This is a genomic window from Streptomyces sp. NPDC020747 (genome assembly GCF_044334695.1).
Classification (GTDB): domain Bacteria; phylum Actinomycetota; class Actinomycetes; order Streptomycetales; family Streptomycetaceae; genus Streptomyces.
In genome coordinates this window covers 1-110,878 of record NZ_JBIRTJ010000024.1, presented here as the reverse complement: position 1 = coordinate 110,878, position 110,878 = coordinate 1, and the positions used below count along the sequence as shown (strand labels likewise).

The 110,878-nt window shown below is 67.9% G+C and carries 99 protein-coding genes, 1 tRNA gene and 1 pseudogene; 44 read left to right on the top strand and 57 right to left on the bottom strand.

Features of this window, described 5'->3' with window-relative positions:
* Positions 1–822: 822 nt before the first annotated feature.
* The 3 genes from ACH4YP_RS43780 to ACH4YP_RS43770 all read right to left on the bottom strand — a co-directional run bounded on the left by ACH4YP_RS43780 (position 823) and on the right by ACH4YP_RS43770 (position 1,984).
* Positions 823–1,113 carry a hypothetical protein gene (locus tag ACH4YP_RS43780; protein ID WP_398496895.1) on the bottom strand — a complete coding sequence of 97 codons (291 nt, stop codon included), beginning with the start codon at positions 1,111–1,113 and terminating at the stop codon, positions 823–825.
* A gap of 409 nt (positions 1,114–1,522) precedes the next feature.
* The gene (locus tag ACH4YP_RS43775; protein WP_398496893.1) at positions 1,523–1,693 is read right to left on the bottom strand and encodes a hypothetical protein; all 171 of its coding nucleotides are present in this window, start codon (positions 1,691–1,693) and stop codon (positions 1,523–1,525) included.
* 81 nt (positions 1,694–1,774) lie between these two features.
* The gene (locus ACH4YP_RS43770; RefSeq protein WP_398496891.1) at positions 1,775–1,984 is read right to left on the bottom strand and encodes a hypothetical protein; all 210 of its coding nucleotides are present in this window, start codon (positions 1,982–1,984) and stop codon (positions 1,775–1,777) included.
* Between the two features lie 246 nt (positions 1,985–2,230).
* Here ACH4YP_RS43770 and ACH4YP_RS43765 point away from each other — a divergent pair, with 246 nt between their 5' ends.
* From ACH4YP_RS43765 to ACH4YP_RS43755, 3 genes are all read left to right on the top strand, one after another.
* Positions 2,231–3,595: a hypothetical protein gene (locus ACH4YP_RS43765; protein WP_398496890.1), complete on the top strand. Its 1,365-nt coding sequence runs from the start codon at positions 2,231–2,233 to the stop codon at positions 3,593–3,595.
* A gap of 74 nt (positions 3,596–3,669) precedes the next feature.
* Positions 3,670–4,743: a hypothetical protein gene (locus ACH4YP_RS43760; RefSeq protein WP_398496889.1), complete on the top strand. Its 1,074-nt coding sequence runs from the start codon at positions 3,670–3,672 to the stop codon at positions 4,741–4,743.
* Between the two features lie 689 nt (positions 4,744–5,432).
* On the top strand, positions 5,433–5,735 hold the full coding sequence (locus tag ACH4YP_RS43755; RefSeq protein ID WP_398496888.1) for a DUF6404 family protein: 303 nt from the start codon (positions 5,433–5,435) through the stop codon (positions 5,733–5,735).
* A gap of 60 nt (positions 5,736–5,795) precedes the next feature.
* Here ACH4YP_RS43755 and ACH4YP_RS43750 read toward each other — a convergent pair whose 3' ends face one another.
* Positions 5,796–6,080 carry a hypothetical protein gene (locus ACH4YP_RS43750; RefSeq protein WP_398496887.1) on the bottom strand — a complete coding sequence of 95 codons (285 nt, stop codon included), beginning with the start codon at positions 6,078–6,080 and terminating at the stop codon, positions 5,796–5,798.
* 266 nt (positions 6,081–6,346) lie between these two features.
* Between ACH4YP_RS43750 and ACH4YP_RS43745 the strand changes: the two genes are divergently transcribed.
* Together ACH4YP_RS43745 and ACH4YP_RS43740 are read left to right on the top strand one after the other, a co-directional pair.
* On the top strand, positions 6,347–7,840 hold the full coding sequence (locus ACH4YP_RS43745) for a hypothetical protein (RefSeq protein WP_398496886.1): 1,494 nt from the start codon (positions 6,347–6,349) through the stop codon (positions 7,838–7,840).
* A gap of 9 nt (positions 7,841–7,849) precedes the next feature.
* A complete protein-coding gene (locus ACH4YP_RS43740; RefSeq protein WP_398496885.1) occupies positions 7,850–8,962 on the top strand; it encodes a DUF4238 domain-containing protein in 1,113 nt (370 codons plus the stop codon).
* 312 nt (positions 8,963–9,274) lie between these two features.
* On the opposite strand, the gene ACH4YP_RS43735 is transcribed toward ACH4YP_RS43740, so the two are convergent.
* From ACH4YP_RS43735 to ACH4YP_RS43720, 4 genes are all read right to left on the bottom strand, one after another.
* On the bottom strand, positions 9,275–9,748 hold the full coding sequence (locus ACH4YP_RS43735) for a DsbA family protein (RefSeq protein ID WP_398496883.1): 474 nt from the start codon (positions 9,746–9,748) through the stop codon (positions 9,275–9,277).
* 205 nt (positions 9,749–9,953) lie between these two features.
* Complete coding sequence (locus ACH4YP_RS43730; RefSeq protein ID WP_398496881.1) at positions 9,954–10,139, bottom strand: hypothetical protein; 186 nt, start codon at positions 10,137–10,139, stop codon at positions 9,954–9,956.
* 192 nt (positions 10,140–10,331) lie between these two features.
* Complete coding sequence (locus ACH4YP_RS43725) at positions 10,332–10,610, bottom strand: hypothetical protein (RefSeq protein WP_398496880.1); 279 nt, start codon at positions 10,608–10,610, stop codon at positions 10,332–10,334.
* A gap of 179 nt (positions 10,611–10,789) precedes the next feature.
* Complete coding sequence (locus tag ACH4YP_RS43720) at positions 10,790–12,130, bottom strand: IS256 family transposase (protein WP_398496904.1); 1,341 nt, start codon at positions 12,128–12,130, stop codon at positions 10,790–10,792.
* 202 nt (positions 12,131–12,332) lie between these two features.
* Here ACH4YP_RS43720 and ACH4YP_RS43715 point away from each other — a divergent pair, with 202 nt between their 5' ends.
* The gene (locus ACH4YP_RS43715) at positions 12,333–14,015 is read left to right on the top strand and encodes a hypothetical protein (RefSeq protein ID WP_398496878.1); all 1,683 of its coding nucleotides are present in this window, start codon (positions 12,333–12,335) and stop codon (positions 14,013–14,015) included.
* Positions 14,016–14,297: 282 nt separating this feature from the next.
* On the opposite strand, the gene ACH4YP_RS43710 is transcribed toward ACH4YP_RS43715, so the two are convergent.
* From ACH4YP_RS43710 to ACH4YP_RS43700, 3 genes are all read right to left on the bottom strand, one after another.
* The gene (locus ACH4YP_RS43710) at positions 14,298–15,344 is read right to left on the bottom strand and encodes a hypothetical protein (protein ID WP_398496877.1); all 1,047 of its coding nucleotides are present in this window, start codon (positions 15,342–15,344) and stop codon (positions 14,298–14,300) included.
* Entirely contained in the window at positions 15,341–15,511 is a 171-nt protein-coding gene (locus ACH4YP_RS43705; RefSeq protein ID WP_398496875.1) for a hypothetical protein, read from the bottom strand. The genes ACH4YP_RS43710 and ACH4YP_RS43705 overlap by 4 nt, the downstream gene beginning before the upstream one ends.
* A 193-nt stretch (positions 15,512–15,704) precedes the next feature.
* Positions 15,705–17,153 carry a hypothetical protein gene (locus ACH4YP_RS43700; protein WP_398496873.1) on the bottom strand — a complete coding sequence of 483 codons (1,449 nt, stop codon included), beginning with the start codon at positions 17,151–17,153 and terminating at the stop codon, positions 15,705–15,707.
* Between the two features lie 204 nt (positions 17,154–17,357).
* Between ACH4YP_RS43700 and ACH4YP_RS43695 the strand changes: the two genes are divergently transcribed.
* From ACH4YP_RS43695 to ACH4YP_RS43685, 3 genes are all read left to right on the top strand, one after another.
* A tRNA-Met gene (locus tag ACH4YP_RS43695) sits at positions 17,358–17,435 on the top strand.
* A gap of 470 nt (positions 17,436–17,905) precedes the next feature.
* A complete protein-coding gene (locus ACH4YP_RS43690) occupies positions 17,906–19,660 on the top strand; it encodes a hypothetical protein (protein ID WP_398496871.1) in 1,755 nt (584 codons plus the stop codon).
* A gap of 77 nt (positions 19,661–19,737) precedes the next feature.
* Complete coding sequence (locus ACH4YP_RS43685) at positions 19,738–20,049, top strand: DUF6233 domain-containing protein (RefSeq protein WP_398496870.1); 312 nt, start codon at positions 19,738–19,740, stop codon at positions 20,047–20,049.
* 274 nt (positions 20,050–20,323) lie between these two features.
* On the opposite strand, the gene ACH4YP_RS43680 is transcribed toward ACH4YP_RS43685, so the two are convergent.
* The 8 genes from ACH4YP_RS43680 to ACH4YP_RS43645 all read right to left on the bottom strand — a co-directional run bounded on the left by ACH4YP_RS43680 (position 20,324) and on the right by ACH4YP_RS43645 (position 34,104).
* Positions 20,324–22,732, bottom strand: a complete 2,409-nt coding sequence (locus ACH4YP_RS43680; protein WP_398496868.1) for a Helicase associated domain protein — start codon at positions 22,730–22,732, stop codon at positions 20,324–20,326.
* 55 nt (positions 22,733–22,787) lie between these two features.
* Positions 22,788–23,429, bottom strand: a complete 642-nt coding sequence (locus ACH4YP_RS43675) for a hypothetical protein (RefSeq protein ID WP_398496866.1) — start codon at positions 23,427–23,429, stop codon at positions 22,788–22,790.
* Entirely contained in the window at positions 23,426–24,418 is a 993-nt protein-coding gene (locus ACH4YP_RS43670) for a hypothetical protein (RefSeq protein WP_398496864.1), read from the bottom strand. Before ACH4YP_RS43670 ends, ACH4YP_RS43675 begins: the two co-directional genes overlap by 4 nt.
* Complete coding sequence (locus tag ACH4YP_RS43665; protein WP_398496862.1) at positions 24,393–25,523, bottom strand: nucleoid-associated protein; 1,131 nt, start codon at positions 25,521–25,523, stop codon at positions 24,393–24,395. The genes ACH4YP_RS43670 and ACH4YP_RS43665 overlap by 26 nt, the downstream gene beginning before the upstream one ends.
* Positions 25,524–26,093: 570 nt before the next feature.
* Positions 26,094–27,191: a hypothetical protein gene (locus ACH4YP_RS43660; RefSeq protein ID WP_398496860.1), complete on the bottom strand. Its 1,098-nt coding sequence runs from the start codon at positions 27,189–27,191 to the stop codon at positions 26,094–26,096.
* Entirely contained in the window at positions 27,188–31,801 is a 4,614-nt protein-coding gene (locus tag ACH4YP_RS43655; protein ID WP_398496859.1) for a hypothetical protein, read from the bottom strand. The genes ACH4YP_RS43660 and ACH4YP_RS43655 overlap by 4 nt, the downstream gene beginning before the upstream one ends.
* Positions 31,802–31,804: 3 nt before the next feature.
* Complete coding sequence (locus ACH4YP_RS43650; protein ID WP_398496857.1) at positions 31,805–32,578, bottom strand: hypothetical protein; 774 nt, start codon at positions 32,576–32,578, stop codon at positions 31,805–31,807.
* Positions 32,551–34,104: a hypothetical protein gene (locus tag ACH4YP_RS43645; protein WP_398496855.1), complete on the bottom strand. Its 1,554-nt coding sequence runs from the start codon at positions 34,102–34,104 to the stop codon at positions 32,551–32,553. Before ACH4YP_RS43645 ends, ACH4YP_RS43650 begins: the two co-directional genes overlap by 28 nt.
* Positions 34,105–34,969: 865 nt before the next feature.
* Between ACH4YP_RS43645 and tap the strand changes: the two genes are divergently transcribed.
* From tap to ACH4YP_RS43630, 3 genes are all read left to right on the top strand, one after another.
* Positions 34,970–37,219: a telomere-associated protein Tap gene (gene tap / locus ACH4YP_RS43640; RefSeq protein WP_398496854.1), complete on the top strand. Its 2,250-nt coding sequence runs from the start codon at positions 34,970–34,972 to the stop codon at positions 37,217–37,219.
* Positions 37,220–37,231: 12 nt separating this feature from the next.
* On the top strand, positions 37,232–37,789 hold the full coding sequence (gene tpg / locus ACH4YP_RS43635) for a telomere-protecting terminal protein Tpg (protein ID WP_398496853.1): 558 nt from the start codon (positions 37,232–37,234) through the stop codon (positions 37,787–37,789).
* Positions 37,790–37,875: 86 nt separating this feature from the next.
* Positions 37,876–38,400, top strand: coding sequence for a hypothetical protein (locus ACH4YP_RS43630; RefSeq protein WP_398496851.1), 525 nt, complete (start codon positions 37,876–37,878; stop codon positions 38,398–38,400).
* Positions 38,401–38,449: 49 nt separating this feature from the next.
* Here the strand turns inward: ACH4YP_RS43630 and ACH4YP_RS43625 are convergent, their stop codons facing one another.
* Positions 38,450–39,655 (bottom strand): IS110 family transposase, encoded by a 1,206-nt coding sequence (locus ACH4YP_RS43625; RefSeq protein WP_398496849.1) that lies wholly within the window; start codon positions 39,653–39,655, stop codon positions 38,450–38,452.
* 400 nt (positions 39,656–40,055) lie between these two features.
* On the opposite strand from ACH4YP_RS43625, the gene ACH4YP_RS43620 reads away from it, so the two are divergent.
* On the top strand, positions 40,056–40,934 hold the full coding sequence (locus tag ACH4YP_RS43620; protein ID WP_398496848.1) for a hypothetical protein: 879 nt from the start codon (positions 40,056–40,058) through the stop codon (positions 40,932–40,934).
* 113 nt (positions 40,935–41,047) lie between these two features.
* Here ACH4YP_RS43620 and ACH4YP_RS43615 read toward each other — a convergent pair whose 3' ends face one another.
* A complete protein-coding gene (locus ACH4YP_RS43615; RefSeq protein ID WP_398496846.1) occupies positions 41,048–41,281 on the bottom strand; it encodes a hypothetical protein in 234 nt (77 codons plus the stop codon).
* On the bottom strand, positions 41,278–41,586 hold the full coding sequence (gene tpg, locus ACH4YP_RS43610; protein ID WP_398496844.1) for a telomere-protecting terminal protein Tpg: 309 nt from the start codon (positions 41,584–41,586) through the stop codon (positions 41,278–41,280). Before tpg (ACH4YP_RS43610) ends, ACH4YP_RS43615 begins: the two co-directional genes overlap by 4 nt.
* Before the next feature lie 494 nt (positions 41,587–42,080).
* Between tpg (ACH4YP_RS43610) and ACH4YP_RS43605 the strand changes: the two genes are divergently transcribed.
* Both ACH4YP_RS43605 and ACH4YP_RS43600 read left to right on the top strand, forming a co-directional pair.
* Positions 42,081–42,977 (top strand): hypothetical protein, encoded by an 897-nt coding sequence (locus tag ACH4YP_RS43605; RefSeq protein WP_398496842.1) that lies wholly within the window; start codon positions 42,081–42,083, stop codon positions 42,975–42,977.
* 166 nt (positions 42,978–43,143) lie between these two features.
* Entirely contained in the window at positions 43,144–43,386 is a 243-nt protein-coding gene (locus ACH4YP_RS43600; protein ID WP_398496841.1) for a hypothetical protein, read from the top strand.
* A gap of 348 nt (positions 43,387–43,734) precedes the next feature.
* Here ACH4YP_RS43600 and ACH4YP_RS43595 read toward each other — a convergent pair whose 3' ends face one another.
* Positions 43,735–44,043, bottom strand: coding sequence for a hypothetical protein (locus ACH4YP_RS43595; RefSeq protein WP_398496839.1), 309 nt, complete (start codon positions 44,041–44,043; stop codon positions 43,735–43,737).
* A gap of 130 nt (positions 44,044–44,173) precedes the next feature.
* Positions 44,174–44,680 (bottom strand): hypothetical protein, encoded by a 507-nt coding sequence (locus ACH4YP_RS43590; protein ID WP_398496838.1) that lies wholly within the window; start codon positions 44,678–44,680, stop codon positions 44,174–44,176.
* A 165-nt stretch (positions 44,681–44,845) separates the two neighbouring features.
* Here ACH4YP_RS43590 and ACH4YP_RS43585 point away from each other — a divergent pair, with 165 nt between their 5' ends.
* The gene (locus ACH4YP_RS43585; protein ID WP_398496836.1) at positions 44,846–45,670 is read left to right on the top strand and encodes a hypothetical protein; all 825 of its coding nucleotides are present in this window, start codon (positions 44,846–44,848) and stop codon (positions 45,668–45,670) included.
* A gap of 144 nt (positions 45,671–45,814) precedes the next feature.
* On the opposite strand, the gene ACH4YP_RS43580 is transcribed toward ACH4YP_RS43585, so the two are convergent.
* A complete protein-coding gene (locus ACH4YP_RS43580) occupies positions 45,815–46,747 on the bottom strand; it encodes a hypothetical protein (protein WP_398496834.1) in 933 nt (310 codons plus the stop codon).
* 39 nt (positions 46,748–46,786) lie between these two features.
* On the bottom strand, positions 46,787–47,671 hold the full coding sequence (locus tag ACH4YP_RS43575; protein WP_398496833.1) for a PIN domain-containing protein: 885 nt from the start codon (positions 47,669–47,671) through the stop codon (positions 46,787–46,789).
* A 323-nt stretch (positions 47,672–47,994) separates the two neighbouring features.
* Here ACH4YP_RS43575 and ACH4YP_RS43570 point away from each other — a divergent pair, with 323 nt between their 5' ends.
* The 5 genes from ACH4YP_RS43570 to ACH4YP_RS43550 all read left to right on the top strand — a co-directional run bounded on the left by ACH4YP_RS43570 (position 47,995) and on the right by ACH4YP_RS43550 (position 49,628).
* Positions 47,995–48,183, top strand: coding sequence for a hypothetical protein (locus tag ACH4YP_RS43570; RefSeq protein WP_398496831.1), 189 nt, complete (start codon positions 47,995–47,997; stop codon positions 48,181–48,183).
* A gap of 3 nt (positions 48,184–48,186) precedes the next feature.
* Positions 48,187–48,426 carry a replication-relaxation family protein gene (locus tag ACH4YP_RS43565; protein WP_398496829.1) on the top strand — a complete coding sequence of 80 codons (240 nt, stop codon included), beginning with the start codon at positions 48,187–48,189 and terminating at the stop codon, positions 48,424–48,426.
* Positions 48,345–48,659: a hypothetical protein gene (locus ACH4YP_RS43560; protein WP_398496905.1), complete on the top strand. Its 315-nt coding sequence runs from the start codon at positions 48,345–48,347 to the stop codon at positions 48,657–48,659. The genes ACH4YP_RS43565 and ACH4YP_RS43560 overlap by 82 nt, the downstream gene beginning before the upstream one ends.
* Entirely contained in the window at positions 48,593–48,994 is a 402-nt protein-coding gene (locus ACH4YP_RS43555) for a hypothetical protein (protein ID WP_398496827.1), read from the top strand. Before ACH4YP_RS43560 ends, ACH4YP_RS43555 begins: the two co-directional genes overlap by 67 nt.
* Positions 48,995–49,331: 337 nt before the next feature.
* Positions 49,332–49,628: a transposase gene (locus tag ACH4YP_RS43550; protein WP_398496826.1), complete on the top strand. Its 297-nt coding sequence runs from the start codon at positions 49,332–49,334 to the stop codon at positions 49,626–49,628.
* Between the two features lie 45 nt (positions 49,629–49,673).
* On the opposite strand, the gene ACH4YP_RS43545 is transcribed toward ACH4YP_RS43550, so the two are convergent.
* The 4 genes from ACH4YP_RS43545 to ACH4YP_RS43530 all read right to left on the bottom strand — a co-directional run bounded on the left by ACH4YP_RS43545 (position 49,674) and on the right by ACH4YP_RS43530 (position 62,025).
* Positions 49,674–50,093: a hypothetical protein gene (locus ACH4YP_RS43545; RefSeq protein WP_398496824.1), complete on the bottom strand. Its 420-nt coding sequence runs from the start codon at positions 50,091–50,093 to the stop codon at positions 49,674–49,676.
* Positions 50,094–50,218: 125 nt separating this feature from the next.
* The gene (locus tag ACH4YP_RS43540; RefSeq protein WP_398496903.1) at positions 50,219–56,533 is read right to left on the bottom strand and encodes an RHS repeat domain-containing protein; all 6,315 of its coding nucleotides are present in this window, start codon (positions 56,531–56,533) and stop codon (positions 50,219–50,221) included.
* 236 nt (positions 56,534–56,769) lie between these two features.
* Entirely contained in the window at positions 56,770–60,378 is a 3,609-nt protein-coding gene (locus ACH4YP_RS43535; protein ID WP_398496822.1) for a LamG domain-containing protein, read from the bottom strand.
* A gap of 1,455 nt (positions 60,379–61,833) precedes the next feature.
* A complete protein-coding gene (locus ACH4YP_RS43530; RefSeq protein WP_398496820.1) occupies positions 61,834–62,025 on the bottom strand; it encodes a hypothetical protein in 192 nt (63 codons plus the stop codon).
* Between ACH4YP_RS43530 and ACH4YP_RS43525 the strand changes: the two genes are divergently transcribed.
* The 4 genes from ACH4YP_RS43525 to ACH4YP_RS43510 all read left to right on the top strand — a co-directional run bounded on the left by ACH4YP_RS43525 (position 62,012) and on the right by ACH4YP_RS43510 (position 68,663).
* Entirely contained in the window at positions 62,012–65,191 is a 3,180-nt protein-coding gene (locus ACH4YP_RS43525) for an RHS repeat-associated core domain-containing protein (protein ID WP_398496818.1), read from the top strand. The genes ACH4YP_RS43530 and ACH4YP_RS43525 overlap by 14 nt on opposite strands.
* Positions 65,192–65,867: 676 nt before the next feature.
* Positions 65,868–66,083 carry a hypothetical protein gene (locus ACH4YP_RS43520; RefSeq protein ID WP_398496816.1) on the top strand — a complete coding sequence of 72 codons (216 nt, stop codon included), beginning with the start codon at positions 65,868–65,870 and terminating at the stop codon, positions 66,081–66,083.
* Between the two features lie 263 nt (positions 66,084–66,346).
* Entirely contained in the window at positions 66,347–66,883 is a 537-nt protein-coding gene (locus tag ACH4YP_RS43515; RefSeq protein ID WP_398496815.1) for a hypothetical protein, read from the top strand.
* 547 nt (positions 66,884–67,430) lie between these two features.
* Entirely contained in the window at positions 67,431–68,663 is a 1,233-nt protein-coding gene (locus ACH4YP_RS43510) for a malic enzyme-like protein (protein WP_398496813.1), read from the top strand.
* Positions 68,664–68,808: 145 nt separating this feature from the next.
* Here ACH4YP_RS43510 and ACH4YP_RS43505 read toward each other — a convergent pair whose 3' ends face one another.
* Positions 68,809–69,030, bottom strand: coding sequence for an IS3 family transposase (locus tag ACH4YP_RS43505; RefSeq protein WP_398496811.1), 222 nt, complete (start codon positions 69,028–69,030; stop codon positions 68,809–68,811).
* 95 nt (positions 69,031–69,125) lie between these two features.
* On the opposite strand from ACH4YP_RS43505, the gene ACH4YP_RS43500 reads away from it, so the two are divergent.
* Both ACH4YP_RS43500 and ACH4YP_RS43495 read left to right on the top strand, forming a co-directional pair.
* Positions 69,126–69,347: a hypothetical protein gene (locus ACH4YP_RS43500; RefSeq protein ID WP_398496809.1), complete on the top strand. Its 222-nt coding sequence runs from the start codon at positions 69,126–69,128 to the stop codon at positions 69,345–69,347.
* A gap of 614 nt (positions 69,348–69,961) precedes the next feature.
* Positions 69,962–70,504: a TetR/AcrR family transcriptional regulator gene (locus tag ACH4YP_RS43495; RefSeq protein WP_398496807.1), complete on the top strand. Its 543-nt coding sequence runs from the start codon at positions 69,962–69,964 to the stop codon at positions 70,502–70,504.
* An 82-nt stretch (positions 70,505–70,586) separates the two neighbouring features.
* On the opposite strand, the gene ACH4YP_RS43490 is transcribed toward ACH4YP_RS43495, so the two are convergent.
* The gene (locus tag ACH4YP_RS43490; RefSeq protein ID WP_398496805.1) at positions 70,587–71,183 is read right to left on the bottom strand and encodes a TetR/AcrR family transcriptional regulator; all 597 of its coding nucleotides are present in this window, start codon (positions 71,181–71,183) and stop codon (positions 70,587–70,589) included.
* 270 nt (positions 71,184–71,453) lie between these two features.
* Here ACH4YP_RS43490 and ACH4YP_RS43485 point away from each other — a divergent pair, with 270 nt between their 5' ends.
* Positions 71,454–72,947, top strand: a complete 1,494-nt coding sequence (locus ACH4YP_RS43485; protein ID WP_398496803.1) for an MFS transporter — start codon at positions 71,454–71,456, stop codon at positions 72,945–72,947.
* A gap of 704 nt (positions 72,948–73,651) precedes the next feature.
* On the opposite strand, the gene ACH4YP_RS43480 is transcribed toward ACH4YP_RS43485, so the two are convergent.
* The 5 genes from ACH4YP_RS43480 to ACH4YP_RS43460 all read right to left on the bottom strand — a co-directional run bounded on the left by ACH4YP_RS43480 (position 73,652) and on the right by ACH4YP_RS43460 (position 78,195).
* Complete coding sequence (locus tag ACH4YP_RS43480; RefSeq protein WP_398496801.1) at positions 73,652–74,539, bottom strand: slipin family protein; 888 nt, start codon at positions 74,537–74,539, stop codon at positions 73,652–73,654.
* A 380-nt stretch (positions 74,540–74,919) separates the two neighbouring features.
* Positions 74,920–75,651, bottom strand: a complete 732-nt coding sequence (locus ACH4YP_RS43475; protein WP_398496800.1) for a CBS domain-containing protein — start codon at positions 75,649–75,651, stop codon at positions 74,920–74,922.
* Positions 75,652–76,188: 537 nt separating this feature from the next.
* Positions 76,189–76,461, bottom strand: coding sequence for a hypothetical protein (locus ACH4YP_RS43470; RefSeq protein ID WP_398496798.1), 273 nt, complete (start codon positions 76,459–76,461; stop codon positions 76,189–76,191).
* A gap of 10 nt (positions 76,462–76,471) precedes the next feature.
* Positions 76,472–77,719 carry a cation:proton antiporter gene (locus ACH4YP_RS43465; protein WP_398496901.1) on the bottom strand — a complete coding sequence of 416 codons (1,248 nt, stop codon included), beginning with the start codon at positions 77,717–77,719 and terminating at the stop codon, positions 76,472–76,474.
* Positions 77,720–77,724: 5 nt separating this feature from the next.
* Positions 77,725–78,195, bottom strand: coding sequence for a cation:proton antiporter regulatory subunit (locus ACH4YP_RS43460; RefSeq protein ID WP_398496797.1), 471 nt, complete (start codon positions 78,193–78,195; stop codon positions 77,725–77,727).
* A gap of 266 nt (positions 78,196–78,461) precedes the next feature.
* Between ACH4YP_RS43460 and ACH4YP_RS43455 the strand changes: the two genes are divergently transcribed.
* The 3 genes from ACH4YP_RS43455 to ACH4YP_RS43445 are packed head-to-tail and all read left to right on the top strand — an operon-like array spanning position 78,462 to position 80,397.
* Entirely contained in the window at positions 78,462–79,433 is a 972-nt protein-coding gene (locus ACH4YP_RS43455; RefSeq protein ID WP_398496795.1) for a HAMP domain-containing sensor histidine kinase, read from the top strand.
* The gene (locus tag ACH4YP_RS43450) at positions 79,430–80,083 is read left to right on the top strand and encodes a response regulator (RefSeq protein ID WP_398496793.1); all 654 of its coding nucleotides are present in this window, start codon (positions 79,430–79,432) and stop codon (positions 80,081–80,083) included. The genes ACH4YP_RS43455 and ACH4YP_RS43450 overlap by 4 nt, the downstream gene beginning before the upstream one ends.
* 47 nt (positions 80,084–80,130) lie before the next feature.
* Complete coding sequence (locus ACH4YP_RS43445) at positions 80,131–80,397, top strand: hypothetical protein (protein WP_398496791.1); 267 nt, start codon at positions 80,131–80,133, stop codon at positions 80,395–80,397.
* Positions 80,398–80,672: 275 nt separating this feature from the next.
* Here ACH4YP_RS43445 and ACH4YP_RS43440 read toward each other — a convergent pair whose 3' ends face one another.
* The 3 genes from ACH4YP_RS43440 to ACH4YP_RS43430 all read right to left on the bottom strand — a co-directional run bounded on the left by ACH4YP_RS43440 (position 80,673) and on the right by ACH4YP_RS43430 (position 83,918).
* Positions 80,673–82,181, bottom strand: a complete 1,509-nt coding sequence (locus ACH4YP_RS43440; RefSeq protein WP_398496789.1) for a potassium/proton antiporter — start codon at positions 82,179–82,181, stop codon at positions 80,673–80,675.
* A gap of 42 nt (positions 82,182–82,223) precedes the next feature.
* Entirely contained in the window at positions 82,224–82,514 is a 291-nt protein-coding gene (locus ACH4YP_RS43435) for a DUF3040 domain-containing protein (RefSeq protein WP_328687701.1), read from the bottom strand.
* Between the two features lie 105 nt (positions 82,515–82,619).
* Positions 82,620–83,918, bottom strand: coding sequence for an SLC13 family permease (locus tag ACH4YP_RS43430; protein ID WP_398496787.1), 1,299 nt, complete (start codon positions 83,916–83,918; stop codon positions 82,620–82,622).
* A 379-nt stretch (positions 83,919–84,297) separates the two neighbouring features.
* Here ACH4YP_RS43430 and ACH4YP_RS43425 point away from each other — a divergent pair, with 379 nt between their 5' ends.
* Both ACH4YP_RS43425 and ACH4YP_RS43420 read left to right on the top strand, forming a co-directional pair.
* On the top strand, positions 84,298–85,251 hold the full coding sequence (locus ACH4YP_RS43425) for a HAMP domain-containing sensor histidine kinase (protein WP_398496785.1): 954 nt from the start codon (positions 84,298–84,300) through the stop codon (positions 85,249–85,251).
* 2 nt (positions 85,252–85,253) lie between these two features.
* The gene (locus ACH4YP_RS43420) at positions 85,254–85,913 is read left to right on the top strand and encodes a response regulator (RefSeq protein ID WP_398496784.1); all 660 of its coding nucleotides are present in this window, start codon (positions 85,254–85,256) and stop codon (positions 85,911–85,913) included.
* 219 nt (positions 85,914–86,132) lie between these two features.
* Here ACH4YP_RS43420 and ACH4YP_RS43415 read toward each other — a convergent pair.
* Positions 86,133–86,228: pseudogene (locus tag ACH4YP_RS43415) on the bottom strand (peptidase M55); the annotation flags it as partial.
* Between the two features lie 71 nt (positions 86,229–86,299).
* On the opposite strand from ACH4YP_RS43415, the gene ACH4YP_RS43410 reads away from it, so the two are divergent.
* Complete coding sequence (locus ACH4YP_RS43410) at positions 86,300–86,431, top strand: hypothetical protein (protein ID WP_398496782.1); 132 nt, start codon at positions 86,300–86,302, stop codon at positions 86,429–86,431.
* A 113-nt stretch (positions 86,432–86,544) separates the two neighbouring features.
* Here ACH4YP_RS43410 and ACH4YP_RS43405 read toward each other — a convergent pair whose 3' ends face one another.
* Positions 86,545–87,582, bottom strand: a complete 1,038-nt coding sequence (locus ACH4YP_RS43405; RefSeq protein WP_398496781.1) for an SPFH domain-containing protein — start codon at positions 87,580–87,582, stop codon at positions 86,545–86,547.
* Positions 87,583–87,586: 4 nt separating this feature from the next.
* A complete protein-coding gene (locus ACH4YP_RS43400) occupies positions 87,587–88,018 on the bottom strand; it encodes an NfeD family protein (RefSeq protein ID WP_398496779.1) in 432 nt (143 codons plus the stop codon).
* 669 nt (positions 88,019–88,687) lie between these two features.
* Here ACH4YP_RS43400 and ACH4YP_RS43395 point away from each other — a divergent pair.
* Positions 88,688–89,620, top strand: coding sequence for a hypothetical protein (locus ACH4YP_RS43395; protein ID WP_398496777.1), 933 nt, complete (start codon positions 88,688–88,690; stop codon positions 89,618–89,620).
* Between the two features lie 232 nt (positions 89,621–89,852).
* Here the strand turns inward: ACH4YP_RS43395 and ACH4YP_RS43390 are convergent, their stop codons facing one another.
* The 4 genes from ACH4YP_RS43390 to ACH4YP_RS43375 form a co-directional block, all read right to left on the bottom strand.
* Positions 89,853–91,313, bottom strand: a complete 1,461-nt coding sequence (locus tag ACH4YP_RS43390; RefSeq protein WP_398496899.1) for a UvrD-helicase domain-containing protein — start codon at positions 91,311–91,313, stop codon at positions 89,853–89,855.
* A complete protein-coding gene (locus tag ACH4YP_RS43385) occupies positions 91,310–91,786 on the bottom strand; it encodes a hypothetical protein (protein WP_398496776.1) in 477 nt (158 codons plus the stop codon). The genes ACH4YP_RS43390 and ACH4YP_RS43385 overlap by 4 nt, the downstream gene beginning before the upstream one ends.
* A gap of 2 nt (positions 91,787–91,788) precedes the next feature.
* The gene (locus ACH4YP_RS43380; protein WP_398496774.1) at positions 91,789–92,637 is read right to left on the bottom strand and encodes a DUF6083 domain-containing protein; all 849 of its coding nucleotides are present in this window, start codon (positions 92,635–92,637) and stop codon (positions 91,789–91,791) included.
* A 168-nt stretch (positions 92,638–92,805) separates the two neighbouring features.
* Entirely contained in the window at positions 92,806–93,069 is a 264-nt protein-coding gene (locus ACH4YP_RS43375) for a helix-turn-helix transcriptional regulator (RefSeq protein ID WP_398496772.1), read from the bottom strand.
* A gap of 179 nt (positions 93,070–93,248) precedes the next feature.
* Here ACH4YP_RS43375 and ACH4YP_RS43370 point away from each other — a divergent pair, with 179 nt between their 5' ends.
* Together ACH4YP_RS43370 and ACH4YP_RS43365 are read left to right on the top strand one after the other, a co-directional pair.
* The gene (locus ACH4YP_RS43370; RefSeq protein WP_398496771.1) at positions 93,249–94,277 is read left to right on the top strand and encodes a hypothetical protein; all 1,029 of its coding nucleotides are present in this window, start codon (positions 93,249–93,251) and stop codon (positions 94,275–94,277) included.
* A gap of 249 nt (positions 94,278–94,526) precedes the next feature.
* On the top strand, positions 94,527–95,144 hold the full coding sequence (locus ACH4YP_RS43365) for a hypothetical protein (RefSeq protein ID WP_398496769.1): 618 nt from the start codon (positions 94,527–94,529) through the stop codon (positions 95,142–95,144).
* Between the two features lie 314 nt (positions 95,145–95,458).
* Here ACH4YP_RS43365 and ACH4YP_RS43360 read toward each other — a convergent pair whose 3' ends face one another.
* The 3 genes from ACH4YP_RS43360 to ACH4YP_RS43350 form a co-directional block, all read right to left on the bottom strand.
* On the bottom strand, positions 95,459–96,139 hold the full coding sequence (locus ACH4YP_RS43360; protein WP_398496897.1) for a two-component system response regulator: 681 nt from the start codon (positions 96,137–96,139) through the stop codon (positions 95,459–95,461).
* A gap of 211 nt (positions 96,140–96,350) precedes the next feature.
* Positions 96,351–96,893: an RNA polymerase sigma factor gene (locus tag ACH4YP_RS43355; protein WP_398496767.1), complete on the bottom strand. Its 543-nt coding sequence runs from the start codon at positions 96,891–96,893 to the stop codon at positions 96,351–96,353.
* Positions 96,877–97,119 carry a hypothetical protein gene (locus ACH4YP_RS43350; RefSeq protein WP_398496765.1) on the bottom strand — a complete coding sequence of 81 codons (243 nt, stop codon included), beginning with the start codon at positions 97,117–97,119 and terminating at the stop codon, positions 96,877–96,879. Before ACH4YP_RS43350 ends, ACH4YP_RS43355 begins: the two co-directional genes overlap by 17 nt.
* A gap of 294 nt (positions 97,120–97,413) precedes the next feature.
* Here ACH4YP_RS43350 and ACH4YP_RS43345 point away from each other — a divergent pair, with 294 nt between their 5' ends.
* Together ACH4YP_RS43345 and ACH4YP_RS43340 are read left to right on the top strand one after the other, a co-directional pair.
* The gene (locus ACH4YP_RS43345; protein WP_398496763.1) at positions 97,414–97,629 is read left to right on the top strand and encodes a DUF6417 family protein; all 216 of its coding nucleotides are present in this window, start codon (positions 97,414–97,416) and stop codon (positions 97,627–97,629) included.
* 205 nt (positions 97,630–97,834) lie between these two features.
* The gene (locus tag ACH4YP_RS43340) at positions 97,835–98,332 is read left to right on the top strand and encodes a hypothetical protein (protein WP_398496761.1); all 498 of its coding nucleotides are present in this window, start codon (positions 97,835–97,837) and stop codon (positions 98,330–98,332) included.
* 79 nt (positions 98,333–98,411) lie between these two features.
* On the opposite strand, the gene ACH4YP_RS43335 is transcribed toward ACH4YP_RS43340, so the two are convergent.
* The 4 genes from ACH4YP_RS43335 to ACH4YP_RS43320 form a co-directional block, all read right to left on the bottom strand.
* Positions 98,412–99,083: an HNH endonuclease family protein gene (locus ACH4YP_RS43335; RefSeq protein ID WP_398496760.1), complete on the bottom strand. Its 672-nt coding sequence runs from the start codon at positions 99,081–99,083 to the stop codon at positions 98,412–98,414.
* 463 nt (positions 99,084–99,546) lie between these two features.
* Positions 99,547–99,876 carry a hypothetical protein gene (locus ACH4YP_RS43330; RefSeq protein ID WP_398496758.1) on the bottom strand — a complete coding sequence of 110 codons (330 nt, stop codon included), beginning with the start codon at positions 99,874–99,876 and terminating at the stop codon, positions 99,547–99,549.
* On the bottom strand, positions 99,873–100,085 hold the full coding sequence (locus ACH4YP_RS43325) for a hypothetical protein (RefSeq protein WP_398496757.1): 213 nt from the start codon (positions 100,083–100,085) through the stop codon (positions 99,873–99,875). The genes ACH4YP_RS43330 and ACH4YP_RS43325 overlap by 4 nt, the downstream gene beginning before the upstream one ends.
* A gap of 139 nt (positions 100,086–100,224) precedes the next feature.
* Positions 100,225–100,443 (bottom strand): hypothetical protein, encoded by a 219-nt coding sequence (locus ACH4YP_RS43320; protein ID WP_398496755.1) that lies wholly within the window; start codon positions 100,441–100,443, stop codon positions 100,225–100,227.
* A 167-nt stretch (positions 100,444–100,610) separates the two neighbouring features.
* Between ACH4YP_RS43320 and ACH4YP_RS43315 the strand changes: the two genes are divergently transcribed.
* Both ACH4YP_RS43315 and ACH4YP_RS43310 read left to right on the top strand, forming a co-directional pair.
* Entirely contained in the window at positions 100,611–104,267 is a 3,657-nt protein-coding gene (locus tag ACH4YP_RS43315; RefSeq protein WP_398496753.1) for a helix-turn-helix domain-containing protein, read from the top strand.
* A gap of 268 nt (positions 104,268–104,535) precedes the next feature.
* On the top strand, positions 104,536–104,838 hold the full coding sequence (locus ACH4YP_RS43310; protein ID WP_398496751.1) for a hypothetical protein: 303 nt from the start codon (positions 104,536–104,538) through the stop codon (positions 104,836–104,838).
* 64 nt (positions 104,839–104,902) lie between these two features.
* Here the strand turns inward: ACH4YP_RS43310 and ACH4YP_RS43305 are convergent, their stop codons facing one another.
* The 3 genes from ACH4YP_RS43305 to ACH4YP_RS43295 all read right to left on the bottom strand — a co-directional run bounded on the left by ACH4YP_RS43305 (position 104,903) and on the right by ACH4YP_RS43295 (position 106,985).
* Entirely contained in the window at positions 104,903–105,205 is a 303-nt protein-coding gene (locus ACH4YP_RS43305) for a hypothetical protein (RefSeq protein ID WP_398496750.1), read from the bottom strand.
* A gap of 209 nt (positions 105,206–105,414) precedes the next feature.
* Positions 105,415–106,527, bottom strand: a complete 1,113-nt coding sequence (locus tag ACH4YP_RS43300; RefSeq protein ID WP_398496748.1) for a helix-turn-helix domain-containing protein — start codon at positions 106,525–106,527, stop codon at positions 105,415–105,417.
* A 179-nt stretch (positions 106,528–106,706) separates the two neighbouring features.
* A complete protein-coding gene (locus ACH4YP_RS43295) occupies positions 106,707–106,985 on the bottom strand; it encodes a hypothetical protein (protein WP_398496747.1) in 279 nt (92 codons plus the stop codon).
* Positions 106,986–107,466: 481 nt separating this feature from the next.
* Here ACH4YP_RS43295 and ACH4YP_RS43290 point away from each other — a divergent pair, with 481 nt between their 5' ends.
* From ACH4YP_RS43290 to ACH4YP_RS43280, 3 genes are all read left to right on the top strand, one after another.
* On the top strand, positions 107,467–107,694 hold the full coding sequence (locus ACH4YP_RS43290) for a DUF6417 family protein (protein ID WP_398496745.1): 228 nt from the start codon (positions 107,467–107,469) through the stop codon (positions 107,692–107,694).
* 700 nt (positions 107,695–108,394) lie between these two features.
* Positions 108,395–109,690: a DNA/RNA non-specific endonuclease gene (locus ACH4YP_RS43285; RefSeq protein ID WP_398496743.1), complete on the top strand. Its 1,296-nt coding sequence runs from the start codon at positions 108,395–108,397 to the stop codon at positions 109,688–109,690.
* Between the two features lie 40 nt (positions 109,691–109,730).
* Positions 109,731–110,708, top strand: a complete 978-nt coding sequence (locus ACH4YP_RS43280; protein ID WP_398496742.1) for a hypothetical protein — start codon at positions 109,731–109,733, stop codon at positions 110,706–110,708.
* Positions 110,709–110,878: the final 170 nt, after the last annotated feature.

Below are 110,878 nucleotides of genomic sequence, written 5' to 3'. Positions count from 1 at the left end.
CCCGCGGAGCGGGTAAGAGCTTGCTCCGCAAGCTCCCAGGGAACTCCCGTGCTGCGCACGGGAGTTGAAGCGAAGCCCCGCGCTGCGCGCGGGTGACGGAGTGAAACTCCTCGCGTTGCGAGGAGTTGGCTCTGCGCTGCGCTTCGAGCCTGTGTTTCCTTCCGTCAGAACTTTTACTGTATCCGAAGGTTGGGTGGGTGTCCTTCCGGCTCTCCGCTTACGCTACGAGCCGGCGGCTTCTTCCGTCGCTGCGCTCCTGGAAGAAGCCTTGAGGGTCCGTTCGCTGCGCTCCCGGACCCGGCCCGCGTTCGCGGGCGGCTGGCTACAGAGATCGGGTAGCGAGGTGGGGCGGCCGTTTCCTTCGAGTGAAAATTTTGGTGGATCCGGATTCGGGGCTGGTGCCTCCCGGCTTGGAGATCACGGTCGTTGCGCTGCGAGGTGCCGGGCAGGTGTCGTGATGTCAGTTCCGCTTCGCTGCACAGACATCCAGGTTGTTTCTGCCGCTCGTGTCGTCAGCTTCGGGGTGTGTGGGCAGGGTACGAGGCGCAGCAGGAGGTTGAGGGTGTGGCGGGCCGCTGTGCGGGTGGCGGTGGTCGCGCCGAGTGCGGCCGTGAGGATGAGCAAGAGGCTGCTCAGGTGGCCGGGGTGGTGGAGGGCGCTGGCGATGAGGAGGGTGAGGAGCACGGTGGTGAGGCCGGCAGCGGTCCGGGTTCGGATGCGGTTTCGGTGGTCGGGGGTCATCCGTCGTGGCGCTCATGGCGATGATCGCCACGGAAGCGGCGCAGATCAGCCCCGCTATCGTGGCGAGCCCTGTACGGCGGCTCACCGGTCGCCGCTGAAGTGGTCGAGAAGTGCATCATGGCAGTCGTCCGCGCCGACCCGGGTTCGCGAGAAGGCCAGCACGCCGTCGTCGTTGCTTTCCACCTTGGCCTTGGCCAACTGCGCCTCGATGTCCGCGATGTACTCGGCGCACTCGGCGCTGACGGGCTTCTCGGGCTGCGGGTCAGGCTCCGGAAAGGCGTTCAGCGCGGCGGTGGCAGCGATACCGGCCACGCACAGCACCACCCACGCCGTAACCCACGTGCGGCGGCTCATCCGTAACGGCTTGGGCATTCAGGCATCCTACGAGCGTCGCAGCGGGCTGTCGCCGAGTGGAACGTTGTATCAGCGGCCGGCCACCCAGCGCGCCCTGGACTACCTGCTCCCAGGCGGCCGTCACACTGGTACGCGACGCAGCCTCGAGAGCGCTCGCCGTCGCCCGGATCTCCTGGCAACAGCGCGACCGGACTGCCGCCTGACCCATGCCGCGTGACAGCGTTTCACCGCGCGGGCCGACCTTGTTGCTGCCGCGCCCCTCCGAGAAGCACCCGTCGAGCGCGTTCGTACGTCGTCGGGGCACCGACGAATCTGGAGCGACCTGCGAATACACCGGCCGAGCCGGGGCCACCGGCACCGGTCCCGCGGTGGTCGGGTTGCTGCCCCGTGCCGGGTGGGGCGCGGGGCAGCAGGCCCGTGGGCAGTGTCAGGCGGCCGGGCGGACAGCGAGGTCGGCGGCGATACGCGCGAAGCGGACCGCCTCCTCCAGCAGGTACCAGGTGCCGTGCGGCTGGGCGCGCAGCGCCGGGCGACGATCGTGGCGGTGTGCCCGGTAAGGGTGCGCAGCCCGTCCTTGATCACGTTCCGTGGCGCCCACCGGTCCCAGCGGCCTTCCCAGTCGCACATGCCCTGGACTGCCGCCAGCTGTGCAACCTTCCGGGTCGTGGTCGCCTCAGGCCTATTCGGCGCTGTCCGTCTCGTCGGGCGGAGAGGTGTGTTGGCGCAACCGCCGCCAGGCGGTGGTGACGATGGCGATCACCAGCCCGGCGCCGAGCGCTCCGAGGAATTCGGGCATCGCGGCCATCAGCAGGGATTCCGCAGCCTGGCCCAGTTCGGTGGAGGCGGATACCTCGGCGGCCGCAGGAGGGAAAGGGAAACAGCTGGACACGGTGTTGTTCTCTGCTCTCGTCAGGCCAGGCGCTTGAATCGGCCCGGCGGGGCGAGACAGACCATGAGCTGACGTCGTCGTGTCCCCAACTACGCTTGGGACTTGCTGGGACAGGCCGGGACACGGCGGGACGGTGCGGCAACATGAGGGGGAGGTCCCAGAGGACTGGGTGATCGCAGTGCGGATTCTTCTGTTGTGGGACACTGCGGGCGGTCCTGGGACGAACTGCACAGGGACGGGGCGGGGATGACGGTCGTTCAGGCGCAGGGAGGCGAAGGCGGAACGCCGCGGGAGCGGTACGCCCGCTTTCTCGCGTGGCAGGCGGCCGAAGCCGGACTCGGAGCACGTGCCATCGCCGAGCGCTTCGCCGAGGAGGCGAGAAAGCAAGAGGAGGACGCTGCCGCAGGCAAGTCCCTTCGGTATCCGATCAGCGGTATGAGTTACAAGAAGTCGACCATCGACCGCCTCCTCAAAGCCGAGGCTTTCCCTCGTCCCCCCAAGGCCTTCACTCGTCAGTTCCTGCGCATCACCTGTAAGGCAGCTGGCCTGACCCAAGATGACTTCGAGCGGCGGTACACCGAAGCCTGCCGCCTCCTCGACGAGATCATCACCAGCCAGTGGGAGGAGCCTGCGCAGCGTCGGCCCGAGGCACCGGCATCCGTCCCTCGTACCGAAGAAGTCGCCCGGCTCGGGGGATGGCTGGTGCGCGAGCTCCGTGATCCATTCGATCTGGGGGTCCAGCGGGCGATCGACGTCTCCGGCGGTGACGGCTCCAGCACTTTGCCGGTGCTGCCGGTGTACGTGGAGCGCCAACACGATGCGCTGCTGCGTGAGGCGGTTCTCGGCGCCGTGGACGGGCGCAGCGCGTTGGTGACCTTGATCGGTGGTTCTTCCACCGGAAAGACCCGCGCCTGCTGGGAGGTGCTCCGACTTCTGCCGGACAAGTGGCGCTTGCGGCATCCGATCGCACCAAGCCACACCGATGCAGTGCTCGCGGAGCTGCCAGAGGTCGGGGGGCACACTGTGCTCTGGCTCGACGAGATCCATCACTATCTGCTGACCAGCGATCCGGCCGTCGGCGAGCGGGTTGCCGCCGGCTTGCGTGAACTGCTGCGCACGCGCGAACACGGTCCCGTCCTCGTGCTCGCGACCGCCCAGCCAGCGGACTGGGCCCGCCTCACCGCCCCTCCCTCGCTCCACGATGGTTACCCCCAGACCCGGGCGCTGCTCACCGGAGTCGGGGCTGCGCGCGGATCCCGGATCGGTTCGTCTGTGATCCCGCGGCGCTTGAGGAGGCGGCACGGGCCGACCCGCGTGTCGCCGAGGCGTTCGCCCGCGCTGAAGCCGGGCGGCTTACCCAGTACCTGGCGGGCGTGCCGGCACTCCTGGAGCGCCTGGAGCACGCCACCCCGATCTACCGGTATCTCGTCATCGCCGCGATGCAGTTGCGCCGCCTCGGCCACGGCCCGATGCTGCCCCTGCCTGGACTGGAAGCCACTGCGGCTGCTCTCGCCCCTGATCACGTGTGGGATGAACAGGCTCACGATGGGTGGTTCGAGAGCGCCCTGGAGTACCTTTCCGTCCCGTGCCGGGGCGTCCCCGGCCCCCTGAGCCCAATCCGGCACAGGCCCGGCACTCCCCCACCCGTCCAGCCGCTCTACCGGCTGTCCGGCTATCTCTTCGAAATGGGCCGCTACGAACTCCGCCACGGCTGCCCGCCCGCGCCGTTCTGGGCAGCCGCCCTGCAGCATGCCTACACCGACGAGGACCGCCGGGCCCTGGCCACGTCCGCGTATGAGCGAGGGCGGGTACGCCTGTCCGCCTCGGTCTCAGACGGTACGGACCTGTTCGGTCTGTACGACCGCGGCTCCTCCTACGTGCTGGGACAGGAGGCTGACAGGGCACGTGCGGAGAGCGCTCTGGCCACGATCAGTGAGCAGCGAGCGTCCGGTCAACTCCAGCGCAATGCCATCCTCGCCTACTTCTACCCGCGCCAGGAAGCACACCACCTTGACGAGCTTGGGGAGCACGAGCGGGCCGCGGCCGTCTGGCGTGAGCTGGCAGATCAGGGCCACCCAGATGCCTTCGTACACGTCGGGCTCCATCACCTGCAGTTCGGCCGGCGGACGGAGGCCGAGCGGTGGTTCCGGCGCGGTGCCGAGGCCGGTGACGACGACGCCATGCAGGAACTCGTGTTCCTGCTCGCCGAGGACGGGCTGTTCGACGAGGCCGCCGAGTGGACCGAACGAATCGCACGGCCCGCGGAGAGCGGGGACATCTACGCCTACTCCCGGCTGGCCTACCGCTATAAGCGGGCAGGCAATCTCACGCAGGCCAAGATCTACTTCCGCAAGGCGATCGACGCCGGGCTCGTGGACTGCTACCAGGAGCTGATCGAGTTGCATCTCGAGGAAGGGGACATCGAGGGGGCCCGCCGCCTGTATGCGGAGGCGGGCGAGACCAGTGCTCCCATGATGCGGGCCGAGGAGCAGGGGGAGCACGCCAAGGCCGACAAGCTCGCTTTCACCGCCCGGGACCGCGGCCGTTCTGTGGGGCCACTGCGGTTCCTGCTGTGGCATCGGCTGCAACGGCCAGACACGCTCGGCCTCGGAACGGCTCTCGCGCGCACAGTGATCGACGCGGGCGAGGCATTCATCGTCCAGGGAGTGGCCAGCGAGCTCTCGGCAGCCGGACATCACCGTGCTGTCGAAGCCCTGCAAAGCGTCTTCGACGAGGTCGACGAAAGCGTTGGCCAGTAAGGATGCACGCCGCGGGTTCCACTTCAGCCAGTTGCCCGGCGGGCCTGGAGTGGTCCTGCGTGACCAGTGGCATCGGGGCCGTGCGCCCGGGCGGGGGCGGCGGCCCAGTGGCCGACGACCACCCAGGACAGTGCCGACGACGGTACGGCGTGCCGGGTTGAAGGAAACGGGTGGTGCCTGATCTCTCATGCGTCCGTCCACCCCTGCGGTGGGTGGCTCCCGGCGGCCGCAGCGCGGGCGAGGCCGGCGTCGGGTGCGGCCGCACCTCAGTGTTCAGTCGTCGACTTCGCGAAGAGCGTTGATGACCGCCCTGTGGAAGATCGGCCGATCGTGCGGGCACCGTGACCGGCGGGCAGGCCTCCCGCCCGCCCGTCAGCGGGCCTGGGCACGCGCGTCGTAGCGGTCCTGCAGCCGGCGCAGCATGATGCGGTAGTACTCGGGCAGGGGCCGGTGCTGGTCCTCGTCGATGACCAGAGCGATGGTGTGGACGCCGTCGGCTCCCTGGCTTCGTTCACTTCAAGCTTCAAGCAGCAGCGTTTGTCTGCCTGTTTGGGCGGCAGCTAGCGATCTCGAGGCTCATGGATGTTCACGAGAAATGACGTCGCTGCCTGAGCTTGGTGGCCAGCAGGCCGTTGCCCGGGGGTGAGCTCTCTGCCGGGGCGGCCGATCGGCTGCCATATCCTTCTGCCGTGGCGAACTGGCGGCGGTCTCTGGCGGATGGGTTCTGGGCTTTGGACCGGACCCAGGGTGGTCAGCGGCGTCCGACGCGGATCCAGAAATGGGTGGCCCGACACCCGATCGGCACCGGCCTCTGCGTCGCTGTGCCCTTCACCCTCTTCCTCGTGTTGCTGTCGCGTGAGGAGGAACCGGATGATCCCCTGTTTGCTGTGATGTTCGGGCTGCTCATGGGGCTTGTCTTCGGTCTCACGGCCGCCTCAGAGCGGCTCCGGCAGCGTCGGCTCAAGCGTCTGGGAATATGGGACGGATCTTGAGAGGGCCGGGGCCCGAAGGGATGGTCAGTCCCCGACCCCGGCTGGTGGGACGTGCGCGGGTCAGCCGGCTTTGGCCGGTTCCTCGGCCCGGGCCCGGGTGACCGTGTGCCGCTGCGGCGCTTCCAGGTCCGCCCGCAGGATCCCGTCGATCATCGCCTTGTAGGGATCCAGTGCCGACGGGCGCGGCGGCAGCGGCTTGCGCGGCTCCGGCCAGGCCGAGTCCAGGGCCTTGCGCACCGTCCGCCAGGCGACGTTGTACTTGCGCTCCAGCTCCCGCATCGTCATGCCGGCCCGGTGGTCTCGCCGGATCGCCGCGTACAGCTCGACCTTCGACATCTGCGGCATGACCAGGACCGTTCACCGGGAACACCCCGATGCTGTCCTGGCAAGTACCTCGGTGCTGACAAAACTCGGGCTCTGGCTCAACGTGTGTGGAGCGATCACCGAGCGTCGCCGGGTGCGAGCAGGCCCGCGGCCACAGCATCGTCCGAAGCCGGCGGACCGTACGGCTCCATGGCCGACGCCGGGCAGCGGGATCCGTCTGGACGGGTCAGGCGGCCGGACGGTAATGGGCAGGACAGCGTACGGTCGGGGGCGCGATCCTTGAGCCCATGATGCGGGCACGAGGCAGTGGGGCGACCAGGGACCGGGACTATGTGGCGCGGGTACGCAGGCACCGGCCGAGTGCCCTGCTGCCGCTGATCGCGCGCGCCTCGGCGGCGTATTCGCTGGAGTCGTCGTGGCTTGAGAGCCCGTACCGCAAGTACACGCCGTGGGCGCTGGCTGATGCCGCCCGGGTCTCGCTGGCGTGCGGAAATGAGTACCGCAAGGACGTCGGCGATGCGGATCTGCTGAAGATCTTGGACATGTACTCGCAGTTGGAGGACCACTACCTCTACGACCATGACAGCGATGAGGACGCTCTGGGCCGGTTTCTGCTGCGCACCTCCGGGGAGCAGATGACGTTTCAGGAGCCGGTCTTCCAGGAGCTGGCGCGGGCCGCGGCCATGCTCACGCAGACGGCGGGGACACGTGAGGCACGGTGCCTGCGTTCTGGTTGGGAGGGGGAGCTGCTGGGTGCGAGCCTGTCTCAGTACGTCGGGATCGCGCAGCTGCTGTGGGCGTCGGCGATCAGTCGCGTCGGCCGGTTCGACCCGGACTCGCTGCGGGAAGCAGGTGCGCACCGGATCTGTGCAGAGATCCCGGCCGCGACGATCATCTCGGTGACCGAGCAGCATTTCGTGACCGACGCGAACACCTTCCGGGAGGACAACACCCGGGCCTGTATGACCACTGATCCGCTCCTGCGCCGCTTCGAGTACAACCCGCTGCGCGGTACCCCCTTCGTGAGGGGCTACGGTCCGGGTCTCCTCGCCCCCGTCAGCCACTTGATCCCGGCCAAGGCCAGCCCGCTGGGCATCTACTACACCGGTGTCGCTCGCTACGGGGACGCCTTCGCCCAGGACCTCGGCGACCTGTTCGAGGCCTACATCGGCCGCCAGCTGCGGTTGCTGTCCGACGCGGTGGTCCGGCCCGAGATCGTCTACGGACGCAACCGGGCGCGCAGTGTCGACTGGATCGTCGTCACCGACGAGTTGGTGCTGCTGGTGGAGGTGAAGTCGGTGCGGCCCACCCGGCATCTGCGGCTGGCCACCGGCCAGCGGGTCAAGGAGGTGAACCGAATGCTCGGCCGCGCTTACGGGCAGATCGACAACACCGCCTCTCTGATCGCGAGCGGGCAGAAGGAGTTCGCCGATGTGCCCACAGACCGACCTGTGCACGGACTGATCGTCACGATGGAACCGTTCCACATCGTCAACGCGCCGCTGCAGCGGCCGCAGTTGCCGGCCACCACAGTGCCGGTCACGGTGTGCAGCATCAGCGAGCTGGAGAACATGGTCACCATCGACGACGCTCCCGTCGGCCGGCTCCTGTTGGAGCGGGCCGCCGACTCCGAGCGCTCCACCTACGCCCTGCGCGAGGCCCTGTTGGGGCACGCGCATGCCCGCAACGCGGTCCTGGACGCCGGATGGGACAGCTATCCCTGGCGCGATGCCGCAGCCGCGCACATGGGGTCCGAGCCCGCCGGTACGGCGGGGGTGTAGAGGCCGGGGATGGGTGCGAACACGGCCAAGGAGCACCACCTGGTGCCGCAGTACTGGCTGCGGGCCTTCGCCGAGGACGGGCACGTCCTGGGGCGGCGGCGCGGTGGAGCGGAGTATCGCACCCCCGTGCGGCGGGCGGCGGTGGCGCGGCACTTCAACACCGATCCGCTCGCCGAGGGTGCGCGGCGGGTGGCGCTGGAGACCTACTTGGACCGCCACGTCGACGGTCCGTCCGCGCCGGTTCTGCGTGCCGCCCGCGAGGGGCGGTGGCCGCTGGAGGAGGCGCGGCAGGCGGTGATGCTGGACGCGCTGGCCTGGCAGGTGGTGCGTACCCAGGTGTTCCGGTCCTTCGATGCGCAGGTCGGCCGGCATGTGTTCCCGGCGGCATGGGCGGTGGAGGCGGTCGGCCACTGCGAGGAGCGACTGGGGCGGCCGTTGTCTGAGGAGGAGCGGATGGAGGTGTTCTGGACTGCCGTACGGACGGCTCCCGACCCTTGCGTCGTCAGTGATCCGCGTGCGGCGCTGCGCGCCTCGATCCGCGCTTTCCAGCGCACGCGCGACCTCCTTGCGAGCCCGGGCCGGCGCCTGGTGCTGCTGCGATCAAAGGAGCCGTTGCTGGTTCTCGCCGACGGCGGAGTGGCCTTGCGCCGCAGGGACGGCACGTTCTGTATCACTCCCCCGCTTCTGTCCGACACGATCGAGGTCTTCGCCCCGCTGTCGCCGAGGTGTCTGTTGATCTCCACGTCCCGCGCGCACTATCGCGCGGGACGGCCTGACCCGCAAGATCGCGGCCAAGGCCAACGCCGGTGCGGCCGCCTGGTGCCAGGACGCCGTCTACCGGCTGCCCTCCATGTCCTGGCCCGCCCGACTGCAGCTCGCCGATGCTCCGTTGAAAGTCCGGGCACCGAGCCTGTCCGCCGTTCCCGCGCAGCGCCCACCCGGCCCCGCCCCGGCTCACCCCAAGATCCGCCACGACGATCTGCGCGCCATCCTGGAGCAGCTCAACGAGGCCTCGGCGTATCCGCCTCCGTTCGCCAACCCCGGTACTGGGACGTGACGTCAGCAAGCCTTACGGGAGCTGCCTCGGCCGATCCCGTGAGATTCCAGCTCTCGCTGCGGTGAGGGACCGACGAGGGCGGCACGGTGCCACCCCTGTCGGTCGAGTCCCGGCCGGTGGATCCTCATTCCCTGTTGCTGCGCGGCTCAGGGCGGGGACCGGTGGCTCCTGTCGCGGGGCCGGTGACACTGCCCATCCCAAGGGCCTCTCGCCGCTGCGTGACGCTGGATCAATCCTGCTGACCACCCGGCACCGGACGGTGCGGTTCGTTGTAGTGGCATGGCACTCGACACGGGATTCCACGGCCAACCAAGGGCCGCGGCAGCGCCGTTCTTCCTTGCCGAGCCGCTTGAGCTGGCGGCGCAGGGCCCGGTGGTTTACAGAGTGGTGTCCTCCCACTCTCCGGGCTGGTCGTGGATCTTCTGCAGCAGTTCGGCGAAGGTGTCGCTCTCCAGGAGGAGGGCGTTGTACTGCAGCGGGATCCGCTTGTCGTTGATCTCGGCCGTGGGTGTACCTGGGCCTTCGGGTTCTTTGGCTCCCCCGGCCTTCTCGTAGGCGTTCTGGGAGGCGGTAACGAAGCCGCGGTACTTCATGGATCTCACCGCCGCGTCGAACTCCGGGCCGCGCAGGCCCTCCACCTTGCCGGCCAGTCGAAGCAGGTAGGTGTCCGTGTAGCCGTCGATGCTCTCCTCGGGCTGGTTGGCGTAGAGCACTTCGTGGTACTCCACGAACTTGCCTTCCTCCAGCGCGGCGCGCAGCGCGTTGACCGCCTTCTTCGAACCGGTGCCGCCGACCCGGTCGTCCAGGAAGGAGGCGAGGGTGTACTCAGCTCTTGTCCAGCGTTCGAGCATCGCCTCCCGCAGATGCGGACCGCCGCCGGTGGTCTCGAACTCCTCGCCAACCGGCTGTGACCGTATCTGCGGCGTGCGCCGGGCGAGGTGCTGGACGCGTGGTTGAAGCGGCGCGGTGGGCCTTGAGACGACGTCTGTTGTTTGATCGGCGGGGGCCGCGTCCGGATTCGGCCGAAGGGCCCGGCAGCGGCCGGTTCCTTCCGCCTTACAGGCCGGCGGAAGGAGCTTTCGGACCGGGGAGGTTCGGCGGTGCGCTCGGGTAGAGCCCGGGCGACCGGTGCAGTACCTGGTCCAGGTCACGGCGTATGCGTTCGGCTTCGCCCCGTACCTGGGCGGGGATGTCGCCGCGCTCGTCGACAAGGCGGCTGAAGATGGGGGTCTCCTGGAACACGGCGGGATCTGCTCTCTGTCAGGCTTACCGGGCGGCGGTACGGGGCCCGTGCGGTGGTTTACAGCTGTGAGTCGAGGCCGATACAGGCCGCGTCCGGCACTCTACGGCGGGGCACTGACATCAGCGCGGTGTACTCAGCCGTCCAGCCGCCGTCGAAGAGCGCGGTGGCCAGGCGTCATGTGCTCATGCCCGTCAGGGAGCCGGCGGCTCCTCGTCGTCCGGTCCCTGGTGTTCCTGCACCAGTTGCTCGATCTCCCGGGGCACGTCGTACAGCGCCGTCAGGACCAGACCCCACGCCCGGTCCTGCAGTTCCTCCGGTACCTCGTCCTCGATTTTCTGCGCAAGCCTGCCGATCTCGTCCCGGGCGTCATCTTCCGTGCCCGTGGTCGGCGCGGTCATCACCTCCCACAGGAACCGGCCGACGCCGGCCGCCACCCGGCCCATGTTGCCGAGTACCGAGCCCACATCCATCTGCGCTCCCTCCCCTGATGGTTGACCGCCCCAATGTGCAGGGCGGGCTCGGCCGTGATTCCGGCGCCCCCGAGGCACATCCTGCCGGAGACCGCGGCTCTTGCGTGTGGCCCGGGTCTATCAGGAGTGAGGTGTGATTCGTCTGATTGGCCTACAGGTTCTTCGGTGGGCTGATTGGTCTACACCCGTCCGGCGGTAAGGCGGCCGTCGAAGAGGAGGTCGAACTCGTTCAGCGCGCTCTTCCAGCGGTTGTTCCAGCGCTGGCGGCCGCGTCCGGTGGGGTCGAGAGCGAGGGTGGTCAGGTAGAGGCGCTTGAGGGCGGCGGTCTCGTTGGGGAAGTGTCCGCAGGCTTGGGCCGCGCGTCGGTAGCGGGCGTTCAGCGACTCGATGGCGTTGGTGGTGTAGACGACCTGGCGGATGGCGTCCGGGAGGCCGAGGAAGGGGACGAATTCGCTCCAGGACCGTTCCCAGATCCCGGTGATCGACGGGTACTTCTTGCCCCACGTGTCATCGAAGTCGGCCAGTCGCTGCCGGGCCTGCTCCTCGTTGACGGCCGTGTATACGGGCTTGAGGTCGCGGGCGACCTCGGCCCAGTCACGGCGGGACGCGTAGCGCAGGCTGCCGCGGATGAGGTGCACGATGCAGGTCTGCACCACGGTCTGCGGCCAGACGGTGTTCACCGCGTCGGGCAGGGCGGAGAGGCCGTCGCAGACCAGCATCAGCACATCACGGACGCCCCTGTTCTTGATCTCGGTCAGGACGGTCTGCCAGTACTTGGCGCCCTCGCCGCCGTCGCCGGCCCACAGCCCGAGGATCTCCCGGTGGCCGTCGGCGGTGACCGCGATGGCCACATAGACGGGCCGGTTGGCGACGTGCCCGTCGCGGATACGGACGTGGATCGCGTCGATGAAGACCACCGGGTAGACCGCGTCGAGCGGGCGGGTGCGCCATTCCGCCATCGACTCCAGGGCCTTGTCGGTAATCGTGGAGACGGTCTCCTTCGTGGTCGTCATCCCGTACGCCTCGGCGAGATGAGCGACGATCTCGCCGGAGGTGAGTCCCTTCGCGGTCAGCGACAGCACCATCTCGTCCAGCGCAGCACCCGTCCGGCGGGCGTACTTGGGCAGCAGCCGCGGGCTGAAGGTGCCCAGGCGGTCCCGTGGGACCTGCACGGTCACCGTGCCGACCTCCGTCATGACTTTCTTGGCCCGGTAGCCGTTGCGCATGTTGCCGCCCGAGCGCGAACCACGGCCGCCGGCCCGCCCGGCCTCGGCCGCGAGGTGCACATCCATCTCGGCCTCCAGGGCGGCCTGCATCAGATGCTGGGCCAACTCGGGCAGCAGCCCGCCCTCGCCCATCAGCCGCAGCCCTCCCAGGCGCACCTTCTCGGCCGCCAGCGCGGCCAGCTCCTCCAGCAGCTCGCTGGACAGACCGTTCGCGGATACCGGCATCGACTTCACGTCGGCACCCTCGACGCCCTCACCGGCCACGCCAAGCGACACACCGTCAGCGGCCTCGATCAGGTGATCCGTCGTCGTACTCATCAGGTGACTCCTTCGGGGAAGCACACACCTGATTCATGACACTCCCTGTGGCCCGGCTGCGCACCGCGGCCGGGCGCGCTGCTCGGCGGTGACGGATCAGCGGAAAGCGGCGGGCCCGGTTTGTCAGTGCCGGGTGGAATCATCGACCCAGTGCTGTCTTGCGCGTCAGGGGGCGGTTGTGGCTGTTGAGTGGGAGCGCGTCGGACAGCCGGGGTTCGACCGAATCGTCGAGGCCGTGGTGCACCGTGTGTACGAGGCCTCAGCGCGAGTCGAGGTGGTCAACGGGCGGGGCGGGGACGACGGAATCGACATCAAGGTCATCGTTGGTTCTCGGGTGCGGGTCTTCCAGCTGAAGTACTACCTGGACGGGTTTCCGACCGGATCGTTCAAGGGGCGGCGCAAGTCGATCAGGGAGTCGTTCGCCCGGGCCATGCGGCAGGGGCCGCAGGAGTGGGTGCTGGTGGTGCCCTGCGTGCTGACGGCCGCGGAGCGGGAGTTCGTGCTCTCGCTGGGGGCCGGGCAGGCGGTGCAGGTGGAGGTGTGGGACCGGGCGAAGCTGGATGATCTGCTGTCGGTGCACGCGGACGTGGAGGCGTCGTTCACCCGGGACCAACTGTTGGAGGCGGCGAGGGTGTACGGGCAGGAACGTGCCCTGCTGATGGAGGGCATCGGCGATGTGAGCGCCCGGGTGACGGCGCTGGGCGGGCAGGTCGACAGGCTGGACGACCACTGGACCGTGGACTTCGCTCGGGAGGGCGACATGGTGGTACACATGCTGCGCGGCAAGCACCCTCGGGCCCACGAGGTCTCTCCCATCGTGATCACGCTGACCGGGATCGGGCCCCTGGCGCCGGAGCAGGCTGAGGCGGTGCGGCGCAGCCTGGGGTACGGGCTGGACGAGAAGGTGGTGCTGCCGCGCGGGGCGGTTCAGAAGATGACGGTCACCGGGCCTTGGTTCCTGGCCCGGGAGCATCAGGACGTCGAGGTGCGGTGGCGTCCGGCGCAGGCAACCCCGCCGACCGGGATGGACGCGGAACTCGTGTTTCTGGACGGCGAGCGGGTCACCGCGTCCTACCCCGGCACTCTGAAGCACCTGGGGCGCGGCAGCACGGGCCGGTCCGTGCGTGTGGAACTGGCGGGCGGCCGACTGCAGTTGCTTCAGCCCGACAACCCCCAGGTCGCGGCGTCCTTGAAGTTCACGTTCTCGCTGGAGAGGCTGGAGCCGGCTGCTGCCCTGCGGGTGCTGCGCATCCACCGGCGTATCGCGGTCGGCGGTGCCTTCGAAGTCCGTACGGGCGCAGGTGCTGTCGGAGGCGGCGAGGTGCCGCCCTCGCCCGAGGCGGTGCGCCGGGAGGCCGCACAGCTACAGCTCTATCTCGAGGACCTGAAGGTGGTGCAGCGTCACTGCGAGCAGTACTTCGCCCTGCCCGACGAGTGCACACCGGAAGAACGGATCTTCCTGCGCATCGCGCGTCTCCTCGTTGACGGGCACTGCGTGGTCTCTCCCTTCCTGCCGCGGGCGCGTATCACTCTCAACGGCCGCGACTCCCCCGTCGTGCGTGCTCTGCTCAGCGGCGAGCCGCATCCCGTACGGCTGCCGTGCGGCGCATTCACCGTCCCGTTCGCCGGACGGCGCCTGGAGCTGGGCCCGGTGCTCGTCTTCCACCCCCGGGCCACCGCCGAGCCGGGCAGCGGCGGCAAGGCCCTGGCAGCTCTCGGAGCCGGGCGCGGCGACGGAGCCGAGGTCACCGTACGGCCCGCCGACGGACAGCGGTTCCGGCTGCTGCTCCAGCGCTCCGTCACCGGACCCGAGGCGACTCCCGTGCCTCTGGAGCTGCCGGGCTTCCCCGAGCCCCGGTAACCGATGCGGCAGGCCCGCCGTATCGGCATTGCGGTCATGGGGCCGCCTGGTGCTGCCGCCCTGAGGCGTGGCGGAGCGTGCGGGGTACACGAGCAGCAGGGGCGTGACGTCACGTGCATGGTCTTCCTGCCCCATTTCGCATCCTTGCTGTGTCTTTCGGGCCGCCTCGGAGGTCGGTGTCCGGCACGTCGGTGCTCATCGCTGCTCGAAGGCGCGTCTTGCCGATCGGCTGCGGGGACCTGCCCTCCCGCGCCGACGGACGTGAGGCGAGGGAGGAAGGCGTCACACCGGGCAGCCGTCCGGGGTCGGCGCGGTGGGTGCGGCCAGCAGGCGGTCCATGAGGTCCTGGTAGCGGTAGAGGTCTTCGGCCCAGTCGGGGACGAGGAGGTACTGCACGGTGCTCATGGTGATCGCGGCTTCCCCCAGCCGGCTGGCGGGGGCGATGCCTCCGGCACGGACCCATTGCTCCCACATCGGATCGGTCATCAGCTCTGCAAGCATCTCGGCGTCGGCGCGTTCCATGAGCAGCTTCATCAGCGTGGAGGAGGCCTTGGTGCAGGCGTGGACCGCCTCGCACAGCAGGTGTGCGTCTGCTTGCTCGAAGGCGCGGACCAGGCCGGGCAGCCCGTGCGCCAGTGGGGAGAGGGCGCGCAGATCGGTTCCTGTTTCGTCGGCGGCGAGGTGGGCGGCGGTGATCCGGTCGAGCTGCTCGGGCGGGCCGGTCCACACGCTGCGCCAGGCATCGGTGAGTTCTTCGGGACTGACGTCGGCCATGCCGCCGGTCAGCAGGCGGACGCCGACACGGATCAGCGTGGCGTCGAAGGGGTTGGACACCGTGCCGGGTTCGGGCAGGGCGATGCCTGCGGTGGCGGCGTGCTCGCGCAGGAGGCCGTCCAGGTCCCGTCCGATGGCGCGCCGCCCCTGCAGCAGCCGCTCGGCGAGGTCCTGGCGGGCTTCGAAGGCGGTGTCGCTGTCACCCTGCGGGATCTGGGCCAGGGTGATCCCCGCCTGGCGCAGGGGCAGTTGGACGGTCCGGATCAGGGCCTGGCGCAGCAGGGCGGCGCTCTGTTCGGTGTCGTCGATCGCCCAGAACGTCCAGCCGATCCAGCTCATGGCGCGGCCTGGCCTGGAGAGGGCGGCGAGCCATGCGGCCCGGTGGACGATGTCGTAGCGCAGCGCGCCGGTTGCGGGGTCGGTCCACTGGTCGGCCGGGGCCAGCCAGCGCTTGGCGCGCCAGCGTTCGAACTGGTGGTGGGTGGCGGTCAGTCCGCAGCAGCTGACCTCGGCGATCAGGGCGAGTTCCACAGTGGTGGGCGGGGTGCGGGTCACAGTCGGCTCCTGCGGTCCGGGCCGGCGATGGCGTAGACGGCGGTCGCCGTGGTGACGGCGCTGGCCCACTGCTGGCTCTGGGCGCCCAGCACGGCGGCGGCAGACACCACCAGCCACAGCAGGATGCGGCGTTCGGCACCCGGCCCGGGCCGTCGGGATCTGCTCACGGTCGGACTCCTTTCACGTCGGCTCCCCGGGGGGGTGGGAAGCCAGCGCCTCTATCTGGTCACACCGGCCGGGCGGGGACGGGAAAAACCTCGCGGGGCAGCCCTTCCGGGGCCCTCGGGAGTTACGCCACAGCTCGCCGCGCTGCGGGGCGACGGCTGGGGCGGGCGGGGGTGCACCGTGGAGCGAGTCGCCTCAGTGGAACCAAGGCCTGCGCGGCCGAGGAGATTCCGGCGCGTTCTGTGCCGTGGATGGCTTGCTCGTATGGCCCGGTTGGGGATGGCCGAGTACAGCCGCCCGCACGGTCGGCCAGTCCTTGTTCCTCCACCAGTCGAAGAGCTGGCCGGTGGCGAGCACCGGGAAGGTGAGCGCGTCGACGAACTCCTTGCGCTGGTACACCTCGGCGGGACGCTGGGCGGGGTCGAGCCGGTGCTGATGGTTGACGACCAAGGCGGAGCAGGTGACCGGCTGGCCGGGGCATAGCTGCGGCCAGGTCTTAAGGTGCCGCTGAAGGTAAGAGACCAGTTTCTCCGGTGCTGCGCCGGAGGCGGATTTGACCTCGATCAGACACCTCTCCTGGTCCAGCACAGCAAGCAGGTCAGCGGACTTGGTGTCGCCCAGTTCCCCATCCAGGTCGGTGACGGTGAAGCCGGCGGCGCGCAGCACCATGGCGACCGCGTCGGCCAGTTCGTCGCCGGTGCCGTACAGCAGCCCGGACCGTACCGGTTCGGCTTCCTGCAGCGCCCGTTCCAGGTCGGCCTGGAAGCGGGCCTTGTCCTCGATGTAGCGGCGCTCCAGTTCCTCAAGGGCGACGCGGGCTTGGGTCTCTGCAGGCGTCTCCAGGTCGGCGTCGAGGCTGTGCACAGACCGGACGCGGCGCAGCGCGGCCGGGACGTGCGCGGGCAGGGCCCGCTGGACGATCCAGTCGACCACGGTGGTCCAGTCGACCGAATCGGGGATCAGGTACCAGATCTGTGCGCCGTCGCCGGATGTCCAGCGGGCGACGACCGGCTCGCCCAGGCTGTCCACCAGGATCGGCACCAGTTCGCCTGGAGGCGTGGGCGGGTGAGCAGGGGCGTGGCCGGATCCCAGAATGTGCGGTGCGCTCGGCTGCCGCAGGGCCATGGCCCACCATGGGGCGTCGGCCGGACGGTTCCGCAGCCGCAGCCGCAGGCCCAGGTCCCGGTCGGCCGCGTCCAGATCAGGAGCCAGAGAGATGTCCGCCCCTACGGGCAGGCGCTTCCCGGCGATCGCCCCGGTGAACTTGGGGAAGTGCACACTGGCGTCGTAGCGATCGAAGACGTTCCAGGGACCGTCATCGTCCGCGTTGCCCATCGTGGCGATGATCAGCGCGGGCTCGCCGCGCGAGGCCGCCCCGGACAGGAACCGCTCGAACTCGTCCGCACCCCGGCTGGCGAAGTGGCTCGGATTGATGGCCACGGCACAGGCGCTGGTGTCCATACCGAGCCAGCGCGGCTCAGCTCCCGACGCACTCCAGGAGATGTCCGCGTACTTGGCCGAGGCCGCGAACCGGCGGTGCTCATCTCCAGCCGCCTGCGGATCCGGCTCCGCCATCTCCGCCGGGTTCTGAACAGCAGCGTGGACAAGAACCAGCCCGTTCGGACCCTGGGAGTGTGCAGTCATGTACGGCACCGTATCCGCCGGGTACGACACCTCGGCCACACCTTTTCCACCGACCCGGTAGCAGAGCCGTGCCGGAGCAGTTCACCGAGACCGGCATGGCCCGCCGCAGCCGGATCCACGCCAGACTGGGGCCGGCCCTGCACCGCACCACAGCGCGAAATCCCCTGCCCGGCCCGTCTGTATCCCGTACGCTGGTGAGATCGACGCGGGGTGGAGCAGCTCGGTAGCTCGCTGGGCTCATAACCCAGAGGTCGCGTGGTTCAAATCCCGCCCCCGCTACCACGATCCGGCCCCCGGTGACATCACGTCGCCGGGGGCCGGAGCCGTTCATGAGCAGCACGGGGCCGACCGCTGGCCGGCCTGGGGCGTGCCCCCTTGCCGAGGGCCGCGGGGGGGGGATGGGGTCGGGACCCTGGTCGGCCGGGTGCGGGCCCGTGGCCGTGCGGCCGGCGGGGCGTTCTGCCGGGGAAGGCGCGGCATCGTACGAAGCCGTGGGCGGGCCGTGAGGCGGAGGACGGGTGCTGCCCCGAGGATGCTGTCCGGCCGGCTCGGTGACGGGGCTGCGGATCGCGGGCCGGTCGCAAGTCTGCCGGGGCTGGCTCGGTATGCGTCCAGCAGGGCGCGGGCGGTCCGCTCGGGCCGGCCCCACGCCCACCAGGCCCGCGCCATGCCGGTGTCCCATCTCGCCCTGCGCTCGGCGGCCGGAAACCGGCGGGACATCTACTGTGGAGAGCGGGGATTGGAGGGCGCTGGTGCGTGACTCACGGCTTGTACAGACGGCGGTGATCGGCAACGAGCATTCGGACGTGCCGGTGGTCCTGCCCATAGCGGCCATCGAGCTGGATGCTTTCCGGCGGCGTCACCGTGGGGACTCCTTCTGGTGCGGCCTACTGCTTGGGGGGTGCGGGGCTCGTCTGGCGGACAAGTTGTACGTCGACCGGCAGTGCCACTTCCAGCATTATCCCGCCGGGCAGCACGGAAACGAGGCGGTGTGCCGGCGCCGTGGTGTCGGTGAGTCGAGCGCCGACCACCTGTACGTGAAGGGTGCGTTGCAGACGTCCTTGGCGGATCACGGGCGGGCGGCCCGGTTCTCCTATCCGGACCCGATCGGCTCGGCCCTGGACGTCGACCTGGACGACGGACGGCAGTTCAGGGTTCACCTCGACGGGGAAGTCCGCCCGGCCTGGGGCGGCGGCATCCCCATCCTCGGGGCCGGTGTCCCGCTCGAGCCCGGAACGCTCTCACGCTGCCGGTACGTGTACCGGGTGCGCCTGCAGAGCGAGGGGACGGACCGCCAGGTCTGGATCGGCACCGAAAGCCTCGCCCGTCCCACGGAATGGGTGCCGCTGGCGGATTGCGGATGGACGGCGGACGGTCTCATCACCGAGGCCGCCAAGCGGATCCTGAAGGAGCTGCCGACAGACCCGCCACCGCGCACGCAGTCGCTGCCGGAAGCGGTCACGCGGCTGATCCGAGGACTGGAATCGGCTCAGCGATCGGGCACGGTCGAGCACGTCCGCCGGCTCTGCGAAGGCAGTGACTCCTTCCTTGAGACCCTGGAGCCGCACGCGCGGACGGAAGCGCAGCAAGCCCTCGCCGAAGCCCGTACCTGGCTGGACGGCCATATGGGCTACCAGCAGCGCGTGTTCGCGGACCTGGAGCGCGCCGTGGAGGAGAAGCGTGCCTGGGATGTGCGCGAGCACTACAACCGGGCCACCGCCCTGACACGGCACGGTGGCAGCGACACCGAACTGCAGATGCTGCACAAAGCTCGCGTCTTCCTTCAGGAAAAGAATCACCAGCCGGCGCCGGATACTGCCGCCCGCCGACGCCAGGCGCTCGGCCGGCTCGCTCCGGCCCAGCCGCGCGCAGGGGCGCCGCTGCGGCCCCAGCGCGTCACGGAAGAAGAACGCGCGCGATGGCAGCAGCAGGAAGCCGTGCTGAGGGTCCAGCGTCTTGTGGCCGAGCACCAGCAGACGCACATGTCGCCCAGGCGCCGCGAGGAGAAACTCCGGGAGCTCCAGGACGCCGTGACCGCAGCTGGCGGTGCCCTGACCGGCAGACTCCTGCGGCAGATCCGGGCGCTGAGGGAGAAGTACGCCGTGGACAAGACGGCCGTCTCACGGCCCGTGCCACGCCCTGCCGCGGCCCTGTCGGACGAAACCCTCGCCGCGGCGGCCGCAGCGGTGCGCGGCTCCCTGAAGCGGGCGGCCCGTGCCCAGCAGACCCTCACCTGGGCCGCCCTGAAAGGACAGTTGGGCACCGCCCTGCCAGATATGACGGACCGGGAACGGCAGCGCCTGGTCGCTCTGGTGGATGCGGCGTCGGAGCGGGATGAACCGCTGCTCTCCAGCGTCCTCGCGGCCGGCGATCCGCAACTGGCCGAGGCGTACCGGCTGTCTGCGAATCTCCTCGGCGGCCACCTGCCCGCAGACGACCGCGAAGTACTGCGGGATGTGATCGAGGCCGACGTACGACAGACGCACGCGTACTGGCGCCAGCGGTGATCGAGATCCGCGCAAGGTGGCACTCGAAGGCGCCGTGGGTCTGCTGGAGCAGGCGCCCTGTCAGCGTGGACAATGCGATGAGCCGCTTGGTGGTGCAGCAGGCGACGGCGGCCCTCACCCAGCTCGACGGCTGGATCGCGGTGGAGGAACGGCGCGAGAGGGAACGGCGCCGGGGCGAAGAGATGCGGCCGCCTCCCCCTGAGTGGCTGCTCCAGCACAGACTCAACCGCAAGTACGTCGACGCCGTGCATACCAGCGACTGCTGGGCTGCCGAGAGGGGCGAACAGTGCCGTCCGATCAACCGCCAGCAGGCGGTCGAAGCCCTGTGCCATGAGGTCCCGGCGTGCGTCCACTGCCGCCCGGACACCGTCCTCAGCATCCTCGACTAGATCCGGAGGGCGTCGGCCGGCTGCCGGGTGACGGGGCACTGTCCACTACGCTCTGGGTGCTCGGCGTGGAAGGCATCACGCCATGACGTGGTCCCTGCCCGAACCGATGCTGACCGTGCCCGTGGACAGCCCCGCCCTGCCCGGCGGATGGGCGGCCGAACCGAAGTGTGGGACGGCTACGCGCCCAGCTCGCCCTGCACGCCGACCGGCGGGTACTGCTGCGCTCCCGGCAGGGCACAGACATGACCGGCGCGTTCCCCGAGGAGGCCGAATGTTACCCCCGCACCGAGGGCGTGGCGCTCTCGTCGGTCCAGTCCCCGTCGAAGAGGGTCGCGATCAAGCGGACGTGCTCGTGGGGAAGATGTCCTGCGCGATGCTTGCTGCGGGCCTTGGCGAGCCAGGCTCCAATCCGTACGACATCACCGTCCACACGGATATCCTCGCGGGCAGCCGGGGGACGTCCCTCGCGGTGGAGGAAGAGTTCCAGAAGCTGCGTGGTCTGCTCGAAGGTGCGACGGCTGCGTCGGGGCTGGGCGAGGGGGCATCGCTCAGGGGTCAGGCTGAGGATGGTCATCAGTTGCTGTTGGCCGGTAGTCAGGGCTGGCCAGGTGGCGAGCTGGCGATACAGCCATGAGCCGATCTTGACGCCGCCCACAACGGTGTCACGGGAAAGGTCAGCCGGATCGGCTCCCCTGACGAGGTGGGCGCGTAGGAGATGGTATTTGCGGTGCCAGTCCGCTCCGTGAGGAAGGCTCCAGTCCGAGGCGAGGGCGGTAAGGGCGCTGGCTCGATCGGTGTCGAGTTGACCCTTGCCTGCGAGGTGACGTTGCTCGGCGAGCCATGCTCCTGTCGGGGTGGTGGTGGGCGCGGCGAGGTGGCCGTGCACGCTCAGGTATTCGGCGGCCGCGACGAGCCGGGCGCGCCAAGCCGCCTCGTGTTTGTCCCAGATCATGCCCAGCGCATCGAGTTCGGCGGTCCAGTCGGGCTCGAGGCGGCCAGCTTTCGCAGCGTCGCGCATGGTGGTGACGAAGGCGCCGAGGGTGTAGCCGTAGGGGTCCGTGTACTCGGCTGGGACGTCCAGGTGGCCGTGGACGTCGTGGAAGGCCTGGGCGGCCGCCAGCCCTTTGCGGCGTGCGCGGGAGGTGTTGTCGCGGGGGTCGAAGGAGGCCAGGTCGAGAGCGCGTGCGATGTGATCGGGACGGATGGTGAAGTCGAAGTGCCAACGATGTTGGATGAGTTGGCTGGTCTCGGTGGACAGGCGGTTGGTCTTGTCTGGGAGCCGTTCGAGAATGCGGTGGTCGTGGCTGGCCAGAGCGGTGGTGATCGCCCAGACGGGCTCGTAGGGGGTGCCGAGGATGTTCTCGGGGTCGGCCCGGGGTGGGATGTAGACGGGGACGATGAGGCTGGCGGTCTTGCCGGAGATGTCGCGTCGCAGCGCGCGGCCGAGGGCTTGGACGCAGCGGATGATGCTTCGGGTGGGGTCGGCGAAGACGACGGCGTCGACGCTGGGGATGTCGATGCCTTCGGCAATCAGGCGGGCATTGGCCAGGACGGCAGTGTCTGCCGAGGTGAAGCGGCTGAAGATGTCGGCGCGCTGCTCTGGGGTGTGCTCTCCGTGGACGACGAGTGTGCGGGGGCTATCGGTGGGGCAGAGGTCGGGGGCGGTCGTGCGCAGCATGCGCAGGGTGTGGCCGAATTCGCTGGTGAAGCGCTGGGCGTCGCTGACGAGGTTGAAGTAGACGAGGATCCGGCGCAGTTGGTGCTGTTGCATGGCGCGCAGGACGGCCAGGTGCAGGGCGGTGGTGCGCAGTGCTTCCTCGGTACTTGAGTTGTCGTCCCGTTGATCGCCGGGTGGCTTCAGGTTGAGGCGGTCTCTGAGTTCTGCGTCGGTGACTGTGGGAACCACGATGCGGTAGTCGGCCGCCATGCCGTCGGCGATCGCCTGCGCGAGCGGGTATTCGAAGACTTTCTTCCCGTAGGCCGCTTCGTTGTCCATGCTGTTGGCCAGCGTGTCCGGTCCTGGCTTCTCAGTGTGGCGGCGTCCGGGGCGGGCCGCGGACTCGGCGAGGGCGGGTGCGGCGAAAATGCGTGGTGTGGCGGTCATGTAGAGACGGCGGTCCGCACGGATGCGGTGCGCGTCGTTGACCTTGGCCCACTTCTTGTCTGTGCGGCCTGCGATGCGGTGTGCCTCGTCCATGACCGCCAGGTCGAAAGGCGGCACCTCGAAGGCGGTGTGCTGGGTGTTCTCGACCTTGTCGAGGGAGTCGTAGGTGCAGATGACAGTCGCTGCGGAGATCTCGTCGTCTTCGGCAGCGACCGCTGACATCAGCAGCGCCAGCGTGCTGGACCGCGAGGTGGAGGTGACGCCGGCTGCTACCAGAGTGTCGTGGCCGGAGGCGTCCATCGACGAGACGATCATGATCGGCTCGTTGCGGGCGTCAGCACGCCAGGCCAGCGCCGTCTGGGCGGCCAGGTCCAGGGTCGGCACCACGAACAGGACCAGTCGCGCGTCCAGGGTCTCCGCGATGCGGGAGGCGACCATCGTCTTGCCCGTGCCGGTCGCGGACACGTACAGCGCACGGCTGCCCAGGCGGCGCAGGTGCTTGACGGTGCGGTTCAGGCCTTCCTGTTGGTGCGGGAAGAGGCTGAGACGTCTATGGCGGGGGGCGGGGCTGGCAGTCATGATCGCTGTTCGTCCGGGGGTGGCGGCGCCTGCGTTTGGAGGTGAGTAAAGCAGGTCAGCCCGAAGTCGTGGGCGTGACGGTCCCGGTCTGGTTCTGCTGGGGCAGAGCAGCTGGGGGTGTGGTGAGCGCTGCGGTCTGCTGGGCGAGCTTGGTGTATCCGGTTGCCGTGATGGTGTGCCAGGCAAGGTAGAAGCCGGCCGTTAGGGCCAGGCCGACAACGGTAGTCACCGCCATAAGCTGGGCTCGGTGCCCGATGTCGTAGCGCAGCAGTACGAGGTCGCCAGCCAGGGTCAGCAGAGCCGTGTTGATGATCCAGCCTCGGCAAATCCTCATCCTCGAGCGGGCGTAGTCGGCCAGGGCCACCAGAGAGGGCAGGGTGGCGAGGGTGAGACGGGCCTGTGCATAGGTGCTGTCAGAGGGGAAGGTCCCTTGGCGCAGGCGTCGGCGGATGGGGGCGAGCACTTTGTCTGCGGCCCGGTCGACCAGGATACCCAGGGCGTAGGCCGCCGCGAGGCCCGCTCCCGCAGCGGGGGTGGATCCGGCTACGGGTGCGGCTTTGGCTGCGGTCTCGGGGCCTGCGGCTGCCACTGCCAGCAGGGCAAGCCCGGTGACGAAGCCGATGCCCACGACGAGGACTTCGACGAACATGGCGGTGGCCGCGGCGAGGGCGGGCGTCTCTGGCTGTGCCGAACTCACCAGCGCACTCCCCAGATTCTGGCCATGTCCGTCAGGAGTCTGGTCTCCAAGTTGCCCTCCCAGGTGTCCTGCAGGTCGTAGCTGGCATTGGCCAGCCTCTCAAATATGATCAGGCTCTCGGGCTGGCTGACGAGCAGGTAGCGGCCGTGTTCGAGGAACTGCTCGCTGCTGGGCCCGTATTGTTCGTAGGCGCGCTCGATGGTGGCGCGGTTGTCTTCGGCGAACTCCACCAGACGGTCGGCGTAGCCGGGGTCTTCTCCGATCGCGTCGACGAGGACGTCGACGACGTCTTCCGACAGCTCCCTGTCGTAGGGGTGGTTGCTGAAGGTCTGGTAGATGCGTTCCGCCTCGGCGAGGAGGCGGTTGTTGCGGGTGAAGTCGGGGTGCTCGGCCAACGCTCTTACCCCCCGTTCGACCTCTGAGTCGTACAACTCAACCAGGGAGATCAAACGGTACAGCGAGCGTCTGACATCGGATGGGATGTCGGTAGTGGACCCTGGCTTGTACATCAGCGAGTGCGACATGCGCGCCCACACGTCGGCGGCTTCGGTGCGGATCTGCACCTCGCACTGGTAAGGCGAGCCGTTCGGGTCCATCTCTTCCCCGCGGGCACGGATTTGAACGTGCAGGCGGGGGTATTGGAGGCGGTCTTCGAAACCGGGTTTCTTTCGGTCGTCCTCGACACGGATGACGGTGAAGTTGCTGGTGATCAGGTCGAGGGCGTCGTCGAGCAGGCTGGAGTACGGGACGACTATTCGCACGCCAGCCTTGTCGGTTATCTTCTCCCACGGGTCTTTGTAACCCTTGTGGTAGGCCTTCTTGATGAAGCTGCTTACCTGTTTGGCCCGTCCGTCGACCGTGCAGGTGAGGTGCTTGCGGGCGGCGCGGCGGCGTATGTAGGCGACGGTCAGCTCTGTGGCCTCTTTGATGGCCGGCCGCTCCAGGCGGTAGCGGCGGTAGGCCTCATGAGCGTTCAGGGGCGCTGTCATGGACGGTGCTTTCGATCGGGGCGCCGGTGGGATCGGCGGGTCGGGGACGCGCTTTGCCCTGGCCGAAGCTGCGGGTCTCCGTCATGACACCGGTCAGGGTCAGGCGCGTCCTGCCGTCGCTCAGATTCTCGATCTTGAGCGAGTCGCTTTCCACTGCCTCTATGGGGGCGATCAGAAAGACGCCGTTGTCGAACGTCATGCGCATCTTGCGCAGCTTGGGCTCGACGAGCTCGATGTCCTTGTCGAAGGTCTGTACGGGGACCTCATTGTCCCGCAGGCACTCGGCGAAGCTCTCCCGGTGCGGCGCCTGGAGACGCGACTTAATGAAGTCGTCGGGGTCGAGCACCGGGGTGGGACTCTGCAGTTCGACCAGGACTGCCATGAGGTAGGAGACGCGCGTGTCAGCGTCCGAGATTCGGGTGTTGATCCAGTCGACCGCGGCGTCGTGGAAGCGCAGGGTGACCTGGCGCGGCTCGTTCTTCAGCCGGCAGCCCAGGAATGCCTCCCTGAAGAACTTCGCCAGCTGCTTACCGGTCATCTGCTTGTCGGCGGCCCAGCCCTCCATGGCGTCCTCGCTGAGGCCAGCGGCGGAGAAGAGAGCGATCTTGTAGACGCGGGACGCTTCGGTGAACAGCAGGTTGGCGAAGTAGGTGACGTCGAAGGTGCGAAGGCCGGTGTCCGTGATGATCTCGGTCGCCTGCATGCCCGACTCCGGTTCGAGCTTGACCATGAGCAGGCTCTTGTGGCCGTCGAGGGTGACGGCAGCTACCAGGAGGAGTCCGTCGGAGCTGTTGAGGGGCTGGCTGGCGAGCAGGAGTTCAGCGATCTCCTTCGAGGCCTCCACGAGATCACACTCGCCCTCGAGGAAGGCTCGCACCTGTCCGGGAAGCTGCGCCTTGAACTCGTTGTCCACGACGACCTCGCGCCCGAGGCTGACGAGAACGTCTCTGAACTTGAGCTGGAGTTCGCCGCGCACGGTGCTGTTCATGCTGCAGACGGTCTCGCTGAACTGGACCTTCGCCGGAGTGAGGTCGCTCTTCCTCTTCTTCGGAATCGAATGAACGATCGCCTCGTTGACGATCAGATCACCAAAGTCACTCCGCATTTCCACCCCATGTGCATTCGGCGCGTATTTCACCCGCGCAAGTGTCCTTGGGCCACTGATCGTCAGTGACGGCGCCTGTGCCTCTGATGGCATCGGCACGGAATTCGTACAGCCGAGACGCCTCGTGACGTGACGTCACTAGACGCTGGCATATCCCCAAACGGATCGTAGCGGAACGTAGTTCCCGGGGAGGAAGTTATATGGGGACTTCCGGGGGCGCAGGGGGCGCACGGGGTCGCAATGGGCGAGATCCGGGCACCTTTGTATTCGTGAATACGTTCGATGCCGGGGAGGCTTCTGCAGCTCGCGGCGGGGCGGCATGCGGGCGAGAGCCGACCGGCGGCGGTCACCAGGTGTCCGAGAGTGTTCAGGGCACTCTCGTCGTAGCGCCGGTCCGGCTGCGTCGGCATGCATGTACCGCGCCGCTGCCGGGGCGGATGGCAGCGGCTTCCTCTCCCCGTGGAGCGGAGTAACGTCATTGGGCGCCCGGCAGTTCTGTGACGGGTGAAGGGAGGACACCATGGCCTGTCCCGACCGGCGGGGCAGTGACCTGTGGCCAGGGACCGGCGCTCACGCCGGGCAGGGGTCAGGAGCCCACCACGCAGTGTCCAGCAGGGCCTGGCGGTCGATTCGCTCCTGCGGGACTCGTACCCCTTGCTCCAGGCGGTCGGTGGTCTCTGGGGGCATGTCGAGGCAGCGGGCCATGACGTGTGCTTCGTGAGCGCGGCGTGGCTCCGCCGTCATATCGGGTCCGACAGGGTGGGAGCGTGCCACGGCCTCCCACAGCGGGCGGCTGATACCGGCCGTCAGGCCGGCCGTGCGGGCGGTCGTGACGAACTGGTGGGCTGCCTCGATGCCGGCGATGTCGACATCGCCGGCGTAGTCGATGCGGCCGGGCCGGACGCCGGTGAGGTCGTACAGGCGCAGGAGGTCGGTGACGAGGGCCGACGCTGCGTCTCCCCCGCCGAAGACGACGGCAGCGTAGGGCGCCGGGTCCGCTTCGCGCAGGGCGCGCCAGGCGGAGTCGAACGTGGCGCGGTTCTCGACCACGAGAACGGGGCCGGCGGGGCGGAGGATGGCGATGCGCAGGGCGCCGGTGGGGGCTTGGCAGGCCAGGTCCTCGAGGGTGAGGCGTCCCGGGGCGAACAGGGGGCCGGTGGCGAGCGCGGTGAGGCGCTTCTCGTCGTTGTAGATCTGTAGGGAGCGTTCCTCGCGGGCGACGGACGGCCTGGACTGACCGGTGGTGGCGAGGAACCAGCGGTTGAGGCGCGCTGCGTCCAGCCGCAGATGCGCGGGCGGATGCGCGGCGCGGATCCAGGCGGGCGCCCATTGCATCGCGGGCCCCCAGGGTTCATCGGCGGCATGGGGCAGCTGGGCTGGGAGCTCGTGGTTGGCGGGGACGGCAATGCGCTCGGGCAGGCAGGGTGTGCCGGCGTCCCAGAGTCTGCCGCCGGGGGCGGGCAGGGTGATCAGCCCGGCGTCTGCCAGGTGACGCAGTGCGTGCGCGAGGCGCATGCGGGCGTTCAACGGGTCGGGCCAGCCGGGGTCCGCCTGGGCCCACAGACGGTAGACGGCGGCCGCGGTGAGACGGGGCCGGCGGGTGGCCAGGATTTGGTCGGCGAACAGATCGAGGACATCGGCGGGCGGAAGGGCTGTGGGGTGGGTCACGGCAGCTCGTCCTCCTCGAAGAGTGCCTGCTCTGCGCGGACGGTGGCGGCGGAGAGGGTGGGCCAGGCGGGCAGGGCCGGGTCGGCGCTGTGATCGCTGTCGCGCTCGGTTGCGGAGATGTAGAGCGTGCCCTGGTGCAGGAGCGGCTGCAGGTCGGCGTCCTTGATGGCGTAGGGGATGACGATGTTGGCGCTCTCCCGGCGGGAGACACGCAGCTGGATCATGCCGGGGAAGACGGTGAGGGCGCCGAGGTCACGGATGCCGGTGAAGGGCACGAAGCGGACGCCCAGGGAGGTGGCGATGTCGCGGGCCAGGCGCAGGAAGTCGGGCTTGGTGACTTTCGCGAAAGGGTTGTCGAGTAGGAGCGTGGTGTGGCGGTGTCCGTGGACGGCGGCGCGGCGGGCGGCCAGCAGAGAGGCGAGGATGAGGGCGAAGGTGACGCCTTCGCCTCCCGAGGTCTCCACGGCGAGCCGGTCGACGGGTTTGTGCCGTGGGTCGAGCGGGTCGGAGGGGATCAGGACGCGGGCGTTGAAGGCCGGGGTGACGGCTTCGACGAGGCGGTAGATGGTGGTGTCGGCGTCGAAGTCGGGCCGGGCTGAGTGGGTGTGGGGGTCGAACCACGCTTGCAGCAGGGACAGGATGTTGGCCTTGCGCTGATCCTTCTTCAGGTCCAGCCCGGTCAGTTTGAGCAGGGGAAGGCCTGCCCAGGCGCCAAGGGCCGGTGTCGCGGGCAGGTAGGAGTCGCTGACGATTGCCTGTACTCCGCGCAGCAGGGCTTGGACGGTGGCGAACGTGGTGCGGCTGACGTCTTCCACGCGGCTGTCGAAGGAGTCGACGACGTCCTGCAGCCAGGCGCATCGCGAGGTGGCGTTGTGATGGTGAGTGTCGGCGTCCTGCAGGAGGCGGGTGCGGGGCAGGCTTCTGAGCATGTGGACGAGGCTGTCGCCTGAGACGACGTCGTTGTCGGCGCCGCGCAATGTTGCTTCGAGGTCTTCGAGTTGTTTGCTGGCGAGCGTTTCACGCTGGGTGAGCCGGTGGCGCAGGTCGCCGACGTCGCTTTCCAGTGTGGTGGCGATGTGGTCGAGGGCTGTGGTGGTGTCGTCCGTGGGGACTTCGGCCGTGGTCAGGCGCAGCAGGCTTTGCACGCTGTCGGGGGCGGGCGCGGGCGGTGGGCTCCCGAGGACGTGGAAGGCGCGGTCGTCCAGGTCTATGGCGGCGGACAGTCCTCCGCCGGCGGCCAGCAGGGGCAGGCCCGTCTGGAGGAGGGTGATGCCGTTGGCTGTCAGGTCGCGTGCGGCCTGTGCCCGGAGCCGTTCGGTCTGGGTGTTCTCACGGAGCTGGTCGGCGTGGGTCCGCGCGGAGCGAGCGGTTTCACGTGCGGCGGTGAGGCGCTCGAGAGTGTGCTGTGCGGCGTGCACCGTGGTGGCTCGATCGTCCGGGTCCAGCTGGATCGACCGGTGCAGCCGGCTGTGTTCCTCGGTCGCCGTGCTGGCTTCGGTGCGGTGGTTGCGCAGATCTGTCTCCAGTGCGCCGATGGCGGAGCTGAGCTGGAGGGCCTGTTCCTGGGTCGAGTCAGCGGTTGCGCTGTGTTCGTCTGCGCTGTGCTGGGGGTGGGTGCGGCGCAGGCTGCAAGCGGCTTCCTGCACGTGCTGCGGGTGCTTGCCGAACTGCTGCTGGAGGGCTTCGGCCTCGGTACGCAGCAGGGCTTGCTCGGCCGCCAGTTGGGGGTCGGCTGCGGCAGTGCTCCAGTGTCGGTGGCGGGCAGCGGCGACTTCCCTGAGCGTGCCGAGGTCACGGCATGCGTCTTCCGGATCGATGCGGTCGGTGTCCGTGCTGGTCTCGGCTGTAAGAGTGTCGGCCTCCGAGACAAGGGCACGGAGTTCGCCGAGGCTGGTCGTGACGCGGTCCCGGTCGTCCTGTGCCCGTGCCCGGTCGGCTTCGGCCGTCTCCTGTGCCGTGTGGGCCTCGGCCATGGCTTCGGTGGCTTCGTTCTTGTCGTTGTCCGCCTGGCGGGTCTCGTCATCGAGTTCGGCATGGCGTGTGAGGTGCTGGGCCAGGGGCATCAGCAGATTGGCCTGCTCGGTGGTGTCGGCCAGTTCCTGGTGGAGGGCGCGCAGCTTGTGCTGCGTGTCCTGCAGCTGACCTGAGGCTCGGGAGAGCTCGGTGTGGGCGTCTTCTCGCACTTGTTGGGCCTCTTCGAGGCGCACGGCAAGAGTTTCGGTGTCGCAGGCGGCGGAGTGCAGGCGGTGTGCGCCGATACGTTCGCTCCAGTCGATGACACGACGGCGCAGGTTCTCGGTCTGGTCGTAGTGGATGCCGAGGTCGTGACGGTGCTGTTCGCGGCGTTCGGCCTCGGCATGACGGGATTCGGTCTGCGGGCGGGCGGATTGCAGGGACCAGTGGGCCGCGTCGGGCAGGATGACAGTGATGCCGTCGGGCAGGGTCGTGGCCGCCTCGAGCGCCTGCGGAGGGGCGATGACCAGGGGTGCCTGGAGGTCTGGCTGGGCCTGGCGGGCGATGTCGATCACGTTGTCGACGTCATCGGGGATGTTGACGATGATGCCGTCGCACAGAGCTGGGTGGTTGCGCACCGCGTCTTCGGCTACGGCGGCCGGCAGTTGGGCCAGGTAGGAGTAGGTGCTGCGGGCCCCGAATTTCAGATCGGTGGCGCGGCGGCAGATGTCGGCCACCTCTGGCCGGGGTGGCAGCAGGCCGGTGTTCTCCAGTGCTGCCACGGCTCGTCGGGCGGCAGCCGCCCGCACCGCGGCGTCCAGTTCCCGGCTCTTGGCCTGCGCGGCTGCAAGAGCCAGGAGTTCTGCAATGGCCTGGTCGTGGTCGTCCAGCCGGATCGGGTCGTAGTCGATGAGTGAGCTGAGACGGAGCTGTTCGGCGAGGCCGTCGGTCTCGGCACGCAGTTTGTCCAGTGCCTGCTGCTGCGCTGTAAGGTCCGCGCGGGCCTGCAGGGTCTCTTCGGTACGTAGTCGGTGGGCATCGGTGAAGGCTGCGACCAGACCGGTCAGCCGGTCCTGCTTGTTGTAGAGGACCCCTTGCTCCGCGGACAGCGCAGCCTGGCGGGCCTGTGCCGTCAGCAGCAGAACCTGCGGATCGTCCCGGTCGCTCAGGATGCCTGCACTGACGGCGTCCCGCAGGACGGTTTCGATGCGTTCCCGTTCGGATTGGAGGGCTTGGATGCGGGTGTCGGCCTGGGTGTGATCGGTGGAGGCGGAGAGGAAATCGCTGCGCGCCGCGTCGACGCGCTCGCCGGCTGTGTCCCGTGCGCCGCTGGCGGCGGCATGTTCTGCCTTCAGGCGGCGCTCCTCGTCGGTGAGGCGCTGCAGCAGGGCAAGGGCTGCGGATGCTGCGCGACGGCGCTGCGGCTCGGCTCCCTGACTGCGGGCGGCAAGTGTGGCGCCGATGTCCTGCATGCGCTGGCGGGCGGTGTCCTGGCGCACGACGAGAGCAGCGGCAGTGGCTGCCTGGGTTTTCAGCTGGGCTGCGCTGAACTCTTCCCTGCGCGAGGCCAGTTGCGACTCGGTGTGCTGCAGGCGCAGCTGGGCCAGCTGGATCTTTCCCGCGCTCTCGCGAGCGTGGGCAGTGCTGTAGGCCGCCAGGGCGGTCTGGAATGCTGCTTCTGCTTCTGCATGGGCTTGGGCGTGCCGGTCGTAGTCGCTACTGCGGTCGGCACTCTGGCGTTCCAGAAGGTGCCGGGCGGACAGAAGGTGGTCGACGAGGTGGTGGCGGCTTGTCTCCAAGGTAGCCAGATGGTGGCGGTGGTCGACGAGGGCATCGGTGTGCCGGACCAAGTCTTTGAGCAGTTCCAGTCGGCGCCGGTCCAAGGCGAGGTTGTCTGCGTCGTGTCCCAGGTCGGTCAGGGCGGTCTTGAGTCCGCTGATCAAGTCCGGTGAAGCAGTTGCGTGAATGGCGCTGTTGAGGAAGTCACGTGAGGTGGCGTAAGTGAAGACGTGGTCGGCGGCGCCTTCGTCCTCGTTCATGGCGAGCAGCCAGCTCTTGACGAACTCGACGTCGATTTTCACGTTTTGCCGCAGGTAGGTGTCCCAGTTGGTTTGGTTCTCGGTGAGTTCGATTCCGGTTCCTGGGTGCTTGCCGCGCAGGGCCAGAATGTGCTGGCGCCATTCGCCGTCGTCCCGCAGCCGGTGGTCGTTGCGCAGGGGCAGCTCGGCCAGCGACGGGCTGTGCTCGGAGGCGGGTAAGGCCCAGAAGTACTCGGTGAAGGGATCGTCTTCGCCGCTGGCTGCCGGCTTGGTCAGGCAAGCGCCCAGGAAGAAGCGCTGCGCGGGGCGCCGGGCGTCGGTGGCAGGAGCTTCGACCTCGAGGATGACGTGGGTGGGAGCACCGCCAGGCACATAGTGCTCAATGCGCTTTTCCTTGCCGCGTTTCTTTTGGCGGCGTTGAGCGACGCGGGGCAGGAACTGGTCGGCCCGGGGCAGCATCACGTGGATGAGGAAGGCCAGGAAGGTCGATTTGCCGCCGCCGTTCTCCAGGCCGATCACCGCGTGGGTGTGCCGGGACAGGTCCACGGTGAGGTCGGGTACGGCGACCTTGTCCCGGACGCGGAGGTTGACGATCCTGAAACCGAGGAGAGGGCCCATGGTTCACTCCCCCGCTTCCGGAGCGAGCGCGGGCACGGGCTCTGTGGGGCGCTTGGCGGCGTACTCCTGCAAGTCGTTGAGGAGATCGTCGGCGAGCATGGCCCGGCAGCGGGCCAGGAACAGGCGCCGAGGCCGGTAGACACTGTCACGGACGGTGGTGCCGCCGCTTTTCACGACCAGGCGCTGCCCGTGAAGGAAGGCGAGAACTTCGTGGACCAGGTATTCGGCGCTGCGGCGTCCTGCCCGCTTGGCGGTGGGAACGTGGGCGGGCAGTTGTAGCCAGTGCCACCACAGGGGCACGTCGCCTTCGGCGGGATCCGTTGCCTCGCTCTCCTTGTGCCGGGCGTAGTCGGTGATGAACTGGGCGAGTTGGGTGGCGGTGCACGTGGTGGTGACTGCGGAGGGGTCACTGAGGAGTTCATCGAAGTCGGCGGCCGATGGGGCGACATAGGCGAGGAGTGCGACAGGTACCAGCAGCCGCATTGCTCGGGCCGCGGCGTTTTCGAAGTTCTTGTTCCAAGGGAGGTCGGCGGTGCGCTGGGGCCAGGCCCACGGTCCGCCGGGGTCGGTGTCCAGAAGCAGTCCGCGGTGCGGGTCGGCCATGGCTACGAAGCAGCCGGCCCCCTCGAGGATGTCGTCGACGAGGCGTCGGAATGATACGTCGGTGCGGTAGCGGTCGAGGAGGTTGCGGTAGTCGCCGGCTTGTCCGCTGTTGCCGGGCTCGGCAGTCACGTCGAGGGCGAACGCGATCAGGCGTCCGGCATCCGTTCCGTCCATGGAGTCCCTTTCTGTCCGGGCAGATGGAGAGCCAGGTTGTCGGCCTCGTTCGGGCGCGGGATGAGCACCAGTTCGTCGCCGGAGATGGCGCCGGCCGGCAAGGGGGTGCCGGGGCGGACCACCGTCAGCCGGCCGGTGATGAACGCATCGGTGGCAGAGGGCAGGTCGTCGTCCTCGCTGTGGAGGCCGCCGTAGGCGCTGGTGACGGTGACGGCCAGTGCCCAGGGCACGAAACGGGCTGTGGGCGCGCTGAGAGTGTCGAGGGCGCCGGAGTGCTGTAGTTCCTGGAGCAGGGCGGACAGCCGGGTGGGTGCGGTGATGTTGTCCAGGATGTCGTGGACGGCAGCCAGCACTGCCGGGTCCAGGTCGTCGGTTTTGATCCGCAGACTGCCGATGTCGAAGGGGTCTCGGTATTGCTCGGTTGGCCGCCGGACTGCGGGCGTCATGACGTCTTGCAGGCGGGGCAGGCTGAGCACACGGGGAGCTCGGGGCCCGAGCAGCCGGGCCATCAGAGGTTCCAGGAGGTCGGCGGCATGTTGGGCAGGCATGTCCAGCAGCGGTGCGAACAGCTGCCCTTGCGGATTGATGGTCAGGCGGCGCGGTGTGAACAGCTGGCGGTCCTGTTCCGCCTCGTAGGCGGTTCGTACTTCGGCGCCGGTGTGCTGCAGTTTGAGCAGGGCGACGATCAGGTCGCGCAGGTTGCTGCTGAGTCTCTGCAGCCGGGTGTAGTCGGGGGCGTGGAGGTGCAGGTGTTCGGCGACGGCGTCCGCGAACTTTTCCTCAGCTTCGACCTGTTCGCCGACGAGCGTGATGATGTCGGTCAGGCGGGGCATGACGTCGCTTGCATAGTCGATGTCGCGGACGTTGTAGGTGATGCGGCGCAGCAGAGTGGTCAGTTGGGCGGAGAGACCGTGGACACTGAGTGTTCGACGGTCGATGGAGTCGAGGACTTCGTCGTAGTCACGGCGCTTGAGCATGCGTTCCGAGCGGTAGCGTTCCGCGGACAGGCGGTCGAAGGGGTCGAAGTCGACGAGGTTCTGGAAGACGTTGATGGCTTCGGGCGTGGCGCGCAGGACCGGTTCGCTGCTCTCGTCGTCCGCGGCGGTGGTGACGAAGGCGAAGGACTGCACCACGTAGTGGGCGTGGGCATTTTCGTCGGGACGGACGTAACGGTCCGTCATACGAGTCTGCCGTTCGCGTTCGTTGACCAGTAGGTCCATGACGGCTTCAGCGATCTCGCGATGGGTGGTCGGTGGGTCCTGGGGCTGTTGCCAGGCGCAGAGGCTGGTGACGTCGTCGAGGAGGGCGTGGCGTGGCCGGCCTCCGCTGAGCCGGTCGTTTTCGATGACCAGGTGGAGGGCTCCGAGCAGCACAGTGATGAGGTCGTAATCGCCCCAGCTGTGGTGGGTGCGACGCAGGGCGTCCAGGCGGACGAAGAGCGCCGCCTGAAGGCCCGCTGTACGGCGTTGGCGGGTCTGCCATTGGTTCAGAAATCCTTGGAGTTGCTGGCTGAGCTGTGTTGCCACGTTGACTCCTCCGCCGGTCACCTGGCGTTCGGACGCTTCGCTCACTTGCGCATTCGAGATGGCCGAGCGTTCTGAGCTCTCCCCCTGTGCCTTCCGCGCCATTCCTGGAAGTTAGACGCCGGTACTGACAACGCCTCCCGCGATGCGGGTAATGCAGCCGGAATTGGCCGTTGTTCGCTGACTCAAATCTGCGGGGCAGCTTGGTTCGGGAAGCAGGTCCTCCGACCCTTTTCAGGGACGTTCATCGCGGTTGCGGTGGGGACGGGGGCGTGCGGCGTTGGCCGCCCCACCTGCGCTGACAAGCGCATGGACGGCGTGGCGGTCCGAAGGGCCGCGAGCTGTGAATGCATCGGTCCAGCACTTTCTCGGCTGTCGGCAGCAACCGGATTCCGGTCAGTTCCTAGTAGGCGCCGCGATCTCTCACCCAAAAGGCACTCGAACATTTATTCCTAATGGGGGTTTTTGAGTTCTGGTGCTCGCTCAGGTCGCTGGTGAGGCTCACATCTGGCGCACTGCAGCCGCGGCGACGATGAGAGCCGCCCGCGGCGGAACCGGCGTCGTGGCTGGCGGCCGATGTGATCGCCGTGCCGGCGGCCCGGGACCGCATGGGCCCGGGCTCTGCGGCGTGGTCACCGATGGTGGACATGGCCCGCCCACCGCACCACTCAGACTTCGACGACACGAACGTATCGATGACCAGCCTTCGGTGACGGCGCTCAAGATTCGATGACACGGAACACGGGCCTACGCGACGGCATGAGTAGCTACCAGACCCCGCAAGAGGGTGTCCGTACGCTCCATGTACGGAACATGTACGTGATAAGTGTGTTTCGACGGCTAGGGTGTGCTGCCAGGAGGTGTTCCAATGTCGGAGCTGTTCGATCGGATCGACGCGCTGGTTGCTTCCCGGTCTGCGCTGCCGCAGCCGGCGGAGCGCAAACGGCTGCGCACGGCGCACGGCCTGACGCTGGATGAGGTGGCGGCCGCCCTGAATGTGCGACGGGCCACGGTCAGTGCGTGGGAATCCGGCAGGACCGAGCCGCGGCCTCCGGAGCGCGACGCCTATGCACGGATGTTGAAGCAGCTGACCGATCTCTATCCCGCTCAGTCCAGTGCTCCCCTGTCTTCCCCGGACGCACAGGCACTCGCGGCTTCACCGCCGGATCGTGCGGAGGCGCAGCGTGCATCCGCGGACCCGGACCCGGCATCCGGCTCCTGGCCTCCTTCTGCCGCAGCTGCTCAGGACGTGGCGCCGCGTCCTGCCAATACAGAAGCCGGACCGGAAGCCACGACAGAACAGCTGGCAGGCACCGTCGGCCGGTCGTCGGTCTCGCGCCGTCCAGCCGTGAAGAGGGCGGATCCTACGGGTGCCGCGGCTGTTGCCGACTCACGCTTCGCCCATGGTCCGCTGGCCGTCGTCGATATCGACGCCGACGGACAGGTCCTCGCCTACTGCGTCGGCGGCGTGATCCTGGACGTGCCCGCCAAGAGCATTCCGGCCCTGGTGGACTGGACACTGCGCGAGTCCCATCTGGGACAGTCGAAGCTGTCCGGCCCGGGCAAGGACGGGGACCCTCTGCTCGTGCTCACCGAGGCAGCACTGCAGCGGTACGGTCTGCCTGCCGCCCTCGCGGAGGACGAGCGGCTCGCGGGACGGATCCCGGAGGGCCACAAGGTCGTCAAGCAGTTGGCCCGCTCCGAGTGGAAGCTGACGAAGCGTGGATTTGGACCCTGGGCGCGGATCTACCGTCCCGCCCAGGGCTCGGAACGGGCCTGCGTCCAGTTGTGCATCCCCTCCTGGAATGCGCTCGACAGCCGTCACTGGGGAGACGCGGCCCAACTCCCGCCCGCCGAACTCGCCCAACTCCTGAGCGTGTACGCGCAGCGAGTGATGACACCGCGCGGTTCCACGGCCGTCACCGGACTGGAACTGATGACGGCGCTGCACCCGCCGACGCGGGCATCCGCGCCCGATGCTCACGGCAAGCGGCATTCGGAACACAACCCCGGCTCGCTGGGGAAGGATCCCGTGGACTGCGCCCCGTGCGAGGCCCCGGACGGCCACCCGGTGCTGAAGGACTTGCCGCGCTTTCATGTCCGGGGCCCCGGTGAGAAGTTGTCCGAGGAGGCATACGACTGGGCACGGCCGATGACCGACGCCGAGTGCGCCAAGCGGCATCTGGTCGGCATCGACGTGAACATGGCCTTCGCTGCCGGCACCAACGGCCTGGTCGTCGGTCTGGGAGCGCCGACGCACGTCAAGCAGCCGGTCTTCGACGCGAAGCTGCCTGGTTCATGGCTCGTGGACCTCTCCCAGGTCGATCTGTCCCGGGTGAGAATCGCGAAGGACAAGTGGGCGGAACTGGAAGGCGACTTGTTGCCCAATCCGTTCACGCCGAAGGGCGAGCGTCCCGAGGGACTTGCTTGGTATGCGACGCCCACCGTCGCCTACGCGACGGAGTTGGGCTACGAGGTGCGTCCGGTCGAGGCATTCGTCCGCTACGAGACAGGGCGTTACCTGGACGACTGGTACAACCGGCTGCGCGACGCCTACCTCGCCACCATGGCCGACCTCGGCGTGGAGGCGGACATGTCGCCGACGGATTTCCTGACAGCGATGGAAGGCTACCGCGAACGTGACCCGCAGATGTCGACTGTCGTTTCGGCAATCAAGGCGACGGTCAAGGGTGGCCTGGGCAAGCTGCGCGAGCGGCCCCGGGGCGAGGGCTGGCGGCCGGGCGAGCCGTGGCGGGCTCTGTCCCGCCCGACGTGGCGGCCGGACATCCGTGCGGCGGTCATCTCCCGCACACGGATCAACCTCCACAGGAAGATCGTGAAGCACGCGGCCTTCACCGGTGAGTACCCGGTCGCGGTCCTTTCCGACTGTGTCGTATACACGGCCGACGGGACATCGCCCCTGGACTTCTTGCCCTACCGGAACGGCAAGCCGCTGCCCGGAGGCTTCAAACTCGGCGTCAACCCGGGCCTGGTCAAGCACGAGGGCTCTCAGACTCTCCTGTGGGGCGAAGGGGTCCGTGAGCGGTTCAACGCCCCCGACCTCAACCTCGCCCGGTACATCAAAGACGGCACCGTCACCGACGTCGACAACGGATAGTAGGAGACCGCGATGAGCATGTTCGGGGACGGCCTGGACGCCGCGGTGCACAAGTCATTCACTCGCCCGGTGCCCAGGAACGCGGGCGCACAGATGCGCTACCTGGTCCGGCAGCTCAAGAGCACGAGAGCCGTCGCCCAGATGCTGCGCGTCTCCCAGCGCACCGTGGAACGCTACGTGAAGGACCAGATCAAGAAGCCCCGACCGGACCTCGCGGCGCGCCTGAAACATGAGGTCACACAGCGCTGGCAACCGCAGATCCGAGCCAAGGCGCGCCGGAAGGCGGCGACGACCGACGGCATCATCATCGACACCCGAGCCCGCATCGGTTACACCGCCCCGGTGGGGTCGACGGACCAGGACCGGATGCGGCACCTGACCGTGGCCCTGCCGCCTCAGTACGCCGCCCGCCTCTTCAATGCCCAGGAACAGGGCGCCAGCGACCAGGAACTGCAGGACATCGCTGCCGACGCCCTCAAGGAGGTGTATTTCCAGGACAACGGCCGCCGCGCCGGCAGCCTGGAGGAGGTGCGCTTCACCGACATCGAGCATCTGGAATTCGATCTGTAGACGCACAAAACACCGTCCAGTTACGAGCGAGTTTGTGACTGATTCCCAATGATGCTTGTCAACCAGTGAGCCGTAGGGTGCGGCTCATGGATTCGTTGATCACTGCCGTCCGCGAACAGGACGAGGCTGCCCGGTTTCTCGCCTGGCCGGGCGGCTTCGACCTGGACCGAGGCGACCATGTCGAGGAGGTCCACCTCGCCTCGGGGGCCGCGCTCGAGGGTTTCGCCGGCGACGGCGCTGGGGGCACGTACTTCTTCTGCGGTGAAGGCGGCGAGGAACGTCCAATCCTCTATGCCGACTCCGAAGGAGGTGCGGCGCTGGTTGCGATCGGCCTGCCCGAGCTCCTGCGGCTGCTGCTGGTCGCCCCGTGGTGGCGCGACTGCCAAGTGTTCATGGAGAAGGAAAGTCTCGAGCTCGCGGCCGAGTACCTGGAGGACATGCCGGATCTCGTGGCCCGGAGGGAACGGGCCGCCGCAGCCCTTGGCCTCGACCTTCCGGACCAGGCAGACGTCCTGGTCCGCTTGCGGGAGGTAGCCGTTGGGGTGGGAGAGAACTTCGTTCTCATCTTCACGCCGGAGGGGCATCCCTACGAACCTCTCATCAGGAACTGAGACGCATAGCAGGCAGCGGGCAGCACGCGCCGTCTCGGATCAACAGGGATCAACTCACGGCGAGACCGCGCTGAGGTGGTTGCGGCTCAAAGGTTCGCTGATCACGTATGAGGGCCCACAGGACGTCGAGGCGTCGGCGGGCGAGGGCGAGGACTGCCTGTTTGTGGCTCTTTCCCTCGGCTCGTTTGCGGTCGTAGGAGGTCTTTGAGGTGGGGCAGAAGCGGGCGGCGATCTGGGCGGAGAGGTAGAACACGCGCAGGAGTCGGCGGTGGTAGCGGTGTGGTCGGCGCATGTTGCCGCTGATCCGGCCTGAGTCCCCTGGGACAGGTGCGAGACCGGCGACTCCGGCGAGGCGCCCCGTACTGCCGAAGGCGTCCATGTCCCCTCCGGTGCAGGCGATGAACTCCGCCCCCAGTAACGGGCCCATTCCGGGCATGCTGACGATCACTTCCGCGTCGCGATGCTCACGGAAGCGGGCAGCGATCTTCGGGTCGATGTCAGCGATCTCCTCGTCCAGCGCCAGTACGGCCTTGGCCAGGGTGTGGACCACAGCTGCGGCCGTGCTCTCCCCGGCGACAGCGGTGTGTTGGGCCTGCGCCGCGGCGACGGCGGTGTCGGCCAGGGCCCGGGTGCCGCGCACTTTGCGGTTCTTCAACCAGCTCGCCAGTCGGCTCGGACCGATCCGGCGCAGGGCAGCCGGTGTCTGATAGCCAGTCAGCAGCACGAGAGCACCTTTGGACGCGGCGTAGTCGAACGCCCGCTCCAGAGCGGGGAAGTACTCCAGCAGTTGGGCCCGCAGTCGGTTGATGGCTCGCGTGCGGTCGGCCGCGAGGTCGTAACGGCGAGCGGTGAGGATCTTCAGGTCCACCGCGATCTGGTCCCAGTCCTGCAGAGGCTGCAGGTCCCGGCGCATCCGTGCCTGGTCGGCTATGACGTACGCGTCCTTGGCGTCGGTCTTGCCGTCGCCCCGGTAACTGCGGGAGGCATGGTGAACGGTACGGCAAGGATTATAGAGAAGCCGCTGGCCGTGACTGGTGAGCAATGCGATCAGCAGGGCGGCTCCGCCCGCGTTCAGGTCGACTGCCCAGGTCACCGGCTCATCCTCAGCCAGCGCGAGGACATCGCCAATCAGCTCCAGCAGTTCATCCTCGTTGTTCGGTACGCGGCGCGAGAGCACCTTCGTCCCGTGCGTATCGATCACCGTGCAGTGATGCGCGGCCTTGCCGGCATCCGTCCCCGCCCAGAGCTCGGGCACCCGAGCCTCCCTCGTCGATCGGTTGACTGGCCCTGCAGACGACCACGCCGACGTGTCCTTACGAAGCGATCTCTGTCCGCTCATCCCAATGAGTGGCCGTGTCGTCGCGGGGCACTGGGCGGCCTATCAGTCAAAGCCACACGTACGGCATGAGCGCTTTCAGCCACACCCAGGCCCCTGGGTCTCCCGATCGTACGAAGGACCGGAATCAACCCTGCAACAAGGCAAGGAGCGCCTCGGTTGGCGAGTTGAGCCCGCCTGTGCAGCTGTGTGCTGCTCCGGGCGCTGGTCCCACGGTGTGCGGCGCCGCTCGTGGTGGGTCCGTCTGATCAGGCTGTGCTCGTGCGCCGTCGGAGCAAACCGATAGTCCTCGTTTCCGTGTCCGGAGGATGATGTGCGCATGCAGTCGGGCAACGAACTTCCGAACGACCGCCGGGCCGAATATTTCGGCCAGTGCGCGGTGATGATACTCAACGCGCTCCGCCAAGAGGGTGATGCGGACCCGTTTTCCGAGGTCACCAGCGTCGACCTGTCCACGGAAACCGAGCCCGGGCACGAAGGGATCTACGACCAGGCCCTGTCCAACGCCCTGGCCGCGATCGTCGCAGCAGAGTGGCCAGGGGAGGAAGCGAATGGCCAGGGCCGTGTGCACTTTGCGAGGGTCCTGTTGAAGGTGATCGTCGAGAAGATTCCGCCCGACCCGACGACAGGCCTGTGCGTTATACCCGATCGCGACGCCGACGTTCGCTCCCGATGGGAGAAGGAAAACCGTATGCCTGAAGGCTTCTGGGACACCCGGATCGACGTTGGCCTCCTGACCACTGCGCTCGATGTCAGCGGTCAGGCCCGTCATGGAAGCGGAACGGGGCGCTTGCAGCGCCGTCACGTCCAAGCCCTGCTTGCCCTCGACCGTCACCCCACCCTGAGAACCCTCCACGGGGCCCAGTCTGACCGCGACGACGAACGGGCCCAGGACGAGGACGCGCGGTCGGCCGATCATGCGCGCGCTCTGCTGGAACTCATCGGTGATGAAGAGGCCACGCGCCGTGCGGAGTCAGCCGAGAACCCCAACGAGTACCACTCCAAGCACAACCCTGACGGCCACGACTTCGAGGAGTGCCCGGTGTGTGGGTACGAGACCTTCTGTGTCCAGGGCTTGGACATGTGGGGGCGGGTCGGCTTCGGGCAGTGCGTCGTCTGCTCCTACAGGCGCAGTCCCCGGGTCGCTGACCAGGAAGGCTTCGACGAACACCACGCATGGCTGATGGGAAAGGGCTGAAAGCTGAACGCTCAACTCGCCAAGTGTCGCGCTCACTCGCGAAGTGATGCGCTCAGCTACACCGGGCGGGCGCGGTGCTGTCCCTTTGGCATGACGGACGTGCACCGGATTGCCTACAGATCGAACTCCAGGTGCTCGATATCGGTGAAGCGGACCTCCTCCAGGCTGCCGGCGTGGCAGCCGCCGTCCTGGAAGTACACCTCCCTCAGCGCGTCGGCCGCGATCTCCTTCAGCTCCTCGCTCGGGGCGTCGAAGAGTCGGGCGGGTAGCGGGGCGGCAGGGCGACGGTCAGGTGCCGGATGCGGTCCTGGTCCGTCGTGCCGATCGGCGCGGTGTAGCCGAGTCAAGCGCGGGTGTCGATGACGATGCCGCCGGTCGTGGCCGCCCTCTCGCGGGCCTTCGCCCTGATCTGCGGCTGCCAGCGGGCCTTCACCTCGCGCTCCAGGCGGGCGACGAGATCGGCGCGCGGTTTCTTGATCTGGTCCTCACGTACCGCTCCACGGTGCGCTGAGAGACCCGCAGCATCCGGGCAACCGCCCTGGTGCCCCAGCTGCTTGACCAGGTAGCGCATCTGCGCGCCCGCGCTCTTGGGCGCCGGGCGGGTGAACGCCTTCTGCACCGCGGCGTCCAGGCCGTCGCCGAACAGGCTCATCGCGCTCTACCTACTCCCCGGTGTCCTGGTCGGTGACGGTGCCGTCCTTGATGTCCCGGGCGAGGTTGAGCTCCGGGCCGAATTTCGACTCGATTGAGTGGGGACGGGCCATGACCGCCCTCGCCTTCGCCGTACTCGCCCCGCCTCCTCCAGGACGGGCGCAGTCGTACGGACCGCGGGCCGCCGTGGGAAGAGACGTCACCACCGCGACCGGCTCGATCCGGACTCGCCGCCGTGTTCTCCCAGGTACGGGGTCACGACGTGAACTATCCATGAGTCCGGCTCCAGAACATCAAAGATCACCGTCTGAAACGTTAAGGGTTTCCGGTGCCAAGTACGCGTCTGCCTGCAGATTCAGGCACCACTGGTTTCCTATCAGGGGTCATCAGTTATCCCAGTGTTTTCCGATAGCCGGATCTGAGCGGGAGGCGACCAAGCGGCCGCACCGGAATTCGACACCCTCCCCGTACGACCGATCGGGGAACATGGACTCCGTGACCACCGAACTGACCGTGCTCAAGCGGGACATGGCCGTGAGCCAGGATGACACGATACGGATGCTGCTGGAGCAGTCCAAGCGCACCGGCCGTGCCGTCCTCATCCGGCGTGCCTTCGTCCAGGATGCCGATCCCGGCCTCCGCCTGGTCACGCGGCCCGGCCCGTTCTCCAAGATGCTGCGCAGTAACGAGCGGCTGGATCTCTTCCTCCTGATCCACTGCGTCACCGCGCGCGCCGACTGGGGCGTCACTCACCGGTTCGAGACCTGGGGCCGCGCCGCGGGGATCTCCTTCGCCACCAACGGCACGGCGAGTGCCGCAGTCTCTCGGCACCTGCACACGCTCAAGGAACTGAAGCTGATCAGCACCGAGCCGTACGGCCGGATGACGAAAATCACCAAGTTGCTCGAGGACGGCTCCGGCGACCCGTACACGCTGCCGTCGGGCGACAAGGAGGGCTCCCGCAAGAGCGTCTACTTCAAGGTGCCCTTCGAGTACTGGGAGCAGCACTACTACCGGTCGCTCTCGATGCCGGCGAAGGCGATGCTGCTCATCCTCATGAGCCAGCGCAGCCCGTCCTTCGCCCTGCACAAAGCCAGGGAGTACGCGCTCTGGTACGGGGTCTCCCCGTCAACGGTCGGGCGCGGCATCGAGGAGCTGAAGGAGAAGGACCTGCTGTACGCGTTCCTCTCCGAGCAGCAGTTGGACGGCTTCTCCGTCCTCGGGCAGAGCACGCACGTCCGCTGGGCTCTCGCCGCGCCGTTCGACCTGAACGTCAACAAGACGGAGCGCGAGGCGACAGAGGCCGCCTGGACTCCTGAGGGCGTCGCCCGCACCGCGCTGCGGATCGGCTCCCGTATCCCCGCGCTCTCGGGGGCCGCGATTCCGCGATGAGCACCGCCGGGGCGCTATGGCCCCAACCCCACGACTCCCGGCCCGGCACACACGGGTCGGGCGCGGCGCAGGCCGCCGCCCCGCAAACGGGCGACGGCCCCCTGTTCCAGCAGGGAGCCGCCCAGTGAAGAAACCGACAGCCACCACCTAAGGAGGCACCATCAGCATGCCCAACGAGCGTAAGGGCACCGACCAGCCGGCGTCGACCCGGCATCACCAGGGCAACGGCAAGCTGCGCAACATCTGGTCCGAGATCCGGACCCGTCTGCGGCATCTGCTGGACGGCGGCCTCCGCCGTCGCCTGCGCACCCTCGCCCGTACCGCGGGCTACGGCATCCTCCGCGGCGCTTCCGGCACCGTGGGCGCGAGCGGAACCGCGTGGATCATCTGGTGGTTCCAGCAACGCTGACCCGGCGCACCCGCTGATCCCACATCCGCCGACCTGGTGGTCCCGGTACCGAGCCCGGACCACCAGCAGTAGGCGCAGCAGGGCTGAGGAACGCCTCACCCCACGCACGAGCCCCCGGACCGTCAATGTCCGGGGGCTCGTGCCTTCAGGCGGTAAGTCGGTGCCAGATGAAGATGCAGCTCCCCAGGCTGGCGAGTGACGGCCGGCGCAGCACGGACCGGATCCGCTCGGGCCCACCAGAACGACGGACATCCGGGGTTCACGCTCCTGGAACAGGCTCCACAACGCGTAGACGTACTGCAGGGTCTCGGTCCGCAGCAGATGTGCATCGCGTACGACCACCACGGGTCAGGAGCGCCATGCGAGTTCGTTCTCGACAGCCTGCTGTGCGTCGGCCAGCCGTCGCGGCCGGACACCGAGGTGCAGAGCGGCGTGGAACGCGTCCAGGAGCACCGCGAGGTTGCCTGGTGCGGCGGTCGTGACCACGACGGAGTCGGCCCCGTCGCAGCGGCTGAGAGCGGCCTCCATCACCGCTTCGCCCTGGACGTTCTCCGGCGCAATGACGCAGAGCAGTGCGCGGGTCTCAAGGATGTAGCCCAAGTTCTCGGCAAGTGCGGAGAACGCTTCGCCGGACACGGCCGTGGCTACCTTGCCCATGGCCCCTCCCCTGGGAGCTGCGTACGGGACGCCACCCAGTCCAGCACGTTCGCGGACAACGGCGGAGACATGGACGTCATCACGACGCAGATTGACCGGGCCTGTTCGAGACGTGAGCGGCTGTGCCGGATCAGCGAAGCTCGGGACCCGAGCGACGGTTGCCGCGGCAGTCGTAGACCGCGAGTGACAGATCTTTCACCGCAGCTCGAGCACGTTCGGAGTCCAGGCCATCGTCAAGGACCTCCAGCGCGGCGGCCGCCGACACCCGAACGGAACGGGGCAGGCCGTCATAGGCAGAGAGGCGGTACGCGACGGTGCGACGGGCCTCCTGTTCCTCATCGCTCGCCCCATCAGAGGTCAGCGGGAAGATCGCAGCCTCGTACCTCGCGATACTCAAGAGGACCGTGTCGGCGATCCCTTCCGCATAGCCGTCGCCGCTGACGGCCTGGACGGAAGTCACCGCGGGCCGGGGGCGAGCAAGCATTCCGAATCCCGCGCCCAGGCCGGTGGTAGTCGCGCCCACCACGGCGCCCAGCCAGCCGTCCAGGACAAAGCCGAAGCAGGCTCCGCTACTCACCACGCACATCAGCAACGCGACGGTCATCCCGTACACACGGGTGCCGAGCGGGAACATCATGGCCAGCAGTATGCACACGCCCTCGGGGCCTGCGGTCGGCGCCTCGTGAAACTGGGCTGGCACCGCTGACCAGGGTCCTGTTGTCAGTGGTGCCGGGGACACTGGTCTCAAGCCTCAGCGCCGCAGCCTGAGGGATCGGCGTTCTTTGACTCGAAGGATTGGCACATGCTCACCGAAGCACTCATGGCCGTGGCCGGAACGGGCGGTGCCGCCGTCGTCCAAGCCGCCGGCACCGACGCGTGGACCGGCCTGCGGCAACGCGTAGCCCGTCTCCTGGGGCGCGGAGACGCTCAGCGCGAGCGAGCGGAACTGGAGCGCCTGGACCGGACCGTGCAGGCGCTGGAGGAAGCCGATGCGACCGGCGAGACGGAGCGGATGCACCTGCGCCAGGAGGCATCGTGGCAGACCCGTTTCGAGTCGCTCCTGGAGAACCTGGAGACCTCCGAGCAGCAGCAGGTCGCGAACGAGCTTCAGGCACTGGTGGCAGAGCAGCAGGAACTCGCCGCCAGCCAGGGCGTGGTCGGCAACACCTTCAACGGCCCCGCGGCTCTGCAGGTCGGCAACCACAACCAGCAGGAGAACCGCTTCAACATCGCGAGCTACCTGCCCGCTCCCGCAGGTCCCCGTGTCGTCCTCCAGGTCTCCAACTCCATCCCCGTCTACGACCTGCCCAACGGCAGTCAGGACCTGGGCGATCATTTCGTCAGCGTGGAGGCGGTCAATACCGGTGACCAGCCGATCGCCATCACCAGTTGGGGCATCGAGCTCCCCGGTGACCGGCACATGTTCGTCACGCGAGGCGAGAACTGGGCAACTCCGCTCCCCCACGTGCTCGCTCCCGGTGCCCCTCCCGCGCGGCTCCTGATCCGAGCCGATGAGCTGCGGCGGGTAGAGCGAGAGCAGCGCATCCCGTACACGCAGATGCGGCCCTACGTGAAGCTGGCCGACGGAACAGTCGTCCACGCCGACCGCACCGTGCCGTTGGCGTGACCGGCCGGAGCCACGAAGGAGCGGTCTGCCGGTTGTCGGCAGACCGCCCCTTCGTCTCAAGGGCATGGCGGCTGTGCGCCTCCACGATGAGTCTCATCTGCTCGCGCGGGCAATCCGACATAGTCGGTGCTCCGTCCTGACGCGTCAGCCCCCTGTCGGCAGTCCAGGCAGCACAACTCCGAGGTAGGCGGCGAGAACGCTGCCCAGCGCACCACTGGCGACGGGCGACAGGACGGCTAGAGTCTGGGCACCCCACCGCTGGAGACGGCTTGGATCGGGGTTAACGCTGGTGGCTTCCTCTTCCATGCGCGTCGCCAGTTGGGTGATCTCAGCGGCATCGTCTTCGGGCAGCCCCAGGATGGGCACGGCCTGGCGGAGTGCGCGGGCGGCCATGACGACCTGGGCGAGGTCGACGCCGCTGTGCGTGGTCGCGTTCAGCGTGAAGTCGCGGCTGTTCGCGGCGATGTTGCCCGTGTTCTGCCCGATGTGGATCGTGGTGTTCCCACCGGTGTTGCGGCGTTCGTACGCGCCGATGTCGCCCTGGTAGTTGTCCACGCAGTCTTCTCCTTCGGCGGTGATCTCGGCTTGCACGGGCCCGTCTGAGCTTGCGTTCCGGTCACCTTTGATCAGGCCCTTGGCGGTGAGATAGGCGGAGGCCCGGTCGATGTCCCTGTCGGTGAGGCGTTCGCCCTCGAAGAGGGACAGCGGGTCGTTCAGCACGTCCGCGACGGCAGGCAGCAGGATGTCGTCGTGTTTGCGGTGCCACAGCCAGACCAGCAGGCCCTTGCGTGCGGCGGCGGCCCGCGCGGCCGGGTCGGAGCGCCGGCGCCTGCGCTCCTCCATCCACTCAAGGCCTCGCGGGGTCAGGTTGGCTTCCGGGCCGTCATGGGTGGTGTCGCGGTCGCCCAGGAGCCGTTGGCCCTTGCAGAACTGCAGGAGCCGGTAGGTCTGGTCCTCGGTGAGGCCGTGCGACTGTCCGAACTCGGTGATCGGCACTCCGCCCAGTGGATCAGTTCTCGTGCGGTCGTAGACCCATTCCACGAGCGGTTCGTGCAGGGCGGAGAAGTCGGCGGACACAGGGTGCTCCCTTGCTCGGTACGACGGGCTTGCTCGTGCTCAGGGCTTTTCGATGAAGGGCAGTCCGACGGCGGCGAGTTTCGTCTGCAGGTTGATGTCCCTGGTGGCCACGTAGACGGCGGAGCCGGGGTGCCGGGACTGCAGCAGCAGGGTGGAGGCCACGAAGCGGTCGTCGGGCACGTCGAGGTCGAGCCAGTTCGGCAGCCCGTCGCCCTTGGGTTCGATGTGCTCGAAGACGGCGTGCACATCGCCGGCCACCCGTACGCCGCGCAGAACGTCGCCGTTGGTTCGCAGCCCTTTCAGGCGGCGGTCGGCCTTCTTCGCCGCATCGCGGATGTCGGGGTTGCGGCCGGCGAGCTTGTGGTCGTCCAGCTCCCGCAGGACAACGGGCAGCAGGTGGACCATGTACCGATTCCCGAGCTGCGGCGTGTAGACCGCCACGTCGGGGTCATCGAGCAGCACGTTCGTATCGACCGCCACACGCACCGCCCAGGCGTCATCCGGTAGGAGCTCGCCCAGCTTCCGGAGCGTGGCCACGGCCGCCCTGACCTTGCCGACGGCCTTGTCGATGCTGGCCGGCACGGTGGTGTCCCGGGGGCGTACAAGCCAGCGCTGCAACAGGCCGAGGGCCCCGTCGAGGCGCTTGGTGACCTCCGGCGTCGGGTGCGGGAACAGCAGCCGGAACAACGGTTCCCATTCCCGTACGCGCCCAAGGAGTTCCATCCTTCGCGTCTCGAGTTCGGGGCCGCTGGGTACCCAGCCCCACTTCGCTGCACCGAAGTGCACCATGCCGCTGGACTGGCGGTTCGGGTCGACGTTCCGGATCTGCGAGTCCGTGAGGACCTTCAGGAAATCCGCTTCGATCAGGTCCAGATCTGACCGAAGGCGTTCCAGGTACGTCGGCGGGGCTTGTGTGGCGGCCATCTGCCGATGATGCCGCACGCCACTGACATTGCCGTTCGCAGGCGGCTTGTCCGTCCGGCGTCGCGCGCGGCCCCGCCGTCGCGCGCGAGAGGCACCCGCGGCGCCCCGTCCCCTCGCCCGCCGCCCGGGGCCTGTCCCACCCACCCACTTCTCTGTTCTTCCTGCTGTGGGGCGTGGACTCGGGGGCGTAGAGGGGATGTCCGGCTCCCGAGTACGGCCGGACCAGCATGGTGACCTGCGGATTCGCGGGCAGGTCCGGCAGTGCTCGCGGACGGTTGTCGGCCGGGTTGTCGGCGGGGATTTGGGCCTGGTCCACGGAGGCGTTGTCGCTTCGTGACCGTGGTCGGGCCTTCGTGGTCGGGGTTCTGGTCGGGGCCGGCTGCTGCTGTGACCGGTACGCGCGGCGCCGGGCAGGACGGCGCCGCTCCGTACGGGAAGTGAGCGGATCCGTGATGATCGGCGTGGACGTGGGCAGCGGGGACCGGCTGGCGCTGGGCGTGCTGGCGCAGTAGCGGATGGCCACCACCGAGCAGATGCACCGGGTGATCGCTCCCTCGGTGCGGATCGAGCAGACCCGGCGGCGGCTGGCCCGGCTGCGCGTGGAGGGGCTGGTCGACCGCATCACCCTGCCGCAGGCCGGACGGACCGGGTGTGGTTCCCGACCTCGTACGGCGTGCAGCTCGCATCGGAGTGGCCCGAGATGCGCGGGCACTGGCTCTCCAGGACCGTGTCCGATCCGACCGCCGTGCGGCTGAAGGCCGGCCACACGCTGACCGTGACCGAGACCGCGCTCGCCTTCATCGAGGACGCCCGCCGCCGCGGCGACGTGTGCGAGCCGCTGGACTGGATCCCTGAGGTCCACCATCCGATCGGGAGCGGCGAGGCTACCGGCGCGGCCCCGCCGACGGGGACAACGGGGCGATGCTGCGGGCGTTCGTGGAAGTCGACCGGGCCACCATGGGCCCCGAACGCCTCGCCGCCAAGCTGACCGCGTACGAGCGCCTCCACCGCTACGTACCCCTGATCCCGGGGCGCCGGCCGACCCTCCAGGAACCGGCAGTTGAGGAATGGCGGCGGCGCTACCCGCTCTTCCCCCGGATCCTGTTCGTCCTGGACCGCACCGGACCCACCGGCGTCGAGAACCGGATCAGCGCCCTGCGCGCGGGAGCCGGGCTGCTGGCCCGCTTCCCGTACGACGTCCCCGTGCTCGTGGCGCCGCTAGCCGACCTGGTCCAGCACGGCCCCTCCGCACCCGTGTGGCGGCCCGTCCACGACCCCGGCTGGCGAGTCCGCTGGACGGAGTCCGGTCATCGCCAGACCTGATGCGCGGCCGCCGCAGACGCGGCACGGGTCTGTACTGCGCTTCGCCCGCAGACCCTCCGTAGCGAAGTAGTCGACCACCGGGGCCAGCGCGTATCCGCCCCTTGTCGATCTGGTCAGCCGCGCGTCCGAGAGCCAACGGCCGACCGGTCGAAGCACTACGAGGGACGCCAAGAAGGGCAATACGAGAAGCAACCGGCGGCCTCGCGGTCCTGCGGGGCGTCCACGGACCTCGAAGCCGTCGCCATGGCGATCAACAACCGGCCCCGCAAGGTCCTCGGTTGGCGGACACCGGCCGAGGTCTTCGAAGAGCAGCTACGCTCGTTGCAACAGCCCGGTGTTGCAACGACTGGTTGAACTCGCCCAGTACACCAGTCAGCAATTCGCCACTCTGGCAACGGAGTTCGGCGTCCGTCTGTCTGTCGGCCGCACCGGGCAGTGCTGGGACAACGCGCTCGCCGAGTCGTCCTTCGCCACCATCAAACGGGAGTTGCTCGACACGAGAACCTGGCCCAGCCGGGCCGTCGCCCGCACCGCGATCTTTGATTTCATCGAAGGCTGGTACAACTTGCACCGACTGCACAGCAGCCTCGGCTACCGCAGTCCCGCCGAATACGAGACCGCACTCGCAGCCTGACCACCACACCAATGGTGTCCGTCAAAGCGGAACAAGCTCAGGAGATCAGCGGCCAGGTGATCGCTGGCGCCGCTTCGTTCGCCGCGCGCGACGGGCGGCGATCACGCCGAGGTCGGAGCGCATGTGGGGCGGTACGACGAACTTCGGAAGGTTGAAGAGGACGACACAGACCTCACATATTGCGGGCACCAGGATGGCCAACAGAGCGGCTACCAGGATGTAGGACGACGTGCTGGCATCCGGGTCAAACAGCGCCAGCCAAACCAGGAGAGTGATCCCCCAGAGCGAGGCAGCCGTGAGGCCGATGGACCGCACCTCTCCTCGCTTGGCCTCCTTACCGAAGGGAATCCAGGTGAAGGAGGCCATGAAAAAATCGACCAGATCGGGGTTCCGCCAGAGTTGGACAGCCTTCCAGGTCATGAAGGGAGATCCGAGCGCAAAGAAGGCGAACAGGAAGTATTTCATTGCTACGACTTCTCCGTGAGGGGCTGGTGGGTCCCACTGCTGGTGGGCTGGGTGGCGCCGGGCGGGCTTCGAGGTTACGTCACTGTTCCTCGGTGCCCGCCCGGCACCGTATGTCCGACCGTCGATCAGTCGAACCAGCTGTTCCACTTCTTCGAAATGAAGTTATTGACGGCGCCTGTCGACATGATGCCTGCGACTGCTCCGGCGCCCGCCCCAATGGCACCGCCGACGACCGTTCCGACCGGGCCTCCGACGGCCGTGCCTATGGACATCCCGAGCGTGGAACCCAGCTTGGTCGCGCCCAGCACCACAGCGGTGTTGGCTGCGGTCTCCACCGCGGCCAGCGGGACGTCGCCCCCAGTGGATTGGTAGTTCGAGTATCCGGTGAAGACGACCCCCCCGCCTAGAAGTCCCCATTTCGCGTACCCCATCGCCCTGCTGTTTCCGATGGTGCCGATGCGTGCGATACCGGGATGGGTCTTCTGGGCTTTCAAGACTTGGGCGGACTGACGGTTGGACCTCATGTCTGCCTTGGCCTGGCCGGTAATGGCTCCGGCCGCGGTGAACCCCTCCTGAGTGTAAGCGCCGGATGTCATGAGCCCGTTGCCCGCGTTGCACAGGTAATTCCAGTCGGACTCGATACCGCAGTTGGCCGAGAAGGAGAACAGCGGGACCGGGTCGGGGCCCATCAGGAGCGGGGGCTGGGAGGGCGGTCCGTACACCGGCCCGCCGCACGCGGCCAGCGGAGGCACGCCACAGCTAGGAGGCCCGTAGACGATGCCACCGCTGGGGGGTCCATAGACGATGCCACCGCCACCGCCACCGCCACCGCCGCCACCGCCACCGCCACCGCCACCGCCACCGGGGATCGGGACACCGTTGCGGCATGGAACGAGGCCCTCGCGGCACTCGGGGACCTGCTCACCGGTCGGGTCCGCGAAGGTGGTGGGGTTGTTGTTGGCGTAGGCATAGCCGTTCAAGGACTGGCCCTGTTCGGTGCTGAGTTTGGGATCGGCGCTGATGAACTGGCCGATGCCGGGATCGTATTCGCGTGCGTCGGTGTGGGTCAGACCCGTGTTGGAGTCGTTCGTCTTGCCCAGGAACCCCTTGTCGTCCGGCCATGCACCACCGACGGAGGTGCCGCGTTCTGCGCCGAACGGGGTCATCCGGCGCTTGGTGACCGCCTGTGTGCTGTCCGAGGACACGGCCAGGCTCTGGGTGCCCTGGTGGTCGCCAGCGAGGTAGGAGAGCTTGTTGTTTCCCGACTCGTTGCTGCGGACGGCGATGCTCAGGCTGCCCGAGGAGTAGGTGCGCTGGGCCCAGGTGGACCCGCCTGCCCTGAGGTGGAGTTCGGTGTTGCCGGTGTAGAGGACGCGGTCGCCGTTCTCGGTCGTCCTGATCAGGAGCGTGCCGTCGGCGTCGTAGACGTAGTCCGTCTTCTCGCCGTTCTCGGTGACCTGGGCGAGCCGGCCTTCCGTTGACCAGCCGAGGTTCTGGCGGCCTTCGGGTCCGGGTCGCGCGGTGGTGTTGCCCGACTGGTCGTAGCCGTAGTCCGTGTCCGGAGCGGTGCAGTTGGCGGCCGAGCTGGTGCCGGACAGGGTGTGCGGGCGGTCCTCTGTGTAGCAGTAGGTGGTCGTGGCGTTGCCGGTCGTCCGGTGCCGGACCTCTGAGCTGCGCTGACCGGCCTTGTTGTAGGTGTAGTCGGTCCAGTACGGCGCGGGTCCTGAGAGGTTGCTGGCGCTGGGCGATGCCGAGCAGTCCTGTGAGGAGGGGGTCCAGGCACTGGTGAGGCGGCGGTTGCCGTCGTAGCCGAAGCACTGGGTCTCGGCGGCGCTCGTGCCGCCCATGGTGGCCGGGTCGGCGACGGAGGTGATGTTGCCGGCCTGGTCGAAGGTGTAGTTGAGGTCCATCAGCATGTCCGGGTGGGTCTGGTCCTTGACATGGCTGCGGGTCAGGCGGCCGGTGCCTTCCTCATAGGTGTTGTTGACGTAGACCTTTTTGTGGGCCTCGGTGTTCGCCGTTCCCAGGGTGTATTGCTGGGCTTGGCCGAGGGAGGAGTAGTGGGCGTCCAGGAGGTAGCCCGTGCTGCCGGTGATCGAGGTGACCTGGCCGAGCGGTGTGTAGCCGTAGCTGATGATCTCGGACGGCAGGCCGCCGAGTCCGGGCTCCTTGCTGTTGCTCAGCGTGCCGTCGATGCGGTAGGCGCTGGAGAACTCGATGGTGGCCGGTGCGCCGGCTTGGACCAGCGGGTCGCTGGTAGGCAGGGCCAGCGTGGTGGCTGTGGGACGGTCAAGGGAGTCGTATTCGGTGGCTGTCTTGGTGTACGCGGATCCGGACTTGCCGCCCACATAGCGGGTGTTGGAGGCAGGGTGGCCCTTCAACAGGGAATCGTAGGTGTAGGCGGTCAGCTGGTGGGCGTCGTCTTGGATACCGTCCCAGGTGGCGGTGATCCGGCCGAGCTCGTCATAGGCCGTCAGGACGCTCTTGTCGCGTGCGTCGGTGCTCTTGGTGAGCTGGTCGAGGGCGTCGTACGCCAGCCTGGATGTGCCCTTGTCGGGGTCGTCGATGGTGGTCTTGCGTCCGAACAGGTCGTAGCCGTACGACCAGACGGCACCGTCCGGTCCTGTGACCGAGAGCTCTTTGTCGTCCAGCGTGTGCTGGAACTTGGTGGCGCTGTACATCGTGCCCAGGCCGCCGCCGAATTGGACGTCTGCCGGGCTGGTGCCGGCGTATTCACGCTTCTCGACGTCCCGGCCTCGGGCGTCGGTAAGAGTGCGGGTTGCGGAGCCGCCCTGCAGCGCCGTGGTCGCGGTGGAGTCGCCGGTGTACGTCGTCGTGGTCGCCCATTTCTTCACGCCGTACACGAAGAGGGTGCTGACGGTGGCCCGTTCGGCACCGTCGTGGGCGGTTTCCGTCTGCTTCGGGGCTTCGCCGTACTCGGCCCGGGTGTAGGTCGAGTTGGGGGCGGAGGTGGTGTCGAAGATTTCCTCGTACTTCTCGTAGGCCAGGCCGCGGGAGTCGTAGCGGGTGTCGGTGAGAAGGCGCCCGCCTCGCGGGCTCGGTGACTGCTCTTGAAGGGGTCTCAGGAGGGCGTCATAGAGCGTGTACGTGGTGTTGTACGTTTCGCCGTCCGCCTTCAGGGAGGCTGAGGACATCCAGGATTGTTTGGTGGCGCTCAGGCCGTAGGCGAACTTCTGGTTGGGGCTGTACTCGGCTGCTCTGTTGCGGTTGGGCCGCCACACCTCGGTCAGCCGGCCCAGGGCGTCATGGGCGAGTTCGGTCTTCTTCAGGTTCGCGTCGTAGATCCGGATGTCGAGGCCGCGCCGCGGGTCCTTGAAGGTGGTGACCTTGTGCCCCTTGGGGTTGGAGACCACGGTCTTGGTCAGCGGACCGGCCGATTGAGGTGTGTAGGCGGTCGTCGTCGTGTGGTCGGCGGCGTTGGTGACGCCGGTGACACGCCCCAGGGTGTCGTATGCGGTGCTCTCGACGGTCTGCCAGCTGGGCGTGGTGGAGCTGTAGCCCTTGGCACGGCCGGTCCACGTCTTGAGGCCCTTGGTCGGTTCGGCGGAGGCCGACCAGGTCGCGCCGTCGTAGGCGGTGGCGGTGTCGGAGATGACGTCGCTGCGGCTGGACGAGTTGCCGGGCAGGTCCAGTTGGGCGTCGGTCACGTCACACGGCTTGGCCACGACGCGCTCGCGGGAGACCGGGTCGGACAGGCCGGTGTCGGTGTTGCGGGCGTACCAGGTGCGAGTGCAGGTCTCGTCGCCGCTCTTGGCGTCGTCTCCCCGGTCCTCGGACTGGGAGACCATGCCGTAGCTGTCGTAGCTCTTCTCCACTGTGCGGGTGCGCCACGTCTTCGGCGTGGTCAGATACGTGTGGGTGATCTCCGTCTTGGTCCGTACGAAGCGGGCGACCTGGTCGGCGGCGTCCGGCACGTCCTGCCGTGCGGTCTCCGAGGACCACGGTTCGCTGGACTCCGCGGAGACTGCATTCGCGCCGTCGTAGGTGACCTTCTGCCGCAGGTGTCCGGCGTACTGATCGCTGTCCTTGAGTGAGGCCAGACCAAGGACAGGGGTGCTCAGCGGGGCGACGCTGACGGACTTGGTCGTTCCGTCCTTCTTCTTGTCCCCGTCCATGCCCTGCAGGTAGAGGGAGACGCTCTTCGAGCGGGTCGTGTCCTTGGCGCCCTTGTAGACCGTGACCTGGCGGTAGCCACGCCAGTTGGACCAGGTCCGCTCGTCCTTCGGGATAAAGGGGTCGTCGTTGTAGTGCCAGGCGGCGCCGTTGTAGACGTACTCGTGCTCGACGGCTTCGTTCTGGCCCGCCGGATCAGAGACGGTGACGGCGAGGACCCGGTATTTGTGGAACCAGTCCACCGAGGCGTTCTCGGCGCCGTTGATGTTCCAGTACAGCGGGTAGCAGGATCGGGTGTTGGTGTCCTCCGCGGCTCCGGTGACCTCGTTGCGTACGCACTCCGGCCCGGACAGCGTCACTGTGGTGATCGCCCCGGTCTCCGAGGTGATCGTCGAGATCCGGGGACGGGTCAGCGGCAGGATGTCGTCCGTGCCGTCCACCCGGTTGGGCCGCATGTGGTGGGTGAAGGAGATCGGGTTCATCGCGACTGCGGTTCCGGCCTTGCCGGTGCGCTTGAGCGATTTGAGGGTCAGCGTGTGGTCGGACGTGTCGCCGATGTCGCCGCCGTCGAGGAACTGCTGGGTCAGTTCCCAGGAGTCCACCGGGTCGTAGGCGCTGGTGCCGGCGTTCCAGGAAAGGGTGTTGATGTCGGTCAGTCTTTTGCGGGAGAAGAACGAGGGCCCTACCGCCAGGCATTCGTCGTCACCGCTGGAGCAGATCGCGTCGAAGGGGACGTCCGGCCAGTTCTTGGCGGTCTCCTTGGTCAGCGATGAGCAGTCTGATGCCGTGCACCGCTCGGCATAGGTGAAGGTGGCCTTGGCGTCCGCGTCATCGGTGAACAGCGCGCCCTTGCGCAGGCCGTACTTGATCTCCTTGAGGTAGCCGCCGCGCACGTAGGAGGCGTTGGCGTCCTCTGATTTGTTCTTCCGGTAGTGGTTGGTCTCCTTGGCATACCAGTAGGTGGCCGCGTTGCCTTTGGTGTCCTCGACGTAGTCGAGGTTCCAGCGCCAGCCTTGGGTCAGCGACCGGTCGGCGAAGGAGTCGCCCTTGGAGTAGCCCGGCTCGCCGGAGTCATCTCCGAAGACCGGCGCGGTCCAGGTGGAGTTGGTGCGCTGGTCGGTGGCGCCGTCCAGTTTGTCGAGGCCGAAGACGTACTTGGTGCCGTCACCGGTGATGACGGTCCAGTGTTCGCCGTTGTCGTCGCCGTTGTCCGCGCCGGTGGAGCGGGTCACTTTGGAGGCGTCGTCGTTCTCCAGGCGCCACTGCCCCGATTCGTTGTCCTTGACGAGCAGTGACGACTTGCCGTTCAGGACGAGCGTGGCGTTGTCGTACTTCCAGCACTGGTCGTGAATGTCGTCGTGGCCGTCGTCGTCACAGCTGCCGTAGGCGCGCTCGATGAAGGAATCGGTGAGCGCGAAGCCCTCCCCGATCGAGTTGCCCTGGTTGTTGGTGGCCGCGGTCCGGCCGTCGACGCTGCCCGAGTCGTAGGAGAGCGACAGCGTCGGTGACGGGCCGGCTGCCGCTGGCGGCAGGGTGAAGTCGTACGACCAGTTGAACGAGCCCGAGCTGCCGCCCGATTCCCAGGTGGAGGACTCCGTGAGCGAGGTCGCGGTATAGTCACCGCTGCCGTTGGGAGACTGTCCCGTACCGGTCTCCGTGGCGGCGAGAGCGAGCACTGTCGCCGCCGAGGTGCTGGTGGCTGACTGCGTGGAGGCCCCGTTGCTCGCGGCGAGCGTGACTGGCGCGGTGAGTGTCTGCTTGGTGGTGCTGTTCTTCGTCGGGAGTGGAGTCTGCACGCGGCAGTGTGCTTTGGTGGGCGTGGTCAGTGCGCAGGCGGGCAGCTGCACCAGATGCAGCCGCTGGGCCCAGCCTGCGCCGATCGCTCCGGCCAGTTCCCGGTAGCCGACGCTCACTTCGGCTCGGCCCGCACTGTCGGCCTCGGCCGTGAACACAACGCCGGAGATTCCCGCAGCCTTCGCGGCAGCAGCCTTCTGCACCGTGAACCGGGTCTTGGTGCCCGGGGGCACGGCGTGCTTGCCCGCGGCCCGGACGCTCACAGGCAAGCCGCCTGGCTTGGCGGTGGCGGAAGCTCCGCTCTTCACGTCGACGGCCGCGGAACCCGTCTTCGGCCAGGTGGCGTGCTGCTCCCGACGGGCTCTTGCGGCCTGATCGGCATTGGCCTTGGCATCTCGGGCCACGTGCTCTCGGGCCTTCTTGGCGCCGAGCCCCTCGACCTTCTTGACCTTGCTGACCCGGCTGTCGGGCACATCCGGCCGGCCAAGGCCGCCGTCGGCCGCTTGAGCCATCGGGGCCAGCCCCACCGGGACGGTCAATGAGAGCGACACGATGGCGACCAGCGACCGTGTGCGGTGGTGTCGTGCTCTGTCGACTACGGACCTCGCCAAAGCAAGCGATCTGGATCTGATAGTGCGCAAGGACATGGCTGTCCGTCCCCACCCCTGAGTAGTTGGCGCGGCCGACCTTTGCGAGGTCGGCCGCGTGGTGAGCCAGGGGCGGACATCGGCCCGCCCCTGGGCTGTTCTCAGTCCCCGATGTGCGTGCTGATCTGCTCCGCGTCCGCGACCGCGCCGGCGAAGAGCCGGACGTCCCCGATGCGGGCAGGCACATGGTGGCCCCAGGTCCCGTTCGCGTATCCCTTGCCGACGGCGAGCTCGCCCGAGCCGATCACGGCAGTGAAGGGCTGTGCCTCACCGTTCGGGTTGTGTCCCAGGTACAGGCTGATCGTGCCGGTCACGGGGTCGTGGACACCGGTCAGCCGCACCGGGCTGTCGACTGCGGCGACCTCGTCGGAGACCACGGAGCTGAAGGTGCCGTCGGCTTTCAGGCTGCCGAAGTGCCATTTCCCGACCGGGACAGTGCGTTCCTCGAGTGTCTCTTCGTCGAGCACCGTGTCCTTGCCGGTCAGCTCGTACCAGAAGCCCCAGGAGCCGCCTTCGGCGCTGCGTTGGCTGAGCACACCGCCGACATGTCCGACGTCCTTCCTCGCGAGTGCCGCTCCGTCCAGCTCCGCCGTGGTGGTGACCGTGAAGGCTCCGGTGCCGTCCACCAACGGACCGTCCACCGTCGCCGCGTCGTCCACGCCGTCGAGGACCAGGGATTCTCCGTCCAGGGCGGCGCCGCCCTGCAGGGTCAGGCTCTTGCCATAGCCGGACGTGGCGTCGGGGATGGCGGAGCCGCTTCCTTCCTCCGGCCGCCAGTCCGCCACCAGCTCAAGTCCGGCGAAGCCCTGGGAGATGAGGAGCTGCGACTCGTCGGCGATCTCCTTGGGGGTCAACGCGCGCTGCCATACGGCCACTTCGTCGATGGATCCCTTGAAGGGATCGACGTAGTTGTCCCCGTACATCACCCGGCCGATCTCCATGTTCCCGTCAGCCGACCAGGGCGTGCCGGCGTCAACAGTCGCTTCCCGCTTGCCGTTCACATAGAGGTGGACCTTCTTGGCTGCCGCATCGTGCACGGCCGCCACGTGGGTCCACACGCCCTTGGGGTGGGACACCGAGGCTGCGGCTTCCCTGGCGAACGTGCCCTCGGTGGAGAACACCCGGATGCTCCACTTGCTGCCGTAGGAGATGACGAAGGGGCTGTACTTTTTCGTCCATGGGCTCACGGTGGTCGGTGTCTGGCTCAGCACCGAGACCGTCTTCGTCGAGGCCGGATCGACCCGCGCCCAGGCGGACACGGTGTACGAGGATCGGTTCTCCAGGACCGGGCCGTCGGTCGCCGCATATCCGGTGGCGCCGTCCAGCGCCAGGCCCTTGTCGGTGACCGGGGTGGCCAGCGGCTGCCCGTTCTCGTCATGCGTGATCAGACCGCGTCGGCCGCGGTCGTCACGCTGCGCACCGGTGGCGAGCGTCGCGTCGTCCTTGCCGTCGCCGGTGGCCGCGTCGAGTGCCGCGCCGCTGGTCTCGTCGAAGTGGTATCGGGCGACCGGGCCTGAGCCCGCGGCGACCAGGAAGTCCACTGCGTTCCACGCGCCGTAGCGGCCGACGTTGTCCTTGGCCCGTGCCCACAAGGTGTACGTGCCCGAACGGTCCGGCTCAACCGAGACGTTCGCGGTCGAGCCGTTCACCGTCGGCCAGGTCGACATTCCCGTGAGGTTGTACTGGTAGGAGACGATGTTGCTGTCCCCGGGATCGGGGGCGAAGGCGAAGGTGCCCTTGATGCCGGGGCCGCCGCCGGCGGCGCACGCGTTGGTCGTGCATTCCGAGTACGGGCTTCCGATGGTGATCTTCGGTGCCTTGGGCGCGGTCGGGTCGACCTTGAAGAAGCACCAGCCGGTCGTCGAGGCGTTGGACGGCCCGGCCAGGTGGCTGCCGCCGTTGTTGTAGTACGACTGCACCCAGGCCCGGTACCGGTACTGCTTGCCCTCCGTCAGAGTCGACCAGGAGATCGTTTGCTTCTTGCCGTCTCCCGCGTAGCCGGTCGAGGGCCTCAGATCACCGTTGCCCGCAGTCGTGTCCGACCACGTACCGTCGCTGTTCTTGTGGTCCAGGTCGAAGTAGATCCGCAGCTGGGCACCACTCTCGCCGCCCGGCTTCGTCTGCGTCGTCGCGGCCAAGGACGGCGTCGGATCAGAGACGATCGACGGGTTCGACTCGGTAGTGGAGCACACGGTGCCCGAACCGGTCACCAGACCGATGCCGGTGGGCTTGTCCGGCAGGCCGACGAAGTCGACAGCCAGCACAGCGTCGTTCTTGAACCGCTTCCAGGCGCTGGTGTCGGACTCGTCGTTCGCCCGGATCTCCAGGGTCAGCCGGGAGAACTTGCCGGCCGCGAAGTCCCGCACCGTGGGAGTGAGATTCTCGTTCGTCTCCTCCGGGTTGTCGTTGAACTCGATCGGCGCGTCCGGCGAGTCCGGATCGCACAGCGAGCCCCGGCCTGCCGACACGTGCCGGTCGCCCATCCAGTCCAGCTCCTTGGGACGGGAGGACCACGTGGTGGAGGAAGAGATGTTGTTGGTGCGCACCAGATCCACCCAGCGCGGTTCGCACTGGAACGCCCACGGTTCGGTCACCCGGAACGTGGTGTCCAGGACCTTCTTGCCCTTCAGGCTCGCCGGGGAGAACTCGAAGTACAGCCGCTGCACATACCCCGGACCGCAGTAGTAGTTGTTCCAGGTACCGCACTTGCCCGCACCCTTGCCCAGGCCGTCGTCCCCGTTGCCCCAGCCGTACGACTCGTAGCCGTCGCTGCGCAGCAAGGTCCGCTCCGACTCACCCCAGGTGACGGTCGGGTCGATGAACACCGGAAACGCCGACGCCTCGGTCTTGGACAGCATCTCCGCGTCCGGCACCACGGTCAGCGCATCCTTGGTGACCTGGACATCCATCCGGGCCACCGTGTCGCCCTGTCCCGGCTCCAGCCCCTTGCCGGACGGCGCCGACTCCGCCGGATCCGACGGCTCCCGCTCCTCCCCCGCAGCGGTCCGGGCGAGCTGGGCCTGTGGCTGCGGAGCAGCCTTGCCCGCCGAGTCCCACATCTGGGCGGTGGGGGCGCGGAACACGGTCCGGCCTGCGGCATCGACGGCGGCCAGGGCACCTCTGCTGTTCTTCCGGACTGTCAGTCCCGTCGCCTGCAGACCGAAGGTGAGCTTCCTGAGTTCGTCGCTCGCCGCTGCCTTGGGCGTCTTGACGACCAGAAGGTGCTGGAATCCCTCGACGGTCACCGTCACCTTCAGATCAACGTCGGGAAGCACCTCGCTGTAGACGGCGCTCGCTCCGTTCAGTTCAGGCGCGGGCAGCCTGCCTGGCCAGCTGAGCGCAAGTGACTGTCCACGGTCGGCGATCGACACCAGCGGGACCTTGTCACCGCCCTGGGATAAGCCGATCTCCACCGCGGCAGCCTTCGGCCCGATCGAGCCGTCCGCGTGACGCTCCAAGGTGGCGTCCGGCTGCTGCCATCCCCCACCCGGCTTCGGAACGCGCAGCGGCACAGACGACTCTTCCAACGTGAAGGTGTATCCGTCCGGGTTGGCGAACACCGTCGTGCGCTCGCCGCGCTCACCGATGACCTCGACCCTTTGGCCGGATGTCCTTGCCTCGGCCAGCGCCTTCTGCCCCTCGGAAAGTCGAGGCTCCTCCTCAGCCGTGGCTCCCTGCGCGATCGGCGCAGGCCCCACAGCGGTGAACACGAGCGCAAGACCTGCCACCAGGACCGCCCCCGGTCTTCCTCTCGATCTTCTACCCGTACCGTCGACACGGCCCCACCTTGAGTTCACAGCCCCACCCCACTGTCACGATCAAGAGACGCGACATTCTTGGGGGAAAACGCTTGCCATGGGCATGCCCTTGCACGTGATGTGATGAAACTGTGACTCCTGGTGAAGAAGTCGGCAAGCTGCGGCCCTGAACTCCGCACACGCACCGCCTTGACGACCCTGACACGATGCAACGAAAAGTGTCAGTCACCTCCGACCCGGAGCCGGGCTGCGGACAGCACCACTCAACGGATCTATCCAGTGATCACGTGGAGGCCGAGAACCGTCTGCGATCAGGCCGCGTGGCGCGCGTGGCGACGAAATCCCGCGGCGCCGTCGGTGCGTCTGGCGATACGGAATGCTCCGAATCGACCATCCGGCCGCCGCCGCTTCACGTACCCCCGCATCCACATCCCGCTCCAGCGGATCGAACGGGCGTGGGCTGCGGAAGTCCGGCCGTTGCCGGACCTCGGGGACTAGGGATACCGGATTGCCAAGGGCAGGCGCGGACTTGCACTGCGATCCGGGCAGGCAGTGTGGCCCGCCGTCACCAGCTGAAGGCAGCTTTGCGCAGTCGCGCCGGTGCAGCGATCACCGCAGCATCCCGGCCGGCACCGGAGGCCGATCAACTGCGAGGCAGTCACGGGCCGCCCAGCTCACCTCGGGGCGCGACCGTTTTCCGGCCCTCGGCTGCCGTTCGAGTGACCTGCGCAGAACAGGAGCAGCGCGTGACTCGCAGGAATATGCGGGGTGCGTTCGGTCAGGTAAGGGGCACGAGGTTTCGAACAGCGTTAGGTCCCAACGTCGAAGTCCGCGCGTCGGCCGTCTTGGGTCATCGCGCCGTCACCGCGCACGAAGCAGCCCAGCTTGAACACTTACGAGTGACGACGCGATGCGGAGCGCGGAATCAGCCCCTCTACTTCACGATGGAATGCCCCTTCGCCCTCCCCTTTCACGGACGTCACACAGGAGGTTGCAGGTCGCCCAGCTCGTTCGCCGCACTCGTCACTCCTTCCACTTCGCAACAGGGTTTCAGCCAGGGCCAGTTGGCGGGGCGAGTCTCCCTAGCCGCGCCCGAACGAGTGTGCCTATCGTGGCCGCCGCGTCCACAGGTTCACACCGACAGCACCTGTCGTGAGCACGAGGGAGCCAAGGGGGGAACGGTGTGCTGATTCGCATGCAGCGGGACACCACGCCGACTCACGCCCTGTGTCCGGTGGGCGTTGGTGATCGGGCACAAGAGCGGGCGGCCGGCAAGTCCCCGTGTGCGCCGTGCGTCCGCTGTCCCCCGGCGGCGCCGTGACACCATACGGCCCTCTCTGTGATGGCCCGGCCGCTCCCCTTCTGCCCTGCACATGTACCGCACCCCTTTTCGATCCAGGTAGGGAGTCACGGCAACATGTACTCACGCACCAAGAGCACGCCGCGCAGACGTGCCCGGTTACGTACCAGACGCATCGTGATCGCCTCATCAGCTGTCTTAGCACTCACCGCTTCGGCGATGCCGGCGATCGCCGCGCCGGACAGGCCGGTCTCGGCGTGGGGCAAGGACGGCGAGAAAGCGAAGATGCCGCCGGTCAAGGTCGGCACGACCAAGGCGCCGAAGACGGTCCCGGAGAAGGTTTCGGAGCAGTTGGCGCGGTGGCGTGCCGCGCAGGAGGACCGCGCCCGCACCGGTGAGGTGCCGCGTAACGCCAGGGCGGCGATCGAGGCGGTCGTGCCCGAGGGCCAGGGGCAGGTCCCGTGGCATCAGATCTCCGATGTACGGGTCGCGGACTCGCTCGTGGCGCGGGTGAACTACTCCAGCGGCAACCTGATGCTCGCCGCGACGGACTTCCAGGTCGCCGGGGTCGACAATTCGCTGCAACTGACGAGGACGTACAACTCGCTGGACGCCCCGTGGGGCAAGGTCTCGCAGCGCTGGTGGGCCAACTACGAGCGGTATCTGCAGATCGAGGCCGATCAGGTGGTGCTGTACGACGCCACCGGCGGATCGGTGTCCTTTACGAAGAAGGCGGACGGTACGTACGCGACGCCGAAGGGTTACCGTCTGGATCTGGAGAAGACGTCCGGCGGCGAGTACACGGTGACCGAGCGAGGCTCGGGCATGAAGGACACTTACAGTGCCTCCGGCACGCTGGTGAAGGTCTCCGACCGCAACGGCGGGCACATCCTCATCGACCAGCACGACGAGGGCACCGAGCACAAGGGCTTCAAGCTCACCGAGTCCCGCTCCGGCCGCAGCATCGACCTGGTCAAGACCGATGCGTCGCAGTGGCAGGCCAAGGACAACACCGGCCGCACCGTCATCTACGACCTGAATCCGGCCGGGGACTTGGCCAAGACCACCGACGCCGAGGGCAAGGCCACCTCCTTCGGCTACGACGCCGACCGGCGCCTGACGAAGATCACCACCCCGGAGGGGAGGGTCACGGTCTTCACCTACGACAGCACCAACCGCGTCACCTCCATGAAGCGCGCCACCGGCTTCGACGGCTCCGGCGAGACCGGCCCCACCCACACCTACGCCTACAGTGCCGACGCGCCGGGCAAGGCCGGGGTCACCACCGTCACCGACCCGGCCGGGAACCAGACCAAGTACACCCATACCGCCGACGGTTCGGTCACGAAGGTCACTGACGCTCTCGGCCGGAACCGGGAACGCACCTACGACGCCAACCTGAACCTCGAGACGGCCACGGACGCCATGGGCGCCGGTTCCGACCCGGCCAATGTCACTGCCTACGGCTGGGATACCCGTTCCAATCCCAGCAGCCTGAAACTGCCCACCGGCGCCACCGCCTCGCTGACCGGCTACCGGACGATCGCCGGGGCGGACGTCCCGGGGAAGATCACGAGCGCGGACGGGGTGGAGGTCAGCTACAGCTACGACTCCGCGGGCAACACCACCAAAGAGACCGTGGCCGGGGCGGACGGCGGCACCCGCACCTTCACCTACAACCCCGCCGACCCCACCTGCGGCGGCTTCAAGGGCCAGCGATGCGAGGTGAAGGACGCAGGCGGCAAAGTGACCAAGTTCCGCTACGACGCCAAGGGCAACGTGGCGAAGGCCACCCCTCCCGGCCCTCTGGGTGAAACGACGTACACGTACGACAGCGCGGGCCGGCCGGAGACCGTCACCGACGGCCGGGGCATCAAGACGGTGTTCGGGTACGACAACCGTGACCGGATCACCAAGGTGTCCAGTACGAACATGACCGTCACCTACGCATGGGACGGTGACGGCAACCTCAAGCAGCGCTCGGACGCCACCGGTATCACCAAGTACGACTTCGACCCGCTGAACCGGGAAACGGTCCGTACCCTCCAGGACGGCTCGCAGACCGTCCTCGAGTACACGGCCGAGGGCAACGTCGAGTCCTACACCGACCCGTCGGGCACGGTGGAGTACGCGTACAGCAAAACGCACAAGCTGCTGTCCCTCACCGATCCGCAGGACAAGAAGACGACGTACGACTACAACGCCAACGACGCCCGCACCAAGACCACCCTTCCCGCAGGCATCACGGAGACGGTCACGCGGGACAAGTCCAACCGGGCAACACGGATCACGGCGGCCTCCGATGCGGAGGGCACGATGATCGACCTCGCCTACAGCTACGCCTACACCAGCGGCGGCGAGACCGTGGATGGCACGCAGATCCGCTCCCGCACCGACCACGTGGACGGCTTGAAGCGGGCCTACGACTACGACTCCGCCGGACGCCTCAAGTACGCCGAGGAGACCGAGGGCTCGACGCTCAACAACAGCTGGCTGTACTGCTACGACAAGGCCGGCAACCTCACCTCCCAGAACGGCAACCTCCCGGTCGCCCGCAAGGCCCAGGCCGAGGACACCTGCCCCGGAGGCTCCACCTACACCTACAACGACGCCTCCCAGCTCACCGCCCGCGACGGCAGCACCGACGGCTGGTCCTACGACAAGGCGGGCAACGAGACCGCGGCGAACCCCACTGCGGACACCGCCCGCGCCGGCGGGCAGTGGAACGACTTCTCCCAGCTCACCTCTATCACCCAGGGCGGGGACGAGTACAAGGGAAGGTATGCGTCCACCGACCAGTCCGAGCGCACTCAGTTCGGCGACACGCTCTTCCACAACGGCCCGGTCGGTCTGTCCGCGCAGACGAAGGCCGGGGTGGACATGAGTTTCACCCGCGAGCCGTCCGGAAACCTCAACTCCTTCCGCACCAAGGGCGAGACGTACTACTACCTCACCGACGCCCTCGGCACGGTCGAAGCCGTGGTGAACTCCCAGGGCAAGAAGGCCAACTGGTACTACTACAGCCCCAACGGCATCACCGACGCCACCGAACAGGTCCCGCAGCCCTACCGTTTCGTGGGCGGCTACCAGGACCCGACCGGGCTGTACCACAACGAGGCTCGTTACCTCGACCCGAGCATCGGACGCTTCACCCAGCCCGACCCGGCCGGCCTCGAAGCCAACCCCTACCTGTACGCCTCCGGGGACCCCACCAACATCATCGACCCGAGCGGCCTCTTCGGCTGGGGTGATGTACTCGGGGGAGTAGTCACCGTCGCCGTGGTAGCCACCGTCACGGTGGTGACCGGAAATCCCATCCTGGGCGGGGCGGCGGGCGGCTGTGCCGGCGCTGCCGTGAATGAGGCCTACCAAGGCAACTCCGGGAAAGACATGCTCAAGGCGTGCGCTACGTACGGTGCCGTCGGCGCATTGGGCGGGCTCGGATGGGTCAAGCTGAGGCCGTGACGTAGTCACCGCTAGGTTCGAACTCGGGTGCCATAGGCTTCGCGCTTATGGCACCCGAGTCCACGGGAAGATCACACTTCTACGGAAAGTGAGGAAGTCGGTGGCCGGGTGGAAGCCATCCAAGGAATTTATTTTACGTGCGCGGGAAATTATATCCCCATGCGCGTCCTGGATAATTCTCTGGATATGTATTCGCTGGAGTTACCCGCTGGCCGTAGTTGCGCCTGTATTCGTCAGCGCAACTCTGCTAACTATTTTCCCCGTATTGCTTCGCTTCGCTGCGCATCTACGTCCACCTCGTCAAGATTCAAAAGTCGCTGGACGTACGAAACTTGCCTATAGCGTCACCCACTGGCTGACTTGGTATTTCTTGATACTTCCGCTCGCCGTAATCGCCATTCTGGACGGCACCCGGCCGGATTGGGGAAGAATGATCATTATTCCCTGCGTAGCGCTCGCCCCTCATCTCGCCATGACAATACGACACCGACTCCGCCCGGATGCTCGAAATACACGGTAACGAGCGAGAGCATCGGGAGCATCCTAAAGATAGAGTGGCCTATGCATCAACCAGACGGCACTTTGGCAGGCATGCCGCGTGGAGCAAGGCGAAGGGGGTGGCAAGCGAGACACCTGCTCGCCTCAGAGGGCCAGCCGAACACCCCCAGCTCCCTGCTTGGCGTACTCCACGAATGCCGTCAAGGGCGGCGGGCTGTACCGCTCGGTGATCGTCACCCAACTCGACGAGGTTGCCCGCCGTATCCAGGACGACGTCCCACCGAAGGTGAAGTCCCGGGTGTTCGCGGCGACCGCCGACAGAAGCTATGACTTCCACGTGCCTCTGAAATTCCGCAAGGAGACCGCCCGTTTCGTGACGGCGTTGTCTTCCTGACCCCTGTGACACCGTGGCGCGAGACGCCCCGCTGTCTCGCCAGCCCAAGAAGGCACGACAGGAGTACCTCCCCCGCATGCAGCTGAGAACCTCAACCGCAAACCTCGTAACGCAACACACGCCTCATTCTTGACTGGTCGACCTACGCGCCGATCTGCTCCTGCCGCCCTTCAGGGCACGGTCGTCGACGTAATAGTGCGGCGAAGCATGTCCCAGGTTGCCCAGGGCACAAATCCCTTCGGCCGATCCGACAGGGGGACGGAATGCACGACGCTGAGTCGCGGATACGGCGAGTGGCGAGGCGCGCGCTACGGAAGCGGCTGATTCTGTTGGCCGCACTGTGGCTGGCTTTGCCGCTGCTCGCCGTGCTGTACGTGTATGCCGTCGACACCACCGAGGGCCCCCTCTTCTACGCGCCGGTGACCGCGGCGTGGTGGACTGTGTACTACAGCGGGCAATCGTGGAAGGAGCGCAGCCGGGTACTGGCGCTCCTTGACGAGGGCGAGTCACCGGTCGAGGTGTTCCCGGCCCGCCATCCCCACACCTCAGCACTACGGCGCACGGTCCGTGGTTGCTTCGTCGTCCTCACCGAACGCCGGGCCCTGGTGTTCACGTACAACAAGATCCTCGACACCCCGACCGCCGTCCTGTGGGCGGCCGACCGGAGCAAGTGTTCTGCCGAGCTGCGGGCCGACGGACGGCTTCTGACAGTCACAAGCCAAGGCACAAGGACGGCGTTCGGCATAGCCAATCGACGCAGGAAGGCGACAGCACACTTCGTGTCCGCACTCGGCGCATGATGCGACAGGCCCGCACCTTTCTCCCCAGCCTGAGGGAAGGGCAGGACCTTGAGTATGAAGATTCTAGTCTTGGGCGGTACATAGTCCCTGGCAGGAACATCGTCGTGGAGGCACCTCGTCGCGGCTGAGGCGTGACGGCGCTCAGCTGCGGCCGGTCTGGGCAGGACGTACCAGGGGTATGGCCATTTCGCGGAGACCGGACAGAAGCGGCAGATCTCAACCGGCTTGCCGGCCAGGGACCTTGGGACGCTGTGATCGATACGTCGAGTTCTGAGTTCCCGCCTCGTGACGTGCGCCTCGCCTTTCGGCATACAACCAGGCAGCGACGGAGCGGGTCCACCACCGCCACTGGCGACGGGAGTTCAGCGACCTGAGGTTCCCGCGGCGGCAGCGTTCGAGTGGGGGTCCGTCGGAGCGGGCGCTCTCGGCGGCGAGGCCGCCTGCCTGGTCGTGGTCGACGTACTGCCCACCATCGTGATGGATGCCATGTGGCAGGCTCCTGGCACGTTGTCGTCGTAGCCGTTTCACGCACAGAAAGCCGAACCTTTTGCCCGCCACACCGCCTGCCAGCGCGAATCCGGCCTTCAGTATCCGCATCCACATCCCCGAACGAGCCCTCGCCGCTGTGGAAGCGGTCGCCGTAAATGCGCCGGGCGCTGTCAGCGCCCAAACTTGCCCGCCGGATGCCACTGGAGCGCATCGCGTGCTCCTGGACGCCGACAGCGGCTCGACATTGGCGTGGCTCACCAGCACTCTGCGGGAACGCCTGGGCGCAGACCTCCTCCTGTGCGAGGACCTGGTCTTCACCACCGCCTCCACCGGCAAGCTCAGCCAGCACATCAGCGCCTCGACAGCCAGCGATCACGACGTCGCGCTGCTGGATGCGGACGCCGACCGCCGGGTGATCAAGCACCTGGTCGACCACCCCGAACACATCAACCGCTACACCGGCCGTGCACATCGGGTAGCGCTTGTGTCCGACGCGAGCGCGGTCTTGGACTTCGATCACCTGCCCGCGTCCATCGCTCTGCCGGCGGTCGAGTCCCAGGCGGTCCATCTGCGCCGCACGACGGGCCTGGACATCCTGCCCCTGCCCGTCGCCGTAGACCGTGCCGAGGATCTGGCCGCCGCTGTGCGACTGCTCGCCCCCGGCATCATCGCGGCTGTCTTCATCCACACCCGCCTCGACCACGTCCATGCCGCTCAAGCCGCCCTCACGGACTGCCCCGTCCTGCTGCTGGACTCCATCAACGATGGTCTGGCCATCGCTGCGGCTGCCGCGGCATACACCACGCTGCGCCAGCACAACATCGACGTGCAGCAGGCCCGGGTGGTATGTGTGGCTCCCAACCGCGGCGGTGACCTGTGCGGCCTCCTCGTGGCCAGCGGCATCACCGACCTCACGCTCTACGATCCCCTCATCCAGGGAATCCACGTCCTCCACGAGCTGGCCGACCGTACCGACCTGATTGTCGACCTGTTCGGTCTGATCGCCCCTCCGCCCGGCATCCCCGTCCTCCACGCACGCCCGGAAACACCCCCGCCCTTCGCTGCGGCCACTACCGGCCCGCGGCCCCTGCACACCCTTCCCGGCCTGCTGGCCGCCGCAGTAGCCACCGGCAAACCGATCACTGCACACGCCCGCATCGCGGCCGTCCGCGCCCTCATCGAGCAGACGCGGCCAGGTCAGATCCTGCCCCCGCTGGATCACCCCGGCCTGACCCCTGCCGTCACCTCGGCCGTCGTCACCGCCCTCATGGGCAATTCGGGCGAAACCTGAGACGCGGCACTGCCCAGACCATGAGCCGCTTTGAACGGAACAGATCCGTTCCCCGCCCAGGATCGTCACCGTCACCGCTCCGCACCGGTTTGAGGTTCCCCCGGCGTGCGGGAAGTGCTGATCAGCTGGTCAGCTGGTCAGCTGGTCAGCTGGTCAGGGCGGGTTGACGGGGTTTCAGGTTCGTTCGTTCGGCCGTTGCCCGGTTGGCGTAGTGCTTCTCCTCGAACTCGATCGGGCTGAGGTAGCCGAGCCGTTTCTGGATGCGCCGGGAGTTGTAGAAGCTGTCGATGTACTCGAAGAGCGCGAGGTTGGCCTCGGCCCGGGTGGTGAAGGTGCGGCCGCGGATGCACTCGGTTTTGATGAGCATCCAGAGGTTCTCCGCGAGGGCGCTGACAGTCGTATGCGTCGCCGACCGAGCCGATGGAGGCTGCGATGCCGTCGCGGTCCAGGTGCTCGGCGAGCTTGAACAAGGTGTACACCAGTCAGCAATTCGCCACTCTGGCAACGGAGTTCGGCCTGTCGGCCCGGGCCAGCCAGCCCGACGACATCCGCGCCTGGCAATGGTGGAGTCTGCACGAGATGCAGGAGGCGACCCAGACGATCTATCCGCTTGGCCTCGCAGACCTCATCACCGGCTATCTCCGAAACGGGCCGCCAGCCACACCGCTCGAACTGACCGGTTAGGAGAGCGGGAAAAAACGTCGGAGGTCAGGCCGCCAGCGCGACGTCCTGGGGCGGGACTGGTGAAGCCAGGGTGCCTGAAAAGAATCTTGGGTGGGGTGTCATCAGAACGGCCGGCTCGCGCCTCTTCTGTGTGAACGGCCGTCGCTTCAGTCCGGAGCGCTCAAGGGCCGCACACTGAAAGGGAGGTCAGCCGTAGAGCTCTTCGACATGCTGGTGGTGGGGTTCCTGCTCCTAGCCAGTCCCGAGAGTCAGGAAACTGCTGGACAGCGTGGCGTACCGGAACCGGGCGCGGGGGAAGGCCGAGACTACTTCCCCGCCTTGAAGGTCATCGTCGGCTCAGACCACCGCATCCGAACTGTTCACATCGGCGACATGCTTCCCGAAAGCTATGTCTGGGCCAACCACCGGCTCGACGGGATGGCCCATTCCGCCTCCTTTGCGATAGTTGTTCGCTTAGGCCATATAGGGCACGGCCTACCCGTACGAGGCCATTCATGGCCAGTAGAAGCACGATGACGAAGATCAGGGCACAGGGCGAGATAGGGGCGAGCATGCGGGCATGCAGGTCGGACGCAGATACCGAGCGAAACCGCCGGGGGCCTCGTACGGACGCCGTGCACAACCGGGCCAGGATCCTGGCCGCGGCCCAGGAGTCGTTAGCGGAGCTCGGGCCGGAAGCCGCCCTGGATGAGATCGCACGCCGTGCGGCTGTCGGTAACGCCACGCTCTACCGGCATTTCCCCAGCCGGGAAGATCTGTTGGCTGCAGTGCTCGAGCAGGTCGCCGTGAACGGCGCCGACGCGGCGGAAGAGGCCGCCGCCCAGGAAGACGACCCGTATTCCGCCTTGTGCCACTTTGCGCGAGCCGTTGCCCTGCAACGGCTCGCCGCCCTGTGTTGTCTGTCGGGCGAGTTGATGGGCGCACGACCGGAGTTGTCCCTGCAGAAGGAGCGCTTCGTGCAGGCGGCCCAGCGGCTTCTGAGTCACGCACAGCAGGCCGGACAGGTACGGGCGGATGTGTCGCTGGAGGAGGTCATGGCAGCTCTCGCCCAGCTCAGCCGCCCGCTCCCTGGTACCAGTTGGTCGGCCGCCGACCAGGTCAGCCCCTTCACCGTGCAGATGTACCTGGACGGCCTCCTGGTGCGGGCCGATGTCTGAAATCAGTCCGACCGTCAGCCCTTCCATCTCACGCCCTGCACGGCCTTCTGGGGCAGCCCGGAGCGCGCCGCATGCGCGGTTCTCAGCGTGAGCGCAGGCCGTCGAGCAGGAGTGAGATGAGCTGTTCCGTCGGATCGGGACCGATGCCGCTCTGCTCGGCGGTCAGCGAGATAGCGTTGACGATCCGCAGGAGGGCCAGTTCATCGATGTCCGCGCGCACTGCCCCGGCCTCCTGTGCCTTGGTGAGCAGGTCGGCTGCCGCGGACCGGATGGTGTCGCGGCACCACGACCCCAGCTCCGCGCCCTCGTCGCGCAGCGCGATCACGAGGAGGCCCTTGAGTCCCTCGTACACGCTCATGCGGGACACCGCCATCCGTAGCCAGGATGCCAGCGCGTCCACGGGGTCCCTGGACAGCGCCAACGTCCTCGCGTGGTCGCTCAGCTGCTGGATCTCGTCGCGGTACACGGTTTCGAGGAGGGCCTCGCGGGTGGGGAAATGGCGGTACAGGGTGGCGTTGCCGACTCCGGCGCGCTTGGCGATGTCGTCGAGCGAGGTACCCGCGCCGTGCTCGGCGAACGCCTCGCTCGCCGCGGTGAGCAGCCGCTCGTAGTTGCGGCGGGCGTCAGCTCTCGTCGGCGGCTGCCGCGGGCCCTGCGGCCCCCCGCTCGTAAACGTCATGCACGCTTCCCTGCTGTGTAGCCCGGTCGCCCCGGGCTGATGCGACAGCCAGCGGACGAGCTGGTGGTGCTCGCTCGCGGTGTCCAACACCCATCTTACGTCCGCCACTTGAGAAGCGGGGACAGTCCCTGTATCTTCCCGGAGAGTTAAACGGGGACAGTCCCTGATTTTGCCTCGGCGCCGCGTACGCGCCCGCCCGCACTCCGGCACGAGAGTGCTCCCCCTACCGCTTCCCGGACCAGGTACAGAGTCCGCCGCTCTAGGAGAGAGATGACCGAGCAAGGCACCGTTGCCGACGGACGCCCCCCGTCCGGCACGATCGAGAACCAGGCCGGTACCCCGCAGACTCGGCACTCCGGCATCATTCTCGCGATCATCGCCGTCACCTACCTGATGATCAGCGTCGACGCCACCGTGGTGAATATCGCGCTGCCGAAGATCCAGGAGGATCTCGGCTTCTCACGCACCAGCTTGGCCTGGGTGATCAACGCCTACACCGTGGTGTTCGGCGGGCTGCTGCTGTTCGGAGGCCGGATCGGCGACATCCTCGGCAAACGCCGCATGCTCACCTTAGGCACCCTGATCTTCACCGCCGCCTCGCTGGTGGGCGGACTGGCGCAGTCCCCCGGGCTGCTCATCGCAGCCCGCGCCGTACAGGGGCTCGGCGCGGCACTGGCCGCACCGAGCACCATGTCCCTGATCGCCACCAACTTCGAAGAAGGCGCTCTCCGGACCAAGGCGCTCAGCGTCTACTCCGCCACCGCGGGTGCCGGCGGCTCCATCGGCCTGATCCTCGGCGGCGTACTGACCGACTGGGCCTCGTGGCGCTGGGTGCTCTTCATCAACGTCCCCATCGGTCTCGCCATCGCCGTGCTGGCGCCGCGCTACATCCGCGAGCCCGTCCACCAGCGCAACAAGGTGGACATCGTCGGCACCGTAACCGCCACGCTCGGCATGGTGGCGCTGGTCTACGCGTTCATCAGGGTGCCTGAGCACGGATGGAGCGACGGGCTCACCATCGGCTCGTACGTTCTCGCCGGCGTGCTGCTCGCCGCGTTCCTGGTGGTCGAAACCCGCGTCGACCCGCCCATCCTGCCGCTGCGCCTGTTCGCCAGCCGCAACCGGTCGGGCGCGTACCTGAACGTCCTGCTGCTCACCGCCAGCATGATGGGCCTGTTCTTCTTCCTGGCCCAGTACGTGCAGGACGTGATGGGCTACAGCCCCGCCAGGTCCGGCTTCGCCTTCCTGCCGATGACACTCGGGATGTTCGCCACCGTCACCCAAGTGGCCACACTCCTGAAGAAGTTCGGCGCCAAGCGCCTCATGGTCGCCGGGGCCGCGCTGATGGCCGGAGCCTTTGTCTGGCTCACCCAGCTCACCGAGACCAGCGCCTACTGGACCGGGGTCTTCGGGCCGCTGCTGATGTTCGGCGTCGGCATGGGGCTGAGCTTCATGCCGATGAACATGACGGTGCTCGCCGGAGTGGACCCCAAGGACGCCGGAGCCGCTTCCGGCAGCGTGCAGACCATGATGCAGCTCGGTGGCGCCCTCGGACTCGCTGTCCTCGTCACGGTGTTCGGCACGGCGGGCAAGAACGCCGCCGACGAACCGCGGGGCGGTGCCTCGCCCGTGGAGTGGGCGCACCACGTCTTCACCGAGGGAATGCAGAGCGCGTTCGTGGCGGGCACCGCATTCCTCGTCTTCGCGCTGCTGGTCGCCCTCGTCGTCATCAAGAGCCCGGCGAAGCGCAAGCAGTCGGCCTGAGCCGGCGAATCGGCCCGTCACGGGTTTTCCCGCTCTCCGGTTAGGGCTCAGCACGATCCGAAGGTCACTGGAGTGCCAGGCGACTTGACTGGTGCAGAGAAGCACACCAGACACTGAAGCCGACCTACGTGGAGAGCCCGTGTCCAGTCTCCGACCGAACGGCGGAGCAACGTCCTTGACGAGCCAAGCCTCTGGATCGACTCGTCAGAATCGACAACCTGCAACGAGACCGTCGACATGGACGGCGTGCTCACCGTCGGCCTCCGGTCTGGCTCGGACCACGCCGCCACTGTGACCATCACCATCACTGACGCCGGTGGCCAGGAAGACACTCGCATCGTCTCCTCCCAAAGCACCAAGACCATCGCCGTCCGCTCCGGCTCCAGGGTCCGGGTCACGTATGCCGCCGGCCCGGAAAGCCACGCAGCGGTCAGCTGGACCCGTCCGGACTTCGACCACGGGGTCGGAGAGAGCTCACGGGTGACGGTGAAGCGTCTGTCGTTGACCGCAGCGGTCCACACGCCGCGGCCGAACCACTTCGTGATATTCGGCCGCCTCTCGGCGGTGGTGCGCATCCCGCTCGCATGCGAGCGCCGCACCGCGAACGCCTCGGGGCCGCACCAGCGGTGGATGGCGGGCGCGACCGCCGACAAGGCCAGACGAGGCACACCCGTGCCGACAGCGGCATCTCCTGTGAATGGAAGTCACCGCGCACTAGCGTCGGCCTCTCGCTCAGGCTCTTCGGGGGTGTGCTCCTCCAGCGCGGGATTGTCCTTCGCCGGCTCTACAGGAGCCGGTTGCGCGAGCGGCACCGCAGGCTGGGCGGGCTGGTGTGGAGTGGCTCTTTCCAGGAACCGCAGCAGCTCGACCGGGAAAGGCAGGACGAGGGTGGAGTTCTTTTCGGCAGCGACAGCCACCACGGTCTGCAACAGCCGGAGCTGAAGCGCCGCGGGCTGGTCGGACATCACCGAGGCCGCTTGCGCGAGTTTCTTGGATGCTTGCAGCTCGGCGTCGGCGTTGATGACCCGCGCGCGGCGTTCGCGGTCTGCCTCTGCCTGCCGGGCCATCGACCGCTTCATCGTCTCCGGGAGGGAGACGTCCTTGATCTCAACGCGGTCGATGGTTACCCCCCATTCGACGGCAGGGCTGTCCATCATCAGTTCCAGGCCCTCGTTGAGCTTCTCCCGGTTGGAGAGCAGATCATCGAGATTGCTCTTGCCGAGGATCGAGCGCAGTGAGGTCTGCGCCATCTGGGAGACCGCGAAGCGGTAGTCCTCGACCCGGATGATCGCCTCTGCCGCGTCGACGACCTTGAAGTAGATGACCGCGTCCACCCGTACGGTGACGTTGTCGCGGGTGATGCCGTCCTGCGCCGGAACGGGCATTGTCACGATCTGCATATTGACCTTGTGCAGCCGATCCACCCCGGGGATCACCATGGTGAACCCCGGCCCCCGGATGTTGCGGCGCAGCCGCCCGAAGCGAAGGACCACTCCCCGCTCGTACTGCTTCACTACCCGGGCTGCCGCCGCCAAATACAGCACAGCGGCTGACCCCGCTACAGCTCCTGCCGTCAGCAGTTCCTCGACCATCACAGTCCCCTGCCTGCCGGAACGGATGCCATGTATGTTTTATGCCCGAATGATGACTGCTCGACCCTTTCTTGAGGGTGCTGTGGCCGGCCACAGGGGTAGCCCTGAGCAGGGTTTTCCAGGCTATGTGAAGCGGCTGGCGCTTCAGTCGGTGACGGTTCAGCGGGGCCAGCACCCAGGTGTACGCCCCCCCAGGGGACGGGCCTATTGTTCCTGGAGTGAGCAGTTCTGCATCGCGGTGCACCGAAACTCAGCGCCGCGGGCCCCGGCCGACCGGCATGAGGAACAAGTACCGCGCACGCCAGCACCCCGTCGGGAAACAGGGCGAACCGAGCCTCGCGGCGGCCATCGCGAACAGCAATGCTGCATAAACGTCAGGCCTAGAGTTTGCGGAGCCAATCGTCCGCCACCCCGTGCGGGGCGCGTTCGGTGAGCCGCAGATGTGCGTCGTCGTGACGGAAGGTGAGTTGGTCGTCGACGGCAACTACGCCGTCGATCTGGCGGGTCATGCGCACAGCGATCTCGATTTCAGTGCGGTGCTCGAGCTGCCCGGACAACGTCACTACGCCTTCCCGCACGGTGATGTCGACGGCTTGCGGAGGCAAGGACAGAGTACCGGCAATGACTTCGTCGATGACATCACTGCGTATGTCGTCGTCCGTCCGCAGGAAGATTTGCAGAAGGTCGCGGCGGGTCACCATACCCACGAGATGTTGCTCTTCATCCACCACTGGCAGGCGTTCGATGTGGTGCCTGGCCATAGTGCGGGCGGCCTCGGCGACATCGACATCGGCGTGCACCGTGACGACGGGGCGAGACATCAGCTGCTCTGCGGTACGAGCATGGGCCTTGGTCCTACGCTGGCGTGAGGCGGAGCTGATACGGGGCCAGTGAAAGCGGCGCGGAGGGCGGTAGGGGTCGTCGGCCTCGACCTGACGGGCCAGAAGATCCGTCTCGGAGACCACCCCGATGACTCGCTGGTTGACGTCGACGATAGGGAGACCGCTGATGCCGTGCTGGTTGAGGAGGCGGGCGACCTCCTTGAAGGAAGCGTCGTACCCAGCTTTGACGACGTTGCTTGTCATCACTGCCCCGACATTGCTGCGTTTCATGTCCTTCCCCTCTTTGATGAGGACGGAGATGTCGGACTGTCAGCCGACCCCTAACAGCACATTGAGAGGCAGAGCCCAGTCGCAACGGCGGTCCATCCAGATGGTTCAGGCCTTGGCCCTCGCACTATCAACTTGGCACGTCAGCGCCGCATGACGGGAATAGGCGACGTTTTTGTCTGAGATGTGCAACGCCACTTCTCTCACCCCACGACGAACCTCGGTGCCTCTCAAGCAGGAGCTGGCAAATCTCGGGGCCTCGGCGTCCCAGGGCGCGTGTAGCCCAACGCTTCTGGCGCGGCCGAACTTACGGCCCCGCCACAGCGTGGCGCCGCAAAGAGGAGGCGTCTATCCGTGGTGACACCCATATCCAGCGACCGGATCTCTATCGATCCATCAGGGCCTCAGCACGGTCCTGCTCATCGCCCCCGCACCATCGTGATGTGCCGACAGCTCGGCGTTCCCGTGGTGCCGTACTTGATTGCCGAGTGACGGCCTGCAACATCGGCGGCGGCACCTTGATCGGTGCCCCGCCCAACATCATGATTGTCTCCCGGGCGGAACTGTCCTTCGCTGGCGCCGACGGGCCGCGGTCCGGCATGCCAGATACACCAGGCTCACCGGCCACAGCACGATGAGGGCGGTCAGCGTGACGGCGCTGGAGAGCGGGTGGCGGGCGGTCTCCGACCGCCAGGCCGGGCTGCGCAGCAGCAGGCGGGGCAGGCTGTGGCCGATACCCACGGCGCCGCCCAGATATACGGCGAGGGCGCGGCGAGCAGCAGCGCAGTGTCCTGGCTCGTGATCGCCGCCCATCTGTCCTCGCTCATGCAGGTCCGACAGGGCCCTGGCCTTGGACCGTCTCCGTGGCCCCGTCCACTGAGGACACTGCTGCCGGGCGTGGCTCTGGCGGGGCGCGGCGCCGGGTGATCCAGGCGGCGGCCGGTTCGGTGTAGCGGGCGGTGAGCGGGCCGATGACCACGAGGATGAGCACGTATGCGGTGGCCAGTGGGCCGAGTGAGGGTTCGATGCCGGCGGTGACGGCGAGTCCGGCGATGACGATGGAGAACTCGCCGCGGGCCACCAGGGTTCCCCCGGCGCGCCAGCGGCCCTTGGTGCCCACCCCGGCGCGTTTGGCGGCCCAGTACCCCGTGGCGATCTTCGTCCCGGCGGTGACGACGGCCAGCGCGAGCGCGGGCAGCAGCACGGGCGGGATGCTGGCAGGATCGGTGTGCAGGCCGAAGAAGACGAAGAACACGGCGGCGAACAGGTCGCGCAGCGGGGAGAGCAGCCCGTGCGCCCCCTCGGCGACCTCACCGGACAGTGCGATGCCCACCAGGAACGCCCCCACGGCCGCGGAGACCTGCAGTTGCTGTGCGACGCCCGCGACCAGCAGAGTCAGGCCCAGCACGACCAGCAGCAGCTTCTCGGGGTCGTCGCTGGAGACGAAACGGGAGATGTGGCGTCCGTAGCGCACCGCGACCACCAGGACCAGTCCGGCGGCGCCGAGCGCGATGGCCAGGGTGGCGCTGCCCGCGGCGAGGCCGGCCCCGGCCAGCAGCGCGGTGATGATCGGCAGGTAGACGGCCATGGCAAGGTCCTCGAGGACCAGGATGCTCAGGATCACCGGGGTCTCGCGGTTGCCGAGGCGGCCCAGGTCGCCCAGGACCTTGGCGATGACGCCGGAGGAGGAGATCCAGGTGACACCGGCCAGCACGACGGCGGCGACCGGGCCCCAGCCCAGAATGAGGGCCATCGCTGCGCCGGGCAGGGCGTTGAGGGCAGCGTCGACAAGTCCGGCTGGGTACTGGGTCTTGAGGTTGGAGACCAGGTCGGTGGCGGTGTATTCCAGGCCGAGCATGAGCAGCAGCAGGATGACGCCGATCTCGGCGCCGATCGCGACGAACTCCTCGCTGGTGCCCAGCGGCAGCAGCCCGCCCTCGCCGAACGCGAGCCCAGCTAGCAGATATAGCGGGATCGGCGAGAACTGCAGGCGCCCGGCCAGCCTGCCGAGCAGCCCGAGGCCCAGGATGATCGCGCCGAACTCGATCAGGAAGATGGCGGACGAGTGCACTGTGCTCACTGCCTTCCGAGTATCGTCGCCGCCGTCTCGACGCCCTCTCGGGTGCCGATCACGATCAGGATGTCGCCGCCGGCCAGCCGGAAGTCAGGCGTCGGTGAGGGGATCGCCTGCGCCCGGCGCAGAACGGCCACGATCGAGGCTCCGGTCTCGGTGCGCATCCGGGTGTCGCCGAGGACGCGGCCGTTCCAGTGCGAGGTTGAGGACAGCTCGATCCGCTCGGCCACCAGGCCCAGGTCTGTGGTGGACAGCAGGTTCGGGCTGTGGTGTGAGGGCGCCAGCGCGTCGATCAGTGACGCCGTCTCCGGCTCCGTCAGACGCAGCGACTGCGCGCATGCGTCCGGGTCATCGGTCCGGTAGACGTTCACTGTCCGGGTCCCGTCCCGATGCGCGATCACCGACATGTGGCGGCGCTCCCGCGTGGTGAGGTCGTACTGGACACCGATACCTGGCAAGGGCGTGGTGCTCATCCGTGGAGCAGGCACAACCCCTCCCTCCATGTTCGTCGTGATGGTGGTGCGGCGCGCAGCCGAATCAATCCAGTGGTCCGGTGCGGCGAGGGCTCATGTTGCCAGCTACGAACAGGCCGACGATATGGGTGTCAGCACGGATGGACACGGTGTGCTCGCAGCGGTCAGAGTGAGGCGGGGCGGTGGGTCCTGCCGCAGGCCAGAGCCCTGCATGGGCCAATCGGCAACGGCGGAGGTAAGGATCACCGGGAAGAGAGCACACGATCATGTCGTTGTACTGGCGGATCTTCCTGCTCAATGCAGTGGTACTCGTTGTCGCAATCCTGCTGCTCCTGGGTCCTGTCACCGTCTCCACCCCGGTGCTGTTCGGTGAAGCGCTGGTCTTGATAGTCGGGCTGGTGGTGATGCTGATTGCGAATGCCGTCCTGCTACGGATCGGACTCGCACCACTGGCCCGCCTTACCCAAACCATGGTCACCGCTGACCTGCTCAAGCCCGGCAGTCGCACGACCGTCACCGGACACGGCGAGATCGCCGAACTCACCACCAGCTTCAACGCCATGCTCGCCCGGCTGGAGGCCGAACGCGCCACCAGTTCCGGCAGGGCACTGTCCGCGCAGGAAGCCGAACGCCGCCGCATCGCACAGGAACTCCACGACGAGGTCGGTCAGACCCTCACCGCCGTCCTGCTCCAGCTCAAACACGCGGCCGACCGCGCACCCCAGCCCGTACGCGAGGATCTGCGGCAGGCGCAGGAGACCACCCGCGCCGGGCTGGACGAGATCCGCCGCATTGCCCGCCGTCTGCGCCCCGGAGTCCTGGAGGAACTCGGCCTGTACAGCGCACTGCGCGCTCTGACGGCCGAGTTCGCCACCTCCCGTCTGAGCGCGACTGCATATATAACCCCCGGTCTGCCGCCCCTGGCCCCGGCAACCGAACTCGTCCTCTACCGCATCGCCCAGGAAGGGCTCACCAACACTGCCCGGCACGCCCGCGCCACCCTCGTCGAGGTCCATCTGCGTGCCCTGCCCAACGCCCGGGTGGGACTGCTGGTCCGCGACAACGGCCAAGGAATCGGCGTAGCAGCCGAAGGAGCCGGCATCAGCGGCATGCGCGAACGCGCCCTCCTCATTGGCGCCGACCTCGGCATCGGCCAAGGTCCCCACGGCGGCACCGAAATACGTCTGCAGGTCACCGGCAACACAGCCGACGACCGCCTCCAGGAGAACGCGCGATGACCACACCGGCCCGCATCCTGCTCGCAGACGACCACGCCCTGGTCCGTCACGGCGTCCGCCTCATCCTCGACGCCGAGCCGGACCTGACTGTCGTGGCCGAGGCCGCCGACGGAGTCGAAGCCATCGCCCAAGCTCAGGACAACGACATCGACCTGGCCATCCTCGACATCGCCATGCCCCGCCAGACCGGCCTGCAGGCCGCCCATGAACTGGCCCGCCTCCGTCCTAACCTGCGCACCCTGATGCTGACGATGTACGACAACGAGCAGTACTTCTTCGAGGCCCTCAAATCCGGCGCCTCCGGCTACGTCCCGAAGTCCGTCGCCGACCGTGACCTCGTCGAAGCCTGCCGCGCCGCTCTGCGCGACGAGCCCTTCATCTACCCCGGCGCCGAGACCACCCTCATCCGTACCTACCTGCACCGCGCCCGCACCGGCGAACAACTGCCCGCCCGCCCCATCACCGAACGCGAAGAGGAAATCCTCAAACTCGTTGCCGAGGGCCACACCTCCAAGGAGATCGCGCTCCTCCTCGTCATCAGCGTCAAAACCGTCGAACGCCACCGCTCCAACCTCCTCCAGAAACTCGGCCTGCGCGACCGCCTGGAACTCACCCGCTACGCCATCCGCGTCGGCATCATCGAGCCCTAACCCCGACATCGGACGCCCAGACCTCGGCCCGCGGGAGGAATCCGCACGTGCTACTACCGCTTGCCCTGCTTGCCGTGCTCTTCATCCTCGCCGTGAAATACACGCTCACGGCAGCCCGGTTGCCGGGCCTCCCGCGCTGGCGCAGGCTTCTGCCGTTGGCCCTTCTTCTGGCCGCAACCGGAGCCAGCCTGTTGCGGGCCGCCGACCTCCCTGAACCGGCCCGCCTGATCGCCTTCCCCTGCAACGTCGCCGCCATCGCCCTGGCCAGGCGAGAGATCCGCGCGTACCGCACCCGCACCGCGGCGACAGACTGAGCGTGTACAAAGACGTCACGTTGCAGTCGCCAACCGGCTGTATCACTGGAAGGAGTCGATTCGAGCCGACTCCTTCCGCTGCTGGTACTGCCCGTTCCAGACGTCGGCAAGCTCGCCAAGTGCGCTGTTGATGCGGCCGAGTTCCCAGAACAGGTAAATGGTGCCTACTGTAATTCTTCGGAGAAATGCTGCACGCCGACGAGCCCGGCCCGTGCCCACTACCGCACCCGCCCGCCCTCTGTTCAGAGCAGCCTGCCTGTGTCAGGAGGTGCCGGTCAGGTCCGCGGGTCGATGTCTCCGTGTTCGCCGAGCCAGCGGGCGAGTTTGCCGCGTCTGCCGATCGCACGCAGTCGCCGTTCGGCGGCGTCCCGGGTGTCCGGTGTGGTGATCAGCAGGAGTTCGTCGCCCGAGCGGAGCACGCTGTCGTGATGGGGAACGATGCTGGTGCCGTCGCGGATGACCAGGGTGACCACGGCCGGTGGGGGCAACCGCAGTTCGAAGATGGCGACACCGTGCAGTTGAGAGCCGGGTGGTACGGCGACGGTGAGCAGGTCGGCGTTCAACGGGTCCAGGGGTGCGCTCTCCACCTGCACGTCGCGCAGTGCGCCGGGTCTGGTCAGGCCGAGCCATCGGGCGGCGGCGGGCAGGCTCGGGCCCTGGACGAGGGTGAAGATGACGACCAGGACGAACACGATGTTCAGCAGGTGCCGTGCGCCGTCCACGCCCGCGACGATGGGGAAGGTGGCGAGCACGATGGGCACGGCGCCACGCAGCCCGGCCCAGGAGATGAACACCTGTTCGCGCCAGGGAGTGCGGAACGGCAGCAGGCAGGCCAGGACGGATAGGGGGCGGGCGATCAGCAGGAGGACCAGGCCCACACCGATGGCCGGGAGGACAGCGGAGGGCAGGTCGCTGGGCGTAACCAGCAGGCCGAGCATGACGAACAGGCCGATCTGGGCGAGCCAGCCGGCGCCTTCGGCGAACGAGCGGGTGGCGGCGCGGTGCGGCAGTTTCGAGTTGCCCAGGACGAGTCCGGACAGATAGGCGGCGATGATGCCGCTGGCGTTCACGGCTCCGCCGGCGGCGAAGGCAATAATGCCGAAGCCCACAGTGGCCAGCGGATACAAGCCGGTGGCGGGCAGCGCGATGTGCCGCAGGGCGGCGACCCCGATACGCCCGATGAGCAGGCCGAGCGCGGCACCCACGATCAGCTGGTACAGGACGTTGCCGGCGATCGAGACCGGGCTGGGCAGGTCGGCGGCAGCCGTGGAGAAGACCAGGACCAGGATGATGGTGGGAGCGTCGTTGAATCCTGACTCGGCCTCCAGCAACCCGGTGACCTTCTGTGGCAGCGGCAAGGCTCGCAGGACGGCGAAGACGGCTGCGGCGTCGGTGGATGAGACGATCGCGCCCAGTAGCAGCGCCAGGTGCCAGTCCATGCCGAGCAGCAGATGCGCTCCGGCGGCGGTGACGGCGACCGAGACTGCCACGCCTGCAGTGGCCAGTACCCCGGCGGGAGCCAGGAGTCGCCGGACATCTGCCCATTGGGTGGTGAGTCCGCCCTCGACGAGGATGACGGCCAGGCCCGCGGTGCCCAGGGACTGGGCGAGTTGGGCGTTGTCGAATTCCAGGCCGAGGACGTCCTCACCGACTATCACTCCCACGGCGAGGAACAGCAGCAGGCTGGGCAGGCCGAGCCGGTTGGCGGTCCGGGCCGCGGCGATACTGGCGAGGAGTACCGTGCCGCCGATGAGCAGCGCCAGGTACAGCTGCTGCAAGGTCATCCGGATGTCTCCGTACCGGCTCTGAAGGTCCCATGGCCGGTGTCATCGCGTGGATGGAGGGCCGTGTCGTGGGGGCTTTGCGCGATTGGGGTCGAACATGTGACCGCCGATGCCTGCCAGGACCAGCCCTGTGGCGATGAGTAGGCCTTGGCCGATGGCGATGCCAATGCCCAGGCATGTGAGGGCGATGGCGAGGACCAGCCAGGCCCGTCCGTGCCGGTACTCGCGTGGACGGCACGGGCGGCCGGATCCCAGTGCCTTGGCGAATCGGGGGTCGTCGCGGCGCATCTGGGCTTCGATGTCACGCAGGTGTTCGTCGTCGAAGCGGGCCACGGCTCCTCCTTCCCGAGGCTGATGCCGGGGTGTGGCGGCGGCAGGCGGTCGTTGCGGCGGGTTGGGGGTGTCATGGCTGTCTCCCCTTCCGTTGAGGCATCGTGATCAGGCCAGGGCGAAGTAGCGCAGCCACACGTAGAGAGCCGCCACAGTGACAGTGACGGCGGTCACGATCAGGCCGTAGCGGCTGAACTGCCAGAACGAGATGTGGTGACCGCTGCGATCGGCGATGCCGACGACGACGACATTCGCCGAGGAGGCGATGATCGTGGCGTTACCGCCCAGGTCCGCGCCCAAAGCGAAGGACCACCACAGCATCCCTGCCTCTTCTGTCCCGCCGGCCGAGGCGATGATCTCGGAGACGATGGGGCTGACGGATGCCACGAACGGAATATTGTCGATGACGGCCGAGGGGACGACCGATCCGAAAATCAGGGCCATGGAGGTACCGAGCAGTTCGCCCTCGGTGGCCCGGGCGGCAGCCTCGCCGAGGTCCCCGATCACGCCGGTCTGCACCATCGCACCGACCATCACGAACAGCCCGGTGAAGAACGCCAGTGTCTCCCACTCCACGTCCTTGACGACGTCTGCGGCGCTCAGCCGGGAGGCAGCAAGAAGCACCAGTCCGCCGATGATGGCCACCACCGAGGGCTCCAGATGGAGCGTGGTATGCAGTACGAAGCCTGCCATCACGAGCACGACCACCACACCACTGACGACGAGTAGCCGGACATCCTTGATCGCGTCCCGCTCGCGCAGTTCCATCACCGCATCGACCCGCTCGGGGTCGTACCGGAACGCCTTGCGGAACATCACCCGGCTCATCAGGACGAAGACGACCATCAGCACGACGACGATGGGCGCCATGTGCATCAGAAAGTCGTTGAAGGAGAGGTCGGCGCGCGAGCCGATCATGATGTTGGGTGGGTCGCCGATCAGCGTGGCCGCACCTCCGATGTTGCAGGCCATGACCTCGGCGATGAGGTAAGGGACGACCGGCAGCCCGAGCCGTGTGCACACCAGGATCGTCACCGGCGCGATCAGCAGGACGGTGGTGACATTGTCGAGCCAGGCGGACAGGAACGCGGTCGCCACCGTCAGCAACACCATCAGCCGGTACGGCCTGCCCCGGGCCCGTTTCGCCGCCCAGATCGCGATGAACTCGAAGACCCCGGTCCGTTTGAGGACAGAGACGATCAGCATCATGCCGAGCAGCAGGAAGATGACGTTCCAGTCGATACCGGCCTCTTCGGAGAAGAACGCGTGCTCAGCGTCCGTCGCCCCGATGACCAGCATCACCACCGCGCCACCGAGCGCCGCCGCGACGCGGTGCACCCACTCCGTCGCGATCAGAACATAGACGACGGCGAACACCGCCACGGCCAGCCACGCAGTGATATCCACGGGCGCTTCCCCTCTGAGCGGCGCTCACGGCAACCGCCGGCCTCTTCCCGCGCCCCGCCATCCCTCCCCTCCTGCGGGCATCCGTGCGTCAACCGGCGCCGCAGACGCCAGGAGCAGGGCCTGGCTTCAACGGTCACCTGGTACGCCGGGTCGGCACCATCCGCACCGACACCCATTCCCGGGGGTGGCGAACGTGTACGTGACATCGCTGCACGGGGGTGAGAAATGGGTGCCGGCCCCGATGGACGGAGCCTCGGACGCTCCGCCAGGCTGGCTGTAAGGCACATCAGTGGCTGCCAGCGGACGGGGGCCGCATATCTGCAGCAACCGGGCCGGACGGGCCATAGTGAGGAATGCCTACCGAGGAGGCCATACAGCCGTGTCCCTGTTCTGGCGGATTTTCCTGCTCAACGCCGCCGTGCTGACCGCGGCTACGGCCCTTCTCCTGCTCGGCCCCGTCACCGTCTCCACTCCGGTCCTGCTCACCGAGGCCCTGATCCTCACCGCAGGGCTCGCCACACTGCTCGTCGCCAACGCGGCCCTGCTCCGGATCGGCCTTACGCCGCTGGCCAGGCTTGCCCGGGCCATGACCACCATCGACCTGCTGCGTCCAGGTCCTCGCCCCATGGTCGCCGGACATGGCGAGATCGCCGACCTGATCAAGACGTTCAACACCATGCTCGACCGCCTGGAAACAGAACGCGCCACCAGCAGCGCCCGCGCCCTGTCCGCGCAGGAAGCCGAACGCCGACGCATCTCCCAGGAACTCCACGACGAGATCGGACAGAGCCTCACCGCTGTGCTGCTCGAACTCAAACGAGTGGCGGACCAGGCACCCGCACCCCTACGAACCGAACTGCACCAGGTCCAGGAAGCCACCCGTGACAGCCTCGACGAAATCCGCCGCATCGCCCGCAGACTCCGCCCCGGCGTTCTGGAAGAACTCGGTCTGGCAAGCGCCCTCAAGGCACTGACCACCGAGATCCCTGCCCACTCCAGGATCATCGCCCGGCGGCAGCTGGACACCGATCTGCCGCCTCTGGGCGAGGAAGCCGAACTGGTGGTCTACCGCGTTGCCCAGGAAAGTCTCACCAACACCGTCCGCCACGCCCACGCCCAGCGTCTCGACCTCACACTCCGCCGCAGCCCCACCGGAGTCGAGCTGCGCATCCGTGACGACGGCCTCGGCCTCCAAGGAGCCCCCGAGGGCTCCGGCATCCGGGGCATGCGCGAACGCGCCCTGCTCATCGGAGCCGAACTCACCCTCTGCCCCAGCCCCGAAGGCGGAACCGAAGTGCGCCTCACCGTGCCCACGCGATCCGGGAGCAACTGACCATGTCCGAGCCGACGAAGACCCGCATCCTGCTCGCCGACGACCACGCCCTGGTCCGCCGCGGAGTCCGGCTCATCCTCGACAACGAACCGGACCTGACCGTCGTCGCTGAGGCAGGCGACGGAGCCGAAGCCATCGACAAGGCCCGCGCCGAACAGCCTGACCTGGCCATCCTCGACATCGCCATGCCCCGCCTGACCGGGCTGCAGGCAGCACGCGAACTCTCGCGCCTCCAGCCCGGACTGCGCATCCTGATCCTGACCATGTACGACAACGAGCAGTACTTCTTCGAAGCGCTCAAAGCCGGAGCCGCCGGCTACGTCCTCAAATCCGTCGCCGACCGCGACCTCGTCGAAGCCTGCCGCGCCGCCATGCGCGACGAACCCTTCCTCTACCCCGGAGCAATCAACGCCCTCATCCGCAACTACCTCGACCGCGCCAAAGACGGCGACACCCTCCCCACCAAAACCATCACCGACCGCGAAGAGGAAATCCTCAAACTCGTCGCCGAAGGCCACACTTCAAAGGAAATCGCCGACATCCTCGTCATCAGCACCAAGACCGTCGAACGTCACCGCGCCAACCTGCTACAGAAACTCGGCCTGAAGGACCGGCTTGAACTCACCCGCTACGCCATCCGCTCCGGACTGATCGAGCCATGACCCCAGGCCTGTACTCCATCCACCGCTGGTCCACGTCCAGGCACGATCCGGGCGTCTTTAGGGACTGCCCTTCGCACCGGCCGTGGCCGACGCGCTGACCACGGCGCCCGAGGCCCACCGCGCGCGACCACGGCCAGCCGCAGCCGGGCCGTCCTGTCCCTGCCCACGCGGCCACCGGACCCGACTTCAGCCCAGCCTCTCGCTTCGCGGCGGTCAGCACTACGAGGGCTGATTGGTCAGGGATGCCACTACCCGCATCCACACGCCGAAGAGCCGGTACAGACTGGGCAGCGTGCCCTGAGCCTGGCCGGTTCGGGTGCCTGCCGCAGTGAGCGGAGTAGGTACGGGCTGATGGCATCGGCGCCGATGCCATCACGGACCAGGCGGTGGACCGTCTACTGCGGGCCAAGGGCCGCGGCCGCGCCATGTCGCCGGTGCTGGTCTCCTCCCGGGGCGCCCTGCGCGACCTGGTCACCGGCTTCCCCAAGCACGACCGGACCCTGGCGGAGGCGGGCTGACCCTGGTCGCTGGCGCGCGACGAGCACGCCGCGGGTAGGCATCCTCGACCTTCTTGACGATCATGCCATCGACGTCGGCCGATGACGCTATGGACGTCCGGTAAGTGCCACCGTCAGCGAGGTGGGTGAGGCGGGAGTGCGTTGAGGGCGGTGCCGTCGGCCTTGGCTGCGTCGGCAAGGGCCTCGGCAGCGGCTTCTGCAGCTTGAGCGGTGTCGTTGGCGGCCTGGGCAGCCATGTCGTCCGAGGGCTTCTCGCGGGTGGCTGGCGACTTGGGCAGTACCTCGGTGAAGGCGCGGGACACGTCCTGGAGTGCGGAGGTGATCTCGCTGGGGATCACCCAGAAGTTGTTGCCCGGGCCTTGCGCGAGTTGGGGCAGCGTCTGGAGGTACTGGTAGGCGAGCAGCTTGGGGTCGGGGTCGTTGCGATGCACGGCCTGGAACACCTCGTCGATGGCCCGGGACTGGCCCTCGGCCTGGAGGATCGCAGCGGTACGGTTACCCTCCGCGCGCAGGACGGCAGCCTGCTTGTCGCCTTCGGCGGTGAGGATCTGCGACTGGCGTTGTCCCTCGGCCCCGAGAATCGCGGCCCGCTTGTCCCGCTCGGCCCGCATCTGCTTCTGCATCGCGTCCTTGATGGACTGCGGAGGGTCGATGGCCTTGATCTCCACCCGGTTGACCCTCAGCCCCCACTTGCCGGTGGCCTCGTCCAGCACGCCACGCAGCTGGCTGTTGATGGTGTCCCGTGAGGTGAGGGTCACTTCCAGGTCCATGGATCCCACGACGTTGCGCAGGGTGGTGACGGTGAGCTGCTCGACCGCCTGAAGGAAATTCTCGATCTCGTAGAAGGCCGCTCGCGGGTCAGTGACTTGGAAGTACAGGACGGTGTCGATCTCGACGACCAGATTGTCCTCGGTGATGACCGGCTGCGGTTTGAAGGAAACGACCTGTTCCCGCAGGTCGATCACCGGATGAACGCGGTCAACGTAAGGAATGACGAGGCTGAGGCCGGGATTCAACGTCCGATGATATCGGCCAAGCCGCTCGACATTACGAGCGCGTGCTTGCGGCACGATACGGACCGCCCGCACCACGGTGAAGACCGCGATAAGCGCGACGATCAAGCCGGCAATCAAGAACGCCGAGGTTTCCATGGTTTCAGTCCCGGGGATAGACGATCGCGGTGGCGCCACTGATCTCCATGACGTCGACAGTCGTTCCAGCAGGAATCACCAGCGTCTCGTCATAGGCGCGGGCCGTCCATTCCTCGCCGCCGATACGGACCCTGCCGTCCCGGCCCGTCACCTCCGACACGACGTAGGCAGCCTTGCCAACCAGTGCGTCTATACCGAACCGCTCCACTTGAGGCCCGAGTACATGGCGCAGCGCAACGGGGCGCACGAACACCACGGTGACTGTGGCGACGACGGTGAACACCAAGAACTGGAAGGGCAGCGGCAGCCCGACCGCAGCGGACCCCGCCGTGACCAAGGCGGCCGCACTCAGCATTCCGAGCGCAGCAGTAAGGGTGACGATCTCCGCCACAGCCAGCACAGCTGCGATGATCAACCAGATCAGCCATAGATCCATTGTGTGCCTCTTCTGACCGGCGCGGGCGCGAAGGGCTTGACTCTCCCCATTGGACCCCGATACGGGACAGCCGCGATACCCCTGAGAAAGGGAAACCTTGCCGAGCGAGCAGGGGCGTTCTGGTGCCGCGTACCCCAGGCAACCACTTACGCATTTACATCAATTTTACCCGTAGGGAGAAGATCACTCTTTCCGCACAGAGGAGTCGTTCTGGCCTAGATCTTCCATGACGGGGCCGCCGGTCCGGCCGGTCCTGCTCTTTTCGAGCCCGCAGTGCCCCAGCACTTGGGGCCGACCTCTTCTGCTGGCGAATGCTCACAGGTCAGCACCCCTTCACGGGGCGTTCTGCGACCGAGCTCGTCACCAAAAGCCAGCCGCGCTTCGGACCGAGATCCCACACGTCACGCTCCGCGTAGAAGCTCATGTGACTTGCTCTAACGCGTTAGTTGGTGACACAAAGCACAGCGGACCCGGCAACGGTAGATGTCGTGGGTGTAGTCGCGGTCGGCGAAGAGTAGGGCGGCGCAGGGTGATGGGGATCTCTGAATTCGGCCAAGACTGCTCTTCACTTCACTCGGTGCGCCGTTCAACGGAGTGAGGAGTTTTAGCGAGCACCGCGTGTTTTCCGGCCGGGGTCATGTGCTCGAGGTAGCCGTCTACGCTCTCGGCATGCAGCACAGTGATGTCACGCGGGACGACGGCAGGTGGATAGGACTGTCCCTGGATGTACCGGACCGTAAAGAGCCGGGGCTGTGCGTGTTCAGCGCCGGGCCGCAACTGCTGGTCTCCCAGCTGTCGCGACCTGTGCTGCTCGCTGTCGTCGACGAGCATCTCCAGGGCGTGGACTTCTGGCGCACCAACGAGTACCGCTCGTTCGTCCCGCCGTTGCGCGCCGATGTGGGGCGCGCCCTGGCGGGAAGCCCGGAACGGTGGGCTCACCGTTTCGCGCAGTACCTCATCGACTCGCCGGACAGCCCGTTGCACGAGGGCCGGTGGCTGCTCTCGTGTGAGAGTCCGCTCCGGCGCTGGCGCCACCCCAGCACTTCGCATGCCGAGTACTGGAGCTCGATGCTCGTCGACGGTCATCCGGACGGATACATCGACTGGTTCGTCCATTCTGGGGCGTGGGAGGTCCTTCCGCTGCGGCCGATGCCCGATGCCGACGACAGCCGGGTCAAGGCGTACCGCAAACAGGCACGTGAAGGAACGCTCCCACCCGTCCTGTTGTGGTGGGTCAGCGGCCTGGACTGCCATCTGATCCTGGACGGTCACGCGCGGCTCGCTGCGGCGATCGCCGAGTCCGTCGAGCCTGCGCTGCTGCAGTTGCACCGCACGGTGCCGCGCGACGACCTGGCCGCACGCGTCGATGAAGCCGTGGGCTTCTACGAGGACGAACTGGCACGCTTCACCGAACTCCGCGCCGTCCACGGCCCCACCGTCCCGGACGGCGCCGCCACCGCCGGCCCACAGCTCGTCCGCCTCCTGCACGACCTGAACACCGCGGAACAGCCGACCTGGGCCTGGCCCCTGCCCGGCGGGGAGGACCAGTGGCGTCGCATCGCACGCGAGGTGACCACCGGCCAGGACTGGCCCCGCATCTGAACTTTGCCGAACCCCTCCCGTTGGCGGTCACGTCCAGTACCGCCAGTTGAGGACCCCGCCGGGGCAGGTGTGGTGTGGGGTGGGGAGATCCACTGAGCAGGTCTGGGGTCGCTGCTAAGCAGGAGATGGCCAATTTCAAAGAGCGCCATCAAGCGTGCATCGAGTGCCGCACAGTCGACGCGGCCTGGGCCCAATGTGCGTGACCCGCTGCGCCCCGGCCAACGCATCCTCCTCATGGCGCCCCCTGCGGATGACTGTGGATCCAGGACAGGCCGCCCAGGTCGAGCCGTTGACGGGTGCGGGTGACCGCCACGTAGGCGAGGCGTGCCTCGCTGTCGTCGATCGGTGCGGGCACCGCGCGGCCGGTGTCGTCATGTTGGCCACTGTCCCTGGGCGGGCTGAAGTCGTCGGCGATTTTCACGTGGGCCCATTCGCGGCCCTTGGCTTTATGGGCGGTGGAGACGGTCACCGTGGCCTGTTGTTCGGGAGCGAGTTGGGCGACGGCGGACAGAATGGCATCGGTGCCGTGGGTGTCGACGAGGTCGACCAGCGGCTGCAGATCCCGGCCGGCCGGGTCGTGGGTGGCGTAGTCCTGCAGCTCGCCCCAGGAGGGGAACAGGACCAGTTCGGGGTGGGTGGTGCGGCGGCCTTCTTTGAGGTCACGGGCAGCCAGGGCCAGGGCGCGCAGGCTGTCTCCTCCCCCGACCAGTCCCACCCGGTGTCCGGCGGTCAGCAGATCCATGACCTGGGCCATGGCGCCGACGTTGGTGCGGCACAATACCGCGTCGGGCCGGATGACAGGGCCGAGTTCGGTGGGTACGGAGGTGGTGCCGGTGAGGCGGATCGGGGCGTCGGCCAGGCGCAGCCAGCGGTTGGCCTCGTGGGCGAGGTGAGGGCCGAAGCGGAAGGACTGGGACAGGGTGAGGTGGGTGCCGTCGAAGCCGGTCATGACGTCTTTGGCGCCGCGCCAGTGGTAGATGGCCTGGGCGGAGTCGCCGACCATGACCAGCTGGGCGTGGCTGCGCTGGGTGAGGAAGATCTGCTCGACGACGGGGTTGGTGTCCTGGGCCTCGTCCAGCAGCAGGAAGTCGGCGTCGATTTTCGGGTTCGTGAGGGCCCAGATTTTCAGGTAGTGATCGTGGTCGAAGCGGACCGCGCCGTCGTCGGGGTGTTGCAGATCGGCCCAGGCCTTGCGGGCGAACGGCACAATGTGGTCGGCGAGTTGAGTATGCAGGGCACAGTCGTCCAGGCCGCGCAGGTGGGGGACGTGGTGCCGGGTGATCGCCTCATCGGCGGTGTGGCAGAAGCGGGCCACGGTGCGCAGGGTGGCGTTGGAGAGGGTTCTTTGGGACAGGCTGCGTTCGCCGATGCGGATGGCTTTGGTGATGCCGAGGGCCTGGCCGGTCTGCCAGGCCGGGCGGCGGGGGGCGTTCAGGCGGCGGGTATAGCGGTGGCCGACGGCCGCATAGGCCAGGGCATGAGCAGTCTTGCAGATCACGGTGGAGGGGAAACGGGAGCGCGCGTCTTGGGCGATGGTCCGGTTGTAGGCGAAGTAGCGGCCGCGGCGCTGTGTGGTGCGGGCGAGCATGTCCAGCGTGGTGGTCTTGCCGGCGCCTGCACCCGCCTGCAGTACCAGGTGGTCTCCGGCACGGAATGCCTCGGCCGCCGCTTTCTGCTCATCGGTCATGTTCAGCACTGCGACGCTCCGGGCGTTCTGGACAGGGCGCGCCCGAGGGCCGCCATGAGTTGGGGGGCGGTCGTGCACTCCAGCAGGCGCTGCACCGCTTGGTCGAGGCGGTCGGCCTCGTCGCGAGCGTGCTGGACCAGGGCCCGGTGGATAGCCAGTTGGAGGAACACGCGGGGTGTTTGTCCTGCGCCGTCGGCGGCGGCGCGGAGCGCACTGTGCGCAGCGGGTGGCAGGGAGACGTTGAGCAGGACCTGGCCGTCCGCGTCAGGGTAGTGCGTGGTGATGGCGTCGAGGGGCAGCCGTCCGTCTACCTGGTGGCGGAGTCGGCTAAGGGCCTTGCCCGGCGTCTTGGCGCGTACGACGGTCATCACGCGGGTGGCGTCGTGGTTGGCTGCAAGCGGCATCGTGCGGGCGGTCTGTTGGAGTTCGGCCGTGGTGAGGGAACGAGTCAGGGTGAGTTCCAGGGCGTGGTATGGCATCGTCACGCCCCTCTCTGGTGGCCGGTCTCGGGCCGCGGGAGGCGCGCGTGGAGGTGCTCCGCATGGAGGAGGGGGTCAAAGACCTCCCAGCCGGCCAGGGCGAGGTCGGCGACGCCGGGGGCGGCGGCATGGGTCGGGCAGCGCTGGGTGCGCCAGCGCAACTGTTCGCCGTAGGGCAGGCGGGTGAGGTCGTAGACGGCCATCGACCCGTCGGGCGGGGCGAGCTGGCCGTGATGCGGGTCGGTAGGCAGCAGCGTCCAGATCCCTTGGGGGGTGTGGGGGGCGAGGACGGGATGCGGACAGCGGTGACGGTGGCGGGTCTGGGCCACGCACCGGATGTCCTGCACCGGCCGGTCAGCGAGGTAGCGGCCCAGCAGCAGCTGCACAACGGGGCGGTCAGGACGGCCACCGCCGAAAGGGGGCTCATCGGCCGGGGTGAAGGCACCGGTGTCGATCAGGCGGCGAGCCCGGACGGCGAGTTGGCGACGCAGCGCCGCAATGTGCGGACCTAGCTGTCCGGCGAGGGCGTGGTGGGGGCAGAGCATGGTGTGCGGGATGCGGCACCAGGCGCTGCCGTCGCCGTGCGGGTGGGCGATGCCGCTGCTCAGGTGCCATCGGCAGGCAGCGGGCACCTGGGCGGCGGTCAGTTCCACCGGATGCAGGGCAATGAGCCGCTGGTCGGCGCGCGGGTAGAAGGCGATGCGGTTGCCGCACTGGCGGCAGCGGCCGCTCTGACCGGCGCGCAGCAGACGGCTGGGGCTGGGGACGGCCACTCGCAGCGGACGACGCCGGCACACGGTGCGGGGGCTGCCGTCCCGGTGACGGCCGGCGGAGGCGGGGTTGGGGCACATGACGGGGACCGTGCCAGGCGGCGCACCGCGGCGGCGAGGACAACGGCGGGTATGTCCCACGAGTAGCCCAGCCGCACCGAACGTGCGCACGAGTGGCCGTTTGTACGTTCGGGGCCTGCTCGCCGGTTCGGGTGATTCGCGTGCGACGCGCTGGCGGGCGCGAAGAGGTCAGGAGCTCGTCGGGCCGGGCGATGTGTGGTCGTCGCAGAGAGTACCCAGCAGGTGCTCGATGGGGACGTCGAAGGTGTGGGCGAGGGCGTGCCAGGTGGTGATGCTGCCGGTGGTGCGGCCGTGTTCGAGGTCGATGAGGGTGCGCCGGGCCAGGCCGCTGCGGTCGGCGAGTTCGTCGAAGGTCCAGCCGTGTTCGCCCCGCAGGCGCGCCAGCGTCACGCGCAGCGCGGTGAGGTCGGGGTCGGGCGGCAAGATCGTCACCCCACCATCCGACGGTGCAGGACCCTGCCCCGTCAGTGCAGACCTCTGCACTATTTGCTAGGGAAGGGGTGACATTCGACGGTGCAGGATCAGCACCGCAGCGTGCCTGGCTCCCGTTTCCAGACGTCTGGGACACGGAAGTTCAGCGGCACGGACCAGATCGGAGGACGACGAGCCGGATGAGGCTCTCCACGCATGACACGGTGCAGCGCATCTGGACCGTACGGCTGCACCCGCAGCCGGGAGGACCGCTGTTGAGCTGCCCTCACTGCGCACTTCACGGCTACCGGCTGCCGGCCTCCTCCGCCCGGTCGGCCGCGCTGACCCATCTGGCCCGCCATGCCCAACACGACGCGCTGCCGGGGCATTTGCGGACCTGCCAGTGCCGGGCGCGCGGCTGCTCATGGCACCCGCGCCGCCGCGGCTGCGCCGGCCCGGTGCTACTGACCCTGACCTGCGACCGCAGCGGTCGCATGTGGCGCCTTGCGGATGCCTGTGCCGCCTGCGCGGCCGCCACCAGTTACACCGCCGTCGTGCCCGACACACTGACCGGCCCGTCGCCCACGAAGTCGACGCGTCGGACAGTCCGGCGCAGCAATCCCCTTCACGGGCCGGGCGAGCGGCTGTGCGTGAGGGAAATGCTCACCTACCTTGCGGTGGCCCTGCCCCGTTTCTCCTCCCCCGCTGCCCGCCTGCTGGCCCTGCAGTGCGCGCTGCGCGCCGACCGTCAGGGGCGTGTCCGGCTCCCCAACGGCTTCCTGCGCGGCATGCGGCTGCGGGGCCGTACCGAGCTGTGGAGTGAACTCGAGCACGCCGGATGGCTGGCCCGCTCTGCTCCGCGGCACTCCCCCATGGAAGCGCGCCTGCTCGATGCCGCCATGCAGAGCCAAGCCTCCGGCCGCAGCACCCGTGCTCGCGCGGCCCACTGGGCATTGTGCCCCACTCCCCTGGCCGCGCCTCGTGAGATGGCTCCCTCGGTGCAGCTCACCGCGCTGACTCTCGCCGCCCACACCTGCGACAGCACCGGGAGCACGGAACTCGACCTCCTCACCCGCCTGTGCGGCCAGTCCCCGCAGCAGTTGGAGGACCTACTCGACCAACTCGTCCGCTCCCGCCTCCTGGACGGCTGGCGGCACATCGGCGACGAGGAGATCTCCTGGCGCTTGCCTCCCCAGATCGGGGTGGGCCGAGCGGCGGTTCAACGGTGACGACACAGCTGCCAGTTACTGGATGGCACCCGTATCTGCCGACTGTCCCGCCTTCACGGGAGAGTGACACATCACTCAGCAGGAACATCGGGTTCCGCTCATGCGTACTATCTCCAGACTCCTGCAGGTTGCCGCAATGGTGACCTGCAGGACATCCGGTCACCGCAGACGCAATGTCTCCCCCATCCACTGGCGCATACGGTTCCTGCTTTCACCACCGTGCTCGCGCACTGCAGAAAGGCCCATGTCATGTCTGAAATCCAGGCCAGCGGTACAGAACTGACGTCGCAGTACATCGCCCAGATCACAGGTGATCTGGAGCGAAATACCAAGGACCAGGAGCGCATCGGGGCGGAAGTCGAGGCCCTGCAGGAGCAGCTGCGCACTCTGCAGCATGACCACACCGTGTTGGTGAACATGCAGCAGGCGCTCGGCGGCGCGGGCCCCGCCGCCGAGGCGGACACCAAGGCCGCTGTGTCCGTGCCCCGCCAAGCTGCCGCCGAGCCCAAGCGCAGCAGGCCGAAGAAGACGGCCGCCGCGGGTGCGGGCAAGGCGGCGCCCAAGAAGCCCGCCGCCGAGGCCCCGTCCGCCAAGGCGTCCAAGGCAGCCGGCAAGCCGTCCCTGGTCGATCTGATCCGCAACCACCTCAAGCAGCAGAACGAGCCGCGGTCGGCCGCCGAGATCTCCTCCGCCCTCACCCAGGCCCACCCCGACCGCACCATCAAGACCACCGTGGTGCGCACCACGGTCGAAGGGCTGGTCGCCAGGAGCCACGCCCACCGCACCAAGCAGGGCTCATCCGTCTTCTACACCGCCACCACCGCCCCGCAATCCGCGGAGCCCGAGCCGGAGGCAGCAGCCAGCTGAGCAGCCGCGAGAGCACCCACGGCTCAACCAGCAGGCCCGGTTCCGATGTGGCCGGGCCGGAGTCAGCGTGACGGGGCCAGGCGGCGGTCCGGGACTGCACGGGTGCCGAGCACACCAGGTAGCGGATTTTGCGCGGGTCCTGTCCCATGACCTCGGCGGCAGCGGAGCTGCTGTAGTCGAGCAGGCAGTGCAGCACCAGGGCGTCGTACTGCACAGGGCCGATCGGCCCGCCTCGCCGCAGGACGACGCTGCGGGCCGAATTGCTGCCCAAGCAGAACGAGGTGGGACGGCCCAGCGGTTGGTCTTCCGAGGTGTCACGAGCGATGGCGCAGCCCGGTGTCTTCGCGAGCGGCGGATGCAGGTTCCAGGGCGTCCAGGGTCCTTCGCAGCCGGGCGATCCTCCGTTCGAGTTGGGCAGCGGCGATCTCGACAGCGGCGTCCGTCGGATCGTCGTCGAGCTGCCTGTACAGCGCTTGGGCGTGGTCCTCAACGGCCTTGAGCTGTGCGGAGATTTCGGCGAGCACTCTGTCAGCCCCGTGCCGGTCGTCCTGCTCGAAATGCAGCCTCAACAGTTGCGCTTGTTCTTGCAGTCGGCGGCCTTTGAGGTGGAGGTCGACGAAGACGGAGACCTTCGCGCGCAGTACCCAGGGATCGAACGGCTTGGAGATGTAGTCGACCCCGCCCGCCGCGTACCCGCGGAAGGTGTGGTGCGGGCCGTGGTTGATGGCGGTGAGGAAGATGATCGGGATGTCCCGGGTCTGTTCGCGCCGTTTGATGTGCTTGGCGGTTTCGAAACCGTCCATGCCCGGCATCTGGACGTCCAGAAGAATGACCGCGAAGTCGTCTGTGAGCAGTGCTTTGAGCGCTTCCTCCCCAGATGATGCCCGAACCAGCGTCTGACCGAGCCCAGAGAGGATGGCCTCCAGCGCCAGCAGATTCTCCGGCCGGTCGTCAACCAGAAGAATCTTGGCCTTTTCCTCGCTGTCCTGCGGCAGAGGAAGGGGGGCAGCCTGGGTCTGCTGTGGGCCCGGTTCACCGCGCGGTTGCGAGGGCACGGATCCGGGCTGGGGCGCGCCACGTAGATCGTGCTTGATCTTCTCCAGTCCGGCGCGGGAGTCGAAGATGTCTCCCAGCGCCTGTCCGACGGCGGCTTCGGTTTCCTCCAGAACGCGCTCCAGGGCGTCCTCGTGCTGTGTGGTGGCGTCGTCAGTCATCGCTCGCCTCCCTGGTCGCCGCGGCAAGTCGGGCACGGGCCTGGTGAATGAGGTTGCGTACCGTGCTGGTCGAGACCTCCATGTCGGCAGCGGCCTCGGCGGTGGTGCATCCGGCGATGTGCACCAGCACCAGCGCCTGGCGTTGCCGCTCGCTCAGTTGGCCGATGGCTTCCATGATGCCTTGGTAGGTCTCCTTGAGCACTACATGATCCTCCAGCAGGACCCGGCCGTCCATGTGGCCAGCCTCCTCCAGCGGCACGCTGCCGCGATCGCGGCGGGCGAACAGCACATGTCTGACGGCTACTTGGATGAGCCATCCGCGCCAGTTGCCGACCTGTTTCGCCCGCGGGTTGTGCAGGTTCTCCCAGGCCTGGATGAAGGCGTGCTGCGTGCCGTCCCAGGCGTCCTGGGTATTTCCTGCGGCGGCCAGTGTGGCCTTGCGCAGGACCACCAGGTGGAAGGCCGCATAGAGTTTCTCCCAGGCGGCCTCCAGCCGCTCGGGGCCCGGTGGTGGTTCGTCAGCGGCTGTGCTCATCGCCGCCTCCGGCTGTTTCGGGAAGGGTGATTTCCCATTCTGTTGTCGCCCTCCCCTGGCCGTCCCACGCCTTGAAACGCACCTGCGTCCCGCACTGTCCCCGCCTCAGCACGGCGGTGACGGCCTTCCAACGGGCCCGCTCCCGCAGCCAGTAGGCGACCGCACCCACCATCGTGCCCAGCAGGGGCAGCAGCGTGAAGACCACCAGCCACACATGCTCGTCCATCCCGATCACCGCTCCTCGCCTCCGCAACTCCGTACGTTTGTTAGAGCGTTGAGGGACCGTCATCGTCTAGGCTGGCGCTACATCCGCTGCACGGGCAGGACCAGCCGGGCCTTCTGGAGTGGCAGGACGGCGTCGGCCTCGAGAGCGGACGCCTCGGCGACGTGCTCAGTTCTGAATCGCCGCACTCGCTTGACCGGGGTCCTCCCACGGGCCAGGCGGCCGCTCTGAGACACACGGCAGCACCGCTCCCTATCCCGGACGTAACCCGAGCCCGGGTGAGACGGTTAAAAGGACGTGGACAACGCCTCTCTCGACGAGATTCTCGAGCTCACCGGCACCGACTTCGCCCCGGCAGAGGCGTTCGCGGAGCGCCTGCCCGTTCTGACCCTCGAGGAGGCGCACGAGGTCCTGGAGATTCTGCTGCATGTCGGCATGGGCACGGACAACCAGGCCGAGTCCGCGCGACGGCTGGCCCACGAACTCGCCGCGCGCATCCCCTCAGCCGCCTGACCGACGGAGAGTAAGCGGGACATATCCATAGGCTGTCGGCAGCGGTAGGACCAGTTTCGGTCATTCCCCGGCGAACGCGCTGAGACGCCCCGGGACACCGGCGGACACACTGAGACACACCCGGACCCGTTAAGCCCCCGTCCGGCTGGCCGAGTTGCGGCCTCCTCACGTTTCGCACTGCGGACGATGCGCCACACTCCCTGGCATGGGGAGCTTTCAGCAGCGGAAAGCGATAGGCGACGAACACGAGGCATACGTCAGCAACCGTCTCACTCAGCGCGGATGGGACGTCAGTCAATGGGGGCAGGGCACGCTCACGGGCAACGTCCGTCGCGTCCTGCGCTCGACGGACAGCTCGATTCGCTGGATGCCCGACCTCATCGCAGCGCGAGGTGACGTTCTTGCCCTGATCGACTGCAAGAGCCGCATGACGAGCACCACAACGAACCGGCATGCGGTCGAACGGGCGGCAGTGCGGGCGCATTTGCAGCTCACCGCCTGGACCTATCTTCCGGTCTACTACGTCTTTGACAACCTCGACGTGCTCACGCCGCACGACATCCTCACCGAGGGCCGCACAGGCCCGCGATCCCGGGCGGGATCGGGCTCCGCGTACTACCTGGTCGGCGTCGGCACCGGCCGGTCCTTCGACACCGTCTTTGGCCCCCTTCACCACCACGCTCCTCTCAGCAGCGCAGCCTGACGAGGAGTTGGCACGGCCCTGTGCCAGGTGCGATGTCAGCGGGCCCCTGGCCTGGTGCGGCAAGGGGCTCGGTGCCCTGCTACCGGGCCAGGGTGACCTCGATCAGGACGTCCGGGCAGCGGGTCAGTGCCTCGGAGAGCGCAGCTTCCTCGGCGGGGTCGATGGCCAGCTGGTAGCGGGTCTTGTCGGCGACCCAGTCAGTGACGTACTGGCAGCGGTAACCCTCAAAAGGAGGCAGCCAGGTACTCGGGTCCTGATCGGACTTGGACCGGTTGGACGAAGCGGAGACAGCGATCAGCGCGCGGGCGTCGTCGAGGTCGTTGGCGTACGCCTCGCGCTCCTTCGCACTCCAGCCGGAGGCGCCGCTGTCCCAGGCTTCGGCGAGCGGGACGAGGTGGTCGACGTCCAGCTTGCGGGCGCTGTCGAAGGAGGTGTCGTCGTAGGGCGAGTACCAGGATCCGCCGGTGAGCACGCAGTTCGCGCCCTGGTCCGGGGCGTTGACCGCTTCCACGATGAGGACTTCCATCCGCGTGTTGCAGCTGTCGCGGTCCGCGTCGATCCAGTGCCGGAACTTGGAGCGCTCATAGCCTGCCCGGCTCTCCTCCTGGATGGGCAGAGCGTGGAGGGCGTCCTGTACCGGCAAGGTCACCGTGTCGCCCGGAGCGGCGTGCGCAGTAGTGGTGGGAGCGAGCAGCGCAGCCGGTACGGAAAGCGCGACAGCAGCAGCACGGAGGGTGCGGGCGAGACGCAAGGCAGGTCCCTTCGAAGACCACGAACAGTTCGTGATCTTCGTACCGGGTGACGCCCACAACCCGCCCGCCTTACCGCCCCAGGTTCACCCACGTGGGCGGTAAGTCACACCAACGCCCACTGCCATGCCGTTGACCGCCCGCGGCGACAAGCCCCCGCCCATCCCCCGAGCCAGATGGGAACGGTCGCCCACGTGGCAAACGGCCCCATGAGGCCTCAGCCAGCGCCACCGTGCCCAACACATCTCCTCAGTCCGTGGTCGTACCGCAGAGAGATGATCTCCGCTGCGGTCAGATTCCACGTAACTGATAGGTGGGTGGTGGAAAGGACGCTCAGCTGGCTGATGCGCTCGCGTCGCCTGGTGCGCGACTACGAAACACTGCCGGCCATGCACGAGGCCATGGTGCTGTGGTCGATGACCATGCTCATGAGCGGTCGCCTGGCCGGACGCCGCCCGGCCGGCTTCAGACGGCCGGCACCGCGAGAGCGGTGAGCACTCCCGGCCGCACCTGGAGTGCCCATCCCCGCTCCACTAGGCGTTTCGCCTTCGATCGCAGTCCCTCGACCTTCGCCGGGACGGCCTCCAGTCCCAGCGCGAGGGCCAGTTGCTGGCAGCGCATGCCCTCCCGGCCCGCTTCCGACTCCAGTACCGCCAAGATCCGCTGGTAGTCCGGCGCGAGGGTTGTCGCCGCCATGTCCGTCTCCCGCCGGGGCACCGTCGAACCCGCCACCGCGCTGCCCGTCGGCTCCGGGACCACCGAAGGCGGCCCGGCCAGCACCTCGGTCACTGTCACCGCGCATCCACCAGCCGCTGGAGCTCGCGTTCCGCCTCACCGAGCGCGGCCTGCACCCGCTCGGCTTCCTCCCGCAATCGCGCGATCTCTTCCCGGACCCTCTTCTCCCTGGCCTCCAGCAGACCGAGCACCGACGCCACCAGCGACCTCCACGAGCCAGACGAGCGGACGAACCACGCCCATCTCTCCCGCCACGTATGGGAGTTCATGCCCACCCACCCGAACTAAACGATCACGTTCGGAAAGCGGATGGCGTCTCAGAATGCGACACACGGCCCAATGCAGGACCCCGCTCCCTCACGGCATCGGGCACGGCCTTTGGCGCTGCGCAGGATGCTGACTCCCGCATCATTCACCGGCATTTGTGTGAGGAGCCCGGCGGCCGAAGACCGCCGTGGGTACCTGTCGTGCACCGGGCAGCGCGGCCAGGAGCTGTGCGAGGACGGCGGCGGCAGCGTGCCGGCGCGCGGGCCGTGCGGACCAGACCGCCGGCAGTACCACCCCCGCGAACACGAGCAGGAAAACGGCGAGTGCAAAGGCGGGCAGACTGCCGGGGATCCAGGACATCGATGCTCCTTGAAGGCGGACGGACACTCGGTCAGGTCCGACAGTGGCGCAGCGCGGGTTCAGGGAGGTGTTTCACCGAAAAGTCCGAAAGACCTGGTCAGTTGATGCAGGTCAGACCATACGCTGCCAGGCGTTGCGCCGAAACAGGGTGAAGGACGGGGTGAGGGATGGCAGCGCGGGAGCCTTCGCAGCCGGTGGTGAGCTTCTGCAGGCTGCTGCGGCGTCTGGTGCGCGAGTGCGGCATCGCGCAGAGTGATGTGGCGCGAGCTCTGCACCGCAGCAACGCCGCCGTCTCGGCGCTGCTCAACGGGCAGCGTTCCACGCCACCGTCCTGGGAGGGCGTGGCGCGCATCGTGGACTACTGCGGGGCCCGCCGTGCCGATCCGCCCGCCGGTCTCAGTCTCGACCTTCGTTGGTGGCGGCTTCGGCACCACGAGATGGAGAGCAGTGCCACAGAGCCAGACCGGCCGCGCACCAGAAAGGCTGCGGCACCGCTACCACCGGAAGAGGTGCCTGACGATTTCGCCAGTGCCGTCGCCGTGCTGGCCGCCGGCCGTGAAGACTTCGAGGGACTCGCACCGGAGTTGCTGGAACCCCTGGCGTTGGGCGGCGCCGTCACCAACAGCCTCCAGGCCGCACTGGAGGGGTTCGGCGACCGGGTCCGCTCCCGTCACGGAACCCCTCGCACCGCGCTGCTGACGGCAGTGGACCGGGTGGTCCTGGTGACCGCATTCTGCGAGGCCGTGGCCAGCTCTGGGATTCACTACGGGCCCGAACTCGGCTACCAGCAAGGTGACATCACCACCCAGATCGTGGCCGATCTGGAACAAGTGGTGCTCGGCTCGTTCCGTGTCAGGGGCCCCGCGGAGCTCCGCCATGAGATCACGGCCGCTTACACGTACGCCGCCGGTCTCGTGCACGGCGAAGGCAGCCCACAGGACCAAGATCCCGAGGACCTGGCCCATCAAGCGTGGCGCCGCTATGAAGCTCTGATGGCGTCTGTGACCTGGCACTGCCCCGAGCTGCGCCTGACCTCCAACACTGAAGACCCTCCCGAGGCCGCCGACGACACGCCAGAGCCGTTCCCGCCCGGCTCATCGCTGCAGGGACTGTCCCGGTGGCTAGGGCAGTTCGCCGCCGGCAATCACGCCCCAGCACGACACTACAAGCAGTTGCTGCGTGCCCCGATCGCTGCGGCAGAGGAATCCGGACTGGCCATGCCCACGCTGGAGGCCGGATACGTCGATCCCGCCTTCCGTCTGGCCCACCGCCACTCCACCGGCTGGCATCTGTCCCGCGACGACTGGTGGGGCACACAGTCGCTGCGGGAAGACTTGGATGACTTCCTGGCGGCGTATCTGCTCACAGATCACGCCGCCTGCGCTCCCCTGGTCATCCTCGGGCATCCCGGCTCAGGGAAATCACTGCTGACCAAGCTGCTCGCCGCACGACTGCCGGAAACAGAGTTCTTCTGCCAGCGCGTCGAACTACGCCAGCTCTCCACCGACTTGAGCATCCAAGAACAGCTCGAGGAATCGCTGCTGCGTTCCACCGGCCGGCGCACCGCCTGGCCCGAGGCCACCGACCCTGACTCCGGCATTGTCCGGGTCGTCCTCCTGGACGGCTTCGACGAGCTCCTGCAGGCCGCAGCCGACCGCTCGGATCCCGCCCACCACTCCAACTACCTTCACGATCTGGCAGAGTTCCAGCAACGCGAGAGGGAACTCGGCCGTCCCACCATCGCGATCGTCACCAGCCGCACTGTCGTCGCCGACCAAGCCCCCACCCCCCGCCTCAGCACCGTCATCCGTCTGGAACCCTTTGACGACGACCGCATCAGACACTGGCTGCAAGTCTGGAACACCGCCAACCGCCGCTACTTCACCTCACGCGGCCTCGACCCCTTGGCCTGGGACGTACTAAAGCCCCACCGCGAGCTGATCAGCCAGCCGCTGCTACTGCTGATGCTCGCCCTCTACGACGCGTCCGGAAACGCACTGGGCCGACTCCAAGGGGAGGACATCGGACGGCTCGGCCTCTACGAGCGCCTCCTGACCGAGTTCATCCGCCGCCAGGTCACCAAACACCACGGCGCCCTGCCGGCCACAGCCGAAGCTACCGCCGTTGAACACGAGCTGCATCGGCTGGCCGTGATCGCCATCGGCATGTTCAACCGGCGGCGTCAGGGCATCACCGCGTCCGACGCGCAAAGCGACCAGGCGGCACTTCTCGACTCCGGCCTCACTCCCTCGCCTCTGCTCTTCGGCCGCTTCTTCTTCATCCACGAAGCCCAAGCCGTCGTCACCGGCGAGGAAAGACGGTCCTACGAGTTCCTGCACGCCACCTTCGGCGAGTACCTCCTGAGCCGCCTCATCACCGACGAACTGCAGCAGTTGCTGGCAACCCACACTGACCATCAAGCCTCCGTCCCTGACGACGGCCGGCTGTACGCCCTGCTGTCCTACGTGCCGCTCACCGACCGGGCCGAAGTAATACGCAACATCACCGACCTGCTCAGCAACCGGGCCCAGCCGCAGCGCAGCCAGCTCGCCACGCTCCTGAGCCGCCTGTTCAAGGCGACCTTTGGCGACACCCCGCACCGCACCCGCCCGCCCTACCAGCCCGTCCCCGCCCACCGCACAGAGCAAGACGCCGTCTACACCGCGAACCTGTTCCTGCTGTCCGTTCTGGCCACAAACCGCATCCGCGTCTCATGCCTCCTCGGCAAACGCAGCACCGTCGACTCCTGGCGACGCCAAACGCAACTATGGCGATCACAGCTCAGCGAGACCTCCTGGACTGCCCTGACCAGTGCACTCACAACCGAACCGTGTACCGACCCCGACAGTCAACGCCAAGATCTGCAGGTGAGCCTGACCACCCCGGATTCCGTGAACCGGCTCGCCTGGTCAGTGCACCCGGGCAGCAACGACTCATCTGCACGCACCTTCCGGCACAAAGAAGAGACCAACCCCGGCCAGATGTACCGGACGGCGGCTTTCATGCACGACACCAGCGCTCTGCACGTCCTGCACGCTCTGGCCCCGATGATGCAGCAACTGCCTGCCACGCTGGAGACCTACCGCCTCCAAGACAACCAGAACAGTCTCTCAGCCGCGCACGCCCTCATCGCCTTACTGGGCCGTCCCACCCCCACCACGGTTGCCGCTCCCACCGACCTTCTCCCTCTCCTCAACGCCCTGCCGGCACAAGAACGAGCAGCCGCAACGGACATCCTCGCCCTGCACCTGCTCCACGCCCGCGCTCACCTGCCCGTCGGCGTCGTTACCGACGTCCTCGACCAGCTCACCTCCCCCCAGTTCACCCGCTCGCACGGCCTGAGCGCCGAAACCTGGCTGGTCCTCGCCCAATGCACACAGGCCCTCATCGGACATCCGGACGCGACACAGGCCCAACTCAACGCCATAACCGGCCGGTTCGGCCCTCACGCCCCACCGCTCGACGGCGCCGGCCCTCTGGACAGGCTCCTGTGCCTGCTCACAGAAGCCGACACCACGGCCATATGGAGCGGCGTCGAGCGCCCGCCGGCCACGACCGCGCTCACCGACGCCCTTGACCTCCTCCACCAGATCCCACCGGCAAACAGACCACCCCACGCAGTCGTCGGCCTCCTCCGCCTGGCACGCGACCTCGACGCAGACGACTGGCTCACAGAGCATGCCGAGCCCCTACTGAGAACACTCACCCCCGAGGGGCTCCTCAGACTCCGCCCCACAGACATCAACTGGCTCAGTCCCGTCGTACGCGACGAACGGCTACTCACGGACCTCGACCACATCCGCCGCCGCTGGCACCAGACGTAGGCCACCACGCACATGCGGAGAGCCAGCGCAGCAACCTGGACTCGCATGATGCCACCGACAAGCCCCACTCAGGGGGACCCACACTTGACCCCACCATCCGACGGTGCAGGACCCTGCCCCGCCAGTGCAGATCTCTGCACTATTTGCTAGGGAAGGGGTGACATTCGACGGTGCAGGATCAGCACCGCAGCGTGCCTGGCTCCCGTTTCCCGACGCCTGGGACACGGAAGCCCAGCGGCACGGACCAGATCGGAGGACGACGGGCCGGATGAGGCTCTCCACGCATGACACGGTGCAGCGCATCTGCACCGTACGGCTGCACCCGCAGCCGGGAGGACCGCTGTTGAGCTGCCCTCACTGCGCACTTCACGGCTACCGGCTGCCTGCCTCCTCCGCACTCCCCCAGGCCCACCCCGACCGCACCATCAAGACCACCGTGGTGCGCACCACGGTCGAAGGGCTGGTCGCCAGGAGCCACGCCCACCGCACCAAGCAGGGCTCATCCGTCTTCTACACCGCCACCACCGCCCCGCAATCCGCGGAGCCCGAGCCGGAGGCAGCAGCCAGCTGAGCAGCCGCGAGAGCACCCACGGCACACCCAGCGGGCCCGGTTCCGGTGTCGTCAGGTTGGAACGTCAGCGCACAGGGGCCAGGCGGCGTGCCGCGGTCCGGGACTGTACGGGTGCCGAGCACACCAGGTAGCGGATTTTGCTCGGGTCCTGTCCCATGACCTCGGCGGCAGCGGTGCTGCTGTATTCGAGCAGGCAGTGCAGCACCAGGGCGTCGTACTGCAGAGCGGGACAGTCACTCAGCGGTGGTGGGGCCGGGCGCTGGGTGCGGATGCGGGCGCTCAGCAGGGTCCATGCCCGGGCGGCGGGGTTGGGGTGGCTGACGATGTGAGGCCACCTGACGGCCAGTTCGCCCAGTGCACTGCGCACGGCACGTCGCGCATCCGACTCGGGCAGATGAGCGCGTGCGTAGTCGAGATAACAATCACGGTGCAGGGCGCAGAAAGCCTCAAAGGCGGGCGGCAGGGCTGGAGTCAGCGCGGCCGGCGGCCGGAGCGCATGCGGGGATTCGCTGCGGGAGCGCGGAGCTGCGGTACTCGTGGCAGTGGTGCAGCGTGGCTGCACGGGAGTGTGTCGTGTCATCCGAAGGCCTCGGCAAGCAGGCTGTGAGGAGGAGGGCTTACGGTCGGCAGCGGTGGCGGGCCGGCCGCGGCGGCACGGGCGGCGTCCCACACGGGGCGCAGAGATGCGGCTTCGGCGTGCAGGGCGGTGACGAGTTCTTCGACGGCCTCCCAGGGAGGCAGAGCGGTGCCATGCAGCATGGCCGTGATGTCACCGGAGCCGAGGCGGGTGTGGTTGCTGATCGCTGTGGGCTTCGGCCGGGCGGCCGACAGGTGCAGGCCGCGCAGCGCGGCCTGCAGGCTGCTGCGCGGGGCGGGCGACTGCCCGCGGGCCGCTGCCCACAGCGGCTGGATTTCCGCGGGGTCGCCGTCACACGCCAAGGTCAGTGTGCGGGCGACCTTCCAGGAGGGGCAGCGTTCGCCGCTGAGGACGCGGGAGACGTAGGAGGCGGAAATGTGTGCCTCCTCGGCGAGTTGGCGGAACGGTTTGGCGCTCGCGCGCTGGAGGTGTGAGAGGGCGCGGGCCAATACCGCTGCCGGGCCGACGCTGGGTGCATGCCGGTCCGGCTCACGGGCCCTGGCCGGGGTGGCGTCATCACGGCCGGCGGGCCGACGCTGGCGCGGGATGCGGATGGCGGCCAGGGCGGTATCGGTGTCCGGGGCCGGCCGTAGGGGCCGGTTGCGGGGCTGGCGTTCCCGGTTGGCCATCCGCCGCCGGACGGCCTCGGAGGACAGTTTGCGGGTCAGCTGATCGGGCGGCAGGTGCAGGGACCGCGCGATCTCGGCGTTCTTCTCCCGCTGGTCGCGGGCCTGCTGCACCAGTGCAGCCTTCAGGTCCTCGAGGTCGCGCTCGACCGCCAGGATCTGACTCAGGGCGTCCAGCGGCTGATGTGCCCGGGCTAAGCGGCGCAGCTGCTCGACGTCGTGGACCAGGTCGTCGGCGACTTCATTGGCATAGGAGTTGTGGGCGAGCGTGTCGGGGGTGGGGTGACGCTCGCGTGCCCTGCGGTAGGCGCGGCCGCAGGCGTCGTTGCAGTAGTGGCGCGGGCGGCCGGAGCCGGTACTGCGGCCGATCGGCTTGCCGCAGTCGGGGTTGAGGCAGTAGGCCGGGCCAGGGTCCTTCGGACTCATGAGAATGTCGAATCCCTCTCGGGCAAAGTGCTACCGGGAACTCATCGCGGAAACTGGGAGATTCGTCAGCTGACGCAAGCAAATCCCCCGGCGTTTCCGCGCGGGTGACGAGGTGCGGGCGCGGGCCGGGCGGCCGCCGCCGGAAAGACGCTCTCCTCCCGGCGACGGCCTCCGGGCCGTCAGGCGATGCGAAGCCGCCGGTAGCGCAGGCGCGAGCGCCGGGTGGCGGCCAGCAGCGCGAGGAACGCCGCGGCGGAAAGCTCGTACACCTCGGGCCTGAAGACCAGCACGATGCCCAGGACCGGGGCCGCAATGAACGCCCCTACCTGCATGTTGACTTCCCTGTCACGCAGATCACGTGTTTCAACCACGCCTGCCTGCGGGATGTTACGGTCAAGTCGCTTCTCCCGGCTCCGCTTGAACCGCCGGTGGAAGCCGATGTTTCGGTCAGGGGGCATACCGACTCCTTGATCGATGAACTGAGTTGAGTCGGGCCCCGGTCTGGTATCCCGCCGTGCCGGGGCCTGCTCGTCTGTCGGGACGCTACATGCTCACTCATACGGATGCCTATCACTACGGTGCGTAAATGGCATCATTGCGGTTACCGGCGTTCACGACCGCGAATTCCTGTCAGATTCAATCGTCTGCCGATCGGAACCGGTCACATCCGCCGCAGAAACGGCCCGCGCCCCCGGCTTGGCCCGACAACGAGTTCAGGGCACGGCCCTACCACGCATCCCGCACCCTGCCGCCCCGCATCCCACTGCCGAAAGCCGGCAGCACTCCCCCCTGAGCCGCGCCGGACACGCAGAGAAGCGATCCGCTGCCGGCCTGGCTGCCCGGCGGCCGCTGAACAGCACAATCCCGCGTGACCAGCCGTGCTGCCGCACGCGGTTGGACAGACGTAACCCGGGCGCGGGCAGGGAGGTTGAAGGAGCCGTGGACGACACCTACCTCGACGAGGTCTTCGAGCTCACCGACGCCGACTTCGCCCCTGCAGAAAACCCCGCGGAGCGCCTCCCCCTCCTGACCCTGGAAGAGGCACACGAGGTACTGACAATTCTGCAACATGTCGGCAAGGGCACAGACGAGCAGGCGCAGCCGGCACAACGACTCGTCCGTGAACTCGCCGCGCGCATCCCCTCAACCGACCGACCGGTGCTGTGACAGATTCCGCGTCGCGCCATGCCCCTGGCCCCGGTGTGGCCGTGGTGGGGGCGGCTCACCCTGGTCGGGGGCTGCCGTCGGTCGGGTGGATCATCTGTCAGCGGTTCACCTCGTGGTGGGTGAGCCCCATCAGTGCCCGCAGCAGATCGCAGGAAGCCGATCACCCAAGGCGCAGGCGAAGCCGGGAACTGTCCATGCCGACCTGTTGGATGATCTCCAGCGTGTTCTGGCGCCTCCGACCGGGACGAGTAGGCCACCGAGCGTCCACACCAGCCCCTGTGGACTGCCGCTTTCAGAATGCGCAGCCCTCATTCAGCACCCGCCCATCTCGGTCAATTCCCTTACGCACCATGGGGGTTGACAGTGCATGAGATGGCGTCGGCGCGTTCTGACACGCGCAGGAGTACGTGAAGGTGTTGTGTGCCGGCGGCCGAGACATGCGCATATGCCGCCCTTCGTGAAGGTGGCGTTTCGTCCGGGTCGCCGGACCTTCACCGGAGCGACGCCGCCTTTGCCATATCGGCACTTATGCCCCCTGGCGTCATCGAGTCGCCGACCCTGCACATGCCAGAACAGGCACCTTGTCGCGTCCATGACTCGGCTCATAGCGTGTCCCACCGTCAGACCAGACGCAGTGGGGGACACGCGCCTTTCGGTGGCCCTCCGCACCCATGTCCGCGACCGGAAGGTTGGGAAGAACGTGCAGCGAAGAAGAGGGTTAACCCGGGTCCGCCCGCTGGCCGCGGTGACCGCCGTGGCAGCCGCGCTCGCGATGGCGCTCGGCGGCACCTCGTCGGCAGCCGCGGCACCGGCGGACTCCGGCAGCCGCGCCGACTCCGGATCCGCATCCGCCACCGACACCGCCCGGAAGGGCGCCGACCGCACCGCCGAGGCCACCATGCGCGAGGTGCCGGTGGAGAAGCTGGTCACCCGCACCCCGGACAGCAAGGGCAACCTCAAGGTCCTGCTGGAGAACGGGAAGACCGCTCAGATCCCCGCCTCCGCCAAGGACCGGGTCACCAAGGCCCTGGCCGCACGCGACGCAGACGATGACGTCAGCACCAAGGGAACCGTCTACGGCAACTGCGGCAGCTCCTACGTCACCCTCCACCAGAAGTCCAACGACTATCCGGTCCGCATGCGCACCGGATTCGATCTGAACCAGCCGGCCGTCGGCTACACCTGGGTCGCCGCCCTCACCGGTCCCGGCTTCGCCGACGACTACGTGAGCACTGGCAGTCTGTTCTTCCAGCGAAGCTGGGACGGCGAGTACAACAGCGACGACGACGAGTCCGAGGGCACGTACTTCGCCGCGGTGGCCCCCGCCGCCGCCAACGCCGTGCTGTGGAACGGCAACGTCTGCACCAGCGGCGGCCCGACCGAGCTCGAGTACCTCACCGAGCCCAAGGCCGCCTGCCTGGAGAACGTGCCCTCCGGCACCGAGTCCGCGGGCGACGGCTGGATCCGCAACACCAGCGTCGGCGTCGACCACCGCAACAAGACCACCACCCCGCAGGACGGCCCCGGCCAGCGCGCCTCTGCAGCCACCGCCTGCCTGACGCAGACCGGCGGCGGCAACGCGGCCCGCGGCGACATCACCGGCTGGCGCGACGCCCAGATCTTCCGGGACGCCAACGCCCCCGGAGCCATCCTGGCCCGCTGCCACCTGATCGCCAACATCCTCGGCGGCAAGGGCCAGTCCGCCCGCCACCAGCAGACGAACCTCGTGCCCTGCTTCCAGGTCGGCATGAACACCGGCGCCAACAGCATGCGCACCTACGAGTCCATCGTCCAGAACGCGCTGGCCAACGATCTGGGCCGCAACGACGCCGTCTCCTACAGCGTGACGCCGCTTTATCGGGACGCGACGAGCACCATCCCGTCCTCGGTCATCATGAGCGCCACGCTCCAGCGCGCCGACGGCAGCTCGCAGTCGCTGTTCTGGTTCCGCATCGTGGCGAACACCGGCCCGGGTAGCGTCAACCTCGGAAACTGATCCGGAGCAAGGCGAGCAACGCGTCATCAGGGAGCCGGAAATGGGAACCACCCTGCACCGCACCACCCCGCCGCGGCCGTACGACGCCGCAGCAGTCGTCCCCGGCCTGGCTCCCCTGGCGCGCACGGCGACCCGGCTGCACCCGCGGCCCGGGTCGCCCACCCCGCGCGACAGCTCGATCGGCGGGCCGCTGCTGTGGCCCGCCGACGAGCCCTGGCCCCACTGCGAGGGCCCACACGAGCCGGACGGCCGCCACATCCCGACGCCCGACGACGTCCGCATGCTGCGCCGTCTGCGCGCGGCCGCGGCCGGGCGCGCGCTCACCCCGCAGGAGCAGGACCAGCGCGAACGCGCGCGGGCGGGCCGCGCATGGCCCGAGCCGGGCGAGCCGGTGGCGATGCTCCCGGTGGCGCAGCTGTACGCCGCCGAGGTCCCCGGCCTGCACCCGCCGCACGGCGCCGACCTGCTGCAGCTCCTGTGGTGCCCCTTCGGCCACCCCGGCCAGGCCGAACCCGCCACCCGCCTGCACTGGCGCACCGCCGACGCGATCGCCAAGCCGATGCAGGAGCCCGCCCCGCAGCCCTGCGCCGTCCAGTACGAGGGCTGCCTCCCCGAACCCTGCCTCCTCGCCCCCGAGCAGGTCACCGAGTACCCCGACCCCATGGAACTGGAGCCCGACCTCGCCGCCCGCCTCGAGGACCCCGACACCTGGGACGGCGACGAGCTCGCCTACCTCAACGACCTCTCCTACGCCCCCGGTTCGAAGGCCGGCGGCTGGCCCGCCTGGGGCCTGACCGACTCCGAACCCGTCCCCTGCCCCGCCTGCGAGGCGCGGATGACCCCGCTCCTCACTCTCGCCTCCACCGAGTGGACCGACGAGTCCGCCTCCTGGACCCCCCTCGAAGACCACGGGTCATCCCCCACCCCCGCAATGCTCCAGGTAGCCGACGCCGCCACCCTCCAGCTGTACGCCTGCCCCACCGACCCGCACCACCCCCACCAGGCCCGGGTGCAGTAACCGCCACCCCCATCCCTCAGCCGCCCTCGCGCGGGAAGTCCGCCGTCCCCAGCACCAGCCCGACCTGGGTGTCCGCCCCCCCCGTTATGTTTTTCGCGGTCCTGCAAGAGGGCCGCTGGCCTCCGGGCCCGGCATGACTGTTCCCCCCTGTCGAAGGCATGACCTGGGGG

What these genes read in the sequence shown, in the direction of transcription:
- ACH4YP_RS43540 (WP_398496903.1), bottom strand. Translation starts at nt 56,533, where the DNA reads ATGGCTCAAGCGGCCGACGGCGGCCTTGGCCGGCCGGATGTGCCCGAC.
- ACH4YP_RS43505 (WP_398496811.1), bottom strand. Translation starts at nt 69,030, where the DNA reads ATGCTCATCAAAACCGAGTGCATCCGCGGCCGCACCTTCACCACCCGG.
- ACH4YP_RS43650 (WP_398496857.1), bottom strand. Translation starts at nt 32,578, where the DNA reads ATGGACGGAACGGATGCCGGACGCCTGATCGCGTTCGCCCTCGACGTG.
- ACH4YP_RS43680 (WP_398496868.1), bottom strand. Translation starts at nt 22,732, where the DNA reads ATGACTGCCAGCCCCGCCCCCCGCCATAGACGTCTCAGCCTCTTCCCG.
- ACH4YP_RS43585 (WP_398496836.1), top strand. Translation starts at nt 44,846, where the DNA reads ATGCTCACCGAAGCACTCATGGCCGTGGCCGGAACGGGCGGTGCCGCC.
- ACH4YP_RS43470 (WP_398496798.1), bottom strand. Translation starts at nt 76,461, where the DNA reads ATGGGCGGCGATCACGAGCCAGGACACTGCGCTGCTGCTCGCCGCGCC.
- ACH4YP_RS43700 (WP_398496873.1), bottom strand. Translation starts at nt 17,153, where the DNA reads ATGACTGCACACTCCCAGGGTCCGAACGGGCTGGTTCTTGTCCACGCT.
- ACH4YP_RS43735 (WP_398496883.1), bottom strand. Translation starts at nt 9,748, where the DNA reads ATGCTCGAACGCTGGACAAGAGCTGAGTACACCCTCGCCTCCTTCCTG.
- ACH4YP_RS43670 (WP_398496864.1), bottom strand. Translation starts at nt 24,418, where the DNA reads ATGACAGCGCCCCTGAACGCTCATGAGGCCTACCGCCGCTACCGCCTG.
- ACH4YP_RS43765 (WP_398496890.1), top strand. Translation starts at nt 2,231, where the DNA reads ATGACGGTCGTTCAGGCGCAGGGAGGCGAAGGCGGAACGCCGCGGGAG.
- ACH4YP_RS43295 (WP_398496747.1), bottom strand. Translation starts at nt 106,985, where the DNA reads ATGCCCCCTGACCGAAACATCGGCTTCCACCGGCGGTTCAAGCGGAGC.
- ACH4YP_RS43565 (WP_398496829.1), top strand. Translation starts at nt 48,187, where the DNA reads ATGGCCACCACCGAGCAGATGCACCGGGTGATCGCTCCCTCGGTGCGG.
- ACH4YP_RS43440 (WP_398496789.1), bottom strand. Translation starts at nt 82,181, where the DNA reads ATGACCTTGCAGCAGCTGTACCTGGCGCTGCTCATCGGCGGCACGGTA.
- ACH4YP_RS43475 (WP_398496800.1), bottom strand. Translation starts at nt 75,651, where the DNA reads ATGAAACGCAGCAATGTCGGGGCAGTGATGACAAGCAACGTCGTCAAA.
- ACH4YP_RS43385 (WP_398496776.1), bottom strand. Translation starts at nt 91,786, where the DNA reads ATGCCATACCACGCCCTGGAACTCACCCTGACTCGTTCCCTCACCACG.
- ACH4YP_RS43515 (WP_398496815.1), top strand. Translation starts at nt 66,347, where the DNA reads ATGCACGACGCTGAGTCGCGGATACGGCGAGTGGCGAGGCGCGCGCTA.
- ACH4YP_RS43760 (WP_398496889.1), top strand. Translation starts at nt 3,670, where the DNA reads ATGGGCCGCTACGAACTCCGCCACGGCTGCCCGCCCGCGCCGTTCTGG.
- ACH4YP_RS43525 (WP_398496818.1), top strand. Translation starts at nt 62,012, where the DNA reads ATGCCGCCGGTCAAGGTCGGCACGACCAAGGCGCCGAAGACGGTCCCG.
- ACH4YP_RS43490 (WP_398496805.1), bottom strand. Translation starts at nt 71,183, where the DNA reads ATGACGTTTACGAGCGGGGGGCCGCAGGGCCCGCGGCAGCCGCCGACG.
- ACH4YP_RS43630 (WP_398496851.1), top strand. Translation starts at nt 37,876, where the DNA reads ATGGATTCGTTGATCACTGCCGTCCGCGAACAGGACGAGGCTGCCCGG.
- ACH4YP_RS43300 (WP_398496748.1), bottom strand. Translation starts at nt 106,527, where the DNA reads ATGAGTCCGAAGGACCCTGGCCCGGCCTACTGCCTCAACCCCGACTGC.
- tap (WP_398496854.1), top strand. Translation starts at nt 34,970, where the DNA reads ATGTCGGAGCTGTTCGATCGGATCGACGCGCTGGTTGCTTCCCGGTCT.
- ACH4YP_RS43750 (WP_398496887.1), bottom strand. Translation starts at nt 6,080, where the DNA reads ATGCCGCAGATGTCGAAGGTCGAGCTGTACGCGGCGATCCGGCGAGAC.
- ACH4YP_RS43310 (WP_398496751.1), top strand. Translation starts at nt 104,536, where the DNA reads ATGAGGCTCTCCACGCATGACACGGTGCAGCGCATCTGCACCGTACGG.
- ACH4YP_RS43595 (WP_398496839.1), bottom strand. Translation starts at nt 44,043, where the DNA reads ATGGGCAAGGTAGCCACGGCCGTGTCCGGCGAAGCGTTCTCCGCACTT.
- ACH4YP_RS43545 (WP_398496824.1), bottom strand. Translation starts at nt 50,093, where the DNA reads ATGAAATACTTCCTGTTCGCCTTCTTTGCGCTCGGATCTCCCTTCATG.
- ACH4YP_RS43370 (WP_398496771.1), top strand. Translation starts at nt 93,249, where the DNA reads ATGAGGCTCTCCACGCATGACACGGTGCAGCGCATCTGGACCGTACGG.
- ACH4YP_RS43780 (WP_398496895.1), bottom strand. Translation starts at nt 1,113, where the DNA reads ATGCCCAAGCCGTTACGGATGAGCCGCCGCACGTGGGTTACGGCGTGG.
- ACH4YP_RS43480 (WP_398496801.1), bottom strand. Translation starts at nt 74,539, where the DNA reads ATGGTCGAGGAACTGCTGACGGCAGGAGCTGTAGCGGGGTCAGCCGCT.
- ACH4YP_RS43485 (WP_398496803.1), top strand. Translation starts at nt 71,454, where the DNA reads ATGACCGAGCAAGGCACCGTTGCCGACGGACGCCCCCCGTCCGGCACG.
- ACH4YP_RS43460 (WP_398496797.1), bottom strand. Translation starts at nt 78,195, where the DNA reads ATGAGCACCACGCCCTTGCCAGGTATCGGTGTCCAGTACGACCTCACC.
- ACH4YP_RS43455 (WP_398496795.1), top strand. Translation starts at nt 78,462, where the DNA reads ATGTCGTTGTACTGGCGGATCTTCCTGCTCAATGCAGTGGTACTCGTT.
- ACH4YP_RS43365 (WP_398496769.1), top strand. Translation starts at nt 94,527, where the DNA reads ATGTCTGAAATCCAGGCCAGCGGTACAGAACTGACGTCGCAGTACATC.
- ACH4YP_RS43320 (WP_398496755.1), bottom strand. Translation starts at nt 100,443, where the DNA reads ATGTCCTGGATCCCCGGCAGTCTGCCCGCCTTTGCACTCGCCGTTTTC.
- ACH4YP_RS43380 (WP_398496774.1), bottom strand. Translation starts at nt 92,637, where the DNA reads ATGTGCCCCAACCCCGCCTCCGCCGGCCGTCACCGGGACGGCAGCCCC.
- ACH4YP_RS43405 (WP_398496781.1), bottom strand. Translation starts at nt 87,582, where the DNA reads ATGGAAACCTCGGCGTTCTTGATTGCCGGCTTGATCGTCGCGCTTATC.
- ACH4YP_RS43395 (WP_398496777.1), top strand. Translation starts at nt 88,688, where the DNA reads ATGCAGCACAGTGATGTCACGCGGGACGACGGCAGGTGGATAGGACTG.
- ACH4YP_RS43590 (WP_398496838.1), bottom strand. Translation starts at nt 44,680, where the DNA reads ATGATGTTCCCGCTCGGCACCCGTGTGTACGGGATGACCGTCGCGTTG.
- tpg (WP_398496844.1), bottom strand. Translation starts at nt 41,586, where the DNA reads ATGAGCCTGTTCGGCGACGGCCTGGACGCCGCGGTGCAGAAGGCGTTC.
- ACH4YP_RS43420 (WP_398496784.1), top strand. Translation starts at nt 85,254, where the DNA reads ATGTCCGAGCCGACGAAGACCCGCATCCTGCTCGCCGACGACCACGCC.
- ACH4YP_RS43685 (WP_398496870.1), top strand. Translation starts at nt 19,738, where the DNA reads ATGAGCCGCTTGGTGGTGCAGCAGGCGACGGCGGCCCTCACCCAGCTC.
- tpg (WP_398496853.1), top strand. Translation starts at nt 37,232, where the DNA reads ATGAGCATGTTCGGGGACGGCCTGGACGCCGCGGTGCACAAGTCATTC.
- ACH4YP_RS43325 (WP_398496757.1), bottom strand. Translation starts at nt 100,085, where the DNA reads ATGAACTCCCATACGTGGCGGGAGAGATGGGCGTGGTTCGTCCGCTCG.
- ACH4YP_RS43555 (WP_398496827.1), top strand. Translation starts at nt 48,593, where the DNA reads ATGCTGCGGGCGTTCGTGGAAGTCGACCGGGCCACCATGGGCCCCGAA.
- ACH4YP_RS43740 (WP_398496885.1), top strand. Translation starts at nt 7,850, where the DNA reads ATGGGTGCGAACACGGCCAAGGAGCACCACCTGGTGCCGCAGTACTGG.
- ACH4YP_RS43350 (WP_398496765.1), bottom strand. Translation starts at nt 97,119, where the DNA reads ATGGACGAGCATGTGTGGCTGGTGGTCTTCACGCTGCTGCCCCTGCTG.
- ACH4YP_RS43280 (WP_398496742.1), top strand. Translation starts at nt 109,731, where the DNA reads ATGGGAACCACCCTGCACCGCACCACCCCGCCGCGGCCGTACGACGCC.
- ACH4YP_RS43400 (WP_398496779.1), bottom strand. Translation starts at nt 88,018, where the DNA reads ATGGATCTATGGCTGATCTGGTTGATCATCGCAGCTGTGCTGGCTGTG.
- ACH4YP_RS43725 (WP_398496880.1), bottom strand. Translation starts at nt 10,610, where the DNA reads ATGGATGTGGGCTCGGTACTCGGCAACATGGGCCGGGTGGCGGCCGGC.
- ACH4YP_RS43355 (WP_398496767.1), bottom strand. Translation starts at nt 96,893, where the DNA reads ATGAGCACAGCCGCTGACGAACCACCACCGGGCCCCGAGCGGCTGGAG.
- ACH4YP_RS43745 (WP_398496886.1), top strand. Translation starts at nt 6,347, where the DNA reads ATGATGCGGGCACGAGGCAGTGGGGCGACCAGGGACCGGGACTATGTG.
- ACH4YP_RS43315 (WP_398496753.1), top strand. Translation starts at nt 100,611, where the DNA reads ATGGCAGCGCGGGAGCCTTCGCAGCCGGTGGTGAGCTTCTGCAGGCTG.
- ACH4YP_RS43655 (WP_398496859.1), bottom strand. Translation starts at nt 31,801, where the DNA reads ATGGGCCCTCTCCTCGGTTTCAGGATCGTCAACCTCCGCGTCCGGGAC.
- ACH4YP_RS43600 (WP_398496841.1), top strand. Translation starts at nt 43,144, where the DNA reads ATGCCCAACGAGCGTAAGGGCACCGACCAGCCGGCGTCGACCCGGCAT.
- ACH4YP_RS43450 (WP_398496793.1), top strand. Translation starts at nt 79,430, where the DNA reads ATGACCACACCGGCCCGCATCCTGCTCGCAGACGACCACGCCCTGGTC.
- ACH4YP_RS43575 (WP_398496833.1), bottom strand. Translation starts at nt 47,671, where the DNA reads ATGGCCGCCACACAAGCCCCGCCGACGTACCTGGAACGCCTTCGGTCA.
- ACH4YP_RS43665 (WP_398496862.1), bottom strand. Translation starts at nt 25,523, where the DNA reads ATGCGGAGTGACTTTGGTGATCTGATCGTCAACGAGGCGATCGTTCAT.
- ACH4YP_RS43620 (WP_398496848.1), top strand. Translation starts at nt 40,056, where the DNA reads ATGCAGTCGGGCAACGAACTTCCGAACGACCGCCGGGCCGAATATTTC.
- ACH4YP_RS43340 (WP_398496761.1), top strand. Translation starts at nt 97,835, where the DNA reads ATGGGGAGCTTTCAGCAGCGGAAAGCGATAGGCGACGAACACGAGGCA.